Below are 115,343 nucleotides of genomic sequence, written 5' to 3'. Positions count from 1 at the left end.
GCAGCGGCAGACGCGCCGACCGGGAGTGGCTGACCGTCGAACTCCACGACTCCGCCACCGGGTTGACGGCGTTCGTCGAACTGACGTCCCCGACCGGACTGCCGGTGCTCCGCTCCCGCGTCCGGCTGCGCAACGAGGGCACCGAGCCCCTGGTCGTCCAGTCCGTCAGCAGCCTGCTGCTCGGCGGCCTGCCTTCTGCGGACGCGCTCGACGTGCACCGGGCGCGCAACGACTGGCTCGCCGAGTGCCGTTGGTACGCCGAACCGCTGCGCGACACCGTCGCCGACATCAACGTCGGTGCCCACCAGCACGACAGCCGGGCCGCCCTCGTCCTCGCCGGGCGCGGCAGCTGGCCCACCGACGGGCACCTGGCGATGGGCGCGCTGACGGAGCGGGACGGCGGCCGGACCTGGCTGTGGCAGACCGAGTCCCCGGCCGGCTGGCGGTGGGACCTGGGCGAACACGCCCGCGGCACGTATCTGGCGCTGAACGGCCCCACCGACGCCGAACACCAGTGGCGGGTCCGGCTCGCGCCGGGTGAGGAGTTCACCACCGTGCCGGGGGTGCTGGCCCTCGGTTCCGGGTTCGACGCGGCGATGGGCGCGCTGACCTCGTACCGCCGTGCCGTCCGCCGCCCCCACCCGGACCACATCACACTTCCGGTCGTCTTCAACGACTACATGAACACGCTGATGGGCGACCCGACCACCGAGAAGCTGCTGCCGCTGATCGACGCGGCCGCCGAGGCCGGCGCGGAGTACTTCTGCATCGACTCGGGCTGGTACGACGACGACACCCGGGGGTGGTGGGACAGCGTGGGCGAATGGCTGGCCTCGCCCCGCCGCTTCCCCGACGGCGGGATCGGCAAGGTCCTGGACCGGATCCGGGAACGCGGAATGGTGCCCGGCCTGTGGCTGGAGCCGGAGGTCGTCGGCGTGCGCAGCCCCGTCGCGTCCGCACTCCCTCCGGATGCCTTCTTCCAGCGGGACGGCGTACGCCTGACCGAACAGGGCCGCCACCAGCTCGACCTGCGGCACCCGGCCGCCCGCGCACACCTCGACAAGACGGTGGACCGGATCGTCGGCGACTGGGGGGTGGGCTACCTCAAGCTGGACTACAACATCGTGGTCGACCCGGGAACCTGCGCCCCCGGAGACACGGGCGTCACCGGGGACATCGCACCGGGAGCCGGACTCCTCGGCCACGCCCAGGCCTACCTGGACTGGCTGTCCGACGTCCTGGACCGCCACCGCGGGCTGGTCGTCGAGAACTGCGCCTCGGGCGGGATGCGCATGGACGGCGCCACGCTCGCCGTCGCCCAGCTCCAGTCCACCAGCGACCAGCAGGATCCGCTGCGCTACCCGGCGATCGCCGCTGCGGCACCGACGGCCGTCCCGCCCGAGCAGGGCGCCGTCTGGGCCTACCCGCAGCCCGACTACGACGACGACCTCATCACCTTCACCCTGGGCGGCGCACTGCTCGGGCGGATCCATCTGTCCGGTCATCTGGACCGCATGTCGGCACACCAGCTCGGGCTCGTGCGGGACGCGGTGGGGACGTACAAGACGATCCGCGAGGACCTCGCCCGAGCAGTGCCGTTCTGGCCGCTCGGTCTGCCCGGGTGGACGGACGAGTGGCTGGCTCTGGGACTGCGCGTGCCGGACGGCTGCACGTACGTCTCGGTGTGGCGGCGGGGTGGGGACAGCGAACTCCACCTGCCCGTAGGGCACTTGGCCGGTCGTGAGGCCCGGGCGGACATCCTGCACCCGTCCGCCGCGGGTCCGGGCTCGGCGGTCTGGGACGGCGACGGACTGCGGGTGTCGCTGCCGCGCACACCAGGGGTCCTGCTCGTCCGGCTCATCCCGGGCGGTTAGGGGAGCGAGGAGGGCGCATGCCCAGCGCCGGCCTCCGGGGGACGCGACGGGCCTCGGCGCCGCGGAAGCCGGAGCGGGCGGCCGCCCGGCCACGCCCTCGCGGGCCCCGTCGTGGGGATCTACCAGCAGACGGGCCGGCCGGCGGGCAGGCGGCTCGGCCTCAGCCAGTCGGTCCGTCCTCCCCAGTTCGTGTGCCGCACGCGGTACTCGCCACGCGGCACGGCAGAGCGGCTGTGCCGCCCGGCGTCCATGAGGTCGGCCGCAGGTTGGCGGCAGGACGTCACCGTCGCCTGCCCCGTGCTGCTGGACGCCTCCGAGGCGTCGTCCTCACGCCTTCGTGCAGGTGTCCCCGTTCAGTGTGAAGTCGTACGCCGGCGAGTTCTTCCCCTGCCAGGAGGCGAGGAAGCCGAAGGCGAGGCTGCCGTCGGCGGGGACCTTCTTGTTGTAGTCGGCGGAGGTGGCGGTGACCCGGGACTTGTTCTGGGCGAAGCTCGCGTCCCACATCTGGCCGACCTTCTGGCCGTCCCGGAAGGACCAGGCGACGCTCCAGGAGTCGAGGGGGCGTTCGGTGGTGACCGTGACGGTGGCCTGGAAGCCGTCGGGCCACTCGCCGACCAGGTCGTACCGGACCCGGCAGGACGCGGGCTCGCTCTCGCCGGGGGCCGGTTCCGCGCCGCCGGGGGCGGTGGAGGCGGCCGTGCCCTGGGGCGTGGTCCCGGGGTTCTTCCCGTTGGGCGCCCGGGCGGTGCTCGGCGAGCCGGCGGCCGTCGGTTCCGGGAAGGCGGACGAGCTCTCGTCGTCGGACGGGACGGACGGACGCGGGTCGGCGACCGGCTGCCGGTCGGCCGAGTCGCCGGGCGACGCGACGCCGTCGCCGGTGCCCGCGCCCGGCATCATCGAGACGGCGAGTGCCAGCAGGGAGACCAGGACGGCCGCGACCAGAAGGCCGTTGCGCACGACGCGTGCCTTGTGGGCGTCCGGGTTCGGCGGGCCGTTCTCGCTGTCCGCCGGTGCCGGGCGCCCGGCACCGAGACGGACCTCGGCGGCCCGTCGGCGGCGCTCCAGGTAGGCGAGGCCGCCCCAGCCGATCACTCCGCCGGCGAGGGCCGCGGGCGTTCCGCCTCCCTGCAGCCGGAGGCAGGCGGCGGCCTCCGCGCACTCCACGCAGCGGGCGAGGTGCCGGGAGAGGTCGTTCGGGGTGTCGGCGGCCGGCGAGCGGGTGACGGCGTCGAGGAGCCGGGCGTAGCTGCGACACTGCGCGTCCATCGGCGAGTCGAGATGGTTGCGGTGGCAGCGGTCCCGGAACAGGCCGCGCACCTGGGTGAGTTCCTCCCCCACGACGGCCGGGTCGAGGCCGAGCCGGCGGGCCACCATGGTCAGGGGCAGCGCCTCCACCTCGGCCAGCCACAGCAGGGCCGCGTCCGGTTCCTGGAGGTCGCGCAGGCCGCGCAGCGCGAGCGGGCGCCGCAGCGGGGGGCCGGTGTAGCGGGCGGCCTTGTCGGAGTTGAGCCACAGGCGCAGTTCGGGGTCGAGCTGGTGACCCTGTCCCTGGATCTCCCAGGCCGCCGCGGTGTTGCGCACGGCGGTCAGCAAGAGCGGGATTCTGGGCAGGCGGGCCGGGCGGCGGCCGGCGCTGCGGGCGGGAGCGGACTGCGCGTCGCGGGCTTCGCGCATACCGAGGGAGAACGCCTCCGTGGCCAGTTGGGTGGCCGCGGTGGAGCCGGACGTGCACAGGTCCGCGTAGGAGAGCACGGCATCCCAGCACTCTGAGAACAGCGCGGCCTCGGCGGCGTCCTGGGGAGTCGGCAGGTCGGGCATGGGTCTCCTGCGTATACATGCGAGGTCAACTCGCCATACTGGCAAAGGAGTTGGGGGGAACCTCGCGGCAGGGGAGGAGTTTTTCACGCCTCCCACACAACTGACAAGCGCCCTGTTCAATTGTCATGTCCGGACAGCCGCACCCTACAACTCCTACCTGTAGTACGGATGCGACCTCCGTACGACTCACCTATACCGTCGCCGATTTCTCCGCGGGAAGACTGTCCATGAAGGAACTGACGGAGAACACCGCGCGACCGGGGCCGGGCGGGCCGTAGCCGGGGGGCGAGGCCAGGCCGAAGTCGTCCATGGTGGCGCGGTAGGCCTCCAGGAGACGGATGTGGTACTCCAGGGGCGCGCCCTGCGGATTGGCCTTGCCGAGTGGGGTCGTCGGCTCGGGGCACCAGGTGGTGAAGCGGGGCGTGATGCCGTGCGACATGAAGAAGCGCAGGCCCTCGGTGGTGGAGGCGATCGCCTCGTCGACCGTGGTGAAGCCGAAGGGCTCGGCCATCTCCACGCCGGCCACGAAGTTGGGGATGACGTTGCGCGCGCCGAAGATCTCCGCCGAGTCGAGGATGCGCTTGTGCCACTCGTCGCGGCCGACGTAGCGCTCCTTGCCCGGGCAGTACATCTTGAACAGGTACTCGTCCCACACCTCGTAGTTGGGGTGGTAGATCTGCACGCCGTGGTCCTTGAACCGCTGCACGTCGTCGCGCGGCAGCGCCTGGGCCACGACCTTGCCGATCCAGCGTCCGGGGAAGCGCTCCTCGATGGCCTTGGCGTAGTGGCCGTAGAAGTCGGCCTCGTCACGGCCGGAGACCGTCTTGGTGATGGCGCCGCCGGTGAGCGTGTAGGCGGTGGACGCCTTCGCGGTGTCGTACCGGTCGATGATCTCCAGGGCTTCGAGGACCTCCTCGACGTCCTTCACACCGGTGTACGGCCGGCCGGCCGCCTTGTGCTGGCGCCAGTTGTGGTTGATGTCGCAGTACTGGCACTCCTCCTTGGCGCCGAAGTACTGGCAGACCCGGAAGACGGTGAGGTAGATCAGGTAGCCCCACTGGATGGTCGGGGCGACCTCCATCACCGACTTCCCGCTCGCGAGCGTGTGCCGGTAGTACTCCGGCATCGGCGGCACCCCGACGTCGGAGATCCGCTTGCCGTCGAGGTAGAGCCCGAGCACACCGCCCTCGTCCGCCGCCACCCGGTACGGCGAGGACGGATTGACCCGCACGGACACGACGGTCCGCCGCAGGTCGTACGGTCCGCCCGTGAGGATGATCTCCTCCGGCGGGCGGCGGAGCGCGGCCTCGCCGAGTTCCGGCAGTGTGCCGTGGTCGAAGGAGAAGATGAAGTACGACTTCGGCTTGACCTCGCCACCCTCGTTGTCGCTCAGGGCGGATGGATCGAAGGCCACCCCACCCCGGAGCAGATCCTCCTTGAAGACGGCTTCCCTAGGTACGTGCGGGAACCTCTCCATCAGATCCTCGACGAGTGCGGTACGGCTGCCCATCCGTGTCTCCTCCCGGCTCAGGCGTACGACTACTCACGGTATGCCTTCGCCCGCGGCTCAGCCGTGCCGGGTCCCTCACGTCGCCCTCTTTGCATCGATTCGGGATGTTTCGCCGAGGGCTCGGACCGCCCCGTCCCGCGCTCGGCGACAGGGTTGCAGAAACCGTTCTCCACCGAGGTCGGCGACAAATGAGAAGGTCAGCGCAACACACCATCCGAAAGGGGCGGCAGAAAATGGCCGAAACGGTCACCAATTGGGCGGGCAACATCACGTTCCTCGCCAAGGAGCTGCACCGCCCGCACTCGCTCGCCGCGCTCGGCGCCCTCGTGGCCGACAGTGCGAACGTACGGGTACTGGGCAGCGGGCACTCCTTCAACGAGATCGCCGAGCCGGGGCCGGGCGGGGTACTGCTGTCGCTGGCCGCGCTGCCGGCCGAGGTCGACGTCGACTCGGCGGCCCGGACGGTACGGGTCGGTGGCGGTGTCCGGTACGCGGAACTGGCCGGCCATGTGCAGGCCCACGGGCTGGCCCTGCCCAACATGGCCTCCTTGCCGCACATCTCGGTGGCCGGCTCGGTGGCGACCGGCACCCACGGGTCGGGGGTCGGCAACGGCCCGCTCGCCTCGGCCGTGCGCGAGGTGGAGATCGTCACGGCGGACGGGTCGACGGTCGTCATCGGGCGGGGGGACGAGCGGTTCGGCGGTGCGGTGACATCCCTGGGCGCCCTCGGAGTCGTCACCGCGCTCACCCTCGACCTGGAGCCCTCCTTCGAGGTCGAGCAGCACGTGTTCACCGAGCTCCCGCTCGCGGGGCTGGACTTCGAGACGCTCGAGACGGTGCTGGCGGCGGCGTACAGCGTGAGCCTCTTCACCGACTGGCGTGCGCCCGGCTTCCGGCAGGTGTGGCTGAAGCGGCGCACCGACCAGCCGCTGCCCGACTTCCCGTGGGCCGCGCCCGCGACCGAGAAGATGCACCCGGTGCCGGGGATGCCGGCGGTCAACTGCACCGAGCAGTTCGGGGTGGCGGGGCCGTGGCACGAGCGGCTGCCGCACTTCCGGGCCGATTTCACACCGAGCAGTGGCAGCGAGTTGCAGTCGGAGTACCTGCTGCCGCGTCGGCACGCCATCGATGCTCTGTATGCAATCGACGGTATCCGGGATGTGGTCGCCGGTGTACTGCAGATCTGCGAAGTGCGTACGGTCGCCGCTGACGAGCAATGGCTGAGTCCCGCGTACGGCCGGGACACCGTGGCCCTGCACTTCACCTGGATCAAGGACACCGCGGCCGTACTGCCCGTCGTGCGGCGACTGGAGGCGGCGCTCGACACTCTCGACGCGCGGCCGCACTGGGGCAAGGTGTTCGCCGTCCCGTCGGCGGCACTGCGGGCGCGTTGTCCGCGCCTCGGCGACTTCCGGGAGTTGGCACGTACGCTCGACCCGGAGGGAAAATTCGCCAACGCGTTTGTCCGGGACCTTCTCGCCGACTGACTTTATAAAGCCCCTTTCCTAACCCCTTGTCGAAAGTCCCTCGCAGCCCATAGCCTTGCGCCGCGCCGGTGCCGATGTCGTCCCGGCACGATCTGAAGGGATGGGGCCGGGCCGGTGAAGCGCACATCACGGGACATCCGCACCGCGAACCGCTACGAGGTGTTGCGCCAGATCATCGCCGAGTCGCCGACCTCCCGGCAGGAGCTGGCGGCCGCCACCGGCCTGAGTCTCGCCACGGTCGCCACACTGGTCGGTGAACTGCTCGACCTCCGGATGATCACGGAGGTCGGGTTCGAGGACTCGGCGGGGGGCCGTCCCCGGGGCCTCGTGGCCGTCAACGCGTCGGGGGGCGCGTTGATCGGCGTCGACATCGCGGAGACGTACGTCCATGTCGAGCTGTTCGACCTCGCGCTGAACGTCCTGGCCCGCGCCGAGGAGGACGTCCGCCCCGGCGAGAGCCGCCCCGAGCAGGTGGTCGGCCATGTCGCCGCCGCCCTCGGCTCGGTGGTCGCGCAGGCCGGGATCGAGGGCGCCCGGGTACTCGGCGTCGGTGTCAGCGTGCCGGGGCAGGTGGATCGTGCCACCGGCATCTCGGAGTACGCGCCGAACTGGGACTGGCACGACGTGCCGCTGCTCGACCTGCTCACCGAGCACATCGCCTACCCCCTCTACCTGGACAACCCGCTGCGCGCCTGCGCGGTGGCCGAGCTGTGGTTCGGAGCCGCACGCGGGCGCGGGAACGCCGTGGTGGTCAACCTCGGGACCGGGGTGGGCGCGGGCCTGGTCCTGGGCGGCGCGCTGCACCGGGGCGTGAGCAACAGCGCCGGCGAGTGGGGCCACACCACGATCGTCCTGGACGGCCGGCTGTGCCACTGCGGCAACCACGGCTGTGTGGAGACGTACGTCGGCGCGCCCGGCATCATGCTGAACCTGCGCGAGCTCAGCCCCCGCAGCACGCTGCTGCACCCGGAGGACCAGACCGCCACCATCGACGCGCTGTCCCGGGGCGTGCTCGCACAGGACCCGGTGGCGCTCAAGGTGGTCCGTGACACCGCCCGTTACCTCGGCGCCGGCATCGCCGACCTGGTCAACCTGTTCAACCCCGAAGTGGTCGTGCTCAGCAGCTGGGTCGCGGCCACCCTCGGCGAACCGCTGGTCGCGGAGGTGCGCGAGGCCGTCGCCCGGCACGCGCTGCCGCGGCCGATGGCCGCCACCGAGATCGTCCTCTCCCCGATCCCCACCGATCCGGTGTGCCTGGGGGCAGCGACCTTCGCGCTCGAAGGGGCGCTCCAGTCGGTCGGACCGAGGAACGGAAAACGCACCACCCCCGCAAGGAGCCGTACCGCACCACCTTCATGACGACGGAAGGGATGCACTTGAATCCTCCCCCAGCTGAGAGCAGGGGGATTCCTGGCTCAGGCCGCCTCCTGGAGCGGCGCTCCAGGAGGTCTTACGCCCTCGACACCAGCCGGGTGGAGACCAGCCCGGACCAGCATCACGCGGGCGGAGTTCTTGTCCCGGGGGGACACGGCTCCGCACGCGGTGCAGGTGTAGGTACGTTCCGAAAGAGGAAGTGCGTGCTTGGTTCTTGCTCCACACGACGCGCAGTCCATGGTGGTGTGCGCTGGGTGCACGAGGCGGACGTCTCGTGCGTGCTTGCGGCCCACCTCCAGCAGGGCCCGCTTGGTGGCGCCGATGGCCGCGTCGGCGGCCTTGCGGGCCATGGTGGTCTTGGCGAGGAACTTCGGGCGGAAGTCCTCCACCGCGATGGCGTCGTGGTCGGTCACGACCTTCTTCGCCCATGTGCGGCCGGTGTCCTGCCGTTGCCGGGCCGCCTTCTTGTACGCCTTCGCCCGCAGCTTCTTCGCCTCGCGATAGCCCTTCGACGCCGCCTGTCCCTTGGCGGGTTTGCGGCGGGCCATCATCCGGCCGTACCGCGACAGCTTCGTCTGGGCCTCCCGGCCGTACCCAGCATGCGGGAGGTCATAGGCGTCGCTGGTGGTGGTCGCGGTCTCCTTCACGCCCCAGTCCACGCCGATCACCGCGCCCGTAGCGGGGAGCGGCTGGACTTCGGCGGGCACGACGAACGAGGCGTACCAGTGGCCGAGGCTGTCTCGGTACACGCGCACGCTGGACGGCTCGGCGGACAATGGGCGCGACCACACCACGGTCACGACGATGCCGCCCGCGAGGTGCAGGCGGCCGTCCTTGAGCCGGCAGCCGCGCTTCGTGTAGTTCAGCGTCGGGTCGGCCTCGCGCTTCTTCTTGTACCGGGGCATCCCGGCGCACTGCCACAGGGGCAGCCGATCCTTGATGTCCTTCTGCGCCTTAGCACGCGACTTGCCGAAGTCCCGGATGGTTTGCTGCTGCGGCACCGAGGAGCCCTCACGCAGCCATGTCATGTTGGTGCGGGCCTCGGTCAGCATCCTGTCCAGCTGCGCCGGGCCGCAGGTCCGCTTGTCCTCGCCCCCGGGCCGGTTCCGGTTCCGGGCATGCACGGCTTTCGACTTGGCCACGCACTCGTTCCACACCCACCGGCACCGGTCCCACTCCGCGAACAGCGCTGTGCGGGCCGGCGACGACACACGAAGTCGTTAGGTGTACCGAGCGCGCCCACCCTCCCCGGCCTCCTCCATCACCTTCACAACACCCCCCTCACGCCCGTCTGTCACCCGGCTTCCACGACGAAACCGTACGTGCGACATACGCACACCCGTGCCCCATCACGACACCGCCACCACAATCGGCGATTACAGGAACATCTGTTCGCCTTCCCGGCTCTGTCGGGCGGTGGCGTGGGCACCCCGCATCCCCATCAGACCGGGCACAGCGACACTCCGCGTCGCTGTCACGGAATGCAATTCCTCCCAGACGTCAACGCCGGGGCATCTTCGCAGACCAGATGGCCGGGCACCGGACGGCGCCGAAGTGTCGACGTACGGCCCGGCCGGCAAAGCGATGCGTCCGGCAAGCGCCTGGACGTCGGTGGTCAGGCGACCGCCAGTAGTTCCCCCACCTGGCGGGCCGCTGGTGCGGCGGCCCGCCACCCATGCCGTCCGGAATCCCGAACGCTACACAACGCTTCGAACAGACTTCGTCCAACCCCTTGCCGAAGCCTTAGCCGAAGGTTAACGTCCCGCACCGCAACCCCTTTTGAGCCACCTGGCGCTGAGCGACAGAGCCGCAAGCCGCCTCGAGACAAGGACGTCACCATGTCGGCAATGAGCAACACCAACTGGGACCGCCGCAACGTAATGCGGGCCGCGATGGGCCTGGCCGCCGCCGGCGGTCTGGCCGCGTGCGGCGGGAACACCGGCCGCAGCAGTGGAGGGTCGGGCGACGCCCTCGTCCAGTACTTCCACGCGTACGGCGAGGCGGGCACCGAGCAGGCCATCAAGCGCTACGCGAAGGCCTACAAGGACGCCAACGTGACCACGCAGTGGATCACCGGCAGCAACTTTGAGAACAAGCTGTTCCCGGCCCTGCTGACCAAGAACGCGCCGGACCTCTTCGAGTTCCACCCGCAGCTCCAGATGGTCAAGAGCGGTCAGGTGGCGGACCTGAGCGACATCATCAACCCGGTCAAGGACGACTTCAACCCGGCCGACATCGCCTCGCACACGGTCGACGGGAAGATATACGGCGTCCGGATGATCGACGACCCGCAGTTCTTCTACTACCGGCCGTCGCTCTTCGAGAAGGCCAAGATCGAGGTCCCTCAGACGCTGGACGAGCTGATCGAGGCCATCAACAAGCTCACCACGGACAAGGTCAAGGGCGCGTTCCTCGGCAACGACATCACCCCCGTCCAGAGCCCGCTGATCTGGTCGGCCGGTGCGGACACCCTCAACGACAAGAACGAGATCGCCTACCACACGGACGCCGTGGCCGACGGTCTGGCCCAGCTCCGTAAGCTGTTCACCAGCGGAAACCTCCTTCTCGACGCCCCCGCCGACTGGTGGGACCCCTCCGCCTTCACCCAGGGCCTGACCGCGATCCAGTGGTGCGGCATGTGGGCCATGCCCGTGATCCAGAAGGCGCTCGGCGACGACGTCGGTATCTTCCCGTTCCCCAAGGTCGGCGACGCCGGCAAGCTCTCGGTCACCAACGGCGGCTGGTCGATGTTCGTCAACGCCAAGGGCAAGAACGTCGACGCGGCCAAGGAGTACGTCAAGTGGCTGTGGATCGACCAGAAGGAGTACCAGGAGGACTGGGCGCTGTCCTACGGCTTCCACGTCCCGCCGCGCACGTCGATCGCCCAGTCCGCCACCAAGCTCAAGTCGGGCCTGCCGGCCGAGGGCGTCAAGCTCTTCACCGACTACGGGCACTTCGACAACATCGCCTGGACGCAGTCGATGATCGCCTCGCTGAACGATGTGATCGCCAACTCCGTGCGCAAGAACGGCAGCCCGGAGGCGGCGCTCGACGCCTGTGACAAGAAGGTAAACGCCGAACTCAAGAAGCTGTTCGGATAGGCCTCGGACGGACTACGACATGTCGACCACCACCAAGATCGACCTCGCGCCCTCCGCCCCGGCGGGACCTGAAAAGGCCCGGCCGCGGCGGAGTCTGCGGGCGAGCGCGACCCTCAACTTCTGGCTCTTCACCGGGCCCTTCCTCATCGGCCTGGTGATCTTCGTCTTCGTGCCGATGGGCTGGAGCATCTACCTCAGCTTCTTCGAGGCACGCTTCACCGTCTCGCCGAGCACCTTCATCGGCTTCGACAACTACCAGGCGATCCTGGACAACCCCGACTTCACCGGGTCCCTGGTCACCTTCACCGTCTTCGCCGCGTTCATCGTGCCCACCACCTGGGCGCTGTCGCTGGGCCTGGCGCTGCTGGTGCACCGGCTGACGTTCATGAAGGCGTTCTTCCGGTCGGTGTTCTTCATCCCGACCGCGGTCTCCTATGTGGCCGCGGCGCTCATCTGGAAGATGTCCATCTTCAACGGCGTCCGCTTCGGCATGGCCAACACGGTCGTCGGCTGGTTCGGTGTCGACAACGTCGCCTGGCTCGCCAACCCCGACCCGCCCTGGTACTGGCTGGTCATCGTGACGCTGCGGCTGTGGCTGCAGGCCGGCTTCTACATGATCCTGTTCCTGGCGGCACTGCAGAACATCCCGGCGGAGCTGTACGAGGCCGCCGCGATCGACGGTGCCAAGCCGGGCTGGCAGACCTTCTGGTACATCACCCTGCCCCAGCTGCGGGCAACCTCGACCGCGGTGATCCTGCTCCTGTTGATCGCCGCCTACCAGGCCTTCGACGAGTTCTGGAACCTGCTCGGCAAGGCGACCTGGGGCCAGCCACCCCTCGTGGAGCTGTACAAGACGGCCCTCGGTGAAAGCCAGGACTACGGCCAGGGCAGCGCGGGCGCCGTCATCCTGACCCTGCTCATCCTCGTGATCACGCTGTTCCAGGGCCGGATCATGGGCTTCGGAAGGGGTGAGGAGTCCAAGTGACCACCACCGCACCTGACGTCAGGAAGACCCCCGGCAAGAAGCGCGGGGGCAAGGTCATCGGCAGCACTGGTCTGTACATCGCCACCGGTGTCGCCGCCCTGCTCTTCCTGGTGCCCTTCTATCTGATCGTCCGCAACGCCCTGATGACGGACCCGGAGATCACGGGCGAGAACTGGAAGTGGTTCCCCACCGACATCCAGTGGGGCAACTTCGCCGAGCCGTTCAACGACGAGACCGTCGACTTCGGCCGGGCCCTGTGGAACTCGTGGGTCGTCGCCATCCTGCACACGACCGGCATCCTGCTGATCTGCTCGCTCGCCGGCTACGGCCTCGCCCGCATCCCGTACAAGCACGCCAACAAGATCTTCTACATGGTCCTCGTGACCCTGATGATCCCGACGGCCGTCACCTTCGTCCCGAGCTTCGTGCTGGTCTCGTCGCTGGGCTGGGTGGACACCTACCGCGGTCTGATCATTCCTGCCCTGTTCAGTGGTTTCACCTGCTTCCTGTTCCGGCAGTACTTCCTGGGGTTCCCCAAGGAGCTGGAGGAGGCGGCACGCGTGGACGGACTCTCGTACTGGGGGGCGTACTGGCGGGTCGTCGTGCCCAACTCGCTGAACTTCTTCGCGGCCATGGCCACGATCACGTTCATCAGCGGCTGGAACTCCTTCCTGTGGCCCCTGGTCATCGGTCAGGACCCGAGCTCCTGGACCATCCAGGTCGCGCTGTCCTCCTACATGACCAACCAGACCGTCAACTACCACCTGATCTTCGCGGCCACGGCCATTTCCATCCTGCCCCTGCTGCTGGTGTTCCTCTTCCTCCAGCGGTGGCTGGTGCAGGGGATCGCGCAGACCGGCATCAAGGGCTGACACCTTCCTCTCGATACCTGGAGACCGATGTCTTTCCGCACCACGACGGCCATCGATTACGTCGAGGACGTCTCACCGGGCAGCGGGGCCCTCCCACCCCGCGCCTGGTACTCGTCCTCGGACGCCACGTCCCTGTCGCTCAACGGCAGTTGGCGCCTTCGGGTGTCGGCGACAGCCGACGCCGAGGACGACTCCTTCGCCGGGGAGGGCTACGACGCAGGTGACTGGGCCGAGGTCTCGGTCCCGGGGCACTGGGTCCTGCAGGGCGACGGCGCGTTCGGGTCGCCGATCTACACGAACCACCTCTACCCCTTCCCGGTCGACCCGCCGCACGTCCCCACCGAGAACCCGACCGGCGACCACTTGCGGGTGTTCGACCTGCCGGACGACTGGCCCGCCCTGTCGGAGGGCGGCGCGGTGCTGCGGTTCGACGGTGTCGAGTCGTGCGCGCGGGTCTGGCTGAACGGCACGGACATCGGCGAGTTCAAGGGCTCCCGGCTGCCGCACGAGTTCGCGGTCGGCCACCTGCTGAAGCCGGCCGGCAACGTGCTCGCGGTCCGCGTCCACCAGTGGTCGGCGGGCTCGTACCTGGAGGACCAGGACCAGTGGTGGCTGCCCGGCATCTTCCGTGACGTCACCCTGCTGCATCGCCCGGCGGGCAGCGCCCTCGACTTCTTCGTGCACGCCTCCTACGACCATGTCAGTGGCGAAGGCACCCTGCGCGTCGACTCCGACGTGGAGGGGCGCGTCACCGTGCCGGACCTCGGCATCGACGTGGCGACCGGCGAGTCGGTGACCGTCCTGGTGCGGCCGTGGACGGCGGAGACGCCCCACCTGTACGACGGTGTACTGGCGACCGAGGGCGAGCGGGTGCCGCTGCGCATCGGCTTCCGTACGGTCGTCCTCGAGGACGGCCTGATCAAGGTCAACGGCAAGCCCGTCCTCTTCAAGGGCGTCAACCGGCACGAGTGGCACCCTGAGACGGGCCGCGCGCTCGACCTGGAGACGATGCGCGAGGACGTGCTGCTGATGAAGCGGCACAACCTCAACGCGGTCCGCACCTCGCACTACCCGCCGCACCCGGCCTTCCTGGACCTGTGCGACGAGTACGGCCTGTGGGTCATCGACGAGTGCGACCTGGAGACCCACGGCTTCACCGAGCAGGGCTGGCGGGACAACCCCGTCGACGACGACCGCTGGACCCCGGCCCTCCTGGACCGTGCGGCCCGGATGGTCGAGCGGGACAAGAACCACCCGTCGATCGTCTTCTGGTCCCTGGGCAACGAGGCCGGCACCGGCCGCGGTCTGACCGCGATGGCCGAGTGGATCCACGGCCGCGACTCCTCCCGGCTCGTGCACTACGAGGGCGACTGGGACTGCCGGGACACCGACGTGTACTCGCGGATGTACGCCTTCCACGCCGAGGTCGAGCAGATCGGCCAAGGACTGGACGGGGGCACGCACAAGCGGCGCGAACTCCCCTTCATCCAGTGTGAGTACGGGCACGCCATGGGCAACGGCCCCGGTGGGATCGCCGACTACCAGCGGCTGTTCGAGAAGTACGAGCGGCTGCAGGGCGGCTTCATCTGGGAGTGGATCGACCACGGCGTCAAGCACCCCGAGCTGGGCTACGCCTACGGCGGTGACTTCGGCGAGGAGCTGCACGACGGCAACTTCGTCTGCGACGGGCTGGTCTTCCCCGACCGGCGGCCCTCCCCCGGCCTGGTCGAGTACAAGAAGGTCATCGAGCCGGTCCACGTCGAGGGCGACGGCACGGACGGCACCGTAAGGGTCACCAACCGGCACGACTTCGCCGACCTGTCCACGCTCGTCTTCGAGTGGCAGTACCAGGTCGACGGCGAGACGGTCGAGGCGGGCACCCTGAACGTCCCGTCGCTCGCCCCCGGCGAGACGGCCGAGGTGAAGCTGCCCGAGCCGCCCGCCGACACCCGCGGCGCCGAGTCGCTGTGGACGGTACGGGCGCTGCTCGCGGCCGACACCGCGTGGGCGCCGAAGGGCCATGTCGTCGCCTGGGGCCAGTTCCCGGCCGCGGCCCGCCCGGCGCCGTCCGTCGCGGCCACCGGCCGGCCGGTGGCCGAGGGGAAGCTGATCACCCTCGGCCCGGCGTCCTTCGACGCCCGTACCGGTGCCCTGAAGGCGATCGGCGGGGTGTCGGTCGTGAACCCGCGCCTCGACGTGTGGCGCGCGCCCACCGACAACGACGACGGCGCGGAGTGGCAGACCGACACCCGGTACGGGGTGCTGTGGCGCACGCTGGGCCTGCACCGCATGCAACACCGCCTGGACTCCGTGGAGGTGGATGCGGGCGCGCTGACGGTACGGACCCGGGTGGCGCCCGCCGCCCGCGAGGTGGGCCTGAGCACGGTGTACCGCTGGACCTCGGACGGCGACCGGCTGCGGCTGACCGTGTCGGTGACTCCCGAGGGCGAGTGGACACTGCCGCTGCCCCGGCTGGGCATCCGGCTCGGACTGTCCGAGGCGGACCAGGTGAAGTGGTTCGGCGGCGGCCCGGGCGAGGCGTACCCCGACACCAAGTCGGCGTCGGTGGTCGGCCGTTGGCAGTCGACCGTGGACGGTCTGCAGACTCCGTACGTCCGCCCGCAGGAGAACGGCGCCCGTGCCGACGTCCGCTGGGTGGAGCTCGGCGGCCTGCGGATCGAGGGCGACCCGGAGTTCTGGTTCACCGCCCGCCGCTGGACGACCGAACAGCTGGACGCGGCCGCCCACCTCACCGACCTCACGGCCGGCGACACGGTGTGGGTGAACCTCGACCACGGCCTGCACGGGATCGGCACGCAGTCGTGCGGTCCCGGCCCGCTGCCGCAGTACTTCCTGCGGGCCGAGCCGACGGAGTTCTCCTTCGTGTTCTCGGTGATCGGTTAGTCCTGCTCCGTCAGTCCAACTCCGTGATCGATTAATCCATTGACCGATTGATCGACATTCTGCGACGGTCGTGAGGTGCCCGCGGCCGGTCGGCCTCTCCAGCCGACCGGCCGCACTCACGTTCCGAACGAGGGAGTTGGCAGTGTGAGCGGAAACATCGAGGTCCGCGGGCTGTCCCGCACCTTCCACACGACCGTCCGCCGCCCGGGCTTCACGGGCGCGCTGCGCTCCCTGGTCAACCCGGAGCGGGTCGCCAAGCACGCCGTGTCCGACGTCACCTTCGACGTCTCGCCGGGCGAACTCCTCGCCCTGCTCGGTCCGAACGGCGCCGGCAAGTCCACCACCATCAAGATGCTCACCGGGATCCTCACACCCACCTCCGGCGAGGCGCGGGTCGCGGGTGTGGTGCCGTACGAGGAACGCGAGCGCAACGCCCGCAACATCGGCGCGGTGTTCGGGCAGCGCACCCAGCTGTGGTGGGACCTGCCGGTGCGCGAGTCGTTCGCGATCCTCCGGGACATCTACGAGGTGCCGAAGGCCGAACACGCCGCCCGCCTCAAGGAGTTCGACGACCTGCTCGACCTGTCGTCCTTCTGGGACACCCGGGTGCGCCATCTCTCCCTCGGCCAGCGCGTCCGCAGCGACCTGGCCGCGGCCCTGCTGCACGACCCGCGGGTCGTCTTCCTCGACGAGCCGACCATCGGCATGGACGTGGTGGTCAAGGAGCAGGTGCGGGAGTTCCTGCGGCACCAGGTGGAGCAGCGCGGCCGCACCGTCCTGCTGACCACGCACGACATGACGGAGGTCGAGCGGCTCGCCGAACGGGTCGTCCTGATCAACCACGGCCGGCTGGTCCTGGACGGCAGCCTGGACGAGATCCGCCGCAAGTTCGGCTCGACCTGGCAGGTGCGGGCGACCCTCGCCGACCCGCACACGGAGGTCGGACCGCTGCCGGGGATCGCGCTGCTGCGGCACGACGGGCCGCACGTCGTGTTCGGTCCCGAGGAGTCCGACGGATCCGGCGCGCCGACCGTCCACCAGGCGCTGAAGGCGGTCATCGAGCGCTACGAGGTGACGGACATCGCCCTGGACGAGGCCGACCTGGAGGACGTCATGCGGGCCGCCTACGTCCAGGCCGGAGACCTGTGATGGCCGTCCTGCACGCCTGGCGCACCGCCCGTGTCACCCCGCTCGGCGAACTGCACACCCCGCCGCGGATGACGGCCGTCCTGCTCCGGCTGACCGTGCAGATCGTGCTGGTGGCATCCCTGTGGCACGGCCTGTACGCGCACACCGGCACCACCGCCGGACTCGACCGCGACCAGGCGGTCACATATGCCGTGCTCGCCGTACTCGCGTCCCGGCTGCGGGAGTTGGACCAGTACGCGGGCCGGGACACCGTGCTGCAGCACATGCACTTCGGCACCATCATCTACTGGTACCTGCGTCCGCTGCCGCCGCAGCGCTACCACGTCCTGCGCGCCCTGGGCGAGCAGTTGTACGGCTTCGTGTGGGCGCTGGGCGGATACGCGGTCTGTCTCGCTGCCGGAGTGATCGAGCCGCCCCGGTCGGCGGCGGTGGCGGGGGTGTTCGCGCTCAGCCTGCTGCTCGGTCAGTTGGTCCTGTACCACGTGATGCTCGTCCTGGACCAGCTGTGCTTCTGGACGGTCCGCAACAACGCGGCGATGCTGATCCTGATCTTCGCGCAGAACCTGCTGTCCGGGGTGTACGCGCCGCTGTGGTTCTTCCCCGACTGGTTCGTGACGCTGAGCGCCTTCCTGCCCTTCCAGGCGACGCTGAGCGTGCCGCTGTCCCTGTACATCGGCCGGATCCCGCTGTCGGACGCGGCCGGGCAGCTGGCGGTCCAGGCGGTCTGGGTCGTGCTGCTCACCCTGTTCACCCGGTTCCTGTGGCGGCGGGCCGCCCTTCGTGTCATGTCCCAGGGAGGTTGATGCCGGTGAACGCCGTCCGGATCGTGTGGCGCGTGACGCTTCTCAACTTCCGTGCCCAGTTGGAGTACCGCACCGAGTTCCTGCTGATGATCGCGATCGGTGCGATCTGGCAGGTGTCGGTGATCGTCTTCGCGACGGTGCTGCTCACCCGGTTCACCGGGATGGGCGGCTGGGACAGCTCGGAGGTACTGCTGATCCCGGCGACGCGGATGCTCGCGCACGGGTTGTTCGTACTGTTCCTGGGCCGGGTGCACGGCTCCGGCCGGCAGATCCAGGAAGGCATGATCGACGTCTACCTGGTCCGTCCCATGCCGGTCCACCGTCAGCTGCAGCTGCGCTTCTTCCCCACCAACGCGATCGGCGACCTGACGGTGGCGGCGGGCCTGATGGCGGGCGCGCTCAGCCGCAGCCACCTGGACTGGACGGCGGGCCGGGTCTCGTACCTGATCGCCGCGATCCTGGGCGGCATGCTCCTGGAGGCGGCCCTGTTCACGGCGGTCGCCTGCGCCTCCCTGCGCTTCCCGGCCGCCGACTACTGGGGCCGCTGGCTGGAGGAACTCCTCGGCACCTTCGGCAGCTACCCGCTGAACGTGCTGCCCAAGGCGGTGGGCGGCCTTCTGACGTACGGTCTTCCGCTCGCGTTCGTCGCGTACTTCCCGGCCGCCGTCCTCACCGGGCACGGCCACGACACCGGCGTCCCGTACTGGCTGGCGGCGGCCTCACCGCTCCTCGGTGTGCTGGCGTACCTGGGGTCGCGGCTGCTGTGGCGGTGGAGCCTCAGGCACTACGCGGGCGTCAACGGATGATCCCTGCCCCGCCTCCGGGCCACGTTGCCGCCGCGCGGTAAGGGGTCCTTTCACTATGAGCGTCCGATCAGGTCCCGTGGTCTGGTGCCGTGCATCGCAAGGCGCCGGAGCGGCCGCGATGGGGGTCCCCCCGCGCGAGGTTGTTCGAGCGTGGGGGAGGAGCCACGTGGGCGTTTCGGCAACGCGGCGAGGTGCGGTGCCAGACCACGCGACCCGGACGGGCATAGCGAAAGGACCCCTTAAGCCTCGTGTTCGTCGTTTCCGGGGCCACGCAGGGCGGAGCGGCTGGACGGCCCTCGTCCCCGCCGAGCGTGGTGTCAAGGCCGCCGGGTGCGGAGGCGGCGCGAGGCGTCCTCGGCGGCCGCCTCGTCGTGCGCGTCGGTCAGACCGGCCGAGGCGACGACCGTCACCGCTGCCGGGCCGAAGGATCCGACGGGGTTGCGGGAGCTGCCTGGTCGCCCTGATTCCGGCCTGCGTGAGCCGCCGGTTCCGTGGCGCGTGAGGTCCGGATCGGCGTGAAGAGGGCGATCACCGCGATCAGGACGCAGCACGCGCCGGCGACCAGGGCGACCGGTGCGGTACCCCGCCGTTCCGCGGCCCAGGTGAGGACCGCCGCGCCGATCGGGGCCGCGGAGTACTGGAGGGTCCAGAACGCGGAGGTGACGCGGCCGAGCAGCGGTTCCGGGGTCACCTCCTGACGCAGTGACATCGAGCAGGTGCCCGCGATGCCGCCGCAGGCGAGGAACGCCGCGCTCAGTGCCGCGACGACGGTCACGTCCCGCGCCCAGCCCAGCCCGGCGAACGCCAGTCCGCACACCGCGACCGCACCGGTCCAGGTCGGCCCGAAGCCGAGGCCCCGGCGGATCCTGGCCACCAGCAGGGCACCGGTGATCGTGCCGAGCGCGCCGACTGCCATGACAGTGCCCACCGTTGTGTCGTCGTGGCCGAGGTCGTGCTTGACGTGGTAGATGACCAGGTCGGTCATGCCGAGGGTGAGGAAGCTGAAGACGAACAGCAGGGCGGTCAGGGAGCGCAGCACCGGATGGCCGTACAGGAAGGACACCCCGGTCCGCAGGTCCTGCCACAGGCTCCGCTTCCCGACCTGGCCGCCGTCGTCCCCGGAGCGCGGGGCGAACCGTACGAAGAGCATGCAGGCGGCCGACACCCCGAAGCTGGCCGCGTCCACGCCCACGGCGGCGGCCGGGCCGGTCCAGGCGGCGACGAGTCCCGCGCTCAGCGGGCCGAGCACGCCCGCCGCGGCGGCGGTCGCGTTCAGCCGGCCGTTGGCCTCGGTGAGCTGCCCGGTGCCGACCAGGCTGCGGACGACGGTGACGTAGCCGACGGCGAAGAGCATGCCGACGGCCTCGCACAGCGGCAGGACGGCGTACAGCAGCCAGACCTGCGGGCCGAACAGCCACACCAGCGGGATCACGCCGTACAGCACCATGCGCACGAGGTCGCAGACGATGAGCAGCCGGCGGCGGTCGACCCGGTCCACCAGGGCCCCGGCGAAGACGGCCGCCAGCACCGAGGCGGCTCCGCCGACCGCGGTGAGCAGGCCCATCCGGGCGAGAGAGCCGGTGGCCTGGAGGACCAGCAGGGGCAGGGCGATCAGGGCGAAGGAGTCACCGAGGACGGAAAGGGTCTGCGCGACCCAGAAGACCCCGAAGTCCCGTTGCCGCCACAGCGGACGGCGGCTTTTCGCGGGCGGCGGGCCGGCTGATCGTGAGGGCGGTGCGGGTGGTGTCCGGTCGCCCGGCTCGCCCTCGCGCTGCGCCTCGTACGCCACGCGGCCCCTCCCCCTTGTCCTGGACCCGGCAACCCTACGGCTGCCCTGCGGTGACCCGCACCTGAATTGAACGCCGCCGCCGGCAGTCGGCCATGCCCCTCACCGGAGTGGGTGGGTCCGACGCGGCGGGGTCGCACGCCGCTACGGTGACGCCATGACCGTGGGCACCGAGGAAACCCGGCTGATCGTCCTGCGCGGCAACAGCGCCTCCGGCAAATCGACGGTCGCGGCCGGCCTTCGAGACCGCTTCGGCCGGGGACTGGCCATCGTCGGCCAGGACAACCTCCGCCGGGTCGTCCTGCGCGAGCGCGACCGGCCGGGAGCGGCCAACATCGGCCTGATCGACACCGTCGCCCGCTATGCCCTCGACGCCGGCTACCACGTCGTGGTCGAGGGCATCCTCTACGCCGACCGCTACGGCGGCATGCTCACCCGGCTCCGCGCCGACCACCGCGGCCCGGCCCACGCCTACTACCTGCACGTCCCCTTCGAGGAAACCCTCGCCCGGCACGCGACCAAGCCCGACCTGGTCGACGTCACCGAGCGGGATCTGCGCTCCTGGTACCGACCCCTCGACCTCCTCCCCGACGCCACGGAGACGGTCATCGACGCCGCGAGTTCCCTCCCCGAGACGGTCGACCGCATCATGCGCGAGACCGGTCTGGCGGGGCTTGGGGCGCTGGAGAGTCGACGAGGGTCAGGTCTCACCCTTCCTACGTCCGACTCGGCTTGAGGTCAAGGCTGCCCCGGACAGCCGACCCGGGGCACGGCGATCCACCTCGTCTCTCACTGTTCCCCCAACTGACGTTGCCCGTCACACTGTTCGCCGGTGAACCTGAGCAGCGTTCACCTTCCACCCCCCGCTTCCTCCCACCGGAGAGACACCCCCATGAGACGACTCATCGGCACCCTCGCGGCCGCCGCCCTCGCCGTGACCGGTCTCGCCGCCACCGGCACGACGCCCGCGGCAGCGGCCACCACCGGCTCGTTCAACGTCCTGACGTACAACGTCGCCGGTCTCCCCGAAGGCCTCAGCTCCGGCAAGCCGGCGACGAACACCCCGCTGATCTCCCCGCGTCTGGCGTCGTACGACATCGTGAACGTCCAGGAGGACTTCAACTACCACGCGGCCCTGTACGCGGGCGACAACCACCCGTACCGCACCGCGACCAGCGGCGGTGTGCCGTTCGGCGACGGCCTCAACACCCTCTCGGACCACCCCTTCGAGGACTTCGAGCGGGTGAAGTGGAACAACTGCACCGGCACCAACTGCCTGACCCCGAAGGGCTTCACGCTCGCCCGGGTCCGGCTCGCCGAGGGCGTCTTCGTGGACCTCTACAACGTCCACACCAACGCCGACGCGACCGACGACGCGCTGGCGGCCCGGCGCGCCAACATCGAGCAGCTGTCCGACTTCATCCAGGCGAACTCCGCGGGCAACGCGGTGATCGTGATGGGTGACACGAACACGCGGTACACGCGCACGGGCGACAACATCCGCACGCTGGTCACGGAGAACGGCCTGACGGATCCGTGGGTGAAGCTGGTGAAGGGCGGTGCGGCACCGGCGCAGGGCGCCGACGCGCTGGTGTGCCCGACGACGGCCCCGACCGACGACTGCGAGGTGGTGGACAAGGTCCTCTACCGCGGCAGCGAGCTGCTGACCCTGGACGCCACCCGCTACCACAACGAGTGGGCGTCCTTCCTCGACTCCGCGGGCGCCAACCTGTCCGACCACTTCCCGCACACGGTCGACTTCTCCTACACGCTCGACTCGTCCCTGAAGGCGAGCGACTTCATCGGCGGCCCGCACGGCACGGCCTTCAACGACGCGGACGACCTGCCCGCGACCCCCTCCCCCCGCACGCTGACCCTCCGCGGCGGCTCCCGCCTGGACGCCGTGTCCCTCACCCACGACGGCGGTACGACCCTCACCCACGGCGGCACGGGCGGCACGGCCGGCTCCCTGACCCTCGCCGCAGGCGAGCACCTCACGTCGGCAAAACTGACACAGGGGCAGAAGGACGGCCGTACGCGGATCTTCTCGGCGGCGTTCACCACCGACAAGGGCCGCACCCTGTCCTCCGGTACGGCGACCACGGACACGAAGACCTTGACGGCCCCGACCGGCTGGCAGATCGTCGGCTTCACGGGCCGTGCGGGCGGCGAGATCGACAAGCTGGGCGTGCTGTACGCGCCGATCCGCTGAGGCCGGTCGGCGTCACGCGCCGGACAGCCGGGCGTCACCCTAGGGCACCTAGGCCATAAGCTAGGTGCCCTAGCCGACGGTATCGCGGAGGTCCCCCCAGTGCCCAGAGCCGGCCTCACCCCCGACCGCATCACCGCGGCCGCCGCCGAACTGGCCGACGAGGCCGGTTTTGAACACGTCACGCTCTCCGCCCTGGCCCGGCACTTCGGCGTCAAGGACGCGAGCCTGTACTCGCACGTCAGGAATCTGCAGGACCTGCGCACCCGGGTCGCCCTCCTCGCCGGCGGGGAGATGATCGACCGGATCGCCGCCGCCGTGGCGGGGCGGTCGGGAAAGGACGCGCTGGCCGCCTTCGCCGGGGCCTACCGGGAGTACGCCCTCCAGCACCCGGGCCGGTACGCCGCCACCCGGATCCGGGTCGACCCGGCCCTCGTCACCGGCTCCGCCGCCATGCTCCGCACCGCCGAGATCACGTACGGCATGCTCCGTGCCTACGGTCTCGACGAACCCGACCTCACCGACGCCGTACGGCTGCTGCGCGCCACCTTCCACGGCTACTGCGCCCTGGAGTCCGCAGGCGGCTTCGGTCACCCCCGCGCCGTGCAGGCGTCCTGGGACAGGGCGATCGACGCCCTGCACATCACCCTCGAACACTGGCCCCGCGAGACGAAGAGCGATGACTGAGCCACCACTCCACTACGACGTTCGTGGCGAGGGGCCCGTCCTCCTCGTCATCCCCGGTGGCGCCGGCCATCCCATGGGGCTCGAGGCGATGACGGACGTGCTCGCCGAGCACTTCACGGTCGTCACGTACGACCCGCTCGGCCTCGCCCACGGCCGCCTCGGCCGCCCCGTCCACGACCAGCGGGTCGAGGAGTGGAGCGACGGGGCGTACCGGGTGCTCCAGCGGACGCTGCCCGAAGGGGAGTTCGCGTATGTTCTCGGCACCAGCTCGGGCGGCATCGCGGCCCTCGACCTGCTCGCCCGGCATCCTCGGCGACTGCGGCACGTCGTCGCACACGAGCCGCCGTGCGTGGGCGTACTGCCGGACGGGGACCGGCAGCGGGCCATGTTCCGGGAGGTGTACGACACCTATCGCGCGGCGGGGCTCCAGGCCGCCGGCGCACGGCTCGGCGCCGGACTGACGGGGCAGACGGTGGAGCCTCTTCAGGGTCAGTCCCTCTCTCGTGACGAGGAGTTGGGTCATCCGATGGCCGTCTTTCTCGCCCATGTCCTGGTGCCGTTCACCTCCTACGTGCCCGACCTGGGAGCCTTTCCTCCGCGTCTCACCCTCAGCGCCGGATCCGTCTCACGGGGGCAACTCCTCCACCGCACCGCCGAGTTCATCGCCGATCGGACCGGGAGCGACTTCGTTGAGTTCCCCGGTGGGCACATCGGCGCCGTCGAGCACCCCCTTGCCTTTGCCGAACGGCTCAGGGAGACCCTGCTTCCGGCCGCCTGAGGGGCTCCCCGACCACGCCTCGACCTCGGCGTACGACGGTGCCGCGCCCCGGGGTGCACGGCCCGCCCGGATCTCCGTCACCGTCTCCAGCGCCGCGCCCAGCGCACGCCGGTACAGCAGCGAACCCAGGCTGACGCGCCGTACGCCGAGGTCGGTGAGGTGGGGGACGGTCGGGCCGGTGGGCGAGTAGAGGAGGTTGAGGGGCACGTCGAGGTGGCGTACGAGGGCGGCGATCCGGGCCGGGTCGGTCAGGCCGGGGACGAACACCCCGTCGGCGCCCGCCTGTTGGTAGGTGTCCAGGCGGGTCAGGGTGTCCGCGAAGTCGCCGTCGCCCAGCCAGTGGGTGTCGGTGCGGGCGTTCACGAACAGGGCGGGGGCCGCGGACTTCACCGCGGCGATCTTCCGGGCGTGCAGGGCCGCCGGGCCCAGGCCGTCCTCCAGGTTGATGCCGGCCACCCCGACCACGGACAGCTCGCGCGCCAGCTCCGCCACCCGCTCCGGGTCCTCGCTGAAGCCGTTGGCCGCGTCGACGGAGAGCAGGAAGGGTTCCGTGCCCAGGGTCAGGGCGAGTTGGAGGGTGTGCTCGCGGGTGGCCGGTGATCCGTCGGGCAGCCCCACGGCCGCGGCGACGGCGAGGCTCGTCGTGCCGATGGCACGGAAGCCCTGCCCGGCCAGGGCCGTCGCGGAGGCGTGGTCCCAGGCGTTGGGGAGCAGCAACGGCTCCTTGGCGTGGTGCAGTGCGGCGAACGCGGTCATGTCCGCCACGGTAGGGGCGGCTCGGTTCGGTGCCCGCCGAAGTGTTCCGGCGGCAGCCCGAGCTCCCCTGGCCCGCACGGCAACCTTTGATCGTCCGGCGGCGACTGACCGACATGACATCCGCAAGACGCCCCGTACGGCAAGGACCGTCTGCTGCTGTCCTGGGAGTCCGTCAACTTGACCCGGCCCTAAAGGACCGGGCTTGGAGGTAGTGCCCAGCTGGCTGCTGGGGTGGACTCCTCCGTCCAGACACCCCTATGGGGTGGCAGGGACGCGTGACTCACGCCCCGCATTCCACGCGATCTCGCCACGGGTGGCGATGTTGTGGGAAGCATTCCGGTCGGCGTGGGCAACGACCCCGCACCCCCGGCAGATGAAAAGCCCCTGGTCGACACGGTTTCGCTTGTCGACGTGGCCGCACTCGGCGCACGTCTGCGACGTGTACGCGGGATCAACGAAGACCAGGGGCACCCCGGCCCGCTTGGCCTTGTAGACGATGAAGTCTCCGAGCTGGGCGAAGGCCCAGGAGTGGAGTGCGACCCGTTGGGGCTTGCGGAGCCGTACCCGGTTGCGGATGCCCTTGAGTTCTTCGAGGGACAGGCCGCGTCCGGTGCGTTCAGCCTCGGTCACGATCGTCTTGGAGATGATGTGGTTGGTGTTCGCGGCGTGCCGCGCTTCCTTGCGGGCACGGGCCTTGAGCCGCCGCTTGGCGCTCTTGGTGCGCTTCTTCTGGAGCTTGGCCCGCAGGGCAAGCTGTCGCTTGCGGTACCGGTTGAGCCCCCGCCCGGCGGCGAGGTAGCCGGTGGAGGCGGTGGCGATGTTCTCGATCCCGAGGTCCACGCCGATGAAGCCGTCCGGCTCGTACTGCTCGGCCTCGGTCACGTCACAGGTGGCGACGAGGTAGAATACGCCGTCGCGCTCGATCAGGTCGGATTCGCCCTGCCGGTGCGCCTGGAGCATCTTGAGCGCGTCCGGGGAGCACACGAACGGCACGTTCTTGACCCGGCCGTCCACGGTCCAGATGGACACGGTCTGCTGGTCGTACTGCCAGCTCAGACACCGGTCGTCATACGGCTGGGCGGCCTCGGGGCGAAAGGTGATCGGCTTGGACTCGGCCTTGCGGCGACGCTTGGAGCCTTCCTTGCCGAGGTTCCCGGCCCGGATGTTGGCCTTGAGCGTGGTGTACGAGTCGCGCACCTTCTTGATGACGTGTTGCGCGGCCTGAGCTCCCAGCCCACGGGCTTTGAGTTCGGCGTAGGTGTGCTTGCGCAGCTCGTACTCACGCGACACGCCGTGTTCGAACGCCACCTGCGACACCCAGTTCGCGGCGTCATTGACCGTGCGCAGGGTGCGCTCAAGCACGAATGCCTGCACGGCATCCGGTGTGAGTTTGACCTGCGTCACGATCTTCACGGGCGTGATCGTAGCATTGATCTATGTCACCACGCTGGGAGCCAAACCCCGATATCCGCAGGGGCCGTAGCGTCGTCTACACCCTCCACGCGCACTTGGTCTTCACTCCCAAGTACCGGCGCGGACCATTCACCGACGAGATCCTTCGGCGCTGCGAAGAGGTCATGCGCGACGTGTGCACCGACTTCGGCGCGGAGCTGCGGGAGTTCAACGGCGAACGCGATCACGTCCACCTGCTCGTGCACTACCCGCCCAAGGTCGCCATCTCCCGGCTCGTAGGCTCCCTCAAGGGTGTCTCCGCCCGGCGCCTACGGCAGGAGTTCCCCGGCCACATCCGCAAGTACCTGTGGGGCGAGCACTTCTGGTCGCCGTCCTACTTCGCCGCCTCGTGCGGGGGCGCCCCGCTCGCCGTCATCAAGGAGTACATCGAGAACCAGAAACGACCCGCCTGAGCTGGCTCAGGTCAACAGTGCAGACCCGTGCACCCGCGCGGGTCAGAGCAGCGTTAAGAAGCGCTTCCTCCAGGGCGTGAACGCCCGGGGTTCCGCGCTAGATCATGCTGAAGAACGCCAAGTGCGCGAGCGGCACCTGCACGGGCACCTTCACGGGCACGCATCTGCGGCTCATCGACTGGAACGGGAAGTTCCAGAGCGCGGACAAGGTCGTCGCGGCGCGGATGACGGGTGACATCGCGGTGCAGAAGGACGGCACGCTGATGTGGGCGTACGTGCCCGTGACGCCGAGCTACGCGACCGCGCTCACCGGCGCGTCGCCGGCCTCGACGAGCCTGAGGATCGCCCGCGTCACGCCGTGAGGGCGCCCGCGGGCCGGCCCGCGGGCGCGCCCGCAGAAGATCAGCCACCCGTGGCGCGGGAGGCCGGCACGGCTGTTCACGGCCGTGGCGGGCGCGCTGCGCTCACCCGCGGGTCATCCGGCCGGGCGGGACTCGACGCGTACGGCGGACTCGTCCAGCCGCACCCGTGTCTCGGGCCCCTCGCTCCACCGGACCGTCAACTCCCCTGCCGCGTCCGTCCGTACGCTCACCGTCTCCCCCAGCGGTACGGGGTCCGGCTCGGCGGTGAGCCGGGCCAGCGCGACGAACAGGGTGCCGCCGTCCCCGGTGACACCCGTGAGCTCGTCGTCCAGGCCGACCACGGGCACCAGTTCGGCGCGCACCCCGTCGCCTGCCACCCACCCGGTGACCCGCACCGCGGTCCCCGGCGCGGCACCCGACACGAGATGCGCCCGCACCTCGCTCACCCCGCGCGCGAGCACCACGCTGGTCACCCGCGCTCCCCCGCCCGCCGTGTGCCGCGAGGCCACCCAGCCGTCGCCGACGCCCAGGGGCTCGATCCCGGTACGGCTCGGGTCGTCGCCGACGATCACGCTGTTGTCGTACGACGGTGAAGGCGTCGTCACCGTCGAGTAGGCGAGGCGCGTGTAGTACGGGTCGTAGCGGACGTCCTCGCTGCCGTGGTTGTGGAGGCGGACGAGCCCGTCCGAACGCGTGGACTGCAGCAGCCAGTTGGGGGCGGCGATCGACGTCACGGCGTCGGACCGCTCGGCCGGGCCCGGTTCTTCGGCGGCGGTCCACACCTCGTGGTCCGGCGGCAGGAGGAGCCCGAGGAAGCCCTTGCTGGCCCAGTACGGGGAGGCGGGGCCCGAATAGCCCTGCAGGACGGCCGGGTCGGGCCCGTGCCAGCCGAGGGTGAGCAGGCCGCGCGAGTCGACCGCGTCCCGGTCCAGGAAGTACTTCAGCGCACCGGAGGCCAGCCGCCGCGTCTCCCCCGGTGCCAGCGGCGTACGGCCGGTCATCGCGCCGAGCCACAGCGGGGCGGTCGTCGCGAAGCGGTACGTCAGGGAGCGGCCCTGGTGCAACGGGGCGCCGTCGCCGCCGAACAGGCGGGCGTAGTCGGCGAGGTGGCGTTCCAGGCGGCCGCCGTAGAGGTCCAGGAGCCGGTCGTCGTCGGCGAGCCAGGCGTGCAGCACCGGGTAGAGGTGCATGGCCCAGCCGTTGTAGTAGTCGAACTTGCGGCCGTCGCCGTCGGTGTACCAGCCGTCGCGGACGTACCACTGTTCGATGCGTTCCAGGCCGTTGTCGATCGCCTTGCGGGACGCGTCGGTCTCGTGGCCGATCTCCTGGAGGAAGCCGCCGACCGTGACGGGGAACAGCTCCCAGTTGCAGGGCCAGGCCTCGGCGGTGAGCGCGTCGCCGAGCCAGGCCGCCGCCCGCTGGCGCACGCCCTCGTCCAGGCGGTCCCACAGCAGCTGCCGGGTCAGCCTGAGCGCGAGGGCGATCGACGCGGCCTCGACGAGCGGCTGGCTGCGGTCCTCGATGCGCGGCCAGACGCCCGACACGCCCGCGGCGAGCCCGTCGGCGTAGCGTTCCAGGGCGGTCTCGTCGCGGCGGAAGGCTGCCAGCAGCAGGGTGCGGGCGTAGCCCTCCAGGCCGTCGGAGAGGGTTCCCGACCAGCTCTCGTGGCCGCCGGGGAAGTGGTAGAGGGCGCGGTCCTCGGTGGCGTACGGCTCGACGGCCGCGAGCAGGGCGTCGGCCGCCGCCTCCCAGTGGGCGCGGGTGCAGCCGGTGAGCGGGCTGAGGGTGCGGTCGTCGGGAGGCAGCTGCATGGGTCTCTTTCGTGCGGGGTGTGCTTGCTCGACTCGAATCGGCCTAAGGGGTCCTTTCACTATGAGCGTCCGATCAGGTCGCGTGGTCTGGTGCCGTGCATCGCAAGGCGCCGGAGCGTCCTCGTGGCGGAGCCACGTGGGCGTTTCGGCAACGCGGCGAGGTGCGGTGCCAGGCCGCGCGACCCGGACGGGCATAGTGAAAGGACCCCTAAGCCTGGGGCGCCCCGGTTCCGGTCGGAGCGCCCCAGGGGTCTATGACACCCGCACCAGGCCCTTGGGCACCAGATGCTGGGCGACGAGTTCGTCACGGACCAGTTGCGCGTACACGGTCGCGCCGTGGGCGGATGTGTGCGTGTTGTCCCGTTTCTCGTTGTAGAGGTACAGCGCCTTGGAGCCCTCGACCCCGAGCGACTCCACGACCGCCTTCGTCTTCGCCGTCAGGTCGATCAGCGGGACGTCCTCGGCGGCGGCGACCGAGCGGACGACCTCGGGATGGTTCACACCGAGGCCGTTGACCAGGAGCGCGGTGCCGTTGTTCAGGGTGCCGTCGGAGTTGAACCAGCGGCGCACGATCGGGGTGACGAGGACCGGCTTGCCGCCCTTCTCCCGTACGCCCGCCACCAGAGCCTCCAGGTTCGCCCGGTAGGTCGCCTCGTCCGTCGTCTTGTCGTTGTGGGCGAGCTGGATCAGGACCAGGTCACCGCGGCGGATCTGCGGTTGGACGGTGGCCCACAACTGGGGGTTCCCCAGATACGTCACCGTACTCTCGCCGGAATCGGCGTAGTTGGCGACGGACACGCCCTTGCGGAGGTACTGGGGCAGTTGCTGGCCCCAGCCGGAGTACGGGTCGCCGGGCTGGTCGCAGACCGTGGAGTCGCCGACGAGGAAGATCTGGCGGGCGTGCCGGGTGGTGGTGACCTTGATGTCGGCGAGCGCGGGCGCCGTGCCGCCCAGTACGAGGTCCAGGCCGGGGGTGCCAGCGGGTCCGGTCGGCTCGCCCTCGGGGGTACGGACGTTCACGGTGAAGCTGCGGGCGACCCGCTCGCCGGCCGCGACGGTGGTCTCGGGGAGCATGGAGCGCCGGGTCTCGCCGGCGATGCTCGTGCTCGACCCGGCGTCGCCGCCGAGGAGGACCAACACGTCGTAGGTGCCGGGCGGGAGGTCGAAGTGGCAGGCGGTGGCGGTGCAGTGGTCGATGCCCAGGGGGCGCTGACCGCCGTGCGCCTGGGCGGGTACGGCGATCACTGTGGCGCTCAGGGTCAGCGCCGCCAGCACGGCGAGGTTGAAACGTCTCATTCGGCTCCTCCGAGGGTCCTGCGGCAGGGCGACAAGGCCTGGCGGCTGGACCGTACCGCTCCTGGCAAGCGCTTTCTAGTCCTTGGATCGTTTTCACATGATTGCCAACTCGAGAGCAGCGAAAGCCCTTTCGCGAAATCGATTCAACTGTCACTCTGCCAACCAGGATCGCCGGGCAGGCCCCGGCACCCGACCCCCACACCAACTGAAGGAGGCACCCCCATGTCCGGAACCGCGAACAACAGACCGGTCCGACGCCGTACCTTCGTCCTCTCCGCCGCGGCCGCCGCCGGTACGGCCGCCCTCACCGGCCCGCTCGCCCAGACCGCGTCCGCCGCGGCCTTCGGCTACACCGACGACGGGTCGAACTACGTCGTCGACACCGGTGCCAACCTCGTCTTCAAGGTCAGCAAGACCAACGGCGACCTGACCTCGCTCGTCTACCGCGGCGTGGAGTACCAGGGCTACGGCGGCATGAACTCGCACATCGAGTCCGGCCTCGGCGCCTCCACCGTGAGCATCAGGCAGTCCGGTACGACGATCCTGATCTCCGTCGCGTACGGCACGCTGAAGCACTACTACGCGGCCCGCAGCGGCGAGAACAACGTCTACCTGTGGACCAACAAGGCCGACACGTCCGTCTCCGCGACCCGCTACATCCTGCGCGTGAAGAAGGGCCTCTTCCTCAACGACGAGCCCGACTCCTACACGTACACGAACAGCACCATCGAGGCCTCGGACGTGTTCGCGAAGTCCGACGGCCAGACCCGCTCGAAGCACTATTCGAAGCTGCGGGTCATGGACTACGACTACGTCGGCTGGACGACCGGCAGCGTCGGCCTGTGGATCGTCCGCAGCAACCACGAGAAGGCCTCCGGCGGTCCGTTCTACCGCTCGCTGCTGCGCCACCAGAGCGCGGACGGCGGCGGCCTGTACGAGATCCTGTACTACGGCCAGAACCAGACCGAGGACCAGCGCTTCGGTCTCCAGGGCCCGTACGTCGTCTCCTTCACGGACGGCGGAGCGCCCTCCTCGTCGCTGTTCCCGGGCACGCTCACCACCTCCTGGGCCGACTCGCTCGGCATCTCGGGATACGTCGGCGCGAGCGGCCGGGGCCGGGTCGCGGGGGTCGGCATCACGGGACGGAACACGGCGCACCCGTACACGGTCGGGATCGCCAACTCGGCGGCACAGTACTGGGGTTCGGCGCGGGCGTCCGACGGTTACTTCTCGATCGGCGGGGTGCTGCCGGGGACGTACACGCTGACCGTCCACAAGGGCGAGCTGGCTGTATACAGTACACAGGTGACCGTGTCCGCGGGCGGTACGACGACCCTCAACTCGATCGCGATCCCCTCCACGAACGACCCGTCCAACGCGAACGCCATCTGGCGGATCAACGACTGGAACGGCACGCCGAGCGGCTTCAAGAACGCCGGTCTGATGACGTACGCGCACCCGTCCGACGTCCGGGCCGCCTCCTGGACCGGCAACGTGGTGATCGGCAGCGGCAGCGAGACGTCCGCCTTCCCCTGCTACCTCTGGAAGGACGTCAACAGCGGTCTGCTGGTGTACTTCAAGCTGACCGCGGCCCAGGCCGCCGCCGCACACACCCTGCGGATCGGCGTGACGACGGCCTACGCCAACGGCCGGCCGCAGGTCGTCGTCAACGCCTGGACGTCGGCCATCCCCTCCCCGCCCACCCAGCCGAACACCCGGTCGCTGACCAACGGGTCCTACCGGGGGAACAACCACACGTTCACCTACAGCGTTCCGGCGAGTGCCTGGCTCACTGACACCAGCCAGTACAACGTGCTGAAGATCAACGTGGTGAGCGGATCGGGGACGACCTCCTACCTCAGCGCGGGCACGGCGATCGACGCGATCGACCTGCTGGTCTGACCTGACAGAGCATCATGTTCCGCGTGTCCACTGCTGGTTGGTCGCCCCGTTGCAGGTGTACGTGATCACCGAGGCACCATTGGCGGTGGACGCGCCGTTCACGTCCAGGCACTCGCCGCTCGTGCGGGCCTTTACGGTGACGTACGAGCCGCTGGTGGTCAGCGACCACTGCTGACTGGTCGCGGAGGTGTTGCAGTTCTCCTGCGTGACCGTGTTCGCGTTCTCCTGCACGCACAGGGAACTGCTCCTGACCATCAGCTGGTAGTAGCCGCCGGAGAGAGGCTTGAACCAGTACTTCTGGTTGTTGCCGCCGTTGCAGTCGTACTGCTTGATCTGGGCACCCTGCCACAGCGACTGGCTCGTCACGTCGGCGCACTTGGCCGAGTTCCGGGCGATCAGCGTGTTGTACGTGGCACTCGTGCCGCTGACCGTGCCGGCCGCAGTGTCGACGGTGACCTCCGGGGACCAGGACATGGACATCGAGGTCGAGCTGGGGAAGCTCAGCGGCAGCCACACGTACCGGGAGTCGTTGACGGTCCCGCCGAAGGAGTTGCCCCAGCGGTCGCCCAGGTAGAGGTACGACGTGCCCGAACTGCCCTGCACGGGCAGGACGAACGCGGTCTGCGAGCCGTACGTCGTCGAGTCGCCGACGTTGGTCATCGCCGACCAGGGGCCGGACAGCGAGGTGGCCGTCGCGTACTGCTGCTGGTTGGGGTTCCAGCCGGTCGCGCCCGAGGTCAGCATGAAGTAGACGTTGCCCCGCTTGAACAGGGCCGGCGCCTCGCGGTGGCCGCCGTGCCAGGGGTCGGCGACCAGGCTCGCGATGCCGGTGTAGTCGGCGGTCAGCCGGTAGATGTGCAGGTCGTAGTTCTCGCGGGCGGCGGAGATCATGTAGCCGGCGCCGTCGGTGTCCACGAAGACCGTGATGTCGCGGGACATGTGCTGGCCGAGCGGGCGGAAGCTGCCCCGCCAGGTGTAGTTGCCGTCGACGGTGTCGGAGACGGCGACGGCGGCGCGGGCCTCGCTGTAGTCGGTGCCGTTCTCCTTGTGCATCCACATCACGAACTTGCCGGTGGACGCGTTGTACATGACCTTGGGCCGCTCGATGTTGGCGGTGGCCAGCTCGGGGTCGGTCGCCTCGGTCAGGACGTGGTTGCGGAACTCCCAGTTCTTCAGGTCGGTGGAGCGGTAGGCGTCCACGTACCGGAAGGTGTTGTCGGCGTTGCGGTTCTCACCGAACCAGTAGTAGTAGGAGCCGACCTTGAGGACCCCGCCGCCGTGGGCGTGCACGGGGTTGCCCGTCGTGTCCGTGAACTGGGTGCCGTTGGTGATGGTCTGGGGTGCGGCCTGGGCGGGGCCGGCGGTGGCCAGGGCGCCGAGCAGCGCCAGGCACAGGGCGAGCAGTGCGGCGTAGGCACGTCTCATCTCAGGCACTCTCCTTGACCGGTTCGACGGAGGCGGTCGGCGCCGTGTCCGCCACGGGGATGCCGAAGTCGGGGGTGCCGTCGGCCTTCCAGCCGAGCTTCTGGACGCGGGTGTGGCGGTTGGGGTCGTTCAGCGGGTCGCCGACGATCTCCTTGTACTGGCGGGCGTGGTAGACGAGGACGTCGGTGCGGCCGTCCTCGGCGACGGTGAACGAGTTGTGGCCCGGCCCGTACTGCTTGGTCGTGTCGTTGCTGGTGAACACCGGCGTCGGCGACTTGGCCCAGCTGGCGGGGTCCATCAGGTCACTGCCCGCGTCGGCGGTCAGCAGGCCCATGCAGTAGTTGAAGTCGGTGGCGCTGGCGGAGTACGTCATGAAGAGGCGGCCGTTGCGGCAGATGACCGACGGGCCCTCGTTGACCTTGAAGCCGATGCACTCCCAGTCGTACTCGGGGGTGGAGAGTCGGACCTGAGGGCCCGTCAGGGTCCACGGGTTCGCCATCCTCGACAGCCACAGGGCGGTGTTGTTGCCCATTCCGGGCTCGTGCTGCGCCCAGGCGAGGTAGCGGCTGCCCCGATGGGTGAAGGTGGTGGCGTCCAGGGAGAAGGTCTCCCAGGCGGTCTTGAGCTGACCGCGCTCGGTCCAGGTCCCCTTGAAGGGGTCGCGGTGGGCGTTCTCCAGCACCCAGATACGGATGTCCCAGATCTTCTCGGCGGGCGCCGCGGCGAAGTAGATGTACCACTTGCCGCCGATGCGGTGGATCTCCGGTGCCCAGATGTGCGCGCCCATGTCGCCGGTCGCGTGCTTGGTCCAGATCACGGACTCGGCGGCGGTCGCGAGCCCGTTCAGGGTGCGGGAGCGGCGCAGGATGATGCGGTCGTACTCGGGCGCGGTCGCCGTGAAGTAGTAGTGGCCGTCGGAGTGGCGGTGGATGTGCGGGTCGGCGCGGTTGCGGACGAGCGGGTTCACATACGGGGCTGCTTTCCGGGTCGGGGCGGCCTGGGCGATGCCGGGGGCGGCCGCCGCCAGGGCGCCCGCGGCCAGGGCGCTCTTGAGCAGCAGTCTGCGGTGGGGGTATTCGGGCAGGTCGGTGTCGCGGCTCATACACACTGCCTCTCGCGGGGGGTACGAGATGTTCGGAATTACGAACGACATCTGTCATGACGAACGCCGAAAAGGTACGGGTGTGCAACCGGGAGGTCAACGGGTTCGACGAGACTGGAGAAGGCGCTTTCTACCGGGCGAATTTCTGTTATCCGCAGGCGTGCCGATCCGTCTCCGATCCGTGCGCAGCCATACCCACAAGACAGCAGCGGCCGCCGGCGCCCTCGCGGCCGTGGCCGCCCTCCTCGCCACCGCTCCCCCGGCGACGGCCGCCGGGAACCGGGACGTCACCGCCGACGTGCTCGCGGACCGCGACGTGACCCTCACCGGCGACACGGTCGTCACCGTGCCGTCGGGGACGACGACGTACGACGGAGTCTTCCGCGGCGAGGGCACGCTCACCGTGCGCGGCAGCGGGACGCTGGTCCTGACCAAGGACAGCGACTTCACCCTGCCGAAGTCCCGTCAGCGGCAGAAGGTGGCGACACCCGGCGGCAACCACCCCTACGTCACCACCGCCAACCCCGATCCGCCCGCGATCACGGTCCAGCGGGGCGCCACCCTGCAGTACGGCACCGGCGGGACCACCGGGCTGATCGGCCACTTCCCGTACAACACCCCGGCGTTCCGGCTCAACCAGGACAACATCCGGGTCGACGGCACCCTGCGGCTCTCCCTGAGGAGCGCCTACAACCTGGGCACCATCAGCGGCTCAGGACTGATCACCCAGCCGCGGTTCCTCTGGGGCACCTGGGACTTGTCGGGCACCCACTCGTTCTCCGGAGTGATCGACAACGGCACCCAGGTGAACGCCGGACGGCCCGAGTTCGCGACCTCACTGCCGAACGTGCGCAAGGTCCTCAACCAGGGCACCTGGACCGTGGACACCCCGCTGGGCCAGACCGTCACCGAGGGCATGGACTTCTACCAGCGCGAGTACGGCAGCGACATCAACGTCCAGTCGCGGCCCGGCAGCAAGGTCGTCCTCACCGGCCAGTACAGCTGGTCGGACCAGGGCGGCGACACCAACCCCTCGCTCAGCGACCCCGCCCTGAACTGGACGCCCGCACGGAAGAACGTCAACAAGCGCGGCACCAACATCAAGGGCGCCAACGTGCAGTGGGGCGACGGCACCACGAACAGGATCTTCATGCCGGGCACCGCCGAGACGGTCTACATCAACCTCCTTGCGGCGCGCTCCCGTTCGCTCCTCACCTTCGACTACAACGGCCCGGTGACGCTGGGAGCGCCGATCGGTGGCGGCGTGTTCCACGACACGCTGTCCGCCCCCGGAGCCGGGGACGTCGTCATCGCGGGGACGCGCGGGAACGACGTCACCTTCGCGGCCAAGCAGTACTACGACGGTTCGACGACCGTACGCAAGGGCGCGGTGCTGCGGCTGGGCTCGGCACAGGGGGACGGTTCCCTGCTGACCGGCACCGAGCGCCGACGGGTCGTGAACGACGGGACGCTCGTCGTGAACAACGCGAAGACCCCGGTCTCCCTGGCGCACTTGAGCGGGAGCGGTGCGCTCACGCAGGCGGGGGCGGCCACGACGACCCTGACGGGCGGCGCGGTGACGTACACCGGGGCCACGACGGTGAAGAAGGGGACGCTGGCCCTGCGGTCGGGGGCGACTCTGGTCCGCAGCAAGGTGATCCGGCTCTCCTCGGCCAGGTCGCGGCTGGACGCCGGCCCGTCCGGGCTGCGGGTGGCGACCACGCTGACCGGCACCGGCACGGTGAAGGGAGCCGTGACGAACGAGGGCGTCGTCGCGGGCGGCCTCACGGTCTCCGGCGACTACACGCAGCGTGCGCAGGGCGAACTCGTCCTGCGGGACAGGCCGTTGAGGGTGACGGGGGCGGTGCGGCTGGCCGGGGAACTGGATCTGTCGGCCGCCGGGTCCGCCACCGCGCGCGAGATCACCGTGCTGGAGCACGCGGGGCGCGCCAAGACCGGCGGTGCGTTCACCGGCCTCAAGGAGGGCACGAAGGTGAAGCTCGCCGACACGACGTATCGCATCAGCTACAAGGGGGGCGACGGAAACGACGTCGTGCTCGGTGCGGACGCCGTGAGCCCGTCGCCCTCTGTTGCTCGCGGGACGGAGTCGGCCGGAGCCGTTGCGGCCGACACGCGTGCGGTCAACGCTGCGAGTGGCGGGCTCGGCTGGTGGCCGTATGCGCTCGCGGTGGGACTGTTTTTGGGGCTTGTGGTGCCGGCGGCCCGGCGTGGACGGCGGAAGGGCGGGCGACACGCGGCTCATGGGTAGCGGTGCCCGGCGTTGCGGCTGGGGTCGCGGGGTGTCGCTTTACCGCGCTTGCGGGGTGCCGCTGCGCCCACACGCGCCGCCCCAGCGGCACGACTGCCCGCAGCTGGGGCGCGGCTGGGGTGTCAGCGGCCGCTCGGGGCCTCCGGGAAGCCCAGCCTGGGCGCGAGTGTTCGGGCCTCCGTCGCCCACTCCGCCAGGAACGCGAGGGTCGAGCCGCGTTCCCGGTAGCGGCGTTCGGCGTCCACTGGGCGGTCGCCGCCGTAGGCCAGCTGCTCCTCGCCCGCGCGGGCCAGCATGAGCGCGGTGAGCCAGTCGTACTTGACGGCTGAGGCGCAGACCGCGAGCCGTACGAGGTTCTCGTCGCCCTTCCAGCCGCTGTCGCGCAGACCCCGCAGATACGCCTCGTAGGCCCCCGCCGCGTACTCGGGGAGGCGAGCGGCCGGGACGAACAGGTCGAAGACGGTGTCGGGGAGGTAGTTGCCGAGGTCCTCCCCGAGGGCTCCGTCGCCGGCGAACGCCCAGTCGAACACGACGCTGCGGGGGCCGTCGGCGCAGGTGTTGGCGGGCCACAGGTCGAGGTGGCTGAAGGTGCGCGGCAGGGCCTCCATGACGTCGAGGAACCACTCGCGGTCGTGGTGCAGCCGGACCATGTCACGGCGCAGACCCTCGGGGAAGTGGTCGCGGACCAGGGGTTGCTGCCAGGCCTCGTCGTCGTCGAGGAGTTCCTGGCCGAAGATGTTGCTGCCGACGTACTGGCGCAGGAAGCGGTGTGAGAGCCACGGCTCGTCGGCCACCGCGCCGACGGCTCCCTGGGCGGCGCCCAGGCGGCAGGCGTGTTCGATGTGCCGGGCGGTCTTCCAGCGGGTGGCGGGTTCTCCGCGTACCCGCTCCAGCCACAGCGCGATGTCGCCGTCGGGCCGTTCGACGGGGGCCAGCAGCCGGGGTGCGCGGACACCGTACGGCTGCCAGACCTGCGCGAGGCCGGACGTGTAGACGTCGGCCTCGCGCCGCCAGTAGTTCCAGTGCCGGGGGTCCTCCGAGGCCGCCCAGCGTCCGGTGGCCTCCTTGGAGCGGGTGAGGACCTTCAGGATCGCGGAGCGGTCACCGGCGTTGACGACCCAGACGCCGCCGGTGACGCCGTTCTTGGGGTTGTGGGTGAGGGGCGCCAGGAAGACGGGCCCGGGGAAGGGGCCGAGGATCTGCCGGGCCTCCTCGTACACACCCTCGGCATCGGCGGCTTCGGCGCCCTCCGCGTCCACGGCATCGGTGTCGGACATCCCCCAAGGTTAGGCGGACTCCTCCGCCGGTTCCCGGCGTCCACGCAGCCACACGTACACGGGGATGCCCGCGAAGAGGAACAGTACGCCCTGGTAGACGGCCGCGTAGCCGGCGCCCGCGATCAGCCAGAACGCGAAGGCGAAGGAGAGCGCGGCGACGATCAGGTCGCGGACCAGGCCGGCCGGGCGGACCCGTTCGCGGGTGCCCTTGGCCAGCCAGTACAGCTGGGCGGCGGCGGACAGCAGGTAGGGCACGCAGCCGGTGAAGGTGGTGATCAGGACGAGGACGCGGAAGGTGGTGTCCGGGCCCGCCGTGTAGTTGAGGCCGATGAGGAGCGTGCCGAGGACCACGCAGGCCCAGACGCCGAAGCCGGGCACCCCGCCCTTGCCGACCTTGGCGAACCGCGCCGGGAAGAGGCCGTCGCGGGCGGCGGCGTACGGCATCTGCGCGGCCATCAGGATCCAGCCGTTGAGGCAGCCGGTGATCGAGGCGACGGCGACCAGGGCGATCGCGGTGCCGCCCCAGGTGCCGCCGGCCATCGAGTTCACGGCGTCGGCGAAGGGGGCGCCGGAGTCGACCAGCTTGTCGTGCGGGACCAGGCCGAAGACGGCGACGATGCCGAGGATGTAGACCAGGGCGGAGGCCAGGGTGCCCAGGACGCTCGCGCGGCCGACGTTGCGTTCGGGGTCGCGGACCTCGCCCGCGCTGACGGCGGCCGACTCGACGCCGAGGAAGCTGTAGAGGAGCAGCGCGGCGGAGGCGGCCAGCGCGCCGGAGACGCTTTCGCCGGAGGCGTTGAACGGGCCGTAGTTGTCGGCGTCGACGAAGAAGAGACCGACGGTGGCGACGAGCAGCAGCGGCACGAACTTGAGGACGGTGGAGACGACCTGGACCGCACCGACCCAGCGGGTGCCGGCGAAGTTCGCGGCGGCCGGCAGCCACAGCGCCGCGAGCGCGACCAGCGCTTCGAGGGTGTGGTTGCCGTGGAGGGGTATGAGGACGTCGACGTAGCCGACGACCGCGACCGCGAGCGCGGCGATGCTGACCCAGCACATCGTCCAGTACGACCATGCCGACAGGAAGCCGGCGAAGGGGCCGAAGGCGTCGCGCGGGTACACGTACAGGCCGCCGGTGACGGGGCTGCGCCGGGCCAGTTTGCCGAAGAGCAGCGCGAGCAGCACCGCGCCGACCGACAGGACGACGAAGGCGACCAGGCTGACACCGCCGTACGGCGCCACGGTGGCGGGCAGCGCGAAGATGCCGCCGCCGATGATGTTGCCCATGACGAGGGCGGTGGCGGCGGCCGGGCCGAAGGTGCGGCGGCGCGAGGTGGCGGCAGCCTGTTCGGCCGGTTCCGGCTCGGCGGTCTCGGGGGGGCTGGGGGCGGTCATGGCGGATCCCTGGGGAAAGGGGGCGGGGGGCGTGATCCTAACCTGGCATTCCACATGCTGGGCAATCTGTTCATGTACCGGACACACGCGGCTGTTCCGCGGCCCCGTCGACTAGCGTCGTGACATGACCAGCGACACGCCTTTCTCTCTCTCCGCAGCCCTCGCCGCCGGGACGGTCGTCCTCGACGGCGGCTTGTCCAACCAGCTCGAGTCCGCCGGGCACGACCTGAGCGACGAACTCTGGTCGGCGCGGCTGCTCGCCGAGCGGCCCGAGGCGATCGCCGAGGCGCATCTCGCCTACTACCTGGCGGGCGCGGACGTGGCGATCACCTCCAGCTACCAGGCGACCTTCGAGGGCTTCGCGAAACGCGGGATCGAGCGGGAGCGGGCAGCCGAACTCCTTTGCCTGAGCGTCGGGCTGGGCCGCGACGCGGCGGCGCAGGCGCGGGCGAAGGGAGTCACCCGGCCGCTGTGGGTTGCGGCCTCGGTCGGGCCGTACGGCGCGATGCTCGCGGACGGCTCCGAGTACCGCGGCCGGTACGGGCTCAGCGTGGCCGAGCTCGAGGCCTTCCACCGGCCCCGCCTGGAGGTGCTGGCCGCCGCCGGTCCCGACGTCTTCGCCCTGGAGACGGTGCCCGACGCCGAGGAGGCCGAGGCGCTGCTGCGGGCGGTACGCGGACTCGGGGTGCCGGCCTGGCTGTCGTACAGCGTCGCGGGCGACCGCACCCGCGCCGGCCAGCCCCTCGACGAGGCCTTCGCCGTGGCCGCCGACGCGGACGAGGTCATCGCCGTCGGCGTGAACTGCTGCGTCCCCGAAGATGTCGGCAACGCCGTCGAGACCGCCGCCCGCGTCACCGGCAAGCCGGTCGTCGTCTACCCCAACAGCGGCGAAGCCTGGGACGCCGAGGGCCGGGCGTGGAAGGGCCGTTCCTCGTTCGCGCCCGAGGAGGTGCGGGGCTGGCGGGAATCCGGGGCCCGGCTGATCGGCGGGTGCTGCCGGGTGGGGCCGCGGGCGATCGCCTCCATCGCGGGGACGCTTGCGCAGGCGTGAGTCGCGGCCGAGGTGCGGTCGCTGACGGGGCGTGAGCCCGGTCCTGTCGTTTCCCCTCGTCCCTGCCCGCCACCGCTGCTAGCCTCCGCATCGGGAACCGGTTTCCCTCCGTGTTGCCACTGTTCCCGAGGGGTGGGCGACGCGGCCCGGGGAGAGGGACGAGGCAGGGATGACGGTAAAGAACGCCGACGTGGGGCGGAGCACGATCCGGGACGTGGCGACTCGTGCGGGGGTGTCCGCGTCGACCGTGTCGCGGGTGCTCGGCGGCGTGTACCCGGTGAGCTCGGCGACCCGCACCCGGGTGATGCGGGCGGTCCGTGAGCTGGACTACGTCGCCGACGCGCGCGCCAAGGCGGTGGCGGGCGTCGGCACGCCCACGCTGGCGTTCGTCCTGGAGGACATCACCGGACCGTCGTTCGCGCTGATGGCGCACGGCGTGGAGCGTGAGGCGACCCGGCTCGGGCACCTCTGCCTGGTGTGCAGCACGGAGGGGGACGTCCGGCACGAGCTGGAGTTCGTCGAGATGATGCGGGCCCAGCGGGCCGCCGCCGTGATCCTGGTGGGCGGCGCCGCCGACACCGCCGAGTACCGCGAGCGCACCCGCCGGATGGCCGACTCGCTGGCGTCGGCCGGCTCCCGCCTGGTGCTGTGCGGCCGCCCGCCGCTCGGACCCGGGGCACCGGTGACGGTCATCGAGTACGACAACGAGGGCGGCGCCTACGCCCTGGTCGCCCACGTCCTCGCCCAGGGCCACCGGCGCGTGCTGTTCCTCGGCGGCAAACCGGACCACACCACCGCGCAGGGCCGCGAGCGCGGCTATCTGGCCGCCCACCGCGCCCGCGGTGTGGAAGCCGACCCGGCGCTGCTGCTGCACGGCGACTTCACCCGCGACGCGGGCCACCGGCTGATGCGCGAGGCCCTGAAGGACGGGCTGGACTTCACTGCCGTGGTCGCCGCCACCGACATGGTCGCCGCCGGCGCGCTGACCGCGCTGCACGAGGCGGGCCTGGACGTGCCGGGCGACGTCTCGCTGGCCGGCTACGACGACATCCCGTTCGCCCGCGACCTGCACCCTGCGCTGACGACGGTCCACGTCCCCTACGAGGAGCTGGGCCGCCTCGCCGTCCGCACGGTCCTGGGCCGCACCGCCGGGGCCCCGGACGAGCATCTGCTCCTCGGCACGCACGTGGTGATGCGCGACTCGGTGAGAGCTGCGGCAGCAACCGGTTCCTGAGCCGTTTCCGACCCGGGCCGCCGGTCAGGGGCGGCGCACCGACCCGGGCAGCCGCAGCCGCCGTACCACCGAACGCAGTTCCGCGCTGCGCGCCGCCGTCGTACCGCGCACGGCCGCGATCCGGGCGGGCAGACCGGCCTCGCCGGGCAGCGGCCCCTCCCCCGGCTCCTCCGGCCGGTCTTCCGCGCCCGCCCGCGCCTGCGCGTCCGCCGTCCACACCGCGAACTCCCCGTCCCGCGGGCCGTACGCCGTGCGCGGCTCCCCGTCGCCGAAGACCCGCACCGGGTGGGAGGCGTCCCAGCTCTGCCAGCCGGGGTCGCCCTCGGCGGCGAACCGCACCCACGCCCCGTGCATCGCGTCGGCCAGTTCCCGCGGGGTGCCCCAGCCGGCGAGCTTGGCGGAGTCGGGGAGCTCGCCGGTGTCGAAGACGAAGCCGAGTTCGAGGGCGTGGCAGGCGCCGAGGCCGGGGAGGTTGGAGGGCCAGGCGAACTCGTAGACGTACGACGATCCGGGGCGGGCGTCGGCGAGGCGGTGCAGCGGGCGGCGGAGCAGGTGGTCGGTGACCATCTGCCCGACGATCTCGGCGGTGCCGGCCTCCGGGTGCAGGGCGCGGTAGCCGCGGGGCACGTCGTGGCCGCAGTGGCAGCGGGCCATGGCGCCGGCCAGCGCGACCGCGCCGAGCCGGTCGACGCGTTCCAGGAGCCCGCCGGGCACCAGCCACAGCCGGTACTCGTCGCGGGTCCAGCCCGTCATCAGGTCGACGCCCGCCGCCACGTCACCGTCGACGAGTGCCTCCAGCGGGTCGCGCGGCACGAGGTCGCCGTCGACGACGATCCCGAAGGCGGGGCCGCCGAGCACCGGGCTGCTGAGTCTGCCCACCTCCGCCTGGGTGCGCAGCAGCAGGTCGCGGTCGACCTCGGCGAAGGCCGCGGCGGTGGCGGGGATCTTCAGCCGGGTCGCCATCCGGCGCACCATCCGCCGTACCTTGTCCCGGTCGCTCGCCTCGGGCGGCCCGCTCTGCAGGATCGCGCGCCGGAACAGGCCCTGGGCCTGCGGTGCGGCCAGCAGGGCGCCGGCGCTGATCGCCCCGGCGGACTGACCGGCCAGGGTCACCCGGCCGGGATCGCCGCCGAAGGCCGCGGCCGACTCGCGCACCCACTGCAGTGCGGCGAGCTGGTCGCGCAGGCCGGCGTTGGCGGGGGCGTCCGGGAAGAGGCCGTAGCCCTCGACGCCGAGCCGGTAGTTCACGGAGACGAAGACGACTCCGTCGCGGGCGAAGGTGTGCCCGTCGTACACGGGCACGGCCGATGAACCCCGGGTGAGGGCGCCGCCGTGCAGCCACACGACGACCGGGAGCCGGGCACCGGGGCCCGGCTCCGGCGTCCAGACGTTCAGGTTGAGACAGTCGTCGCCGGGCACGACCGGGTCGGACAGGTACTGCGCGAAGGCCTCCGAGTACGGAGGTTTCGGCGCGGTCGGCCCGAAGGCGACCGCGTCGCGCACGCCCTCCCAGGCTTCGGGCGGCTCGGGGGGCCTGAACCGGCGCGGTCCGACCGGCGGGGCCGCGTACGGGATGCCACGGAACACCGCGACACCCCGTTCGTACCGGCCGCGTACGGCCCCGTACGGCGTCCTGACCACCGGGTCCCGGTTCGTCCGGCCCGCCTGGTCCGCCTGGTCCGCCTGGTCTGCCGCCGTCATGCGCCCACCAGCCTCCCGCGCCGCGCTCGTGCACCGCACTCGTGCACCGTGAAGAACAGAGCACCACATGGTGGCCCGGTATTCCGGCGCACGAGCGCGGCTTTGCGGCTATTTGGCGTACATCAGCGTGCCGAAGCCGAGCTGGTCGAAGCCGCCGCTGACGGAGCCGTAGTCACCTCCCCCGCCCTCCGGGGCGACCGAGAAGCACATCTGGGAGATGTACTTGTCGTCCAGGTAGACGCGCCGGTTGTAGTGGTAGTGGAGCATGGCCCACACCGGACGCACCTGGCCGCGGGAGGCCGAGGAGATCACCGTCTGCGACTGCTGGGCGCAGCTCTGGCCGGTGCCCCAGGTGTAGGTGGTGAAGGGCACGTCGTTGCCGAGGTTGTACCTGGCGACGTACTGGGCGCCCTTCATGAAGCGGCGGCCGTCGTACGAGTAGAGGTCCTCGCCCTGGTTCCACGCCATCTCGCAGATGGCGCCCATCTGGCCCATGCCCATGACGGTGTGACCCTGGTCGCGGCCGGACTCCTGCCACTGGCCCAGCGCGTAGCCGTCCACGTCGGTGTACAGGTAGGGCACGGCGTGGGCGAGGGAGCCGTTGCCCGCGCCGGACTTGAAGTACGTGACGGCCTGGTCGTACTTGGCGCCGTCGTCGGTGAGGATCCCGATGGCCAGGATGGAGGCCATGTTGCACAGGTCCCAGTTGGCCCAGTAGTTGGTGATGCAGGCGTCGTTGTGGCCGGTCAGGAACTGGTTGTTGAGCGGGTAGAAGACCTTGACCATCATCTGCTGGAAGCGGGCGAGGTCGAACGCCGGGTAGTCCCGCATGAGTTCGGCCGCGTTGGCGAACTGCCAGCCGTAGATCCCGGCGGCGAGGAACCGGTCGGCGTTGCCGGTGACGGTCGTGAGGGTCGTCGCCCAGGCGTTGAGGATCCTGGCGGCGCACTGCGCGTTGGCCTCGGTGCCGCCGACCTTCCAGCGCAGGGCGTTCTGGTAGGCGGCGGCGATGTCGTTGTAGAGGAGGCCGTAGTTCTCGCCGGTGCCTCCGCGGATGACCGTCGCCGTCGCCCGGGGGGTCCAGGTCGACTGGGAGTGGGAGTTGGCGGTCAGCTTGTTCCAGCCGGACAGCCAGGGATCGTCGCCCGCGGCGACCCTGACCTTGGCGCGGTTGATGTCGCCGGCGTTGTGCAGCATGCCGGGGTGGGTGAAGGCCGCGGGCGCCGCGTCCGCCGTGGTGGCGGCGAACGCGGAGCCCACGGTGAGAGCGGCGGTGAGACCGCCGGCGGTCCTGAACAGACCGCGGCGGCTCAGCTCGGTGTGCGGAAGGTACCGGTGGGGGGATGTGCGGCTCATTGCTGTGCATCTCCAATCCGTGGGGGGATCTAGAGGGGCGTGATGCTCACCCCTTGGAACTGCGCTGTGCCGAGGGCCAGCGGGCTGCGGGAGCAGACCACGAGACCCACGTGGTAGGGGGCGTCACCGAAGCCGGGGACCTCGCCGGAGGCGAGGGCGGTCCAGGTGGCGCCGTCATCGGTGGAGACGGCCGCGGTGAAGGCGGTCCCGGTGCGCTTCAGCCGCAGCAGCAGGGGGAGCTGAAGGGGGGCGGCGGTGCCGGAGAAGGCGGAGGCGCCCGCCACCGTCTTGCGGAGCATGAGCTGTGCGGTGGTCCCGCCGGTGACGATCGCCCCGGCCGCCTGGTCGAACGGCGACAGCGACTTGGCCATCAGCAGCCCGACCCGGTCGGCGGTGGCTCCGGTACGGGAGACCAGCCGGGCGGTGACCTCGCAGTCGCCGGTGACGGGCCGCCGTACGAACTGCCCGGTCATGCCCTGGTTGTTGACGGTGAGGTCGGTCCCCGCGCCCCGCACCACGAAGGTCCCGTCCTCGTGGGCGGTGCTGCCGGGGGTACGGATGGCGACCACGCCCAGCGTCCCGAAGGCGCGGTCGTCGAGGACCACGTCTCCGAGGTCGCCGTACGTCCAGGGGGCGGGCGGGGGTGTGCCGACCGTGAGGGTGAGGGTGCCGGTGCCCTCCCCGGCCGCGTTGCCCACACCGGTCGTGACCGTGAACTCGCCGGTCACGGTGGGGGTTCCGGAGATCAGTCCGGTGCGCTTGTCGATGCGAAGGCCGTCCGGCAGACCGCTCGCGGTGAACCGGACGGGCTCGTGCGAGCCGCGCAGCAGATACCGGAAGGCGTCTCCCTTGTTGGCGAACGCCGTTGCGGCGGAGGCGACTTGGGGCACGGCGGGGGCCGGCGTCCGGGCGGCGGCGGAGGCCGACAGCGGGCCGCGTCCGGCGGTGTTGGTCTTCGCGACGGCGTAGTGGTACGTCGTCCCGGGTGTGCCGGTCGCGTCCACGTACCGGATGCGGGCGCCGGACCCGACCGGACCGATGCCCGTCGCGAGGGTCACGTAGGGGCCGTCGGCGTCGGTGGCGCGCAGCACCTTGTAGCGGGCGGAGAGGTCGGGGTCGGTCCAGGCCAGCCGGACGGCGTCGGCCCCGGAGGTGGCCCGCAGGTCGTCGGCCGCGCGGGCCGGCCGGGGCACGGACCACACCTCGCCCGATGCGGAGGTCACGCTGACGTTGTCGAAGGCGCCGGTGCCGGTGTCGGCGTACTCCTCGTCGACGCCGAGGCAGGAGGTGAGGACGAGGCCGGCGTATGCGGTATACGGCATACCGTCGACCTGGGTGCGGCCGACTTCCGTCCACCGTATGCCGTCCGGCGAGATCGCTCCGGTACACCACCGGCCCTTGCGGGTCACGCGCACCCAGTAGGGCGCGCGCAGCCGGTATCCGTCGCCGGCGCCCTCCACGTAGGGCGCCTCCAGCGGGGTCGCCGACTCGGGCAGGGAGCCGAGGCCGGAGATCGGGAAGGCGGCGGACGTGGTGATCGTCTGCTGCTGGGAGGGCGGTACGGGGGTACTGCCGGTACCGGAGACGCCGGCCCCGGCGGAGGGGCGTACGCTCCACACTCCGCTCCAGGTGTGCAGCGGCAGCCCCTGGATGAGCATGGCGGCGTGCGCCGCGTCCGCGTCGAGGGAGGCCCGGAGGCTGACGCCGATCTTGGAGTACTGCGAGCTGAGCGGCCACACGATCCGCGCGGTGACCGTGCCGTCACCGGGCAGCGGAAGATGGACGGAGCGGTAGGTGTCGGCGGTGCCGGACGCCTCCAGTACGAACCGCTCGCCGTCGAAGGCGGCGGAGCCGGGGATCCTCACCTCCCCGAGGTCCTGCGTCGACCAGGGCTCGGGAAGCCCGGCGGTGACGGCGACGGGAGCCGAATCCCCACTGGTGCCAAGGGAGTTGGCGGCCGTGACGGTGTAGCAGTACGTCCGTCCCGGGCGCACCGCGCTGTCCGTGTACGCCGGCTTGTCGACGCCGGTGGCGATCTCCTCGTACGGGCCCTTGGGGACGGTCGCCCGGCGGACGGTGTAGGTGGCCGCCCCCCTGGACGGCAGCCAGTTGACGGTGACGGACCCTGCGTCGCCGGCCGCGGTGACGCCCGCCGGTGCCGTGGGTGCGGCAGGCGCGGGGGCCGTCGCGCCGGCGTAGGCGAAGGTGCCCCAGCTCGGCAGGTCGTCGTTGCTGCCCTCGACGAAGCGGGCGCCGCCGGTGCCGCGGAAGACGGCCGCCTTGGTGTACGGGGCGTCGAGGCCGCGGATGCCGGCGTAGTGGGCGTATGCCATCTCGTAGATCGGGGGCAGGTTGCCGCGGCCGATCGCCGAGACGGTCCTCTTGACGTACTTGCCGGTCCGGTCGAGGTCGGGGACGAAGGGGACGTCGCCGCCGAGGTTGTAGCGGGCTGCGTACTCGAAGTTGGCTAGGATGCGGTGGTCGTCGTACCCCCACAGGTCGACGCCCTGGTTCCAGGCGACCTGGGCGAGGTCGCCGGTCAGGCCGGCCGCGAGCTGTTCGTGGCCCTGGTCGCGGCCGGTCTCCTGGCCCTGGCCGGCGTCGGTGACGACGCGGTGGCCGATGCTGCCGTTGCCGGCGCCGGCCGCGGCGAAGCGCAGGGCGTCCTCGAAGAGGGTGGGCTCCTCGCAGAACACGCCGATGGCCAGGATGGTCTGCATGGCCGTCAGGTCCCAGTTGCCGTTGGCGTACAGCATGTATCCGGACACGGCCGGATACCAGACGTCCAGGAAGGACCGCTCGCAGCGGGCGATGTCCTCGTCCGCCCAGCCGTCGTAGCCGGTGTGCCGCAGCAGCTCGGCCGCGTTGACGAACTTGAAGGCCTGGAGGCCCGCGCCCAGTGGTCCGTCGGCGCCCGTGACCATGGTCAGGGAGGCCGACCAGGCGTTGAGGATGTCGCGCGCCTTGTCGGCGTGGGCGCGGTTGCCGGTGGCGCACCACATCAGGGCGTTCTGGTAGGCGGCGGCCGAGTCGGCGACGGCCTGGTTCTGGAAGTTCGTGGGGCCACGGCCCCAGGAGGTGATCTGGCCGGTGTTCTGGACGGTGTACGTGGACTTCGACCGGGCGTGCGCGGCGAGGGCGAGGTAGCCGTCGTAGACCGGGGCTTCCCTGGCGGCGACGGCGGCCTTCATACGCGATATGTCGTTGACTGTATGCAGCAGGCCGGGGTGTGTGAACCGTATGCGACGGGTCTGGTGGCCGGCCGCCCGGGCGGTGGCGGGCGCGAGCAGTCCGCTCGCACCCGCCACCAGCAGCAGGGCAGCCGTGCCGCCGAGGAAACCCCGGCGGCTCGGTCCGTGGTTCATCATGCGGCGGCCGCCTCGGCGGTGGTGAGGAACCTGAGGTTCGTCACGTGCTCGTTGACGAACATGGGCACGCCGTCCGAGGCCAGATACCACTTCGGCTTGCCCGTGCTGTCGGCGATCACCTTGCCGTTGACGCGGAGGTTCTCGAAGGTGACGTCCTTGATCGCGTGCTCCGCGTCGAGGCCGGCGATGATCGAGAGGTCGGCGTTCTCGCCGTTGTAGCTGAGGTCCTTGATGTAGACGGACTCAATGCCACGGCCTGCCGAGGTGTTGTACTTCGGGTTGTACTCGACCCGCATGTGGATGAGCTGGCCCCAGCGGAAGTCCTCCACCCGGATGTTGTCGAACCTGACGTCCCGGACGATGTTGCTGTCGCCGACCATGAAGGCGATGGCGCCCTGGTAGGTCACCTGCGGCTCGCGGTGGTCGAGGATGTCGATGTTCTCGTAGCGCAGGTTCTCCAGCACCTCGGGGGTGTCGGTGTTGCCGTGCACGCCGATGTTGATCGGGTGGGCGACGTCGGCCCAGAGGGAGCAGTTCTTGACGGAGATGTTGCGGGTGTCACCGTAGAAGTCCCAGCGGTGGGTGTAGAGGGCGACGCAGTCGTCGGAGGTGCGCAGGAAGCAGCCGTCGATCGTGACGTTCTCGGAGCAGTAGAGCTGGATGCCGTCACCCCAGCCCTGGTGGCTGAAGGCGCGCAGGTTCTTGATGGTGAGGTTTCTGGACTCGGCGACCCTGATGTTCTCGTAACGGGGGTTGAGGATCGTGACGCCGTCGATCGTGACGTTCTCGCACTTGCGGACGAAGACCGCGCCGCCGGTCGTGTCGTAGACCACGCCGCGGCCGATCAGCCGGGAGTTCTCCACGCCCTCGAAGATCACGCTGGAGGTGAGGACGGCGCCCGGGGCCAGGTAGACGGTGGTGCCGGTGGGCACCTTCAGGGTTCGGTCGGGGTGGGTGTGCAGACCGGGCCCGAAGTACATGACCTTCTTGTCGCCCTCGGTGGGCACGTCCTGCTCGATCGGGTTCGCGAACAGGTGCAGGCAGTCGAAGATCTTGTCGTCGATCTGCACGACGAGGTTGCGGGGCCGGTCCAGGGTGAAGCGCGCGGTGCTGCCGAGCACCTCGGGCTTGATGCCGTACGAGTCCGGGCGGATGCGGACCTTCTCGCCGCCGCCCGGGTTGTACGTGACCTCGACCTCGACCGTGCCGGAGAAGTCGAAGGCGGCCCAGGAGGAGCTCTGGGCCCTGTTGCTTCCGGTGTTCGCGTCGATCAGTGCGAGCTTGGCAAGGTAGACGCCGAGCTTCTGCCAGGTGCCGCCGAGCGGCCGGACCTTGACGGTGAAGGAGTTGTTGACAGGCACCTTCGGAAGCGTCGGGTGGATGACCACACGGTCGCCGGTGGTGCCGGTCTCATCCGCCGCGGCGGCCTGCGCGGCGCCCGCGATGCTGCTGGCCAGGCCGGCGGCAGCGATGACACCGGCGGCCTGGAGGGTGGTCCGGCGTGACAGGGGCGTGTTCATGCGTAACTCCTTGCAAAAGGTTCGGTAAGAGGGGCTACTTCAGTCCGGTCGTGGACATCCCGGCCACGAATCCGCGCTGGGCGACGAGGAAGATCAGCAGAATCGGCACGACGTACATCACGGAGGCCGCGGCCTGGAGGTTGGTGACCGGGGTGCCGGCCGAGGTGACGTACGTCGACATGACGGCGACCGCGAGCGTGGACTTGTCGGTCGACAGCAGGAGTTGGGGCGCGATGTAGTCGCCCCAGGACCAGGTGAAGGCGATCACGAAGCTCGCGGACAGCACCGGCCAGGACTGCGGCAGGAAGATCCGCCAGAAGATGGTGGCGTACCCGCAGCCGTCGATGATCGCGGCCTCCTCCAGCTCGCGGGGCAGTCCCGCGAAGAACTGCCGGAAGAGGAAGACGAGATACGGGGCGGCGGCCAGGCCCCACAGCACCCACGGCCAGTACGTGTCGACCATGCCGAGCTTGGCGAAGATCAGGTAGGTCGGCAGCAGCGTGATGAGCTGCGGCAGCATCATCGAGCCGAGCAGGATGCCGAACAGCGTCTTCTTGCCGGGCGCGTCCAGGCGGGCGAAGCCGAAGCCGACCCAGGCCGAGCTGAGGGTGACGAGAGTGGCGTACATCGTGGCGATGATCAGGGAGTTGCGGGCGTAGCCGAGGAAGTCGATCAGGTTGAAGGCGTCGGCGAAGTTGTGCCACTGGAAGTCGGTGGGCAGCCAGTGCACGGGCGAAGCGGCCAGTTCGGCCGGGGACTTCAGGCCGGTGAGGACGAGCCAGCCGACCGGGCCGAGGAACAGTCCGGTGAGGGCGACGAGCACGGTGTAGAGGACGAGGCGGTTCACGCGTAGCCGTACCCGGGGCGCGGAGTCGGTGTCGGTGGTCAGGCTCGTGGCGGTCACTTCTTCGCCTCCGGGTCGACGTTGTAGAACACCACGCCGGACGTGAACTTGAAGATGAGTCCGGTCACGATGAGGATCAGTACGAAGAGCACCCACAGCAGTGCGGAGGCGTAGCCGTAGCGGCCCAGCGCGAAGTACTGCCCGAACACGTGCATCATGTAGAGGTAGTTCGACTGCGGCAGCGCGGTGACGCCCGCCGTCGTGCCGTCCGGTGTCAGCAGCAGCGGCATGATGGTCTGCACCGAGGCGATCACGCCGGTCACCGTCTGGAAGAGCAGCACCGGCGACAGCAGCGGCACGGTGATGCTGCGGAAGGTCCGCCAGGCGCTCGCCCCGTCGATGCGGGCCGCCTCGTGGAGTTCGCGGGGCACGTCCTGGAGACCGGCCAGCGAGATGATCATGATGTTCCCGGCGGCCCACAGCACGCTCATCAGGAGCACGTAGCGGGCGTACGGGTCGGCGAGCCAGCCCAGCGCGTCGAACCCGAAGAGGGGCAGCACACCGTTGGCGGCACCGGAGTTCTGGTCGAAGACCGCCTTGAAGGCGAGACCCACACCCACCGGCGGCACCACCGCCGGCAGATACAGCAGGGTGCGGAACAGACCGCGCGCCTTCAGCGGCCGGTTGACCAGGACGGCGAGCCCGAGCCCGGCGATGATCGACAGCGGCACCGAGGTCACCGCGAACAGGCCCGTACGGCCCAGCGAGTCCCAGGTCCGGGAGTCGGCAAGCAGCTCGTCGTAGTTGCCGAGGCCGACGTACCTCCAGTGGGGCGAGATGCCGTCGAACGTGGTGAAGCTCAGCCACAGCGCGTACGCCATCGGGACGATGGTCAGCAGCAGGAAGCCGACGATCCAGGGCGAGGTGAACATGTAGAACGCCCGGTGCCTGCGCGCGGTCATGGAGGTCCGCGGACGTTCCGCAGCCCGCGCCCGGCGCGCACCGGCGGTCGGGCGGGGCGGGTCCGTGACCGCGGAGACCTGGTCGACCGTCATCCCACTTGCTCCTTACCGCGCTTCAGCTGCTCGTTCATGACCGAGTTGAGGCGCCCCGCCAGGGTGTCGACCGACATCCGGCCGTTCATCGCGGCCGGGGCGACCTGGTTGAAGAGGGCGTAGAGCGCGTCCGCCGTGGCGTAGGGCGTGAACGCGATCACCGAGAAGTGCTCCAGCTCGGCGTTCTGCACCTGAAGCTCCCGCTTCTGGTAGTCCTCCTGGGCCGGCATCAGCGGCCGCAGGGACTTCAGCGTGGGGATGCCCCAGCCGCCGGACGCGCGGCCCTTGGCGGGCGCCTCGCCGAAGAACCACTCGAAGACCCGCCAGGCGGCATCCTTGTTCCGTGCCTTGCTCGGCATCCAGAAGCCGGTGCCGGCCTGGCACGGACTGACCCGCGCGCCGCCCTGGAAGACGGGGGCCGGGGCGAGCCGGGAGACCCGCGCCAGCTTCTTGTCGGCGTTGATCAGACCGCCGAGCCAGTAGCCGCTGCCCGACATCGCCATCCGGTTCGCCTGGTAGGTGGGTCCGTCCCAGGCGTTGGGGTCGGGCTGGATGATGCTGGGGCCGACCTTGGTGCGGGCGTAGTCGATGTACCAGCCCAGTGCCTTGCGGGCCTCGGGGGTGGTGAAGTCGATCCGGGAGAAGTCGTCGCTGAAGAGGCTTCCGCCGGCGGCCGCCGTCAGGCTCGCCAGGAGATTGGTGGTGTTCACGCCGTTGTAGCTGCCGCCGAAGACGGTCGTCTGGCCGTTCCTGCGCCGGGTGAGCCGCTTGGCGGTGTCCAGCCACTCCTCGAACGTGACCGGCTCCAGCTCCGGCGGGTGGCCGACGCCCGCCTGGTCGAAGAGCGCGGCGTTGTACCAGAACATGGAGTCCTGCGAGAAGTCCTTCGCCATGCCGTAGCGCGGGCCCTTGCCCTGGGAGCGGCCGTCGTAGCGCCACAGGTCGTTGACCGGATCGAGGTCGTCGAGCCTGAGCACCGTGCTCCTGGCGAAGTACGGGTCCAGGTCCTCCATCACGTCCCGCGCCGCGAAGTACGGCGCGTCCGTGGCACCGACACCGCGCACCAGGTCGGGCGGATTGCCGTTGGTCATCATCCCGATCAGCTTGGTGAGGTCGTACCGCACCGTGACGATCTTGACGCCGACGTCCTTCTGGGCCTGCTCGATCAGGTCCGGGGAGATGTCGTCGGCCTTCGCCATCACCGTGACGGTCTCGCCCGGGCCGCTGACGCCGGTGGACACCTGGAGGGCGCAGCCGCTGAGCACCGCCGCGCCGGCCGTGGCTCCGCCTGCCGAGAGGGAGAGAAATCGGCGGCGGCTCAGGGGGGCACCGGCATGTGGGCGCATGAACGCACCACCTCCTGCTCTGTCCGTTCGGATTCGGCCAGGGATCGGCCGGGCTTCGGTCGGGGATCGGGGATCGGTCGGGACCCGGTCGGGATCCGGTCGGGGAGTTGCCGGGATTCGTCGGGGAACTGCCAGGGACCGGCCGGGGTCGACCAAGAGATCGCGGTAACCGTTTAGGCAACCGGTTGTCCACCGCTGGGGCAGAGCTTCTTCCTGTCCGGAAACGACGTCAAGAGTCCTGACGAACTTTCGAAAAGACTGCGTAACCTCGGCGTCACGGCCGACCGGTCGAACATGGACGGTGGAACGCGGTCTGATCTGCGAAGGCGATCGGGAACCGGATGGGGTTTTCGGTGCTGGGGGCTTGGGAACCGGTTGCCGTCGATGGGGCGAGAAGTTCCCCGATGCGGACGTCGGGCAACCGGCAGGGCACCCCGAAGGCGCCGCCCAGGGTCCACACAGGCCGCGGCGTCCGCACGGGCGCAATACACGATTTCACGCCATCCCAGGGTGCCCGGCCCAGCCATGTCGGCCAAGACCGTCCCCGCCACACCGTCCTGCCGATTGACCGCCCGTCACCGCCAGATCTACGGTAGAAGACGCTTTCAGAAAATGTTTCCAGCCCGTGCGTCAGGAGAGACATGCCCAGCCCGCAGCCACCCAGGGCCGTGTTCGCGATGGATCCGGTACACCTCCCCCTGCTGTTCCCCCCGCCGCTCACGGCACGGCTGACGCAGGCCGCCGGCCTCGACCCCGCGCTCGTCGTGCGCGACTTCACCGACCCGGCGTCGGCAGACGCCCTGGCCCACGCCGAAGTGCTGATCACCGGCTGGGGCTGCCCCCGCCTCGACGCCGACGTCCTCGCCGCCGCACCCCGGCTGCACACCGTCCTGCACGCCGCCGGCTCGGTCCGCTCCCTGGTCGGCGACGCCCTCTGGGAGCGCGGGATCACCGTCTCCAGCGCGGTGACCGCGAACGCCCTGCCGGTCGCGGAGTACACCCTCGCGATGATCCTGCTCGCCGGGAAGGACACCTTCACCCACCGCGAACGCTTCCGCGCCACCCACACCCACCCGACCCACACCGAGACCGCCCACACCGGCAACGTCGGCCGCCGCATCGGCGTCATCGGTGCCTCCCGGGTGGGCCGCCGACTCCTCGAACTGCTCCGGCCCTTCGACTTCTCGGTCCTGCTGCACGACCCCTACGTCAGCGCCGCCGAAGCCGCCGCCCTCGGCGCCGAACTGCTGTCGCTCGAGGACCTGCTCAGGCACAGCGACATCGTGTCCCTGCACGCCCCGGACATCCCCGAGACCTACCGCATGCTCGACGCCGGCCGACTCGCCCTGATCAGGGACGGCGGCACCCTCATCAACACCTCCCGCGGCGCACTCATCGACCCCGACGCGCTCACCGACGAACTGGTCTCCGGCCGCCTGCACGCCATCCTCGACGTCACCGAACCCGAACCACTGCCCGCCGGCTCCCCCCTCTACCGGCTGCCCAACGTCTTCCTCACCCCGCACATCGCCGGCTCACTCGGCAACGAGCTGGAAAGGCTGGGGCGCATCGTCGCGGAGGAGCTGGAACGGCTGATGGCGGGGACACCCCTCACCCACGAGGTACGGCACTCGGACCTGACCCGAGTCGCATGAGGTGGGTTGTGCTGGATGGCTCAGTCGCCTACGGAGCGCTGTCCCGGATGGCTCGGTCACCTACGGAGCGCTGTCCCGGATGGCTCGGTCACCTACGGAGCGCTGTCCCGGATGGCTCGGTCACCTACGGAGCGCCCAAGCCGGTGTCGAGACCTCGACCGTGCTCAGCCCTTCGGCCCTCCGCGCGCTCGAGGTCTCGACACCGGCGCGCCCCTTCGGCTCCCTCGCGGCCGACGCGTCGGACCAGTGCCCTTGGTGGGCTCCTGCCGCTCGCCGGTCACCGGCCGGCCCTGTCGGTCATGCCGGACAGCCGGGCAGGCGGACAGGCGGGCAGGCGGGCAGGCGGGCAGGCGGGCAGGCGGGCAGGCGGGCAGGCGGGCAACAGGCGACAGGCGACAGGCGACAGGCGACAGGCGACAGGCGACAGGCGAACCGATCTCCTGGACCGCCCGGCGGGAACACGACTCCCGGAATCCGGCGAAAGCGGCCCCGCACACCGCACTGGACCCGGCTCCCCGCACCGGCGAAAACCGGCTCCGCCCACCCCGCAGAAACCATGGGATACGGTTTCCGCACCGGCGTCGAGCCGGTCCCCCCGACCCTCCGCCCGGAACCGGGCATACGGTCCTCCGGCGAAGCAGTCGCAACGATGAAGGAGCCGCAACGGTGAGTCAGCGCAAGGCGGCCGGTGACGCCGGACGGGCCACCATTCGCGACGTCGCGGAGCAGGCGGGCGTCTCCGTCGCGAGCGTGTCGCGCGTGCTGTCGGGCAACTACCCGGTCTCGGAGGAGCTGCGCCGCCGCGTGATGAAGGTGGTCGGCGACCTGGACTACGTCACCAACGCGCACGCCCGCTCCCTCGCCGGGGGCGGTACGCCGACGGTCGCGATCCTCATCAACAACATCACCGGCGCCGCCTTCGCCCACGTGGCCAAGGGCGTCGAGGGCGCCGCCACCCTGCGCGGCTGGCTGTCCCTGGTGGGCACCACCGGCGACGATCCCGAGCGGGAACTCGCGCTGGTCAACCTCATGCGCCAGCAGGGCGTCGCCGCGGTGGTCCTGCTCGGCGGGGCCTACGACTACGACGAGTACCAGCTGCGCATGGCCCGCTTCGCCCGCTCCCTGGACGCGGCCGGCTCGCATCTGGTCCTGGTGGGCAGGCCGCCCCTGGAGGGCGACGTGCCGGCCACGACCGTCGACTACGACAACGAGGGCGGCGCCTATGCCATGGCCAGCCATCTGCTGTCTGCCGGCCACCGCAGGGTCCTGGTGCTGCCGGGGCACGCCGAACTCACCACTGCGCAGGGCCGGCTGCGGGGCGCGCAGCGTGCCTTCGAGGCGTACGGCGTGGCGTTCGACCCTGACATGGTGCGGCACGGGCCGTACGACTACGAGCACGGGTACGAGGCCGTCGAGGACAGTCTGCGCGACGGGCTCGACTTCACCGCGGTGCTGGCCGGGACGGACGTGGTCGCCGCGGGGGCGATGCAGGCGCTGCGCGCGGCCGGTCTCAGGGTGCCCGAGGACGTCTCGATCGTCGGCTACGACGACATCCCGCTGGCGTCCCAGCTCACCCCTCAGCTCACCACCGTGCACGTGCCGTACGAGGAGATGGGCCGGGTCGCCCTGCGCGCGGTCGCCGACCGGCGTGAGGGTGGTGGAGGCCGCCGCAAGGGCAGCGACGGCGACCATCTGGTGCTGGGCACCCATGTCGTCGTACGGAACTCGGTACTGCCGCCTGCCCGGCGCCCGTAACTCGACTCTTCAGGTCTGCTCGGCAGCGCGTTTCGTAAACGTTTTCCGGATGTTTTTGGCAGAGGTCCGGGGGCCTGGGGGGGCGCGGGACGCGCTCGGCCCGGATTCCGGATCAGGGCTGCTGACCTGTAGCTTTGCTGGGTCTGGCACGTACGGCCGACGTGCACCGCACATAACGCCATGGACAAACCGGCGTAACAAATTGCCGCGCACCTCTTGCTATGAGCAGGACCATCGTCCTACCGTCCCAGCAACCGCTTACTACAGCTTCCGCTTGGCCGACCCCCCGCAACCGCGAGCCGATGGTTTCCGGCCGCCGTTCCCGGCCCACATCGAGGCGCCGTTCTCTCCCCTCCGAGTCGCCCTACTCTTCGAAGGAACACGGTCAGATGAACTTCACCAGCCCCCGGAGAAGGTTCGCCCGCGCAGCCGTGGCGGGACTCGCGTTGTCAGGCCTGCTCGCCGCGTGCGGCGGCTCCGACTCCGACTCCGGTGACGACGCCGGGTCGTCCGGTCCGGTCACCCTCCCCTTCTGGGGCTGGGCGAACGGCCAGGAGGCCGTCGTGAAGGCGTTCAACGCCTCGCACAAGGACGTCCAGCTCAAGTACACCAAGGTCACCGACCAGCTGACCATGCAGAAGCAGCTGACCAACGCGGTCAAGGCCGGCAACGCGCCCTGCCTGCTGCAGAACACCGGCGAGTACGTCACGAGCTGGGTCTCGCAGGGCGCCCTCGCCGACATCACCGAGTACGTCGAGGCCGACAAGGACAGGTTCAACCCCGGCGCGTGGGCCGTCGGCCAGGTCCAGGGCAAGGTCTACGGCATCCCCACCAGCTCGGCGCCGGCCTTCACCATCTACCGCACCGACGTCTTCCAGAAGTACGGCCTGAAGGCGCCCGCGACCTGGGACGACTTCATCGCCGCCGGGAAGGTGCTGAAGAAGCACGGCATCAAGATCACCAACTACGCCGGTGAGGACCCGAGCACCCTGGAGGTGCTCGCCATGCAGGCCGGGGCGCACTGGTACGCGATCGACGGCGGCTCCTGGAAGGTGGACTTCCAGGACGAGGGCACCCTGAAGGCCGCCGAGGTGATCCAGGAGATCGTCGACAACGACCTCAACTCAAAGCTCTCCTTCGCCGACTACGCGGCCGTGCAGCGCAACTACGACGAGGCCGGCACCGTGACGCGGCAGATCTCCACCTGGCAGATGTCCGGCATGGTGCAGAACTTCACCAAGTCCTTCGGCAAGTGGGCGCTGGCCCCCTGGCCGACGTTCACCGGCGAGGCGCCCAAGACCCCTGCCGGGACCAACCAGAGTGGCGGGCTGACGCTGGTGACCGAGCAGTGCAAGAACAAGGAACAGGCCGCTGAGGCGGCTCTGTGGATGTCCACCGACTCCGGTGCGGTCAAGACCATGGCGAGCCCGGAGACGGGCAGCGGTGTGATGCCCGCGGTGGCCGACAACAGCTCGTACGTCCCGGAGGCGATCCCCGAGAAGCTGCTGGGCAAGAACTACGGGCCGGCCCAGAAGGTCGTGACGGACAGCATGGGCACCATCACCGACGACTGGACCTTCGGCCCGAACTGGACCGCGATGTTCACGGAGATGCAGGACGAGTGGGCCGCGGTCGTCGCCAAGAAGCAGAAGGTCACCGATCTGCTCGCGCACATGCAGGAGTGGACGGTCAACGACCTGAAGCAGCGCGGCATCAGCGTCAAGGGCTGAGGCACACGACATGATTCGCTCGCAGCGCTGGAAGGGTGCCGCCTTCACGGTGCCCTTCCAGCTCGGCTTCGTCTTCCTCTACCTGCTTCCGATCGGCTACGCGGTCCACGAGTCGCTGTACCTGGAGAAGCAGTCCGGACTCGGTCTCGGCGGCTCCACCACGGAGTTCGTCGGGCTGGAGAACTACCAGCACGGCCTGACCGACCCGGCGTTCATGACCTCCATCCTGAGGGTGGTGCTGTTCGCCTGTGTCCAGATCCCGTTCATGCTGCTCGTGAGCCTGATGCTGGCGCTCTGCCTGGACGCGGTCACCTCGCGGGTGGCCGGCCGGTTCCGGATCCTGCTGCTGGTTCCGTACATGATCCCCGGCGTGGTCGCGGCCATCGTGTGGATCAACCTGTACAGCCCCGAGGTGGGTCCCCTGACACCGCTCGGCGAGCTGTTCGGGTTCGACTGGAACTTCTTCTCCCCCTCGATGGTGTGGCCCTCCATCGGCAACCTGCTGACCTGGCACGGCATCGGCTACAACATGGTGATCATCTACGCGGCGCTCCAGGGCGTGCCCCGCGAACTGTTCGAAGCCGCCCGGCTGGACGGCGCCTCGGAGCTGCGGATCGCGCTGAGCATCAAGATCCCGTTCGTGCGCGGCGCGCTCGTCCTGACCGCGCTGCTGTCGATCATCCAGATGCTGCAGATCTTCAACGAGCCCGCGCTGTTCCGGAACGTGACTCCGCAGACGGTGAGCGACAGCTTCGCCCCGATCATGATCATCTACAACCAGGCGTTCAACGCCGGCAACTACCACTACGCCGCGGCCCTGTCCGTGCTGCTCGCCCTGTTCCTCGGCGTCGCGTCCTTCCTCTTCTACCGGCTGACCTCGAGGGAGGCGGACTGATGGCACTGACGGAAAACCGTACGGAGAACGGCACCGAGCGGCCCCGCGGGCGTACCGTGCGGCGGCTCACCCGTCCGGACCCGGCGGCGCGTTCCCGGGGCGGCCAGCGCTTTCTCCTCGTCGGTCTGGCCCTGGCGAGCGCCTACAGTCTGTTCCCGGTCTACTGGCTGATCATCGCCGCGACCAAGGACCGTGTGGGGCTGTACCAGAGCAACGGGCTGTGGTTCTCCGACATGCACCTGTGGGACAACCTGCGCCAGGTGTTCACCTACGGGGACGGCATCTTCCTGCGCTGGACCGCCAACTCGTTCCTGTACGCGGGCGTCGGCTCCCTGGGCGGCACCCTCATCGCCCTCGCCACCGGCTACGGCCTGGCCCGCTTCGACTTTCCGGGCCGCAGTGCCGTGTTCGCGTGCGTCGTGGGCTCGTTCCTGATCCCGATCGCCCTGCTCACCCTGCCGCTGTACCTGCTGTTCTCGGAGATCGGCATGGTCGACACGCCCTGGGCGATGCTGATCCCCTGCCTGATCAACCCGTTCAGCGTGTACCTCGCCAAGGTGTACACCGAGGCCACCATTCCCTTCGAGCTTCTTGAGGCGGCCCGCATCGACGGCGCCGGTGAGCTGCGGATCTTCTTCAGCATCGTGCTGCGGATGATGACGACCGGCGGGGCGACGGTGTTCCTGCTGGCCTTCGTGAACACCTGGAACGCCTTCTTCCTGCCGTTGACGGTGCTGCGCGGCGAGGAGAACTGGACCCTCAACCTGGGCCTGTACAACTGGTCCGGCAAACGCGCGGAGTCCGGCGTCGACCTGACCAGCCTGGTGCTGACCGGAGCGCTGCTGTCCATCGTGCCGATGGCGATCATGATGGTCGCCATGCGCCGCTACTGGCGGTCGGGCGTGACGATGGGCGCCCTCAAGTGACCGCGAACCAGGGAGACGTGAAGTGACCCGACTGCGCAATCCCGTCATCCGGGGTTTCGCCCCGGACCCGTCCCTGGTGCGGGTGGGCGACTGGTACTACGTGGCGACGAGTTCCTTCGAGTGGTTCCCGACGATCCCGGTCCACCGCTCACGGGACCTCGCGCACTGGCAGTACGCCGGACACGTGCGGGGCGCGGCCCCCGGCGACTCGCTCGCGGGGATCCCGGACTCGGGCGGCATCTGGGCGCCGTCGCTGAGCTGGGACGGGGAGCGTTTCTGGATGGTGTACGCCGTCGTCCGCTCGGTGGGCACGCCGTACTTCGACCTGGACACCTACGTCTGCACGGCCACGGACGTGAGCGGCGAGTGGTCGGCGCCGCGCCGGATCGCGAGCCACGGTTTCGATCCCGCGCTCTTCCACCACGAGGGCCGGCTGTGGCTGCTCAACATGCAGAGCGACCACCGGCCGGGCGGCAGGCGCTTCGCGGGCATCGTGATGACGGAGCTGGACCGCGAGACCCTTGCCCCTCTCGGCGACACCCATCTCCTGCTCCAGCACGAACGGCTCGTCGAGGGGCCGAAGTTGCTGCACCGCGACGGCTGGTATCACCTCGTGCTCGCGGAGGGCGGCACGGGCCTCGAGCACGGGGTGCTGGTGGCACGCAGCCGCGCGATCACCGGCCCGTACGAACTGGACAGGCAGCCCCTGCTGACCACGCGCGACGACGCGTCGGTGCCGTTGCAGAAGGCCGGGCACGCGGAGCTGGTGGAGACACCGGACGGCGAGTGGGTCATGAGCCACCTCACGGCCCGCCCGCTCCCCACGCCGGACGGCCCGCGCTGCACCCTCGGGCGGGAGACCGCGATCCAGGCGCTGACCTGGGACGAGGAGGGCTGGCCCAGGCTCCGGCACGGTGGCTGGCATCCGGCGGTCGAGGTCGACGTACCGACGAAGCGGCAGGAGCTCGGACCACACGTTTCCGAGGAGCCGTTGGGCTGGCCGTGGAGCACCCTGCGGGCCCCCGCGGACCCGTCCTGGGCCGATACCGGTGCCCGCCCGGGGTGGATCCGGCTGCGTGGCCGGCACGGTCCCGAGTCGTGGTGGGCGCACAGTCTGCTGGCCCAGCGGATCACCGAGCACCGCGCGGAGGCCGAGGTCACCGTCGAGGCACGGCCGCGCACCTTCACTCAGGCAGCCGGTCTGGTGCTCTGGTACAACACCGAGGCCTATCTCGCCCTCGACCTGACCTGGGCGGAGCCCGAGGGCGAGGGGCAGCACGGCCAGCAGTGGCAGGGGGGCGGGCGTACGGTGCTCAGCCTCGTGGAGCGCGAGGAGGGCGGCACCCGGCAGGCCGCGGTCGTCGAGGTCGACGCGGACGGCCCGGTCACGCTCGGGGTGACGGTCGACGAAACCCGGGCGCGGTTCTGGTACGTCCGGGAAGGGGTGCGCACACCGGTCGGGCCGGCGTTGGACTTCGGCAAGCTGTCCGACGACCACGGGTCCCGGCTGCGCTTCACCGGGTCGATGGCCGGCGTCCACGCCGTGGATCCGGTCGACGCGGCGTTCACGGCCGACTTCACGGGGTTCCGGCTCCTTTGCCGGTAGTTGCCCGCCCGGTGTGGGGGTTTCGAAAGTGGGGGCCCGCCAAGACCTGCGAACCCCGGCCCCTTCCCGAGGTCCTGCGGCGAACCTAGGGTAGAGAGCGCTTACTATCCGTTTGGTCTCCCGACCGCGGAAGCAGCGCTGTCGAAACTTTCCATGGCCCTCGGGCGGGCCGGAGAGGTGGTTCCCCATGGTCCGTACCGAGAGCGCCGGCATGACGGCCGGGCCGACCCTTGCGGTCGTGGCCCGGGAGGCGGGGGTCTCCGTGCCCACCGCGTCCAAGGTGGTCAACGGCCGGGAGGACGTCGCCCCCGAGACCCGCCGTCGGGTCACGGAGGCGCTGGACCGGCTCGGTTACGTCCGCAGACCCCGCTTCGACACGGCGAAGGCGTCGGGGCTGGTCGACCTGGTCGTGCACTCGCTGGAGAGCTCCTGGTCGGGGGCGGTGCTGCACGGGGTGGAGGCGGCGGCCCACGACGTGGGTCTGGAAGTGGTGGTGTCGGCCGGCCTGAACAGGACCCGCGGCGGCCGTCCGGAACGCGGCTGGCTCGACAAGCTCATCGCCCGCGGCTCGTCGGGGGTGCTGTTCAACCTGGCCGAGCTGAGCGACTCCCAGTACGCGTGGCTGGACCAGCACCGCATCCCCTTCGTGATGATCGACCCGGTCCTCGAACCGCCGCCCGGCGTGGTGTCGGTGGGCGCGGCGAACTGGCACGGCGGGGTGACGGCGACCGAACACCTGCTGTCGCTCGGCCACGAGCGCATCGCCGTCGTCGCCGGCCACCAGCGCAAGATGTGCAGCAGCGCGCGGGTCGCGGGCTACCGCTCGGCGCTCGCGGCGGCGGGGGTGCGGCAGCGTCCCGAGTACGTCCGTCACGCCGGCTTCGACGAGAGCGTCGCCCACCGCCGGATGCGGGAACTCCTCGACCTGCCCGAGCCGCCCACGGCCGTCTTCGTCTGCTCGGACCGGATGGCCCTCGGGGTGTACGAGGCACTGGCCGAGCGGGAGTTGAGCGTGCCGGACGACATGAGCGTCGTGGGCTTCGACGACCTGCCCGAGGCCCGGTGGCTCTCCCCGGCCCTCACCACGGTCCGCCAGCCGCTCTCGGAGATGGCGGCGACGGCCCTGCGGTTGCTCGTGCGGATGATGGAGGGCGACCGGCCGGAGAGCAAGCGTACGGAGCTGTCGACGCGGCTGGTGGAGCGGTCGAGTACGGCCCCGCCGCGCGCCCGGACCGGCGCGTGACCCACCTGCCCCCGGTGTCCGTGGAGTAGCCGCACCTCACCGCACGGGCCGATGCCGTCCCGGACGTCTGCATGGGCCACCCACCGCCGGATTCGCTCACTTTTGCTCATATACGGAGGGAGGGAACTGGCCGGGTCGGCGGGGCGTCGAAGGATGCGGCGGGGAGGGGGGCCGTCGCTCGGGGTCGGAGCGGCGGCGAGTACTTGGGGGACGGACCATGACACGCTGGCGGCCGCTGCCGGATGCGCTGCCGAGGGAGGCACGGCACCTGGTCGGGCAACTGCGCGCGCTGAAGGACCGTACGGGCCTGAGCCTGGCCGAACTGGCCCTGCGGACCGCGTACAGCAAGTCGTCCTGGCAGCGGTATCTCAGCGGGACCAAACAACCGCCCAGGGGCGCGGTCCAGGCACTGTGCCGGGTCGCGGGAGCGGATCAGGCGCGGCTGCTGGCGCTGTGGGACCTGGCCGACCCGACGTGGCCGCACGGAGCGTCGGCGCCCGCGGTGCGATGGGAGACCACACCGGCGCTGCCGCCCGGCGCCGAGTACCGGCGCTGGCGGACGGCGGCGCTGGTCGCGTTCGCCGTCATCGTGCTGCTGACGGCGGGACTGCTGTGGGCGCTGCCCTCGGGGAGCGGATGACCCCACGGCCACCCGCTCCCGGGCTCGGCCCTGTCAGCCGACCTTGTCGTAGTACGCGATCTTCCAGGATCCGGTGCCCTTGAGCTTCACCCGGTACTTGCCGCTGACCCGCTTGAAGGTGACGGTCCGGGCGCTGCCCCAGTACTGGACGGTGCCGCCCGCGTTGGGCCCGTTGAGCCGGTTCTGGGCGGACTGCCAGCAGTCGTCGGTGACGACGCCGTCGTCCTCCGGGATGCCGTAGTGGTTCTGCCACCACTGGGTGGCCGATTCGGTCTCCGGACCGAACGAGCCGTCGATCTTGTTCCTCGTGAAAGCGTGCCAGTCACCGTCCTCGTCCTCGTACATGGCGCCGTCCGCCCACAGGACGGTCTCCCACAGGGCCGTGGCGTTGCTCTGGGCGTAGTCGTCGACGCCGAGGTTCTCCTCGTCCTGCCAGTCGTCGTGGACGAAGCTGCTGCCGTCGACGCCGTGATAGGCCGCGGCGTTCGCCGCCGGCGCCAGGGCCGTCAGGCCGCCCCCGGCGACCAGCAACGCGGCCGACACCATCGCCACAGCCCGATTGCGCTTGCTCATACGGTCTTCCTTTCCGAACCGCCGGCCCCCGTGGTTCCCCCCTGGGGCGGCTCGCCTCGCTTGGCACGACCCAGCGTCACGGTCACGGGGCGGCAAGGCGAGGCCTGACGGCATACGTGGACCGGCAGGGGACGATCCACCCTGGGTACGGCCATGTCCCCATCGAAGGCGGGTCGTCCGGGGACCAGGTGGGACGGGGTGGGACGCGTTCCTCCTCACTCAGCCCTCGTCCTCGTCCAGCCGTGCCGCCCAGGTGATCCCGCCCAGCAGATGGGCGCGGAAGTCCGGATCCTCGTAAGCCTCGCAGGCGTGCCCGAGTGCGGTGTAGAAGACCCGCCCCGCCCCCTGCTCCCTGCACCACACCAGCGGGTGGTCTGCGCCCATGGCACCACCGTCGTACGACGACTCGTCGGCAGCGGCCAACACCCGTACGGCGCCACGCGGGTTGGTGCGGAAGTCGTACCACTCGTCCGTGAACTCCCAGACGTCGGGCAGGTGTCGTGTCGCCGGATGGGTACGGTCCTCCACCACGACCCTGCCCGGCTGGAACTCTGGGTGCCGGTCGAAGCGGGCGCCGAGGAGTTCGCCGTAGTACGGCCACTCGTACTCCGTACAGGCCGCCGCGTGCACCCCGACGAACCCGCCGCCGCCGTCCACATACCCGGCCAGCCGCTCACGCCCGGCCGGGGTGAGGATCTCGCCGCTGGTGGAGAGGAAGACGACGGCCGCGTACGCATCGAGGGGGCCTTCGAGCACGGCGGGGTCCTCGGTGGCGGTGACGTCGAAGTCGCCGAGGGTGCGGACGGCGGCGATCGCGGCCGGGATGGAGTCGTGCCGGTAGGCGGTGGTGCGGGTGTGGACGAGGAGTCGGGGGGACATGGCACCCGACCCTAGGGGACAGCCTCGGTGGCCGTACGGGTGTTCCCTTCCCGTTGCCGGAGTGCGTAGCCTCTGCGGCGATGAACGCCATCCCCGCGACGCTGGACCACCTCGTCCTCGCGACCCCCGACTTGGCGGCGACCGTCGCCGACTTCACCCGGCGCACCGGCGTGGCCCCCGCCCCCGGCGGCGCGCACGTCGGGCTGGGCACCCGGAACCAGCTGGTCTCCCTGGGCGGCGCCCGCTACCTGGAGATCATCGGCCCGGATCCGGAGCAGTCCGCACCCGGCCTGCCACGGCCCTTCGACGTCGACCGGCTCCCCGGGCCGCGAACGATCACCTGGGCGATCAGCCCGCCCGACCTGGACGCGGCGGTCACGGCGGCCCGGGCCAGGGGCTACGACCCCGGCGCCGTCCGCCCGATGAGCCGTCGCAGACCCGACGGCACCCTCCTGCGATGGCGCCTGACCGACGGCGACCCCGCCCACCCGTCGGGCCTGGTTCCCTTCCTCATCGACTGGGGTTCCTCGCCCCATCCCTCGGCCTCGGGCCTGCCCGCCACTCCCCTGCTGGAGCTGTCCGCGAGCGCCCCGGAACCGGAGGAGATCCGGCCGCTGCTGGCCGCGGTCGCAACCGAACTGCCCCTCGTTCGGGGCCCGGTGGGGATCTCCTTCACGGTGGACACGCCCCGGGGGCCGGTGACGTTCGGCTGACGGGCGAGCTCACGGCACTGTCCGCACGTGTCCGATTCCTTCAAGACCGGCCCCCGTACCCCTGCCTACGGTGGTCCCATGACTCCACGATTCGACGCGATCGGCCTGGTGGCCTCCGACATGGCCGTCTCCATCGCCTTCTACCGCCGACTGGGTCTCGTGTTCCCCGAGGGGGCCGAAGAGCAGCCGCACGCCGAGGCCGGGCTGCCGGGCGGGCTGCGGTTGATGCTCGACAGTGAGGAGAGCGTGCGCCAGCTCCAGCCGGAGTGGCAGCCGCCGGCCGAGGGCGGTCGCATCTCGCTCGCGCTGCTGTGTGACAGTCCGGCCGAGGTCGACTCGGTGTACGAGGAGCTGGTGGGCGCCGGGTACCACGGGGAGCTGAAGCCCTGGGACGCCGTGTGGGGGCAGCGGTACGCGGTGGTGCTCGATCCGGACGGCAACGGGGTCGACCTGTTCGCGCCGCTACCCGGAGCGGCCCAGTAGTTCCGTCAGCGGCAGTCCGGCCAACTCCCTTACGTCCCTTGCCAGATGGGCCTGGTCCGCGAAGCCGGACCGGGCCGCCGTCTCCGCGAAGGGGACGCCGGAGCGGGCCAGGGCGAGGGCGCGCTGGAGGCGGAGGACCCGGGCCAGCGTCTTGGGGCCGTAGCCGAACGCGGTGAGGCAGCGGCGGTGCAACTGGCGGGCGCCGACGCCGAGTCCGTCCGCGGTGGCGGCGACCGGGCGGCCCGCGTCGAGGGCGGCGACCACCTGCCGCAGGAGCGGGTCGAGGGGATCGGTGTCCGCGGCCCGTTCCCACGCCACCCGCTCCAGGCCGCTCGCCGGGTCGTCGGCCGCGTTCACCCGGGCGGTGACGCGTCGTACCTCCGCGGCCGGCCACAGGTCGGCCAGATCCACCCGCCGGTCGCGCATCTCGTGTGCCGGTACGCCCAGGAGGGCGGGCGCGGTGCCCGGGTAGAAGCGGACGCCGGCCCAGGCGCTCGGCCGGCCCTCGGTGACGTACGCGCGCGTGTCGGGCCCGGCGACCACCAGCCGGCCCTCGTGCCACAGCAGGTCCATGCAGCCGTCGGGCAGGACGCGTCCGGCGCCGGGCCCGGACGGGGTGTTCGTCCACACCACCGCCCCGGTCAGCCGGGACGCCCGCTCCGCGTACACGCCGCCAGGCTACGCCGTGTGCGACACCCGCGTCCGATGCTCCTGCGGGCTCACCCCGTACACCCGCTTGAAGGCGCTGGACAGGGCGAACGCACTGCCGTACCCGATCCGGCGGGCGATCGCCTCCAGGGTGTCGTCGGTGTCGCGGAGGCGGTCCGCGGCGAGGGCGAGACGCCGGCCGGTGAGGTACGTCATCGGGGGCTCGCCGACGAGTTCCGTGAAGCGGCGGGCCAGCGCGGCCCGGGACACCCCGGCCTTCGCGGCGAGCGAGGCCACCGTCCAGGGGTGGGCGGGGTCGTCCTGGAGCAGGCGGAGCACCCGGCCGACGACGGGGTCGGCGAGTGCCGCGTACCAGGCGGGCGGCGCCGCTTCCGGGCGGGCGAACCAGGCGCGGAGCGCGGCGATGACCAGGAGGTCGAGGAGGCGGTCCAGGACGACCTCCTGGCCCGGTTCGTCGCGCACGACCTCCTCCATGAGGACGGGCGTGAGCGCGCACCGCCACATGTCGGACGTCAGGTGCAGCAGCGGCGGCAGCGCGTCCAGCAGCCGGTCGCTGATCTCGCCGTGGACCAGGTACGTCCCGATCAGCATCACCGTGGAGCCGTCGGTCCGGTCGCCCCAGCTGCGTACGCCGATGTCCATGGAACCGTTGAGCGGACGTCCGTCGGGGTAGCGGCACTCGGCGCCCGGCAGGATCACCGCCTGGGGCGCGGTGCCGGGGTCGTCGGCGCAGGTGTACGGGTCGGGGCCGCGCGCGATGGCCAGCTCGCCTGCTCGCAGCCGCACCCGCTCCCCCGTGTCCGGCACGATCCAGGACTCGCCGCGGACCATCAGCATCACGGTCAGCGGGGCCCTGTCCTCGATACGGACCGCCCAGGGCGGATCGAAACACGCACGGATCATGAAGGCGCCCCGGGCGCGGGGACCCTCCAGGAGGCCTGCGAGGGGGTCCCCCCGCGTGAGCATGTTCGAGCGTGGGGGCGCGTCCATGGCGTCAGCGTAGACGCCCGCGCATGGGAATGAGCCGTTCGGCGATGGGCCGTTGCAGCACGCGGCCGTTGACTGAAGGCATGACGGACATCAGGAAAGACACGGCGAACACGCAGAGCATGACGGTGGTGGTGACCGGTGCCTCCGGGCGTACCGGGAGCCGGGTCGCCCAGGCCGCGCGGGCGGCCGGGCTCACGGTGCGGGCCGCGTCCCGCGCCCGGGGCTTCGACTGGGAGGACCCGACGACGTGGGCGGACACGCTCCGGGACTCCGACGCGGCATACCTCGTGTACCCGTCCGACGTCGGCGCCCCCGCGGCGGCCGAGGGGGTCGGCGCGCTCGCCCGGGAGGCGGTCGGTCTCGGCGTACGACGGCTGGTGCTCCTGTCGGCGCGCGGTGAGGCGCAGGCGCTGCCCACCGAGGAGGCGCTGGCGTCGTCGGGCGCGGACTGGACGGTCGTACGGGCCTCGTGGTTCGCGCAGAACTTCAGCGAGGGGCCGCTGGTGGAGGGGCTGCGCCACGGGGAGCTGGTGTTCCCGGCGGGTGAGGTGCGGGAGCCGTTCGTCGACCTGCGGGACGTCGGGGAGGTCGTCGCGGCGGTGCTGGCGTCCGGGGACCGGTATGTGGGGCGGACGCTGGAGGTGACCGGGCCGCGGCTGCTGACCTGGCGGGAGGCGGTCGCGGAGATCTCGGAGGCGACCGGCGTCAAGATGACGTACACGCCGGCGCCGGTGCGGGCGTACGGACAGACGCTGGCGGGGTTCGGGGTGCCGACGGAGGAGGTGGAGTTGCTGATCGAGGTGTTCGAGGGGCTGATGGACGGGCGTAATGCCCGGCTGACCGACGACGTGCGTCAGGTGCTGGGGCGGGAGGCCCGGGACTTCGGGGAGTTCGTGCGGGAGGCCGCGTCGGCGGGGGCGTGGCACGTGTAGCGGGGAGCGCCGCAGGGGTGCGGGAGCTTGCCGGCTTCGGGGCGGTCGGGGCTGGTCGCGCGGTTCCCCGCCCCCTCCGGGGCGCACGGCCGGCCCACGTCTTCTAGGAACCCTCCGGCTTGTGCGGGGAGTGGGGGTGGGTGCTCTTCACGTGGGTGCGCAGGCGGGAGGTCACGTCCTCCGGCGGCAGGAAGCGCGACCAGCGCTCCGGGAACTCGGAGGGCATGTCCGGGTCGTCCGGATCGTCCGGGACCGACGCGCGGGCCGCGGTGGCACGGGCTACGTACTCGGCGACCTGCGCCTCGCGCAGCCGTTCGTTGGCGGCGCGGGCCGCGGCCGTCGCGGCGGCCGGCCAGACCCGGTCGATCGCGGCGTTGACCGCGGCGCCGACGAGGACGGCGAACGCGGACACGCCGATCCAGAGAAGGACGGCGACGGGCGCGGCGAGGGAGCCGTAGATCGTGGGGCCCTCGACCGTGTTGGTCAGGTAGATGCGCAGCAGGAAGCTGCCGAGGACCCACATGCCGAGGGCCATCAGGGCGCCGGGCACGTCCTCGATCCACGGGGAGCGGACGGGGACGGACACGTGGTAGAGCGTCGTCAGGAAGACGATGGACAGCACGATGACGACGGGCCAGTAGAGCACCTGTACGACGGTCTCGGACCACGGCACGATGTTCACCACCGCGTCCGGCCCAGCCACCATCAGCGGCAGCGCGACCGAGCCGATCAGCAGGGCCACGATGAACAGCAGGAAGGCCATCAGGCGGGTCTTGACGATGCCGCGCACGCCGTCGAGGCCGTACATCACGGTGATGGTGTCGATGAAGACGTTCACCGCGCGGGAACCCGACCACAGGGCGAACAGGAAGCCTATGGAGATGACGTCGGGCCGGCCGCCCTTCATCACGTCGTGCAGGATCGGCTGGGCGATCTCGGTGACGCCCTTGTCGGACAGGATCGTGCGCGAGGCCTCGAGGAGGTTGGTCTCCAGGCTCGCGATGGTGTCGGCGCCGGTCCAGTCGTCGACGTAGCCGAGGAGCCCGATCATGCTCAGCAGCAGCGGCGGCACGGACAGCAGCGTGAAGAACGCCGCCTCGGCCGCGAGGCCCAGGATGCGGTACTCCATGCATGAGTTGACCGTGTCCTTGATCAACAGCCAGGCGGTCCTGCGCTTCGAGACGTTCCGATAGAGGGCACGCGCCCGGTGGAGGCGGCCGGCGGGCGGCTGAGGGGATTCACTTGCTGGCTGCACGAACCAAAGGTATCCGTCGTGCCTGGCTGTGCTCATCCCCCCGGGGCTGCGGCCGGGCGGGGACGCGTCGGTTCCGCACCCCCCGGCCCCCGGGACCGGCCGCCACGTCGGTGTGGTGAGCTCCGCCGGGCGGGGTGAGGAACTGCTGCCGGTGTACTGAGCAGAAGTGACTTCTGGTGAGCGTGAGTGAGTGCCTGTACTGGATGTGGTGGTTCATCTGTGCGTCAGGAGGGTCTTTCGGAGGGGGTGTGCCGTGGCCTGCGGTTTGAGAGGGAACGGGAGTTCGTGGGTCGAATGGGTGACCTTTGCGGACGTGGCTCGTTGACTGTGGTGACGGGGATCTCGGTCCGGGCAGGGGGTGGATGCGTGGGCGGGTTGCGGGAGGTGGCGGCGTCGTTCGTGGTGCGCGGCCCGACGGGGGTGGCGATTCGGGACCGGCTGCGGGTGAGCGAGTCGGATGCGGTGGTGCTCGCTGAGGTCGGCGTCTACTTGGGTTCGCTGGCGGCCGGGGATCTCGCGGAGCGGTCCCGGCAGGGATTGGCGCATGATGCGGCCGGGTGGGCGGTGCGCAAGCGGGAGCTGACCGGGAGGTCGTCGGCGCGTTGGGCGGGCAGTATCACCAAGGCCACCCATGAGCAGTGGGCGCTGGCCCGGCGCGGACAGGCCGCGTACCTGGCCTGGCTGCGTACGCAGATTGCTTCCATCGAGGCGCGCCTGATGCGGCCGCTGGGCGCGAAGGCGGACAAGCGGGAGGGGCTGGTGTGCGGCTATGCCTCGCGTGGTGAGTGGCATGCCAAGTCCCGCCGCAGGTACACCCTCAAGGACCGACTGACGATGGTGGAGGCGGACTGGCAGGCGGGCCGGGTGCACGTGGTGCGCGGCGGCAAACGCCTCGCGAACACCCGCCACCACCTGGCGGCGGCCGGGCTGAGTGAACGGGCCTGGCGGGAGCGGTGGCGGGCGGAGCGGATGTTCCTGGCCGCCGACGGCGAGACGGGCAAACGCTTCGGCAACGAAACCATTCGCGTCACCGACACCGGACAGGTGTCCATCAAGCTCCCAGCCCCGCTGGTCCGCCTGGCCAACGCCCCCCACGGCCGCTACGTCCTCAACGCGACCGTGGCGTTTCAGCACCGCGGCCAGGAGTGGCTTGATCGGATCATCGCGAACCGGGCGGTCGCCTACCGCATCCACCACGACACGGTGCGCGGCCGCTGGTATGTCACCGCGTCCTGGCAGCGCGCCGCCGCCCCCGTCCTGCCCAGGGAAGCGGCACTGGCGCGGGGGGTGGTGGGGGTGGACATGAACGACGACCACCTCGCCGCCTGGCAGCTCGACGTGCACGGCAACCCGGTCGGCGAACCACAACGGTTCTTCTACGACCTGAGCGGCAGCGCCGGGCACCGGGACGCGCAGATCCGGCACGCGCTGACCCGGCTTCTGCACCACACCCGGCGCTGCGGGGCCGCCGCGATCGCCATCGAGGACCTCGACTTCACCGACGGCACCAGCCGGGAGAAGCACGGCCGCAACAAACGCTTACGCCGCCTGCTCTCCCGCTTCCCCACCGCCAAACTCAAAACCCGCCTCGTCTCGATGGCCGCCGAACAGGCAGTGGCCATCGTCGCGGTCGACCCGGCCTACACCAGCCGCTGGGGTGCCCAGCACTGGCAGAAACCCCTGACCACCCCACGACGCAAGATGTCCCGACACGATGCGGCGAGCATCGCGGTCGGGCGACGCGCCCTCGGACATCCGATCCGGCGACGGACGGCACCGCCCCACCCCGACCAGAGTGATCGTGGTGGGCATCGGACCGTCCAGGCCCGACCGGACACCCGACGGCGCGAGGAAACCCGCCCCCACCTGCCCGGACCACGCACCAGATGCGCGCCGCCGGGTCGTGGAGTGAAAGCGGGCGACCAGGGTGCCCAACACCGTTCGGAGCACCCGGCTGAGCAGGACTCCTGGCAACAGGACACACTCCCGCTCAGTCCGTAGGAACGGTAGGTTCGCTGACATGGCAGGCAGCACCCACACCGTGACCAACCAGCCGCCGCCGTTGGTCGGGTACGACGCGTTCACCGCCGACCGCGCCCTGACGGCGGCGGTGGACCGGCACACCGCCCCGGACCTGCTCGGCGAGGTGCGCGCAGAGCTCGCGGCGCTCGGCCGGGCCTGCGGCTCGGCGCAGGTGCAGGAGTGGGGGGCGCAGGCGAACGAGAATCCGCCCGGGCTGCGCACCCACGACCGCTACGGGCAGCGCGTCGACGAGGTCGACTTCCATCCGGCCTGGCACCGGCTGCTCGGCAAGGGTGTCTCGGCGGGCCTGACCGCGGCCTGGTCCCGGCCCGGCGGGCACGTGCGGCGCGCGGCCGCCTTCCTGCTGTGGACGCAGGTCGAGGCCGGCAACCTCTGCCCGCTGTCCATGACGCACGCGGCGGTGCCCGCGCTGCGCGCGGATCCCGCTCTCGCCGCCGTGTGGGAGCCCCGGCTGGCCTCGATGGTCTACGACCGTGAGCTGCGGCCGGCCCGGCTCAAGGCCGGGGCGCTGTTCGGAATGGGCATGACGGAGAAGCAGGGCGGCAGCGACGTACGGGCCAACACGACGGCGGCCACACCCCTCGCCGAGGACGGGACGTACCGGCTGACCGGGCACAAGTGGTTCTGCTCGGCGCCGATGTCGGACGGGTTCCTGGTGCTCGCCCAGGCCTCGCAGGGGCTGACGTGTTTCCTGGTGCCGCGGGTGCTGGAGGACGGCACCCGCAACGTCTTCATGATCCAGCGGCTCAAGGACAAGCTGGGCAACCGGTCGAACGCGTCCGCCGAGGTCGAGTTCGACGGGACGTGGGCCCGCCGGGTCGGTGAGGAGGGGCGCGGGGTGCGCACCATCATCGAGATGGTCGCGGCGACCCGGCTCGACTGCGTCCTCGGCTCGGCGGGGCTGATGCGGCAGGCCGTCGCGCAGGCCGTGCACCACTGCACGCACCGCGAGGTGTTCGGCGGCAAGCTCGTCGACAAGCCGCTGATGCGCAACGTCCTGGCCGACCTCGCCCTGGAGTCCGAGGCGGCGACCACGCTCGGGCTGCGGCTCGCGGCGGCGTACGACGACGGCGGCGAGCAGGAGCGGGCGTTGCTCAGGATCGCGGTGCCGGCCGCCAAGTACTGGGTGACCAAGCGGTGTTCGCCGGTGGCGGTCGAGGCGTCCGAGTGCCTGGGCGGCAACGGGTACGTCGAGGAGTCGCAGATGCCGCGGCTGGTGCGCGAGTCGCCGCTCAACTCGATCTGGGAGGGGGCCGGGAACGTCCAGGCCCTTGACGTGCTGCGGGCGCTGCAACGCGAACCGATGGCGCTGAACGCCTACCTCCAGGAGGTCGGCACGGCACGCGGCGCCGACCACCGTCTGGACGCGGCGATCAAGGACCTGCTGACCGAACTCGCGGACCTGGAGGGCGCCGAGGCCCGGGCCCGGCGGCTGACCGAGCGGCTCGCACTGGTGCTCCAGGGGTCGCTGCTCGTGCGGTACGCGCCGCCGGAGGTCGCCGACCTGTTCTGCGCGTCCCGCCTGGGCCGCGACGCGGGCGCGGCCTTCGGAACGCTGCCGCACAGTCTGGATCTGGCGTCGGTGGTGGAGCGGGCCCGGCCCGAGAGCTGACCGGCGCCGGCCGGCGAAAGCCCGCCGGGTGGCCTGATCGGTACGTCCGTGCCCGCGCGGCGCGGAGGTGGTGCTGCGCCGACACGGCACCACCCCCGCCACTGGCCCCTTGGAGCCATGCGCGCCGCGCTGGGCGGCGTCGCTCAAGTTTCGAGCACGGCAGGGCAGTCCACCAGGGTTGCAGGGGGTTGCAACTTGTCGGCGTCTGTGCGCGGACTGGGTCCTTCCGTGTGGGGCAGGCGGCACTATGAGACGGACAGTCAGGACGGGCTTTCGGACCGTGGCCGGAAAACCACCGCGAACCGGTTGTCCCGAGCCCTTCTACCGGGAGGTCCCGTGGCACTCTCGCCGGCCGACGTGACGCAACTGGCCGCCGTGGACTTCGCGCGTGCGGCGAGGGTGCTGAGCGAGGTCCGCTCGGCCACGCTCTCCGGGCAGCGCGCGCCGGTCGCGCCCCGGCCGGTGATCGAGCAGTCCTGGGAGCGCATGCTGCGCGGCGGCGTCGATCCCGACCACGGCTCCCGGTCGGGGCTGTTGTCCCGCGAGGAGGTGCAGCGGCGCCGGGAGACGACGGCCCTGAAAGACGTGCTGCCGGTGCTGCGGGAGGGGCTGTTGTCGGTCGCGGACCTCGCCCACCACATCATGGTGGTCGCCGACGAGCAGGGCCGGGTGCTGTGGCGCGAGGGCAGTTCGCCCGTGCTGCGCAAGGCCGACGGGCTCGGCCTGGAACTCGGCGCCGACTGGCGGGAGGACGTCGTCGGCACCAACGGCGTGGGCACCCCGGCCGTCGTACGGCGGCCCGTGCAGGTCTTCGCCTCCGAGCACTTCGTGCGCTCGCACGCCGGCTGGACCTGTACCGGCGCGCCCATCACGGATCCGCGGGACGGCCGGCCGATCGGCGTGGTGGACGTGAGCGGGCCGCTGGAGACGATGCACCCGGCCACGCTCGCCTGGGTCGACTCGGTGGCCAAGCTCGCCGAGGCGCGGCTGCGTGAACTGCACGTGTCCTCGCTGGAGCACCTGCGGGCGGTGGCCGCGCCGGTTTTGGCCCGGCTCGCCGGGCGGGCCGTGGTGGTGGACCGGGACGGCTGGACCGCCGCGGTGACCGGGATGCCGTACACGAACCGGATCGCGCTGCCCAAGTCGCTGGCGCCGGGCCGCCGGTGGCTGCCGTCGATCGGGATGTGCGTGCTGGAGCCGCTGCCGGGCGGCTGGCTGGTCCGGGCCGACGACGAGCCGGTGCCGCGGAGCGTCACCCGGATCGTGCTGGACCTGACGCAGTCGCGCCGCTGGTCGGTGACGGCGTCGGGCCCGGCGGGTTCCTGGAGCCACGAACTGAGCCCTCGACACGCCGAGTTGCTGTATCTGCTGGCCGTGCACCGCACCGGCCGCAGCGCGGCGGGGCTGGCCGAGGACCTGTTCGGCGATCCGGGCCGTACGGTGACCGTTCGGGCCGAGGTGTCCCGGGTACGGCGGTATCTCGGAGGGCTCCTGGAGCACCGGCCGTATCGCTTCTGCGAGGACGCCGACGTCGAGGTGCTCCTCCCGGACGAACCGCACGATCTGCTGCCCTGCTCGACCGCGCCGGCGGTGGTGGCGGCACGGGCGTCCGCGGGAACGAACTGATCGGCTCGCAGCCCACTTGAGCAACCTTTTGAGCGGTCTGAGCAATTCAGGAGTGCATCTTCCGCATAATTGCAGGTTCTTCGTCCGCTGCCACCCCCACTGCCGTAGCATCCCTCTACGGGCCACCCCACCTGCTCCTCGGTCAACGTACGGATCACCAGGCGCAGTTGGCTCGCCTCGGGAGGACGAATGAAGCAACGCGGGAGACACCGTCGCCGCAGGCGGGGCAGGGCGCTACGCGCTTTCCTCGCCGGGACCGCCCTCGCTCTGACCGGCGCCGCCACCCTGATAAGCGCCTCGCAGGCCACGGACAGCGAGGATCCGGGGGCGCTGAAGCCGATCACCTCGTCCGAGCGGATCGCCTCCCTGCAGCTCCAGGAACAGCAGGTGCCCGAGGCCACGCTCGACCGCCTGGCCTCGTCGATGGGCCGGCCCGTCGGTGTCGGCGCGGTACTCGAGGACGCCGACCGCGGTCTGCGCGCCGCGGCCGACTGCCCGGCCGAGGACCGCACGACGCTGCCCGTCGAACCGGTGGCCACCCGCGCCCAGTGCTGGGACGCCGCCGACACCGACTCCTGGCAGCCGGGGGCCGTCACCACCTCCGGCGACGCGGACGACGACGGCCTCTGGGGCCAGAACCGCGTGATCCTCTCCGGCTGGTCGCAGAACGCCACGGCGTCCGGCCACGGCCTCGCCCGGGTCGCCTTCGTCGACGCGAACGACCTGGACCGCCTCACCTACACCTGGGTGCTGCTCACCGTCCCGGTCGACGGCGGGCGCGACTACCGGGCCCTCGACTCCGACGTCTCCGGCATGGTCTGGTACCAGGACAAGCTGCTGGTCACCGCCGCCGACGGCCTGTACGCGTACGACATGAACCGCGTCCAGCGCGCGACCGTGGACAGCACGGCGGTCGGCCGGGTGCGGGGCGGCTGGTCGGCGCACGGCGCCCGGTTCGTCCTGCCCGCCGTCGGCTCCTACCGTCCGACCGGCACCGGCACCGGCACCGGCACCGACGCCCGCCCCGGGGGGCTGTCCCTCGACCGCAGCACGTCACCCGACAGTCTGGTCGCGAGCGAACGGGCCTCGGCGGACGGCGACGGGCCCGCGCTCCTGTGGCGCTACTCCTTCGCCACGGACCCGGCCCGCTCCGGTCTCCTGGCCACCGACTTCGCGGGACGCGCGGACGCCACGCAGGCGTACGAGACGAAGGCGGCCGACGTCCGGGGCGTGCTGTCGTACCGCTCCGACTGGTACCTGAGCCGCGCCTCCCACGCGCCGGACGGGCGTGGCACGCTGTGGCGGCAGGACGCCGACCGCGCGCAGGCCACCCGGTGCGGGTCCGACGACACGCAGCACTGCTGGAGCGCGCGCACGCCGTCCCTCTCGTACTGGGAGGCGACCGGCGAGGTCTGGTCCCAGTCGGGCCGGATGCTGTTCGCGGTGCCGCTCACCTCGATCGACAGATCACTGGGGTAGATGGTTTTCTGGCGGTCATGACCAACATCCCCGTGACCACCTGGTCCCTGGAGCAGACCGCCGCGACCGACCTCCTCCCGGCCGCCGCGCCGGACGGTGACGTGCGGATCATGCGCTCCGAGGTCCCCTCGCCCGAATTCAGCCGTTTCCTGTACGCGTCCGTCGGCGGGGACATCCGCTGGATCGACCGGCTGGGCTGGGCGTACGCGCGGTGGCAGGAGCACCTGGGCCGGCCGGGCGTGGAGACCTGGGTCGCCTACGACCGGGGGACACCCGCCGGCTACGTGGAGCTGGAGCCGCAGGACGACGGGGTCGTGGAGATCGCCTACTTCGGTCTGATTCCGGCCTTCCGCGGGCGGCGGATCGGCGGGCACCTGCTGTCGAAGGGCGCCGCCCGCGCCTGGGACCTCGCGGACCGCTGGCCGGAGCTGGCCCCGACCAAGCGGGTGTGGCTGCATACGTGCAGCCTGGACGGCGAGCACGCGATGGCCAACTACCAGCGCCGGGGCTTCCAGCTGTTCGACACCAGGGTCGAGGAGCAGCCCGAGCTGACCGCCCCGGGTCCCTGGCCGGGCGCTTACCCCGTCTGACCTGCGCCGACAAGGTCTCGTGCGGTCCATGTGACCGAGAACACCCTTGTCTCACTCTTCGGGACAAGGGTGTCCACATGGCGGACGAAGCTGGACTCTGTCCAGATCGCCATGACACGCTTCCGTCATGTCTGGAACTGGAATTGCCTTGGTGAGTCGGCGGCACGTCGACCTCGGCCGCATGTCCAGCGCCATCTGTCCGGTGCGCTGACGAGCCGTCGCGCCGCCCGACATCCCCCACTTCGCCTCATTCTTGCGCAATGACGCGCATGTCCATCCATGCGCCCGCGCGCGCAGGTCAGAGCCGCTTTCCCGCCTGTCCCGAAGGACGTATCAACCATGGCCGCCACCCCGCAGAACCCTGCCGCCGCGACTCCCCGCCGCAAGGTGAGCCGTCACCGCGGTGAGGGTCAGTGGGCCGCGGGGCACCACACCCCGCTCAACGGCAACGAGCAGTTCAAGAAGGACGACGACGGTCTCAATGTGCGGACACGCATTGAGACGATCTACTCGAAGCGCGGCTTCGACTCGATCGACCCCAACGACCTCCGTGGCCGGATGCGCTGGTGGGGGCTGTACACCCAGCGCAAGCCCGGGATCGACGGCGGCAAGACCGCGATCCTGGAGCCGGAGGAACTGGACGACAAGTACTTCATGCTGCGCGTCCGCATCGACGGCGGCCGGCTCACCACGCAGCAGCTGCGCGTGATCGGCGAGATCTCGCAGGAGTTCGCCCGCGGCACCGCCGACATCACGGACCGGCAGAACGTCCAGTACCACTGGATTCGCATCGAGGACGTGCCGGAGATCTGGAACCGCCTCGAGGCGGTCGGCCTGTCCACCACCGAGGCCTGCGGTGACACGCCCCGCGTGGTCCTCGGCTCGCCCGTCGCCGGTATCGCCGAGGACGAGATCATCGACGGCAGCCCGGCGATCGAGGCGATCCAGCGCCGGATCATCGGCAACAAGGACTTCTCGAACCTGCCCCGCAAGTTCAAGTCCGCGATCTCCGGTTCGCCGCTTCTGGACGTGGCCCACGAGATCAACGACATCGCGTTCGTCGGCGTGAACCACCCCGAGCACGGCCCCGGCTTCGACCTGTGGGTCGGCGGCGGCCTGTCCACCAACCCGAAGATCGGCGTCCGGCTCGGCGCCTGGGTCCCGCTGGACGAGGTCCCGGACGTCTACGAGGGCGTCATCTCGATCTTCCGCGACTACGGCTACCGGCGGCTGCGCACCCGCGCCCGCCTGAAGTTCCTGGTCGCCGACTGGGGGCCGGAGAAGTTCCGCCAGGTTCTCCAGGACGAGTACCTCAAGCGCGAGCTGGTCGACGGCCCCGCCCCCGCCCAGCCGGTGGAGCGCTGGCGCGACCACGTCGGCGTGCACCGCCAGAAGGACGGCCGTTTCTACGTCGGGTTCGCCCCGCGCGTCGGCCGTGTGGACGGCACGACCCTCACGAAGATCGCCGAGCTCGCCGAGGCACACGGGTCGGGCCGGGTCCGTACCACCGTCGAGCAGAAGATGATCGTCCTCGATGTCGAGGAGCCGCAGGTCGAGTCGCTGGTCGAGGCGCTTCAGGCGCTGGACCTGACCGCCAAGCCCTCCCCGTTCCGGCGCGGCACCATGGCCTGCACCGGCATCGAGTTCTGCAAGCTCGCGATCGTCGAGACCAAGGCCCGCGGCTCCCAGCTGATCGACGAACTGGAGCGCCGGATCCCGGACTTCGACGAGCCGATCACCATCAACCTCAACGGCTGCCCGAACGCCTGCGCCCGTATCCAGGTGGCGGACATCGGTCTCAAGGGCCAGCTCATGCTCGACGGCCGGGGCGAGCAGGTCGAGGGCTACCAGGTGCACCTCGGTGGTGCGCTCGGCCTGGAGGCCGGCTTCGGCCGCAAGGTGCGTGGCCTGAAGGTCACCTCCGAGGAACTGCCCGACTACGTCGAGCGCGTCCTCAAGCGCTTCCAGGCGGAGCGCGAGGAGGGCGAGCGCTTCGCCGCCTGGGCCTCGCGGGCCTCCGAGGAGGCCCTGTCATGAGTGAGCGCGCGGCCCCCTTCTACTGCCCCTACTGCGGCGACGAGGACCTCCGGCCGAGCGAAGCCTCGGAAGGCAGCCACGGCGCGTGGGAATGCGCGGCGTGCAACCGCGCATTCCAGTTGAAGTTCCTCGGGCTGCTCGCCCGTGGTCTTCAGCACTCCGACGCAGGAGGGGATCAGATATGACGACGACTCAGGAAGAGCGCACGACAGCGGATCTCAAGGAGCTCGCCGAGCGGGCGGGCCGCGAACTGGAGGACGCCACCGCGCTGGAGATCCTCCAGTGGGCGGTCGACACCTTCGGCCCGCGCTTCTGCGTGACCTCCTCGATGGAGGACGCGGTGGTCGCCCACCTGGCGTCCCGCGTGCGCAAGGGCGTGGATGTCGTCTTCCTCGACACCGGCTACCACTTCCCCGAGACCATCGGCACCCGGGACGCGGTCGAGGCCGTGATGGACGTCAACGTCATCACGCTCACCCCGCGCCGCACGGTCGCCGAACAGGACGCCGAGTTCGGCCCGAAGCTCCACGACCGCGACCCGGACCTGTGCTGCAAGATGCGCAAGGTCCAGCCGCTGGAGGAGGGCCTGACCAACTACCAGGCCTGGGCGACCGGTCTGCGCCGCGACGAGTCCCCGACCCGGGCGAACACCCCGGTCGTCGGCTGGGACGAGAAGCGCCAGAAGGTCAAGATCTCCCCGATCGCCCGCTGGACCCAGGACGACGTGGACGCGTACGTCGCCGAACACGGCGTACTGACCAACCCGCTGCTGATGGACGGCTACACCTCCGTCGGCTGCGCCCCCTGCACCCGCCGCGTCCTGGAGGGCGAGGACGCGCGTGCCGGCCGCTGGGCGGGCCGCAACAAGACCGAGTGCGGACTGCACTGATGACGACCACCCCCGACCTACCCGAGGAGAAGCACGTGACGACCGGAGCCACCGTCTGGCTCACGGGTCTGCCGAGTGCCGGCAAGACCACCATCGCGTACGAGCTGGCCGGCCGGCTGCGCGAGGAGGGCCACCTCGTCGAGGTGCTCGACGGCGACGAGATCCGCGAGTTCATCTCGGCGGGCCTCGGCTTCAGCCGCGAGGACCGGCACACCAACGTGCAGCGCATCGGTTTCCTCGCCGAACTGCTCGCCCGCAACGGCGTCACGGCGCTCGTCCCGGTGATCGCTCCCTACGCCGACAGCCGCGAGGCGGTGCGCAAGCGCCACCAGGAGAGCGGAACGGCGTACATCGAGGTGCACGTGGCGACTCCGGTCGAGGTGTGCTCCGTACGCGATGTGAAGGGTCTGTACGCCAAGCAGGCGGCGGGCGAGCTGACGGGGCTCACCGGGGTCGACGACCCGTACGAGGAGCCCCTCTCCCCCGACCTGCGGATCGAGTCGCAGGACCAGACCGTCCAGGAGTCCGCGGCCGCGGTCCACGCGCTGCTCACCGAGAGGGGACTGGCATGACGACGACCGCAGCCCAGGTCAAGGGCGGCGAGGGCACTCAGACCCCGTACGCCCTGTCGCACCTGGACGCGCTGGAGTCCGAGGCGGTGCACATCTTCCGCGAGGTGGCGGGCGAGTTCGAGCGGCCGGTGGTCCTGTTCTCCGGCGGCAAGGACTCCATCGTCATGTTGCACCTGGCGCTGAAGGCGTTCGCCCCCGCGGCGGTCCCCTTCTCGCTGCTGCACGTGGACACCGGGCACAACTTCCCCGAGGTCCTGGAGTACCGCGACCGCACGGTCGAGAAGCACGGCCTGCGGCTGCACGTCGCCTCCGTGCAGGAGTACATCGACCGCGGTGTCCTCAAGGAGCGTCCGGACGGCACCCGCAATCCGCTGCAGACGCTTCCGCTGACGGAGAAGATCCAGGCCGAGAAGTTCGACGCGGTGTTCGGCGGTGGCCGTCGCGACGAGGAGAAGGCCCGGGCCAAGGAGCGGGTGTTCTCGCTGCGGGACGAGTTCTCGCAGTGGGACCCGCGCCGCCAGCGGCCCGAACTGTGGAACCTGTACAACGGCCGGCACGCCCCCGGCGAGCACGTCCGCGTCTTCCCGCTCTCCAACTGGACCGAGCTGGACGTCTGGCAGTACATCGCCCGCGAGGGCATCGAGCTGCCGCAGATCTACTTCGCCCACGAGCGCGAGGTGTTCCAGCGGGCCGGCATGTGGCTGACCGCCGGTGAGTGGGGCGGGCCGAAGGGCACCGAGACCGTCGAGAAGCGGCAGGTCCGCTACCGCACGGTCGGCGACATGTCCTGCACCGGCGCGGTCGACTCCGACGCCACCACGCTGGCCGACGTGATCGCCGAGATCGCCGCGTCCCGGCTCACCGAGCGCGGCGCCACCCGCGCCGACGACAAGATGTCCGAGGCCGCGATGGAAGACCGCAAGCGCGAGGGGTACTTCTAAGCATGAGCACCATCACGACCGAGGAACTCTCGGAAACCACCCTGCTGCGGTTCGCCACCGCCGGCTCCGTCGACGACGGCAAGTCCACGCTGGTGGGCCGGCTGCTGCACGACTCCAAGTCGATCCTCACCGACCAGCTGGAGGCCGTCGAGCGCGCCTCGGCCGGCCGCGGCTCCGAGGGCCCCGACCTCGCGCTGCTCACCGACGGCCTCAGGGCCGAGCGGGAGCAGGGCATCACCATCGACGTGGCGTACCGCTACTTCGCCACGCCCCGGCGCCGGTTCATCCTCGCCGACACGCCCGGCCACGTGCAGTACACCCGCAACATGGTGACGGGTGCCTCCACGGCCGAGCTGACGGTGATCCTCGTCGACGCCCGCAACGGCGTCGTCGAGCAGACCCGCCGCCACGCGGCGATCGCCGCGCTGCTGCGTGTGCCGCACGTTGTCCTCGCCGTCAACAAGATGGACCTGGTCGAGTACCAGGAGTCCGTGTTCGCCGCGATCGCCGAGGAGTTCACGGCGTACGCGCTCGAACTGGGCGTCCCGGAGGTCACCGCGATCCCGATCTCCGCGCTCGCCGGCGACAACGTCGTGGACCCGTCCGCGAACATGGACTGGTACGGCGGCCCGACCTTCCTGGAGCACCTGGAGTCGGTCCCGGTCAGCCACGACCTGAGCCACTGCCACGCCCGGCTTCCCGTGCAGTACGTGATCCGGCCGCAGACCGCCGAGCACCCGGACTACCGGGGCTACGCGGGCCAGATCGCCGCCGGTTCCTTCCGGGTGGGCGAGCAGGTCTCGGTGCTGCCGTCCGGCCGCTCCACGAAGATCGCCGGCATCGACCTGCTGGGCGAGCCGGTCGACGTGGCGTGGACGACGCAGTCGGTGACCCTCCTGCTGGAGGACGACATCGACATCTCGCGCGGCGACCTGATCGTGCCGAGCAAAGACGCGCCGCCGACCACCCAGGACATCGAGGCGACCGTCTGCCACGTGGCCGACGCCCCGCTGACCGTCGGCCACCGGGTGCTGCTCAAGCACGGCACCCGTACCGTCAAGGCGATCGTCAAGGACATCCCGTCCCGCCTCACCCTCGACGACCTGTCCCTGCACCCGCACCCAGGACAGCTCGTCGCCAACGACATCGGCCGGGTGAAGATCCGTACCGCCGAGCCGCTGCCCGTCGACTCCTACGCCGACTCGCGGCGCACCGGTTCGTTCATCCTGATCGATCCGAACGACGGCACCACGCTCACCGCGGGCATGGTCGGCGAGTCGTTCGCCGCCCCGGAGCCCGTCAAGGACGAGTCCGATGACGACGGGTGGGACTTCTGATCATGAACACCACCGATTTCTTCTCCTCGTTCGCGAAGGAGGGCGGCCGCGTCGGCAGCGGTGCTCTCGGCAGCGGGCAGGGCGGGGTGGCGCGATGTGTGTGCTGACGTACGCGCACTGCCTGCGCGCCCGCACCCCCCACCGCCGTAGACGAAAACCTGCCGACCTCCCGGCCACGACCTGAGAGACCGTGACCGCCGGGCCAACGAGGGGAAAACCTCCCGTGCCTGCCACACGATCCGCCCTTTTCCGCCGCGGTGTCGCCGCTGTGACCGCTCTTCCGCTGCTCACCCTCGCCGCCTGCGGTTACGGCTCCCAGGCGACGGACAACGAAACCGCCCAGGTCGCCGCCGGGGCGAAGAAGATCGACGGTCTCGACTCCGTCAAGATCGGCTACTTCGGCAACCTCACCCACGCGACCGCGCTGGTGGGCGTGCAGAAGGGCTACTTCCAGAAGCAGCTGGGCGCCACGAAGGCCGCCTACCAGATCTTCAACGCCGGCCCGTCCGAGATCGAGGCCCTCAACTCCGAGTCGATCGACATCGGCTTCATCGGCCCGTCCCCGGCGATCAACGGCTACGTCAAGTCGGGCGGCAAGAACCTGCGCATCATCGGCGGCGCGGCGTCCGGCGGTGTGAAGCTCGTGGTCAACCCGGACAGGATCAAGTCCCTGAAGGACGTCAAGGGCAAGTCCATCGCGACTCCCCAGCTGGGCAACACGCAGGACGTGGCGTTCCTCAACTGGATCGCGGAGCAGGGCTGGAAGGTCGACGCGGAGAGCGGCAAGGGCGACGTCTCGGTCGTCCGCACCGACAACAAGGTCACCCCGGACGCCTACAAGTCCGGCTCCATCGACGGCGCGTGGGTGCCCGAGCCGACCGCCTCCAAGCTGGTCGCCGAGGGCGGCAAGGTGCTGCTGGACGAGGCCGACCTGTGGCCGGACAAGAAGTTCGTGATCACGAACATCATCGTGCGGCAGGCCTTCCTCAAGGAGCATCCGGAGGCCGTCGAGGCCGTCCTGAAGGCCTCGGTCGAGGCCAACAAGTGGATCAACGCCAACCCGGACGCGGCGAAGGCCTCGGCGAACAAGCAGCTGGAGACGGACTCGGGCAAGCCGCTGCCGGCCGCCATCCTCGACCCGGCGTGGAAGTCGATCCAGTTCACCAACGACCCGCTGGCCGCCACCCTCAACACCGAGGCTGAGCACGCGGTCAAGGCCGGCCTGCTGGAGAAGCCCGACCTGAAGGACATCTACGACCTCAAGCCGCTGAACAAGGTCCTCAAGGCCGAGGGCGAGAGCACGGTCAGCGACGCCGGTCTCGGCGTCGGCTGAGTCAGGACCCGATGAGTTCCCAGGAGGTGACGACCATGGCCACGACCTTCGCCAAGGCCGCCGAGTCGGTGGAGCACGCGGCGCGCATTGAGCATGTCTCGAAGTCCTTCGCGGGCCCCGCCGGGCAACAGCTCGTCCTGGACGACATCAGCATCGATGTCGCGCCCGGCGAGTTCGTCACCCTCCTGGGTGCCTCGGGCTGCGGCAAGTCCACGCTGCTGAACCTGGTGGCGGGGCTGGACGAGCCCACCGTCGGTTCCATCACGACGGAGGGCCGCCCGGCCCTGATGTTCCAGGAGCACGCCCTGTTCCCGTGGCTGACCGCGGGCAAGAACATCGAACTGGCCCTGCGGCTGCGGGGGGTTCCGAAGAACGAACGGCGCGACAGGACCGAGGAGCTGCTCGAACTCGTCCGGCTGAAGGGCGCCTACGGCAAGCGGGTGCACGAACTGTCGGGCGGTATGCGCCAGCGTGTGGCGCTGGCCCGGGCGCTCGCCCAGGAGAGCAACCTGCTGCTGATGGACGAGCCGTTCGCGGCCCTGGACGCCATCACGCGGGACGTGCTGCACGACGAGCTGACCCGCATCTGGGCGGAGACCGGCGTTTCCGTCCTGTTCGTGACGCACAACGTGCGCGAGGCGGTGCGGCTCGCGCAGCGCGTGATCCTGCTGTCCTCCCGTCCGGGCCGGATCGCGCGCGAGTGGACGGTCGACATCCCGCAGCCGCGCCGCATCGAGGACGCGCCCGTGGCGGAACTGTCCGTCGAGATCACCGAAGTACTGCGTGGGGAGATCCGCCGCCATGGCCAGCACTGACACGAAGACGACCGGCGCGGGTGCCAAGGACGGCTCCGCGCTGGGCGGCATCGAGGCGGGCCTCGACGCGCTGGAGACCTCGGTCACCGGACGTCCGACCTTCCGGCAGACCTTCCGCGAGAAGATCTTCCCGCCGATCGTCGCCACCGTCGTGGTGCTCGCGATCTGGCAGGGCCTGATCTCCCTGAAGATCGTCGACGACGCATCGAAGCTGCCCTCCCCCGGTGCCGTGTGGGCCGAGGCCGAGGACGCGTGGCTCAAGGGCACCCTGCTCGACTACATCTGGACCAGCGTCTCGCGGGGCCTGTTCGGCTTCGTGCTCGCCCTGATCATCGGCACGCCGCTCGGCCTGATCGTGGCGCGGGTGAAGTTCGTGCGCGCGGCCATTGGTCCGATCCTCTCCGGTCTGCAGTCGCTGCCGTCGGTGGCCTGGGTGCCGGCCGCCGTGATCTGGCTGGGCCTGAAGCCCGAGATGATGTACGCGGTGATCCTGCTCGGCGCGGTGCCGTCGATCGCCAACGGTCTGGTATCCGGCGTCGACCAGGTGCCGCCGCTGTTCCTGCGAGCGGGACGGACGCTGGGGGCGACCGGTCTGCGCGGCACCTGGCACATCGTGATGCCCGCGGCGCTGCCCGGCTACGTGGCGGGTCTGAAGCAGGGCTGGGCCTTCTCCTGGCGTTCGCTGATGGCCGCCGAGATCATCGCGCAGGCGCCGGACCTCGGCGTGGGTCTCGGCCAGCTGCTGGAGGTGGGCCGTACCAACAGCAGCATGGCCACGGTCTTCCTCGCCATCCTGCTCATCCTGTTCGTCGGCATCGCGATCGACCTGCTGATCTTCAGTCCGCTGGAGCGGTGGGTGCTGCGCAGCCGAGGCCTGCTGGTGAAGAGCTGAGCCCCATGTACACCATGTTCAGGAAGCCGGTCCTCCTCGTCATCGCCCACGGCAGCCGCGACCCGCGGCACGCCGCTACGGTGCACGCCCTCGTACGGCGGGTGCGCGCGCTGCGCCCCGACGTGCGGGTGGAGACCGGCTTCCTGGACTTCAACGTCCCGTCCGCGCAAGGGGTCCTGGAGTCCCTGGCGGCGGAGGGCGTCCGTGACGTCGTGGCCCTCCCGCTTCTGCTGACGCGCGCGTTCCACGCGAAGGCGGACATCCCGGCGGTCCTGCGGGACGCTCCGCCGCAGCTGCGGATCCGGCAGGCGGACGTCCTCGGCCCGTCCCCGCTGCTGCTGTCGGCGCTGGAACGGCGCCTGTACGAGGCGGGGTTGACGCCCGCCGACAAGTCCTCGACCGGGGTCGTCCTGGCCTCGGCGGGGTCCACCGACCCGGAGGCGATCGCAGTGATCGCAGCAATCGCGCGGGAGTGGCGGCACACCGGTTGGTGCGCCGTGCGGCCTGCGTTCGCCTCCGCTGCACTCCCCCGCACCGAGGACGCGGTGCGGGAGCTGCGGGCCCTGGGCTGCGCGAAGGTCGCCGTCGCCCCCTACGTCCTGGCCCCCGGCTTCCTCCCGGACCGCATCGCGCGGGGCGCGGCCGAGGCGGACGTACTGGCCGACGTGCTCGGCCCGGCGCCGGAGGTGGCGCGGGTGCTGCTGGCCCGGTACGAGGGGGCGCGGGTGCCGCTGCGGGCGGCGATCGGGGCCTGACGTGCGGTTTTCCTGACCGGTCCGAGCTGCGCGGATTCCGAAGAAGTTCCCTCCTTACGGCCCGGTATCTGCTGGGATGGTCCCTCGGAGAACCAGTCGGGGGAGAGCGGCACACGTGGCGGGTCGTGAGTTCGGGCATCATCTGGGGCTGCCGCGGGCGCTCTCCGGGCTACCCCTGAGCCCTCTCGTCCCCGCCTACGCCGAGCTCGTGGCAGCCCAGAACGCGGCAGGGTTACGGCACCTCGGCGATGCCCTGGTGCCTCCGGGCGGCGGATTGCACGTCCTCGACGGCCTGTCCGTGTCCTCCGGACGGCGCGGACCGCAGCGGGTGGACAGCGCGCTGCTGGCGGACCTGGCGCGTTCCACGGCGTCGGCGGCACCCTTCGTGGAACTGCTCGCCGGGCTGCACCGCGGCGACCCCCAGGCACTGCGCAGGGTTCTGCTGTACCAGCTGATATGCCTCCTCCAGGACCGTCCGGAAACGGAACGCCGCAGCGCGGCACGGGAGTTGGGGATCCATTCCGACGAGGTCGCCGGCCTGGTGGCGGCCGCCCGGCTGCGCCCCACCCTCACCCCGCGACAGCGCAGTGCCGGCGAGTCCGTCGCCGACGCCTGGGCGCACCATCGGCTGCACCAGGTGCGCGCCCTGCTGGACCGGCTGCCGGCGGACGACGGCGATCCGAACCTCCGGGCGCTCCGCGCCACTGTGGCCGCCCGGCTTGCCGCCGTCGAGGCGGCCCTGCTCGCGGCCCGCCACGCCGAGGATCGCGGGGACACCGGAACGGCGAGCACCCACCTGTTGCGCGCGCTGCGGGAGGCGGTGGACGACCGGCGGGCACTGGGCGGCCTGGTGCGTGTCCACCGGCCCCGTCCCGGGCGCCGGGCCCCACTCCACGCCGAACTGGCCTCGCATCATGTGGAGTTGTCCTGGGACACTTGGGGGCCGGCGGACGGCGACTGGCGGCTTGTGTGTCTGTACCGCTCCGAACAGGGCGCGCAAAGGGTGCGCGAGGTGACCGCACAGGGCGGCACGGCACGGGACGAGAACGCCGCGCTCGGCACCTCGGTGCGCTATGCCGCCCTGCCGCTGCGGGACGGGCTCGTGGACGGCCCGCCGCTCGTTTCGCACCGGATACTGGTCGCCCCCGAGGTGACCGGGACGGTCCTCACCGACGGTCCGGAGCGCGTCGGCTGCTCCTGGCGGCGGCCGCCGGGCGCCGCCGAGGTGACGGTCGAGCACATTGGGCCGGCCTCCGAGGCGGGCGGGCAGGTGAGCTCCGGCGCCGACGGATTCACCGCGACCCGGCTGCCGGCCGGCCTCCACACCTTCCGGATCGCATGCCGGTACCAGGCTCCCGGGGGAGCCCTGGTCTCCTCCCGGGGGATCCGCGTCACCCGTACCGTGCATCCCTGGCCCGACCCCGTCCGCACCCTCACCGTGCGCCCCGGGGAGGCGTCCGTCCGCTTCGACTGGACCGGTGGGCGAGACGCGGACGTCCGGTTGGTGGAATGGCCCGGCGACGCCCCGGAGCCCGGCACCGAGCTGCGCACCGCCGACCTGCCGGCCGGGCTGGACTGGCCGGAGAAGGACGGGGGGCTGTGTCCGCCGCCGGGAACCCATGCCCGGGTCGCCTCCTTGGCCGTGCTCGGGGAGCGCGCGCTGGCCGGCCCCGTGGCCGACGTCGAGGCGCTCGGGCATGTCACCGGGCTCACCGCGCAGCGGCTGCCGGACGGACAGGCTCTGGTGAGCCTCGACTGGCCCGACGGCGCCGGACAGCTGACCGTCACCTGGGAGGATCTCACCGACGCTCCGGCCGGACCCGGCGGCACCCGGACCGTCACCGCGCACGCCTACCGGCGGAACGGGCTACGGCTGCCGGTCGGCCCCGGCGGCGTCCGCGTCCGCGCGGCGGCCTCGGCCCGGACGCCTGGCGCCGTCGTCGTACCGGCCCCCGTCGCCGAGGTGCTGCTGCCACCGGACACGGCCGTCGGATACCTGCTCGTGCGCCCGCCGCGCCGGTTCCTCGGCCTCGGCCGCGGCCCGGCTCGGCCCTTGCTGCGGATCACGCTCTCCGCAACAGGAGGCACCCGTCCGGACGTCCCCGAGTTCGTGTGTGTCGCCCGCAGCGGCACACTGCGGCCCCGCAACGCGACCGACGGCACCACACTGCTGCGCGTCCCCGGCACCGACCTCGTCCGCCTCGGCACGGTGGAGGTGGAACTGCCGGCCGCACCCTGCCCGGCTCCGTACACGCTGCGCGGCTTTCTGCTCGGCGAGCACGCGGCCTCCGTACGACTCGAAGAACCGTCCCCCGCGACCCTGGTGGTGCGCTGATCCATGACGACCGTCATCTGCCCCTACTGCTTCGACCGCTCGTCCGCGGCCAAGCTGCCGTACCGCTGTCTGATGAGCCCGAGCGGTGTCCGCGGGGGCATGCCCTGCGGTCCCGAACGCGACGACGTCTGGGCGGGGTTCATGGGCCCCGGCGTGCCCCCGGCGGCCCGGATGCGCGGGCCCGTCTTCACTCCGGCGCGCGGTGTGGCCGCGCTCAGGTCCGGACTGCTCGGCGGCACCGCGGGCAGCAGCGTGCCGTGTCCCGGCTGCGGGGTGAGCACGCCGGTCCGGGTCTGCCGCTCCTGCCACAGCGACCTGCCGAGCGACTACTGCGACCAGGACAGCCGCATCATCGCCCTGGTCGGGCCGAAGGCCTCCGGCAAGAGCACCTACGTCTCGGTCCTGGTCAACGAGTTGAACCAGCGGGTGGGCCAGGCCTACGGGGCCTCCCTGGCGGCCATGGGGCAGAGTACCCAGCAGCGGGACCGGGAGATGGCCGAGGACCTGTACGAGCGGCTTCGGCTGCCCGACGCCACCCGGCCGGCGGCGCTCGGCTTCAACGACCCGCTCCTGTACCGGCTCAGCGTGCCCCGGAGCGGCCGCCTGGGCAACGGCACCCGGCACACCACGCTGGTGTTCTTCGACGCGGCCGGCGAGGACCTCGCGGGTGCCGAGGCCATGGACCGCTACACCCGCTACCTCAGCGCGGCCGACGGCATCGTCCTGCTCGTCGATCCGCTGCAACTCGGCTCCGTGCGCGACCGGCTGCCGGTCCACGACGGACCGCCGCTGCCGATGGTGGAGACGCCGCCGCAGCAGATCGCCGCCGATCTCGCGGCTCAGCTGCGCGCGCACGGCAAGGGCGGGTCGCGGGGCCGGGTGAGCACGCCGATCGCCGTGGCGGTCACCAAGTCGGACATGCTCAAGTCCCTGCTCGACCCGCACTCGCCGCTGCTGCGCAACGCATCGCACCCGCAGGGCACCTTCGACGAAGACGACCGGCTCGCCGTGCACGAGGAGATCCGGTCCCTGCTGACGGACTGGGACTCGGGCGCGCTGGTGCGCCAACTGGAGTTGGACTTCTCCCGGTTGTCGCTGTTCGGTCTGTCGGCGCTCGGTGCGCCGCCGCCCGCGGACGCGCCCGCGGACGTGCCCAAGTCGGGTCCGCAGCCGGTCCGGGTCGAGGATCCGCTGCTGTGGCTGCTGGCCCACCGAGGGCTGCTGCCGGTCCGCGCCGCCGGGAAGGAACGAGTCAAGTGAGCCTCGCCCAGCTGCACTACACCTCGGCCCCGCCCGGTCCCGACGGGTCGGGCTTCCGGTTCACCGCGGTCAGCGCCGGCGTCCCGCAGGGGCTGCTGCGCGAGGCCGAACAGCTGATCGGATACGAGCCTCCACGGGACCTCCCCGCCCGGCCGGACGCCGAACAGCTCAAGAGCTTTCCCAAGGCTCTCACTTTCAGCGAACTCGCCGACGGCGGCAGACTGCTCAGCCGCAGTGTCTACACCGGTGCCGACTACAGCGGGCGCTGGGGCAACTTTCACGCCCACGCCTTTCATCTGCCGGCCGGAGCACGGCTGCCGGACGGGGCGTTGCCCGTCACCGCGTGGGAGTCGCCGCGCTGGGCCGACGCCACTCCCCCGGGCGGCCGGCCCGAGCCCGTCGACCGCATCGAACCGTCCGGGATGTTCCGCACGGAGAGCCTGGTCGCGTTCGCGGTCTCCCGGGCCGACCGGCTCGCCCCGTTCTTCGCCGATCTGCGGGCACTGACCACGGGCCAGGACGCGGGCCAGATCGTGCTCGTGGAGCAGGACAGCGCCGACGTGGCCCAGTGGCTCGCGCTCGCCTGCACGGTGCTGCCGCGCGAGCAGGCCCACGGGCTGACCTTCACCACGTACACGCGCCGCCCGCAGCAGGCTCGCCAGCAGATCGTGGGGGCGCTGCCGTCCTCCGAGTCGGTGGCCCACGACCACCGCTTCCGGGTGCACGACTGCACCGCGCGCCCGCCGTCGCAGCCGGTCACGGACGTGTGGGCCGACCTGTGCGCCCGCATCTGGTGCGCCGGACGGCCCGACCTGTTCCGTGACGCCGGAGACGACCTCGGCGGGCTCGCCGTGGCCGCGCTGGCCGCCGGCATCGCCCTGCGCGGCGACGCCCGCACCACCGCCGCCCGCTGGGCGACCGCCCACGCGGACACGTCGGCCGACGGAAACCTGGCCGCGCTGGTGGCGGGACTGTGCGCGGGCACGGGCGCCGAGCCGGGCACCGTCCGTCCTCGCGATGCCGGGTACGGGCGGGACGACGTACGACATCGGGCGGATGGGCGGGACGACCTGCGGCACCGTGCTGACGGGCCGCACCGTGAAACGGCGGCCGCGCACCGCCCGGGATCCGCGCCGCCGGCCCCCGCCACGCCACCGTTCCCCTCCGCGCCGCCCCGACCCGCCGCGCTGCCGCACCCGGGTGCGGCAGCGCGGGCCCCGCGGTCGGTCGCGGCAGCGGCCTCGACCGTCGACGCCGCTGTCCCCGATCCCGCTGACGACGAACAGAGCGCGCTGGCCGCCTTGTTGGCCCGCATCGAGGGGCAGGTACCGACCACCGTGTCCGCGCCGCTCGCCGCGCGGGTGCTGTCCTCGGCGGTGCTCGGCCGAGGGCCCGTGCCCGCGCTCGGCGGCGGGTCGCTCACCCCGCAGACCAGGACCGCCCTCGCCCGGGACCTGGCGCCGGCACTGCGCTCCGGCATCGCGGACACCGGGGAGCCGGCCGCCGGGCGTCCGCTCGCCCTGCTGCACGTCGCCGATCTGCTCGACGTCGACTGCCAGGACCTGCTCCCGCACCTCGCGGGACGGCTCGCACGGGGGCTGGTCGACGAGGAACGCCCGGACGGCCGCGGAACCGTGGCCGTCCCCGCGCCACCCGCCCTGCTCGACGCCGTGCACGGCCACCCGGCGCTGCGGATCGCCCTGTTCGGCGCCCTCGACGCGCTCGCCGCCGCCGATCCGCCGGCCGTCGCCCGGACGCTGTCCGGATCGGAGCTCCCGGTCGCGCCGGCCCCCCACTCCCCGCATCTGCGGATGTGCGTCACCGCGTCCGGGGCGGACGACGGCCCGGGCAGCGACCGGCTCGCGCGGTTCCATGCCGTCCTGCGGACCGCAGGCGTCTCGCCGCACGCCGACACGACCGTGCTGCGCACCGCGCTCCGCCTGGTGTGGGACGACGAGCTGCCGACCGGCCAGGAGGCGAGCCTGCTGCTGAACCAGTTGGGTTCCGACATCCACCGGTCGGCCGGCACCCGGGATCAGCTGATCGAGGCCGCCCTCGCCGCGCCCGCCGACGACCCCGGCGTCCCGGACCTCGCCACCGACCTGTTGCGCTGCTTCAGCACCGAACTGCGCCCCGGGCAGCGGGCGGCCCTGCTGCTCCTCGAGTTCGCGGGGCTGCTGGGCACCGAGGGCGAGGGCGAACAGTGGGTGGACCGGGTGCTGGCGCTGCGCGACTCGGCGACCGAGCCCGTCCCCGATCCGGTGACCGAGCGGGTCTACCGGGCCCTCGCCCGGCGACTCCTGAGCGGGACGGCTCCCGAGAACGAGGTGTACTCGCTGGCCCGGTCCGCCGAGCCCGCGATGCTCGCGGCCTACGAGCGGGCGGGGCGCTCGGACCGCGTGGGTGACCGGCTGCGGACCGTTCCGGCGTACGTGGCCGCCCGCTTCTGCGACTGGAGCGCGTACCCCGGTACCCATCCGTCGTGGGACGCGACCCGTACCACCCTGCTGACGAAGGTGCTGCGGCCGATCGTGCGGGCACTGCCCGCCGAGGACCACGCCGAGATCGAGACGGCCCTGGGTAAGGCCGGGCGGGGCAAGCTCGACGCGTTCCGCTCCTGGAACCGGCCGGGTGCGCTCGGCCGGCTCGCGGGGCGGCTGTCCGGACGCGGCCGGGGCGGGGAACCGCCCCCCGGCTGGACCGGGGACGTCGAACCGCCGGCCGAGGGCGGCCGCCGATGACCGCCCTGACACCGGTGTTCGCGTTCCTCGGCTGGGTCGCTCTCGTCGCCGCCGCGGTCTGCCTGGGCCATGTGCTGTGGCAGCTCCTGGGGATGGGCGTCCATGCCGTCTGGCGTGCCCTGGGGCCCTGGCAGACCGGCCTCGGCGACCAGCGCGTGCCGCTCGTCGGACCGGCCGAGCCCGCCCACCTGGGCTACTGGTGGCGGCAGATGGGAGTGGACGCCTCGACGGCCGCGGGCTACGGGATGCGGGTCGTCTGGACCGCGTTCTCCGATCCCTGGCTGGAGCGCATCGCACGGAACCTGTTCCACGGCCGGCGCCCCGGCGGCAAGCCCGGCGAGGTGCCGCTCACCCGGTTCCTGATGATCGTGTTCGTGGCACCCGGTACGGTCGTGGGCGCGTTCCTGGGCGCCCTGCTCGCCTCCGTCCTGCTCGGTGCCGCGCTGGCGGTCTTCGCGCTGCTGCTCGCCCTGGTGTGGCTGGGCTGCGCGGCGGCCGTGCCCGTACTGCGGGGCGTGGAGCGCGGCTGGGCGCTGGCCCGGGGCATCCGCGTCAAGTGCCCCTACCCCGGCTGCTACCGGCCCGTCCCGCTGGCCGTGCACCGGTGCCCGAACTGCCCGGCGCAGCACGGCTCGCTGCGGCCCGGGCGGTACGGCGTGCTGTGGCACGTCTGCACCTGCGGGCACCGTCTGCCGACCACCCGGATCGCGGGCCGGGGACGGCTCACCGCGCTGTGCCCGCACTGCGACCGGAACCTGCCCGGGACGGCCGGGACCACCCGTGTGGTGCACGCGCCGCTCGTGGGCGGCACCTCCTCCGGCAAGACGATGCTGATGGCTGCCATGGTGGAGGGACTGCACGCCTGGGCGCGGCGCGGGGACCTCACCGTCGAGTACGCCTCCGACGACGACCGTCGCACGGCCGCCGACCTCAAGCAGGAGCTGAACCGGACCGGTTGGGCGCACGCCACGACCGGCGGACAGCCGCGTGCGCTGATGCTGACCGTGACCCGCGGGCGGCGGCGCCGGCTGCTGTATCTGTACGACCCGATGGGCGAGTCCGTGAGCGAGGCCGAGCGGGTGCGGGCCCAGCAGTACCTCGCGCACGCGGACGGCGTGCTGCTGGTCGCGGACGTCCTGGCCGACCCGAAGGTGCGGGGCCGGCTCGGCCCGGACGACGCGGCACGGGCAGGAGCGGCCCGCCCCTCGGCTCAGGGCCCGTGGGACACGTACCAGAGGCTGACCGGCGAGCTCGCCGCGCTGACCGGGCGCCGTGCGCGGCTGTCCGTGGCCACGGTCGTCACCAAGCGGGACGTCCTCGACCAGTTGGTCTCACTGCCGGTGCCCGGCGCGCGGATCGACACCTGGCTCGAGGAGATCGGCCTCGGCGGTCTGGTGCGGGCCCTCGGTCACGACTTCCGGGCGGCCCGCTACTGGGCCGTCAGTGCCCATGCCGCCACCGGGACCGGCCCGCTGGAGAGCGAGCAGCGCCGGGCCGCCGAACCGCTGCTGTGGCTGCTCGCGGCCTCGGGCCTGCGGACCGGCGCACTGGCCGGACCGGGCGGCGACGGGGGCGGCCGGGAACGCCGGCTGAGGCTGCGCCCCGGCCAGGACCGCGAGAAGAGGTACAGCCCCGCATGACCAAGGTGACACCACCCATCGGACGCGGACGGCGGATGACGGCGGGCCTGTTCGTCGCCTCCCTCGTCCTGGCGGCCGGAGCCGCGGCGTACGCCGTGCGGCTGCTGCTGCCCTGAACCCATCCCTCACCAGGAAAGGACATCGAGTGAGCGACATTCCCGGCGGGCCCATGGCCAACCGGCCGGTCCACTTCATCTGGCTGCTCGACTGCTCGTACTCGATGCAGGGCGAGAAGATCGCCCGGCTCAACTACGCGATCAGGGAGGCCGTTCCGGAGATGCGGTCGGTGGCGCACGACAACCCTGCCGCCCAGCTGCTGCTGCGCACCGTCACCTTCTCCACCACGGCCCGGTGGCACCACCAGACACCGGTCCCGGTCGACGACTTCACCTGGCAGGACGTCGAGGTCGACGGCATGACCAACCTCGGCGAGGCGCTGACCCTGGTCTCGCGGGAGCTGCAGAGCCCGCCGATGCCGGAGCGCGCGCTCAAGCCGGTGCTGGCGCTGGTGTCGGACGGTGTGCCCACCGACGACTGGAAGGCGGGCCTGAAGGCGATAGACGCGACGCCGTGGGGGCGCAAGGCGGTGCGGGTGGCCATCGCGATCGGCACGGACGCCGACCGTGGCGTGCTGCAGGAGTTCCTCGCCAATCCCGAGCTCCAGCCGCTGGACGCCAACAGCCCCAAGCAGCTGGCGGCGGCCATCCGGTGGGCCTCCACAGCGGCGGTGAAGGCGGCCTCGCAGCCCGTGGCGGGCTCGGCGGACACGGCGGCCAAGCAGCCGTACGCCCCGCCGGTCCTGGACGACGACGATGACGACGACGTGTGGTGACGCTCCGGGTACGGCGCTGGGAGACCCTGGGAGACAGCGTCCAGGGGGTCGGCAAGCGGTGCAACCAGGACTGGCACGCCTGCGAGGGCGCCGGTTCCGCGGACGACCCGCTGGTCCTCGCGGTGGCCGACGGGCACGGCTCGGCCGCGCACTCCCGCAGCGAACTCGGCGCCCGGTTCGCCGTGGACCGCTTCGTCGCGCTCGCGGCCGGGTTCGGCCGGGCGGCCCGCGACTGCCATGAACCCGGGCGCCTGGCACGGCTGATGACCTACGCCCGGGACGACTTCCCGCGCGCCCTGGTGCACGACTGGCGCCAGGCGGCGCTGGGCCACTGGGCGCGGCACCGCCCGGTGGCCGACGACAGCGCACGGGAGCCCACGCCGGACGACAAGCTGCTGTTGTACGGCTCGACGCTGATCGGTGCCGTGCTGACGCCGTGGCTGCACGTCGCGTGGCAGCTCGGCGACGGGGATCTCGCGGTGGTCGAGCACGACGGCACCGTGCGCCGGCCGCTGGCGCCCGTGGAGGAGGACCTGGGCGACGAGACGGAGTCGCTGTGCGGCCGGGAGGCCTGGCGGGCCATGCGGATGCACTGGGCGCCGGTGTTCGACGAGGCGCGTACTCCGCGCCTGGTGGTGCTGTCGACGGACGGGCTGTCGAAGAGCTTCGCGGCGGCCGACGGCTACCGGGAGTTCGTGACCGGCCTGGACGGCCGGCTGGCCACGGAGGGCAGCGAGGAGGTACGGACCGCGCTGCCGGGCTGGCTGCGCCAGGCCTCGCGGTACTCGGGGGACGACACGACCCTGGCGGCGGCGCTGCGTCCCGCGGGGATCCTGCCCGCGGAGGCGGAAACCCCGCTGACGGAATCGGAACGGAAGACGGAGACATAGATGAGCGGCATGCTCGACAGCGGGATGCGCCTGACCGCGGAGAACGGCGACGAGGTCGAGGTCGTCGACATGCTGGGCGCGGGCGGCCAGGGTGAGGTGTACCGGGTCAGGACGCCGAGCGGGGAGAAGGCCCTCAAGTGGTACTACCCGACGTGCGCGACACCCGATCAGGAGGCGATCGTCCGGGATCTGGTGCTGCGGGACTTCGACGACGACCGGTTCCTGTGGCCGGAGGCGTACGTGCCGGCGCACCGCGGCTCGTTCGGATACCTGATGGGGCTGCGCCCGGAGCGCTTCAAGGGTCTGCCGGCCCTGTTCAGGCGACAGCTGCGCACCAGCACCGGGGCGTTGCTGACCGCGTGCCTGTACACCGTGGAGGCGTATCAGGCTCTGCACTCGCGCGGGATCGCCTACCGGGACATCTCCTGGGGCAACATCTTCTTCGACCCGGCCACCGGTGACGTCCTGGTGTGCGACAACGACAACGCGGTCGTGGAGGGGGCTGCCAGCGGCATCTCGGGGACGATGGAGTTCATGGCCCCGGAACTGGTGCGCGGCGACCCGGGGGCGCGGCCGGGCACCCAGTCCGATCTGCACTCGCTGGCCGTGCTGCTGTTCATGCTGCTGATGAACCATCACCCGCTGAAGGGCAGGCGGGAGCTGGGCATCCACTGCCTCGACGAGGCGGCGGAGCGCAAGTTGTACGGCAGGAGTCCGCTGTTCGTCTTCGATCCGGCGGACGACTCCAACGCCCCGGACCCGATGGAGCACACCACGGTGCTGGCCACCTGGGGCGCGGCGGCGGGCGCGTTGCAGGACCTGTTCCGGCGTGGCTTCACGGTCGGTCTGCACGACCCGGCGGCCCGGGTGCGGGAGTCCGAGTGGCGCGACGCGCTGCGGGCGGTGCTGGACTCCGTGGTCGAGTGCGCGTCCTGCGGCCGTCAGAACATGACGGAGCCGGGCGAGAACCCGCCGCCGCGCGCCTGCTGGGGGTGCGGCGCGCAGCTGGTGCTGCCGCCCCGGCTGACGGTGACCACGCCTTTGCCGCGCGCCGAGCGGCACATCCGGCTGCGCCGGGCGGCGCGGGTCCAGGCCCACCACCTGCTTCCGGAACCGACCCGGCACGACTGCTCCGACGGCACCCTGGTCGCCGAACTGGTCGAACACCCTGCCAAGCCGGGCAGGTTCGGCATCAGGAACCACTCCAAGGAGCCCTGGACGAGCACTCGTTCGGACGGCACGCCCCAACAGATCGACCCGGGCCAGACGGTCCCGCTGCGCTCGGGCCTCGAACTGGACCTCGGGGGCGGGGTCCGGGCGGTGGTACGGGCGAAGTGACCGCGGGCCGGCCGGCCGGACCGCTCACCGCGCCTCCGGCCGACCGCTCACAGCCCCAGCGCGCGGGCCAGTTCCTGGGCCAGGGCCAGGCTGCCGCTGCCGGCGGCGACACCGATACCGATGGTCTCCAGGGCCGCACGGATACGGCCGCGGTCGGCGACCCGGCCCTCCTGCCCGGCCTGCACGAGTTCACCCTGGATGACCTGCGCCTGGGCGACGAGTGACGGGGACTCGCCGCGCAGCCGCTCGACGAGTTGGTCGGCCACCTTCAGGACGGCTGCCGCGTCGGCCCCGTGGTTGATCTCGATACGGCCGTTGTCGCCGAAGTTGGACGGCCCGCTGATGTTGCCGTGGAAGTTGTACGTGCCCATGTGTGGCTCCTGTTCGTACTCGCTCAGGGCTGCGGCGACCCGCCGTGGCCGTGGCCACCATGTCCCGGACCACCCTGCCCCTGTTGCCCGTTGAGGCTGATCTGTCCGTTGTTTCCGAAGTTGCTCGGGCCCGTGATGTCCCCGGAGATGTTGTAGGTCTGCGTGCTGATGATCTGCTGCGCCTTGTCGAAGGAGCCGGTGTCGACGTTGTGGTCCTGCAGGAAGCGTTCGGTGGCGACGAGCACTCCCTGCTGGAGCCGGAAGAGGAAGTCCTGCGCGTCGATGCGTTCCGCGTATCCCGCCTGGTCCCAGTCGCCGATGTCCTCGCGCAGGCTGCCGTGGGCACCGCAGTCGACGAGGAGGTTCTGCTCCGTGATGTCCCGCCGCAGCCGCGTCAGGTTCCGCTCGGTGTTCCGGCGCTGCCGGTTCCGCTCACGGCGGCGGCCCCACGCGCCCCGCAGCTCCGGCCAGGTGCGCGAGGTGGCGTGCGAGACCAGGCTCCGCCAGCGTTCGAAGGGGGCCGAGGGCAGCCTGTCCACCCGGTAGAAGCGGCCGCTCAGCGGCGGGATCGCGTAGGCGGCGACCTCCCAGGTGAGGCTGGGCGGGTGCAGGATCGCCCGCAGGTACATGGAGACGATCAGCCGGCCGCCTTCACCGACCCGCTCCAGGCACAGGTGCGTCCGCATGCCCGCGCCCGGGCTGAGCAGGCCGGCCTGCACGAACTGCTTGGGGATCTGGGCGCGCGGGCGCGCGGTCCGCTCGGGCAGCAGCTCCGGCAGCAGGTAGGCGTTGCTGCCGAGGACGTAGAGCCGGTTTCTGGCCCGCAGCCCGTCCAGGCCGGAGATGCCCTCCATCTGGCGGGCCACGTAGGTGTGGAGGTCGACGGCGTCGAAGGGGAGCAGCGGGAGCTTTGCGCCGCCGGGCCCGTCGGCGGGCCTGCTGACGTCGATGGGCTGCCAGACCACTTCCTTGATCTTGCTGCCGCTGCCGACGAACGGGGTGGTCCGGGCCGCCGCGTCGGCGTACGGCAGGACGTTGGCCCGTTTGAGGTCGTGCAGCCAGGCCTCCGCGTCCGGTTCGACCGGCGGTACCAGCTTCTCGACCTTGTCGGAATTGCGGAGCACGTTCTGGGCCGCCTCGCGGGCCTGCGCCTCCGTCCGGTGGACCAGCCACCACGAAGCCGCCAGGACGACGACCGGGCCGTAGACCCCCACCAGTGCGACCGAACCGAGGCCGCTGCCCAGCCCCCACAGGGCGGTCAGCAGCGACACCAACAGGGCCACGCCGAGCCAGGCCAGTTGGCCGTCCAGCGCCTCGCGGCGTGCCACGGCTGCGCGCGCGTGCCGGGCGAGCGCCACGAAGTTGATGCCGAGGGTCAGGCCCATGGCGTCCAGCCGGTCCCCGGTGAGGTCGCGGTTCACCCTGCGGGCGAAATCCTCGTCGAGATGGACCGACGCGCACAGGCGTCGTGTCACCCCGTCCTTGCGGTACTGGGGCAACGACGGTAACGCTCTGCCCACCACGGTGACCTGCCCTTCCCCCACGATCTCGCGCGCTTCACCCTAGGGACAACGGGCGTCGCTTGTCCCGGAGTTCGTGCGAGTCGTCCGGCGGAGACCGGTCGTGGCGGTGACGGGAGGGCTCAGCCGCCCGCCGGGCCCAGCGCACGCTGTCGCGGGTCCCGGCCGCTCGCCGCGAGTGCCCGCTCGAACACGGGCGCGTCGTCCGGCACCGTCACGACGTCGGCGAAGCCGTCGTACTGCCGGTAGAGGTCCCCGTGGGTGACGACGACGTCCAGGATCAGCCGGGCCGCGCCCGGCGAGACGTGGAACTCCTGGCCGGTGGCCGTCGCGACGTCCCAGCCGTGCACCGCCGTCTCCTTGATGATCAGCGAGACGAGTTCGGGGGCGGGCATCGTCCCCATGCCCAGGTCCACCTCGCCCTCCCACACCGCGGCGTCCGCCCAGGCGGCGACCGCGCGGTCCAGCTGGGCGGCGTACGCCTGGGCCCAGTGGGGGTCGGCGGTGAAGTCACGGGTGGTCAGTGCCTCGGGGAGCTGTTCGCGCCGGGCGCGGTGTTCCAGGCCGTGGGAGGTGTAGAGGACCCAGTGGTTGACCAGGGCGCGGACGTCCCAGTCCGGGGTGGGGGTCCCCCCGCTCGAGCGAAGCCGAGAGTGGGGGAGGGTGGGGTCGTCGAGCTGTGCCGCCGTCACGCCGCGGGCCACGCGGGCCGCCTCGGCGGCGCACTCCGTCAGGTACGGATACAGGTCGTCCTTGTTCATGTGTCTCACGCTAGGGAGGGCGCGGCGAGGTCTCTTGAACAAACGCGACAGGCGTCCAGTGGCCGGGTTGACCCTGCCCCAGGGGCAAGGCCGAGGGTCCCGGGCATGGACTTCCACCTGAAGCAGACGCCGTACAGCGATCCCGGCGGTCTGGACCTCGATGGCCTGCCCCGCGATCCGGCCGAACTCGCCCATCTGGTGAGGGATTTGATCATCCATCGGGGGGAGAGCGTCCGCCTCGGTCACCCGATTCCCGAGGACCGGCAGCTCGACGACCCCCAGTCGCGGTACGTCTGCGAGATCCTGCGGATCGTGCGTGAGCGCCGGGACGGGCCGCTGACCGTGAAACGGCCGTACGACGAGCGGTTCGCGGGCACCTGCCGGGACTTCTCGCTGCTGCTGTGCGCGCTGCTGCGGGCCACGGGTACGGCGGCCCGGATCCGCTGCGGTTTCGCCGGGTACTTCGTGGAGGGCTACCACGACGACCACTGGGTCACCGAGTACCGTCTCCCGGACGGGAGTTGGCGGCTGATCGACGCGCAGGTGCTGCACCCGGCCCACGAGCTCAGCGTCGACCCGCTGGACGTGCCGAGGGACCGGTTCCTGGTGGCCGGGGACGCGTGGCGGGCGTGCCGGGAGGGCGGGGCCGATCCGAGGACGTTCGGGGTCTGGTTCCACGGCGACCTCGACGGCCTGTGGTACATCCGCACCAACGTGTTGCTGGACCTGGCCGCCGTCAACGGCGTGGAGCTGCTGCCCTGGGACGTGTGGGGCCGGGTGGTCCGCGGCGACGCGGGGCTCACCGAGGACGACCTCGCTCTGGTGGACGCGGTCGCCGCGGCCCGTACGGACGACGACTTCCGACGGCTGTACCGGGATCCGCGGCTCGCGGTGCCGGACGAGGTCATGTCGTACACCGCGCGCTCCGGCTACCGCGATCTGCGGACGGTCAGTCTCCGGAGGGCCGTGTCATCTCCACGAGCTTGACGACGGTGTTCCAGTTGCGGCTGGTGGCGATCAGGCCCCTGCTCAGCCGGGGCTTCGACAGGTGCTCGGCGAGCTTGGAGCGGCCCAGGCCGTTCGGGGCGTACAGGTACAGGGCGCGGTCGCCGAGCCTGAATTCCTCGGGCAGGTAGGCGGCCTTGTCGATCTCCGCGAAGCGTTCCGCGTCGACCGGCGCGGAGAAGTAGGTGACGTGGAGCTGCTTGGCCTCCAGCTCGGCGGCCGGGAACGGGCAGGCGTCGGCGACGGCCTGCAGATAGGCGTGGTCACGCACGATCACGTCCACGGCGAAGCCGAAGCGCTTCTCGATCGCCCCGGCGAGCTCCGCGGCGAGGGAGTCCTGGTCGCCGTGGCCGCTCGCGAACACGGCCTGGCCGCTCTGCAGGTAGGTGCGGACGCCCTCGTGGCCGAGGCCCTCCATCAGGGTGCGCAGGTCGGCCATCGGGACCTTCTTGGCGCCACCCACGTTGATCCCGCGCAGCAGCGCCGCATACGTCGTCGTCATCCGCACACCATAAAGCGGCCGACGTGCCCCGCTCGGGCGCCGGGGCCCTGCCCCGACGGACCGGGCATCCCGGTAGATGTAAGGGACCACTGTCCTCCCCAGTGGGGAGGGCCGGGGTCCGGGGGGATGACTCCGCCCCGCCGCACCTCACCGGACAGCACGAGGAGATGGCTTTATTCGGCCCATACCTTCGAAAGGAAAGGTGGCGGCAGGGGGCTGCCACCGCTCACGAGGGGGCAAGCCCATCATGGGGAACGGAGATACACGGGTACGGGGACTGGCCGCCCGGGCCGGCGGCTGGAGTGCCCGACACCGATGGGCTGCCGTCGGCATCTGGGTGCTGTTCGTGGTCCTGGCGATGGGGCTCGGTTCGGCGGCCGGCCGGGTCGACGTCAAGGACAGCGACCAGCTGAAGGGGGAGACACACACCGCCGCCAAGATCATCGAGGACGCCGGCATCGACGAACCGGCCGGCGAGAGCGTACTGATCCAGGCGAAGGACGGCGGCGTCAAGGCCACGGACGCCGAGTTCAGGGCCGCCGTCACCGCGGTCGTCCAGGCGGTCGAGAAGACCGGCGAGGTCACCGACGTGACGTCGCCGTACGACACGGACACGATCTCGAAGGACGGCCGCAGCGCGCTGGTGCAGTTCGACATGCGCGGCGACGCGGAGACCGCGGGCGAGCGGGTCGAGCCGGTGCTGAAGGCCGTCGAGGGGGTTCAGAAGGACCACGGGTCGCTGCGGATCGAGGAGATCGGCGGCGCCAGCATGATGAAGACGTTCGACGACGCCTTCGGGGACGACTTCAAGAAGGCCGAGTACTCCGCGGTGCCGGTGGCCCTCGGCATTCTGCTGATCGCGTTCGGCGCGCTGGTGGCCGCGCTGCTGCCGGTGGCGCTGGCGGTCACCGCGATCATGGCGACGATGGGCCTGATGGGCGTCGTCAGCCATGTGATGCCGATGAGCGACACCGCCAACTCGGTGATGCTCCTGGTCGGACTGGCCGTCGGCGTCGACTACTGCCTGTTCTACCTGCGCCGCGAGCGCGAGGAGCGGGAGGCCGGACACGACGCCCAGACGGCCCTGAGGATCGCCGCCGCGACCAGCGGCCGCGCCATCATCGTCTCGGGTGTCACGGTGTGCGTGGCGATGGCGGGCATGCTGTTCACCGGGCTCGCCGAGTTCGAGGCGATGGGCCTGGCCTCGCTGATGGTGGTTGCCGTGGCCATGGTCGGTTCCGTGACCGTGCTGCCCGCGCTGCTGTCCCTGCTGGGCGGGCGGGTCGAGAAGGGCCGCATCCCGTTCCTGCGCCGCCGTCGCACGGGTGGCAGCAGCGACAGCCGGTTCTGGACGGCCGTCCTGAAGGGCGTGCTCGCCCGGCCCGTCATCTCCGCCGTGGTGGCGGCCGGCGCACTCCTGGCGATCGCGGCGCCCGCGGTCGGCATGAAGACCCAGAACCTCACGCTGGACCAGGAGTTCGGCGACTCGCTGCCCATCGTGCAGACGTACAACCGGGTCAACGAGGCGTTCCCGGGCGGCTCCGAGCCGGCCGAGGTCGTCGTCAAGGCCGATGACATCAACGCTCCCGCGGTGCGGGACGCGCTGGCCGCCTTCAAGGCCCAGGCGGTCGCCTCGGGCGCCTCGCGCGGCCCGGTCGAGATCAAGCTGCACGACCAGCAGAACATCGCCTTCGTGTACGTCCCGCTGGTCGGCGGCTCCGACCTCGACAAGGCGGGCGAGAGCCTGGACACGCTGCGCGACGAGGTGCGTCCGGCCACGCTCGGCAAGGTCGACGGTGTGCAGGCGCCGGTCACCGGGCAGGTCGCCGGGTCGAAGGACTTCAACGACCAGCTGGCCGGAGCCGTCGTCCCGGTCTTCGCCTTCGTGGTGGTCTTCGCCTTCGCGCTGATGCTGCTGTCGTTCCGCTCGCTGACCATCGCGATCACCTCGATCGTGCTGAACCTGCTGTCGGTGGGCGCCGCGTACGGCATCCTCGTCGGGGTCTTCCAGCACGGCTGGGGCGCGTCCCTGGTGGGCGCGGAGGGCGTCGGCGCCATCATCACCTGGCTGCCGCTGTTCCTCTTCGTGATCCTGTTCGGCCTGTCGATGGACTACCACGTGTTCGTGGTCTCGCGGATCCGCGAGGCGCGGCTGCGGGGCCGTACGACGAAGGACGCGATCCAGCACGGCGTGGTCACCACGGCGGGTGTCGTCACCAGTGCCGCGGTCATCATGGTCGCGGTGTTCGCGATCTTCGGCACGCTGTCCATGCAGTCCATGAAGCAGATGGGCGTGGGTCTCGCGGCCGCGGTGCTGATCGACGCGACGATCATCCGGGGCGTGCTGCTCCCGGCGGTGATGGCCCTGCTCGGCGAGCGCAACTGGTACCTGCCGAAGTGGCTGCACCGGCTGCCCGACCTCACCCACGACGAGTCGGCCGAGGCCGTGGAGCGGCCCGTGGTGCGGGACGACGAGGGTGAGCGGCTGGGGGTCTGACCCCCGTGTGACTGGGGTTGAACCCTTGTGACTGGGCTCTGAACCCCTCTGGACTGAGGGCCCGTTGGCTGCCGGGGAGCCAACGGGCCCTCTTCTGTGCTCGTTGTCCTCCGTTCTACGCCTGCCGTGCGGGCAGTTCCGCCTCGATCAGATCGGCCGCCCGGCGCGTGCCGCCCTCCCTCGCCATCTCCGCCTGGGTGTCCTTCAGCCGGCGGGCGGCCTCGGGGTCGTCGACGAGCGCGAGGGCGGCCTCCCGCAGCGCCGCGGCGGTCGCCTCCTCGGTGTCGAGGCGGCGGGCCACCCCGAGGGCCTGGAGCATGTCCGCGTTGCCGAACTGGTCCACGGCCTGCGGTACGGCGATCATCGGTGTGGCCGTGGCCAGGCCCTCCTGGCTGCCGCCCGCGCCGGCGTGTGTGACGAACAGGTCGGCCTGCCTGAGGATCGCCAACTGCGGTACCCAGGAGTGCACTTCGACGTTCTCGGGGACGTCCCCCAGCTCGGCCGCGGTCACGTGCTTGCCGACCTGCAGCACCAGGTGCCAGCCGGGGAGCTCGCCGAAGGCCTTGACGCACTCCCGGTAGAAGTCCGGCTGCTTGGTGAAGGAGGACCCGAGGGAGACCAGGACGACCTTCTCGGCGCCGGCCGGCCGCTGCCAGTCGCCCTGGGCCGTACGGTCGCCCTGGCAGGCGCCGACAAAGGTGTGGACGGTCTCGTCGACCCGGTCGGCGTTCGGCTGGAGCGCCTTGGGGATCAGCACGAGGGAGCGGTCGGGGCGCCCCGCGAAGTCATCGGGATGCCGGGTGATGCCGTTCTCCTCCAGCCAGGCGTGGAAGCGGGCGTAGTAGGCCTGCCCGCGCTCGGTCTTCTTCGGCTCCGCCCACATCGGCTCGGCGACCTCCTCCTCGTAGCCCTCCCAGGCGACGAGGTTCGGCGACAGGGAGACCGCGGGGACGCCCCAGCGGTGGGCGAGGACGCGGGCCGGGTAGGAGGTGATGTCGTGGAGCACGAGGTCCGGCACGTCGGCCGCGTTCGTCTCGTATGCCTCGATCAGCTGCGGCAGCGCCTGGATCGCGTCGGCCAGGAACGGCTCCACGTTGTCCAGGAGGGTGGTGCCCCAGGCTTCCGGGTCGTCGTCGGGCCCGGGCAGGGTCGAGTTCCAGGGCTTCACCTCGGCACCGGTCTCGGCGACCTTCTCGGCGAACAGGGGCGGAATCGCGTACGTGACCCGGTGTCCGCGCGCCACGAGCTCGCGGATCACTTCGAGGCTCGGGTTCACGTGGCCGTGGGCGGCGATGGAGAACATGGCGATGTGCGCGGGGCGACTGGTCATGTCGACGACCGTATGCGAGACGAGACGTCTCGTGCAATGTGTTTCCCGAGATGCCGCCTCGATCAGCCGTCGGAACAGCTCGCACCGGTCCCCTTGGCGGGCCGGCCGTCCGGGCCCGTGACGGTCACCGGCAACGGTTCGGCCCCTGGGACGGCGACGCGCTGCGCCCCGAGGGCCGTACAGACCAGCTGGTCCACCGCGAGGCCGGGCAACTCCCCCACGGCCGGGGACAGTTCGATCGACACGCGGTCGCCCCGCGCCACCACCTCGACCAGGTCAGCCGCGACAGCCTCCCGCGGCGCCTCCAAGGCGCCGTCGGTTGCCGAGGGCGCCGGAACGGCCGTCGGCAAGAGCCCCGGCCGCGGCAGCAGCGTGGCCAGGCGCTTGGCACGTTCCGAGCCGGTCGGGCCCTGGAACAGCACCTCCATCGCCGACTCGACGTCCACCGGCGCGGCCGTCCTGCGGGGGATCGCGACCAAGGTGTCGTCCGCCACGAAGTAGACCCGGATCGTCGGCACCACCCCGCCGGCCGGCCCGCCCGCCTCCACCACGCCGGTCGTGGGGATGCCACAGGAGGCGAGCGCGCACAGCGCGGGAACGGCCAGGAGCACGGCTCGGCGCACCACGGTCCTCACTGTCCGCTCCCCGGGGTCGACTCGTCCCGTCGCAGCGGGAGTTCCACCGTGAAGACCGCGCCGCCCTCGAGGCGGTTCGCCGCCCGGACGGTGCCGCCGTGCATGCGGACGTTCTCCGCCGTGATGGCGAGGCCCAGTCCGCTGCCCTCGGTCCGGGTGCGGGCGGCGTCCGACTTGTAGAATCGCTCGAAGACGTGGGGCAGCACGCTGTCGGGGATACCGGGGCCGCTGTCCAGCACCTCGATGACCGCGAACCGCTCCCCGTCTTCGTACAGGCGCAGTCGGACGGGCCGGGCACCGTGCCGCAGCGCGTTGCCGACCAGGTTGGCGACGACGACGTCGAGGCGGCGCGGATCGACCCGTCCGCGCAGCGCGTCGGGCGGAGGCAGGCGGACGTCCACCAGGTCCGTCCAGCCGCGGGCGGCCAGCGTGCGCCGCAGGGACTCGGCGAGGTCGATCTCGTCCAGGTGCAGCACCGCCGCGCCGGCGTCGAAGCGGGAGATCTCCATCAGGTCGTCCACGAGCCGGGCCAGTTTCACGGTCTCCTCGCTGATCAGCCGGACCGCGGTGGCGGTGTCGGGGTCGAGGTGGGCGGCGTCCTCGTCGAGGACGTCGGTGACCGCCGACATGGCGGCCAGCGGGGTGCGCAGTTCGTGCGAGACGTCCGCGGCGAACCGGCGGGCCCGGGCCTCCATGCCGCGCAGTTCGGCCACCGACTCCTCCAGGGCGGCGGCCGTTTCGTTGAACGTGTGCGACAGGTCGGCCAGTTCGTCGGAGCCGTCGACGGCGAGCCGGGTGTCCAGCCGTCCCTCGGCGATGCTGCGGGTGGCGTGGCGCAGCGCGCGTACCGGCCGCAGCACCCCGCGGGCGGCGAGCAGCGCGAGCAGCACGGCGAGGCCGAGGGCGGGCACGGTGGCTCGCTGGACGGCGGTGACCAGGGCGTCGACGTACGCCTGTTCCGTGGTCTGCGGCACGGTCAGGAAGACCTGGACGCCGGACGCGGGCCGGGTCTCGGCCGGAGTGGAGCCGGTGAAGGTGACCGACATGCCGACGACCAGGGAGGTGTGGTCGCCGCTGTCCACCCGCTGGAAGACGGTGGCCGTGCTGGAGTCCACGGCCGCGCGCAGGGCCGGAGTCAGTTCCTCGAACGGGTCGTCGGGAGCGGAGGTGGCGGTCAGCCCGCCGTAGGCGACCAGCACCCGCCAGGTTCCGGCGGGTTCGGCGTCGGCCACGGAGGCGGCGAACCGCCGCAGTTCGAACTCGCTCGGTGGCACGCCGAGTTCGGGGGCGAGCCGGTCGACCTGGGTCCGCAGCAGCTTGATCACGGTGTCCTGGCTCTGCTGGAGCACCCCCGTGCGCGCCTCCCGGAACGTCAGGCCACCGGTGGTCGCGGCGGTGAGCGCGGCGACGAGCGCGAACGCCACCACCAACCGCATCCGCAGGCCGCGCAGTTGGGGGACCCTGACGCGGTCCTTCAGCACGCGTCCCACCGGGACGCGAACCGGTAGCCGAAGCCGCGCACGGTCTGGATGTAGCGGGGCTCGCGCGAGGGTTCGCCCATCTTGGAGCGCAGCCGTTTGACGCAGGCGTCCACCAGGCGCGCGTCGCCGTGGTAGCTGTGTTCCCAGACCGCTTCCAGGAGTTGCTGGCGGCTGAACACCTGGCCGGGCGAGGCGGACAGGGTCAGCAGCAACCGCAGTTCGGACGGGGCGAGCGGGACCGGCGCGCCCTGCCAGGTGACCGAGAGGCCGGCCCGGTCGACGGTCAGGTCCCCGTACGTGTCGATCTTCGGGATGCCGCCGTCGGCGGACGCCCCTGCCGCCCGGCGCAGGACGGCACGGATACGCGCCGCCAACACCCTCGCCTGGACGGGCTTGACCACGTAGTCGTCGGCTCCGGCCTCCAGTCCTACGACGATGTCCTCGTCGTCGCCCCGCGCGGTGGCCATGATGATCGGCAGCGTCTGGTCGAGGGCACGCATCCCCCGGCACACGTCCAGGCCGGGCATGCCGGGCAGCATCAGGTCCAGCACCACGACGTCCGGCCGGAAGGACCGCAGCCGCTCCAGCCCTTCCTCGCCCGTCTCGGCGGCGGCGACCTCGTGTTGCTGGCGGCGCAGGGCGAGTGCGACGCCCTCCCGCACGGCACGGTCGTCTTCGATCAGCAGAACGCGTGGCATGCGCTCAGTATCCGCACGTCCTCCACACGTCCGGGACACTGTTACCGGATGATCACATGAGGCCCGACGGGAACCCCGTTACCATTTCGTTACCATTCGGGCCAGATCCGATCACATGACGGTCACAGCCTGAACGACCATGACCGTGCACCGAGCAACCCCGTCCAGCAACCGCCGTCGTAGGAGCGGCCCTGCGCACGCCTCAACGGGCGGGCGGAAGGGATCGCTGTGGGGAGGACTGGCCGCGCTGACCGTCCTCGGGGCCACCGGTTTCGCGGCCGTGGGGTGGACGTCCGCGGACCGGGGCGACTCCGGCGCAGGCACCGAGCCCACCGAGCGCGCCGCGTCCAGCCCCGCACCGCCCCGTCCTTCCGTCAGCCCGTCCGTGAGTGCGTCCGTCAGCCCGTCCCGCTCCTCCGCCGGCTCCTCCGAGCCGGTCGTCCCGGCCACCGGACCGGGCACCTTCACGACCGCAGGCGGCGGCAGCGCCAAGGTGGGGAAGGGACCGGTCCTGCGCTACCGGGTCGATGTCGAGGACGGCCTGAAGCTGTCCGCCGCGGCGGTCGCCGAGCAGGTCGAGCGCATCCTGGCCGACCGGCGCGGCTGGACGGCGGACGGCCACTCGGCGTTCCAGCGGGTGTCGGACGGCAGCACCGACTTCGTCGTACGCGTCGCGACACCCGGGACCGTGGACAAGATCTGCGGGCAGTACGGGCTGGACACCGGCGGCGAGGTCAACTGCAACGTGGCCAAGAGCGTCATGGTCAACCTCAAGCGCTGGGAGCTGGCGACACCCGTGTACGCCAAGGACGTGACGTCCTACCGGGCGCTGATCATCAATCACGAGGTCGGCCACTTCCTCGGACACGGCCACGTCGGCTGCCCCGGCCCCGGCAGGCCGGCCCCCGCGATGATGCAGCAGATCAAGGGCATGAACGGCTGCGTGCCCAACGTCTGGCCGTACGACGAGGACGGGCAGTACGTCACCGGCCCCGCCACTCCCTGAACGCGGTCTCAGCGCTGGTACCGGGCCAGCACCAGGTTGCCGTCCTCCTCGAGGCGTTCGCGCAGTTCACCCAGGCCGATCGCGCCGCTGTAGTACTCCTGGAAAGCGGGCGTGGCGACCTTGTCCTTCCATTCCGGATAGCCGCGCACGGACTGCGCGGGTGCCGGGCGCAGGTGCGCGGCGAGGGCGGTGCCGGTGGCCCAGCCGTCCTTGGCGGTGTGCAGCGCGGGGTCCTTCAGGGCCTGGGTGCCGGTGGGCAGCATCCAGTCGCCCAGGGCGAGCCTGACCATGTTCGGCGGCCGGAGCAGGAAGTCGAGGAACGCGACCGCCTCCTTCTTGTGCGGGCTGTCCTCGGCGACGGACAGAGTCTGCGGGCTGACGCCCTGGGTGAGCCCGCCGGCGCCGGCCGGGGCGGGCAGCACCTGCCACCGGAAGCCCTCGGGGGCCTGCTGGGCGATCTGCTGACGGTAGGAGAAGCCGAGCGGGACCATCGCGTACCTGCCGCCGAAGAAGCCGGGCAGGGTGTCCGAGCCGCCGCTTCCCAGGGTGGTGGGCGAGGCGCTGCGCTCGGTGTTCGCCTGGTCGTGGATGGTCCGCGGCACGGTCTGGTCCGCCGTCCCGAACCGGATCGCCACCTTGCCGTCGGTGCCCCGGTGGAAGAGCTGTCCGCCCGCCGACAGGGACAGGTTGAGGGTCGCGGAGACGGGCTCCTTGAGGGGCCAGGCCACGCCGTACTTCCCGTCGCCGCTGAGCTGTTCGGTGATCTGCCGGAACTCCTTCCAGCTCCACGGCTGTTCGGGGGTGGGGATGCGGACGCCGGACTCCTTCAGCCACGTCGCGTTGGCGATGAGCACGCGTGGCTCCTGGAGGAAGGGCACGCCGTAGACGCCGTCGCCGAACGTCGCCGTGTCCCAACTGCGCTGGGGGATGTCCGACTTGAGACGTTCGGGCAGCAGGTCGGTCAGGTCGGCGAGATAGCCGCCGTACGCGAAATCGGCGAGGTCGTCGGAGGCGTCGTGGATGATGTCCGGTGCCTCACCGCCCTCGAAGGAGGTGAGGAGCTGGTCGTGGACGCTGCCCCAACTGCCCTGGACGTACTCGACCTTGGCGTCCGGGTGGGTCGCGTTCCACTCCTTCACCAGTTCCTGGTTGGCCTCGATCGACTCCTCCTGCCAGGCCAGGGACTGGAAGCGGAGGGTGACCGGGCCGTCCGAGGACGTGCTGCCGCCGCCGGTGCAGCCTGCCAGCAGCAGGGCCGCGGCCAGGACGCCTGCGAGTTTGCCGCGCATCAGCTCTTCACCGCCCCGGCGAGCATGCCGCCCGTGATCCGCCGTTGGATGATCGCGAAGACGACCAGTGAGGGAAGGGTGGCGAGGAAGGCGGCGGCGGCCAGCGGGCCGAGGTCGGCGACGCCCTCCGCGCCGATGAAGTGGGTGAGGACGACCGGCAGGGTCTGTTTCTCGGGTGTCTTCAGCAGCACGAGGGCGAAGAAGAACTCGTTCCACGCGGTGATGAACGCGAACAGTCCCGTCGCCACGATCCCGGGCGCGAGCAACGGCGCGGTCACCGACACCAGCGTCCGGACCCGTCCGGCCCCGTCGACCGCCGCCGCCTCCTCCAGCTCGGCGGGCACGGCACGGACGTATCCGACGAGCATCCACAGCGCGAACGGCAGCGCCCACACGACGTACACCATCACCAGCCCCGTCAGGGAGTTGATCATCCGCAGGTTCTTCAACACCAGGAACAGCGGGATGATCACCAGCACGAGCGGGAACGCCTGGCTGACCACCACCCATCCGGTGGCGGCCTTCGCGAGCCGACCGCGGTGCCGGGCCATGACGTATGCCAGCGGCGTCGCGATCAGTACGGCGATGAGCGCGGCGCCGGCCGCGGCGAGCAGGGAGTTGCCCGCGGCGCGCAGCAGCGGCTGCTCGTCGAAGGCCTGCCGGAAGTTGCCGAGGGTGGGGTCCTCGGGGATCCAGGAGGGGTGCAGACTGCCGAGCTCGCGCGGCGACTTGAAGGCCGTGGACAGGAGCCAGAGGAAGGGGAAGGCGAGGAAGACGAGATAGGCGAACAGCGCGGCGTACTGGCCGACGCGGCCGCCGGTGCTGGTCCTCATGCGTCGTCGCCTCCCCTGAGCCGGCCCACCAGGAAGAGGGCGAGGAGCACCGAGATCACGGCGACCATCACACAGCCCATCGCCGCCGCGTAGCCGAACTGGCCGTACCGGAAGGCCTCTTCGTAGGCGAAGAGCATCGGCAGGCGGGTGCGGCCGCCGGGACCGCCGCTGGTCAGGACGTAGATCAGGGCGAAGGAGTTGAAGTTCCAGATGAAGTTGAGCGCGGTGATCGCGAGCGCGATGGGCCTCAGGGCCGGCCAGGTGACCGTCCGGAAGCGGCGCCAGGCGCCGGCGGCGTCCATCGCCGCCGCTTCGTGGAGTTCGCGCGGGGTGTTCTGCAGGCCGGCGAGCAGGGCGACCGTCGTCTGCGGCATGCCGGCCCAGACGCCGACGACGATCACCGCGGGCAGGGCGGTCCCCAGACCGCTGAGCCAGTCGCGGCCGTCGCCGAGGCCGAGGTCGCGCAGGGTCTCGTTGAGGACGCCCGCGTCGGGGCTGTAGACGAGCCGCCACATCACGCCGACCACGACCTCCGGCATCGCCCACGGGATGATCGCGAGGGCCCGGGCCAGCCAGCGCAGCCTCAGCTCCTGGTTGAGGAGGAGGGCGAGGCCGAGGGCGAGCAGGAACTGCGGGACCGTCACCCCGACCGCCCAGACCAGGCCGATCCGGAACGACTCCCAGAACAGCGTGTCGTGCAGCAGGTCCCGGAAGTTGAGACCGCCGATCCACTGCGTGGGCCGGGTGCGGCCCGACTGGGCGTCGGTGAAGGCCAGCAGGATGCCGTAGAGCAGGGGGCCGACGCTCAGTACCAGGATCGGGATCAGCGCGGGCAGCACCAGGAACCAGGCCCCGTGGTCCGGCGGCCGCCGGCCCCCGTCGGCGGGGCGCGCGCCCTGCGCCGACCGCTTCGTCGCGGTCACCAGTGTCACGTGATCGGCTCCTTCGCGCGGCTCGCGACGAGGGTTCGTCGGACAGGCCCCGCCCCGGCGCGGGCCCTCGTCATGGTCGTGAAGGCCCTGTACGCCGTCAAGGCACCTCGCACACGGTCCGACCTGTGCGAATGCGAGACTGGCCGACGGATGGCGGGAACTCGACGGCGTGTGCGGCAGCGGGCGCGGAGCGAACCGCCGCATCCGGCACATCGAGGACGGACACGGAGGCGGACGCATGGACGAGGCACGGGCACGGGAGGTACTGGCCGCGGCGGGTGTGCTGCCCGGCCCGGCGCGGCAGGCGCGACTGCTCGCCCTGGGCGAGAACGCGGTGTTCGCCGCCGGTGCCCTGGTCGTCAAGGTGGGCCGCGACGCCGAACTCCTCGACCGTGCCCGCCGCGAACTCGACATCGCGGCGTGGCTGGAGGAGGCGGGCCTGCCCGCGGTCCGGGCCGCCGAGTCCAAGGCGCTGCTGGTCGAGGGGCACCCGGTGACGGTGTGGCACCGGCTGCCCGATCCGGTACGGCCGGCCGAGCCCCGGGATTTGGCCGAATTGCTCCGGTCCGTCCACGCCCTGCCCTCCCCCGCCTTCACCCTGCCGCCCCGCGAGCTGCTGGGAGGCGTGGAGCGCTGGCTGCGCCTGGCGGGCGACGCGATCGACCCGGCCGACGCGGCGTATCTGCGCGAGCGCCGCGACGGGTTCGCCACGGCCGCGGCTGCGCTGACGCCCCACCTGCCGCCGGGGCCCATCCATGGCGACGCACTCCCCCGCAACGTCCATGTGGGGCCGGACGGGCCGGTGCTGGTGGACCTGGAGACCTTCTCCGGGGATCTCCGGGAGCACGATCTGGTGGTGATGGCGCTGTCCCACGACCGCTACGGCCTGCCGACCGAGGCGTACGACTCGTTCACCGAGGTGTACGGCTGGGACGTGCGGGCGTGGTCAGGGTGTTCGGTGCTGCGGGGCGCCCGGGAAACGGCCAGCTGTGCGTGGGTGGCTCAGCATGCGCCGAGCAGTCCGAAGGCGCGGGTGGAGTTCGAGCGGCGGGTGGGGTCGTTGCGGGACGGGGACGAGACGGTGCGGTGGTATCCGTTCTGAGCGCCTGTTGACTCCGGGCTTGATGCCTTCGGGCGGCTGCGGGTCCGCTGGGGCTGGTCGCGCCCACGCGGCGGAGCCGCATATCAACACAGTCCCGCGCCCCTTCAGGGCGTTGTGTTCCCGCTCTGGATGGTTCTTGCCGCTTGTTGTAGTTCCGTCAGGACTGTGCGGACCGCTCTGCGTGCCGCGCGTTCCGGGCGGTGCAGGGCGTCGATGTGCCGACTCGCCTGCACCCCGCTGAGCGGTCTCAGGACCAGGGCGGGGTGCGGGCGCATCGTCCAGCGCGGCATCAGCGCGATGCCGCCGCCCGCGGCCACCGCCTCCGCTGCCACCGAGAACTCGTTGATGGTGTGGGCCAGCTGGAGCCGTCGCCCCGCCGCCGCGGCGATCGCCTCGACGGTCGCCCGCACCGGGAAGCCCTCGTGCACGGCGATCCACGGCTCGTCGGCCACGTCGCCCGGGGTCAGCCGCCGCTTGGCGGCGAGCGGATGGTCCGCGGGCATGGCCACGTCCAGCGGCTCGCGCAGCAACGTCGTTGCGGTCACCGCGCGCGGCCACGGCGGGGCGTGGTCCAGGCGGTGGGCCAGCACGATGTCGTACTCGCGGGTCAGCCGCGGGAAGTCGTCCTGCGCGACGTCCTGGTCGGCGAGCGCGAGCACCGGATGGCCGGGGCCGGCGAAGGCGCGCAGCAGCAGCGGGAAGAAGGCCGCACCCGCGCTGTGGAAGGCGGCCACCGACACCTCGCCGTCCGGCCGCCCCACGAACTCCTCGACCGTGTGCCGGGCGCGCGCCAGCGCCGTCTCCACCTCCACGGCCGCGCCCGCCAGCGCCTTCCCGGCGTCGGTGAGCACCAGCCGCCGCCCCTCGCGCTCGGTCAGCGGCACCGGGATCGAACGCTGCAGCAGCCGCAGCTGCTGCGAGATCGCCGACGGTGTCACCAGCAGCGCCTCGGCGACCGCGGTGACGCTGCCCAGCTCACCGAGCTCCCGCAGGATCCGCAACTGCCGTTCGTCCATCCCGTCAGTGTAGAAGGACACTGTAGGCCTGCTAAAAGATCCTTTAAGAAGGTGGCTCTGGGCTTCAGCGGCGTCCCGGTGCACGGTGGGCAGGTGTCCGACGCCCGCCGTACCGATGCGGTACTCCTCCTGGTCGCGCTCGTCTGGGGTTCCAGTTATCTGTCCGCCCAGACCGCCACCGCCGCCCTCCCCGTCCTGCTGGTCCTCTTCGTGCGGTACGCCCTGTCCGCACTCGCCTGTCTCGGGCTCGTCGCCTCCCGCGCCGGGTCACGCCACCGCTCCCGCCGCTGGACCCGCGACGAACTCCGGGTCGGCGTGCCGCTCGGCCTCACCCAGGCCGCCGTCCTGGTCGTGGAGACGTACGGTGTCGCCCACACCACCGCCGCCAA

Annotated in this window: 93 protein-coding genes and 2 pseudogenes (2 of these 95 only partly in view); 59 read left to right on the top strand and 36 right to left on the bottom strand. The window is 71.2% G+C overall.

Annotated features, from left to right (window positions below; translation table 11 throughout):
• Positions 1 to 1,874, top strand: the 3' portion of a protein-coding gene (locus tag KUM49_RS12235) for an alpha-galactosidase (protein ID WP_217236795.1). 277 nt of this gene lie to the left of the window's left edge; the window shows 1,874 of its 2,151 coding nt (coding positions 278-2,151); its start codon lies beyond the left edge, outside the window; the stop codon is at positions 1,872 to 1,874.
• Between the two features lie 327 nt (positions 1,875 to 2,201).
• Here the strand turns inward: KUM49_RS12235 and KUM49_RS12230 are convergent, their stop codons facing one another.
• Complete coding sequence (locus tag KUM49_RS12230) at positions 2,202 to 3,692, bottom strand: cellulose-binding domain-containing protein (RefSeq protein WP_217236794.1); 1,491 nt, start codon at positions 3,690 to 3,692, stop codon at positions 2,202 to 2,204.
• A gap of 190 nt (positions 3,693 to 3,882) precedes the next feature.
• A complete protein-coding gene (locus tag KUM49_RS12225; protein WP_217236793.1) occupies positions 3,883 to 5,202 on the bottom strand; it encodes a radical SAM protein in 1,320 nt (439 codons plus the stop codon).
• A gap of 233 nt (positions 5,203 to 5,435) precedes the next feature.
• Between KUM49_RS12225 and KUM49_RS12220 the strand changes: the two genes are divergently transcribed.
• Positions 5,436 to 6,689, top strand: a complete 1,254-nt coding sequence (locus KUM49_RS12220; protein WP_217236792.1) for an FAD-binding protein — start codon at positions 5,436 to 5,438, stop codon at positions 6,687 to 6,689.
• 114 nt (positions 6,690 to 6,803) lie between these two features.
• Positions 6,804 to 8,048 carry an ROK family transcriptional regulator gene (locus KUM49_RS12215; protein WP_217236791.1) on the top strand — a complete coding sequence of 415 codons (1,245 nt, stop codon included), beginning with the start codon at positions 6,804 to 6,806 and terminating at the stop codon, positions 8,046 to 8,048.
• A 56-nt stretch (positions 8,049 to 8,104) separates the two neighbouring features.
• Here the strand turns inward: KUM49_RS12215 and KUM49_RS12210 are convergent, their stop codons facing one another.
• Positions 8,105 to 9,274 (bottom strand): transposase, encoded by a 1,170-nt coding sequence (locus KUM49_RS12210; protein ID WP_308406605.1) that lies wholly within the window; start codon positions 9,272 to 9,274, stop codon positions 8,105 to 8,107.
• A gap of 627 nt (positions 9,275 to 9,901) precedes the next feature.
• Here KUM49_RS12210 and KUM49_RS12205 point away from each other — a divergent pair.
• The 7 genes from KUM49_RS12205 (at position 9,902) to KUM49_RS12175 (ending at position 18,683) form a co-directional block, all read left to right on the top strand.
• A complete protein-coding gene (locus tag KUM49_RS12205; protein WP_217236790.1) occupies positions 9,902 to 11,164 on the top strand; it encodes an ABC transporter substrate-binding protein in 1,263 nt (420 codons plus the stop codon).
• 19 nt (positions 11,165 to 11,183) lie between these two features.
• Positions 11,184 to 12,149, top strand: a complete 966-nt coding sequence (locus KUM49_RS12200) for a carbohydrate ABC transporter permease (RefSeq protein ID WP_217236789.1) — start codon at positions 11,184 to 11,186, stop codon at positions 12,147 to 12,149.
• A complete protein-coding gene (locus tag KUM49_RS12195; protein WP_217236788.1) occupies positions 12,146 to 13,021 on the top strand; it encodes a carbohydrate ABC transporter permease in 876 nt (291 codons plus the stop codon). Before KUM49_RS12200 ends, KUM49_RS12195 begins: the two co-directional genes overlap by 4 nt.
• A gap of 27 nt (positions 13,022 to 13,048) precedes the next feature.
• The gene (locus KUM49_RS12190; RefSeq protein WP_217236787.1) at positions 13,049 to 15,925 is read left to right on the top strand and encodes a glycoside hydrolase family 2 TIM barrel-domain containing protein; all 2,877 of its coding nucleotides are present in this window, start codon (positions 13,049 to 13,051) and stop codon (positions 15,923 to 15,925) included.
• Between the two features lie 144 nt (positions 15,926 to 16,069).
• Positions 16,070 to 17,074: an ATP-binding cassette domain-containing protein gene (locus KUM49_RS12185; protein WP_217236786.1), complete on the top strand. Its 1,005-nt coding sequence runs from the start codon at positions 16,070 to 16,072 to the stop codon at positions 17,072 to 17,074.
• Entirely contained in the window at positions 17,074 to 17,877 is an 804-nt protein-coding gene (locus tag KUM49_RS12180) for an ABC-2 family transporter protein (RefSeq protein ID WP_217236785.1), read from the top strand. The genes KUM49_RS12185 and KUM49_RS12180 overlap by 1 nt, the downstream gene beginning before the upstream one ends.
• Positions 17,877 to 18,683, top strand: a complete 807-nt coding sequence (locus KUM49_RS12175) for an ABC transporter permease (RefSeq protein ID WP_217236784.1) — start codon at positions 17,877 to 17,879, stop codon at positions 18,681 to 18,683. The genes KUM49_RS12180 and KUM49_RS12175 overlap by 1 nt, the downstream gene beginning before the upstream one ends.
• A gap of 406 nt (positions 18,684 to 19,089) precedes the next feature.
• On the opposite strand, the gene KUM49_RS12170 is transcribed toward KUM49_RS12175, so the two are convergent.
• Entirely contained in the window at positions 19,090 to 20,472 is a 1,383-nt protein-coding gene (locus tag KUM49_RS12170; RefSeq protein WP_217236783.1) for an MFS transporter, read from the bottom strand.
• A 154-nt stretch (positions 20,473 to 20,626) separates the two neighbouring features.
• Here KUM49_RS12170 and KUM49_RS12165 point away from each other — a divergent pair, with 154 nt between their 5' ends.
• The 4 genes from KUM49_RS12165 (at position 20,627) to KUM49_RS50665 (ending at position 24,143) form a co-directional block, all read left to right on the top strand.
• Positions 20,627 to 21,205 carry an AAA family ATPase gene (locus KUM49_RS12165; protein ID WP_217236782.1) on the top strand — a complete coding sequence of 193 codons (579 nt, stop codon included), beginning with the start codon at positions 20,627 to 20,629 and terminating at the stop codon, positions 21,203 to 21,205.
• A gap of 156 nt (positions 21,206 to 21,361) precedes the next feature.
• Positions 21,362 to 22,681 carry a jacalin-like lectin gene (locus tag KUM49_RS12160; protein ID WP_217236781.1) on the top strand — a complete coding sequence of 440 codons (1,320 nt, stop codon included), beginning with the start codon at positions 21,362 to 21,364 and terminating at the stop codon, positions 22,679 to 22,681.
• A 99-nt stretch (positions 22,682 to 22,780) separates the two neighbouring features.
• Positions 22,781 to 23,365 (top strand): TetR/AcrR family transcriptional regulator, encoded by a 585-nt coding sequence (locus KUM49_RS12155; protein WP_217236780.1) that lies wholly within the window; start codon positions 22,781 to 22,783, stop codon positions 23,363 to 23,365.
• Entirely contained in the window at positions 23,358 to 24,143 is a 786-nt protein-coding gene (locus KUM49_RS50665) for an alpha/beta fold hydrolase (RefSeq protein WP_374200147.1), read from the top strand. The genes KUM49_RS12155 and KUM49_RS50665 overlap by 8 nt, the downstream gene beginning before the upstream one ends.
• Positions 24,144 to 24,158: 15 nt before the next feature.
• On the opposite strand, the pseudogene KUM49_RS12150 reads toward KUM49_RS50665, so the two are convergent.
• Positions 24,159 to 24,899, bottom strand: a pseudogene (locus KUM49_RS12150) (isocitrate lyase/phosphoenolpyruvate mutase family protein); the annotation flags it as partial.
• A 255-nt stretch (positions 24,900 to 25,154) separates the two neighbouring features.
• On the bottom strand, positions 25,155 to 26,312 hold the full coding sequence (locus KUM49_RS12145) for a transposase (RefSeq protein WP_308406604.1): 1,158 nt from the start codon (positions 26,310 to 26,312) through the stop codon (positions 25,155 to 25,157).
• A 23-nt stretch (positions 26,313 to 26,335) separates the two neighbouring features.
• On the opposite strand from KUM49_RS12145, the gene tnpA reads away from it, so the two are divergent.
• Together tnpA and KUM49_RS12135 are read left to right on the top strand one after the other, a co-directional pair.
• Positions 26,336 to 26,764 (top strand): IS200/IS605 family transposase, encoded by a 429-nt coding sequence (gene tnpA / locus KUM49_RS12140; protein ID WP_217236778.1) that lies wholly within the window; start codon positions 26,336 to 26,338, stop codon positions 26,762 to 26,764.
• Between the two features lie 104 nt (positions 26,765 to 26,868).
• On the top strand, positions 26,869 to 27,126 hold the full coding sequence (locus KUM49_RS12135; RefSeq protein WP_254401088.1) for a hypothetical protein: 258 nt from the start codon (positions 26,869 to 26,871) through the stop codon (positions 27,124 to 27,126).
• Positions 27,127 to 27,239: 113 nt separating this feature from the next.
• Here KUM49_RS12135 and KUM49_RS12130 read toward each other — a convergent pair whose 3' ends face one another.
• Both KUM49_RS12130 and KUM49_RS12125 read right to left on the bottom strand, forming a co-directional pair.
• Positions 27,240 to 28,937: a DUF2264 domain-containing protein gene (locus KUM49_RS12130; protein WP_217236777.1), complete on the bottom strand. Its 1,698-nt coding sequence runs from the start codon at positions 28,935 to 28,937 to the stop codon at positions 27,240 to 27,242.
• A gap of 252 nt (positions 28,938 to 29,189) precedes the next feature.
• Positions 29,190 to 30,233 (bottom strand): rhamnogalacturonan acetylesterase, encoded by a 1,044-nt coding sequence (locus KUM49_RS12125; RefSeq protein ID WP_217236776.1) that lies wholly within the window; start codon positions 30,231 to 30,233, stop codon positions 29,190 to 29,192.
• A gap of 222 nt (positions 30,234 to 30,455) precedes the next feature.
• On the opposite strand from KUM49_RS12125, the gene KUM49_RS12120 reads away from it, so the two are divergent.
• Complete coding sequence (locus KUM49_RS12120) at positions 30,456 to 32,135, top strand: rhamnogalacturonan lyase B N-terminal domain-containing protein (RefSeq protein ID WP_217236775.1); 1,680 nt, start codon at positions 30,456 to 30,458, stop codon at positions 32,133 to 32,135.
• Positions 32,136 to 32,147: 12 nt separating this feature from the next.
• Here KUM49_RS12120 and KUM49_RS12115 read toward each other — a convergent pair whose 3' ends face one another.
• On the bottom strand, positions 32,148 to 33,560 hold the full coding sequence (locus KUM49_RS12115; RefSeq protein WP_217236774.1) for an RICIN domain-containing protein: 1,413 nt from the start codon (positions 33,558 to 33,560) through the stop codon (positions 32,148 to 32,150).
• Between the two features lies 1 nt (position 33,561).
• A complete protein-coding gene (locus tag KUM49_RS12110) occupies positions 33,562 to 34,662 on the bottom strand; it encodes a family 43 glycosylhydrolase (protein WP_217236773.1) in 1,101 nt (366 codons plus the stop codon).
• Between the two features lie 181 nt (positions 34,663 to 34,843).
• Here KUM49_RS12110 and KUM49_RS12105 point away from each other — a divergent pair, with 181 nt between their 5' ends.
• Entirely contained in the window at positions 34,844 to 36,931 is a 2,088-nt protein-coding gene (locus KUM49_RS12105; RefSeq protein WP_217236772.1) for an autotransporter, read from the top strand.
• A 122-nt stretch (positions 36,932 to 37,053) separates the two neighbouring features.
• Here KUM49_RS12105 and KUM49_RS12100 read toward each other — a convergent pair whose 3' ends face one another.
• On the bottom strand, positions 37,054 to 38,208 hold the full coding sequence (locus KUM49_RS12100; protein WP_217236771.1) for an aminoglycoside phosphotransferase: 1,155 nt from the start codon (positions 38,206 to 38,208) through the stop codon (positions 37,054 to 37,056).
• Between the two features lie 9 nt (positions 38,209 to 38,217).
• Complete coding sequence (locus tag KUM49_RS12095; RefSeq protein ID WP_217236770.1) at positions 38,218 to 39,600, bottom strand: amino acid permease; 1,383 nt, start codon at positions 39,598 to 39,600, stop codon at positions 38,218 to 38,220.
• Between the two features lie 124 nt (positions 39,601 to 39,724).
• Here KUM49_RS12095 and mmuM point away from each other — a divergent pair, with 124 nt between their 5' ends.
• On the top strand, positions 39,725 to 40,651 hold the full coding sequence (gene mmuM / locus KUM49_RS12090; RefSeq protein WP_217236769.1) for a homocysteine S-methyltransferase: 927 nt from the start codon (positions 39,725 to 39,727) through the stop codon (positions 40,649 to 40,651).
• Positions 40,652 to 40,820: 169 nt separating this feature from the next.
• Positions 40,821 to 41,885, top strand: coding sequence for a LacI family DNA-binding transcriptional regulator (locus KUM49_RS12085; RefSeq protein WP_217236768.1), 1,065 nt, complete (start codon positions 40,821 to 40,823; stop codon positions 41,883 to 41,885).
• A gap of 24 nt (positions 41,886 to 41,909) precedes the next feature.
• Here the strand turns inward: KUM49_RS12085 and KUM49_RS12080 are convergent, their stop codons facing one another.
• From KUM49_RS12080 to KUM49_RS12050, 7 genes are all read right to left on the bottom strand, one after another.
• Positions 41,910 to 43,586 carry a carboxylesterase/lipase family protein gene (locus tag KUM49_RS12080; RefSeq protein WP_217236767.1) on the bottom strand — a complete coding sequence of 559 codons (1,677 nt, stop codon included), beginning with the start codon at positions 43,584 to 43,586 and terminating at the stop codon, positions 41,910 to 41,912.
• A gap of 108 nt (positions 43,587 to 43,694) precedes the next feature.
• Entirely contained in the window at positions 43,695 to 44,942 is a 1,248-nt protein-coding gene (locus KUM49_RS12075; protein WP_217236766.1) for an alginate lyase family protein, read from the bottom strand.
• Between the two features lie 29 nt (positions 44,943 to 44,971).
• Positions 44,972 to 48,310, bottom strand: coding sequence for an alginate lyase family protein (locus tag KUM49_RS12070; protein WP_217236765.1), 3,339 nt, complete (start codon positions 48,308 to 48,310; stop codon positions 44,972 to 44,974).
• Positions 48,307 to 49,830 carry a glycosyl hydrolase family 28 protein gene (locus KUM49_RS12065; protein WP_217236764.1) on the bottom strand — a complete coding sequence of 508 codons (1,524 nt, stop codon included), beginning with the start codon at positions 49,828 to 49,830 and terminating at the stop codon, positions 48,307 to 48,309. The genes KUM49_RS12070 and KUM49_RS12065 overlap by 4 nt, the downstream gene beginning before the upstream one ends.
• A 34-nt stretch (positions 49,831 to 49,864) precedes the next feature.
• Positions 49,865 to 50,734 (bottom strand): carbohydrate ABC transporter permease, encoded by an 870-nt coding sequence (locus tag KUM49_RS12060; RefSeq protein ID WP_217236763.1) that lies wholly within the window; start codon positions 50,732 to 50,734, stop codon positions 49,865 to 49,867.
• Positions 50,731 to 51,729 (bottom strand): carbohydrate ABC transporter permease, encoded by a 999-nt coding sequence (locus KUM49_RS12055; RefSeq protein ID WP_217236762.1) that lies wholly within the window; start codon positions 51,727 to 51,729, stop codon positions 50,731 to 50,733. The genes KUM49_RS12060 and KUM49_RS12055 overlap by 4 nt, the downstream gene beginning before the upstream one ends.
• Positions 51,726 to 53,075 (bottom strand): extracellular solute-binding protein, encoded by a 1,350-nt coding sequence (locus tag KUM49_RS12050; RefSeq protein ID WP_217236761.1) that lies wholly within the window; start codon positions 53,073 to 53,075, stop codon positions 51,726 to 51,728. The genes KUM49_RS12055 and KUM49_RS12050 overlap by 4 nt, the downstream gene beginning before the upstream one ends.
• A gap of 641 nt (positions 53,076 to 53,716) precedes the next feature.
• Between KUM49_RS12050 and KUM49_RS12045 the strand changes: the two genes are divergently transcribed.
• The 8 genes from KUM49_RS12045 to KUM49_RS12010 all read left to right on the top strand — a co-directional run bounded on the left by KUM49_RS12045 (position 53,717) and on the right by KUM49_RS12010 (position 63,525).
• A complete protein-coding gene (locus KUM49_RS12045; RefSeq protein ID WP_217236760.1) occupies positions 53,717 to 54,730 on the top strand; it encodes a hydroxyacid dehydrogenase in 1,014 nt (337 codons plus the stop codon).
• Between the two features lie 666 nt (positions 54,731 to 55,396).
• Positions 55,397 to 56,485 carry a LacI family DNA-binding transcriptional regulator gene (locus KUM49_RS12040; protein WP_217236759.1) on the top strand — a complete coding sequence of 363 codons (1,089 nt, stop codon included), beginning with the start codon at positions 55,397 to 55,399 and terminating at the stop codon, positions 56,483 to 56,485.
• A gap of 389 nt (positions 56,486 to 56,874) precedes the next feature.
• Complete coding sequence (locus KUM49_RS12035; protein ID WP_217236758.1) at positions 56,875 to 58,215, top strand: ABC transporter substrate-binding protein; 1,341 nt, start codon at positions 56,875 to 56,877, stop codon at positions 58,213 to 58,215.
• A 10-nt stretch (positions 58,216 to 58,225) separates the two neighbouring features.
• Positions 58,226 to 59,110, top strand: a complete 885-nt coding sequence (locus tag KUM49_RS12030; RefSeq protein WP_217236757.1) for a carbohydrate ABC transporter permease — start codon at positions 58,226 to 58,228, stop codon at positions 59,108 to 59,110.
• Positions 59,110 to 60,036 (top strand): carbohydrate ABC transporter permease, encoded by a 927-nt coding sequence (locus KUM49_RS12025; RefSeq protein ID WP_217236756.1) that lies wholly within the window; start codon positions 59,110 to 59,112, stop codon positions 60,034 to 60,036. Before KUM49_RS12030 ends, KUM49_RS12025 begins: the two co-directional genes overlap by 1 nt.
• Positions 60,037 to 60,058: 22 nt before the next feature.
• Positions 60,059 to 61,642 carry a family 43 glycosylhydrolase gene (locus KUM49_RS12020; RefSeq protein ID WP_217236755.1) on the top strand — a complete coding sequence of 528 codons (1,584 nt, stop codon included), beginning with the start codon at positions 60,059 to 60,061 and terminating at the stop codon, positions 61,640 to 61,642.
• 187 nt (positions 61,643 to 61,829) lie between these two features.
• Positions 61,830 to 62,885, top strand: a complete 1,056-nt coding sequence (locus tag KUM49_RS12015) for a LacI family DNA-binding transcriptional regulator (RefSeq protein ID WP_217236754.1) — start codon at positions 61,830 to 61,832, stop codon at positions 62,883 to 62,885.
• A gap of 217 nt (positions 62,886 to 63,102) precedes the next feature.
• Complete coding sequence (locus KUM49_RS12010) at positions 63,103 to 63,525, top strand: helix-turn-helix transcriptional regulator (RefSeq protein WP_217236753.1); 423 nt, start codon at positions 63,103 to 63,105, stop codon at positions 63,523 to 63,525.
• A gap of 33 nt (positions 63,526 to 63,558) precedes the next feature.
• Here KUM49_RS12010 and KUM49_RS12005 read toward each other — a convergent pair whose 3' ends face one another.
• Together KUM49_RS12005 and KUM49_RS12000 are read right to left on the bottom strand one after the other, a co-directional pair.
• A complete protein-coding gene (locus tag KUM49_RS12005) occupies positions 63,559 to 64,098 on the bottom strand; it encodes a peptidoglycan-binding protein (protein ID WP_217236752.1) in 540 nt (179 codons plus the stop codon).
• A gap of 219 nt (positions 64,099 to 64,317) precedes the next feature.
• The gene (locus tag KUM49_RS12000) at positions 64,318 to 64,977 is read right to left on the bottom strand and encodes a ThuA domain-containing protein (RefSeq protein WP_217236751.1); all 660 of its coding nucleotides are present in this window, start codon (positions 64,975 to 64,977) and stop codon (positions 64,318 to 64,320) included.
• A gap of 80 nt (positions 64,978 to 65,057) precedes the next feature.
• Here KUM49_RS12000 and KUM49_RS11995 point away from each other — a divergent pair, with 80 nt between their 5' ends.
• Complete coding sequence (locus KUM49_RS11995) at positions 65,058 to 65,690, top strand: VOC family protein (protein ID WP_217236750.1); 633 nt, start codon at positions 65,058 to 65,060, stop codon at positions 65,688 to 65,690.
• A gap of 78 nt (positions 65,691 to 65,768) precedes the next feature.
• Complete coding sequence (locus KUM49_RS11990) at positions 65,769 to 66,173, top strand: VOC family protein (protein WP_217236749.1); 405 nt, start codon at positions 65,769 to 65,771, stop codon at positions 66,171 to 66,173.
• Here KUM49_RS11990 and KUM49_RS11985 read toward each other — a convergent pair.
• Positions 66,153 to 66,842 (bottom strand): helix-turn-helix domain-containing protein, encoded by a 690-nt coding sequence (locus KUM49_RS11985; RefSeq protein ID WP_217236748.1) that lies wholly within the window; start codon positions 66,840 to 66,842, stop codon positions 66,153 to 66,155. The two genes, KUM49_RS11990 and KUM49_RS11985, sit on opposite strands and share 21 nt — an antisense overlap.
• Before the next feature lie 9 nt (positions 66,843 to 66,851).
• Positions 66,852 to 67,832 carry an AraC family transcriptional regulator gene (locus KUM49_RS11980; RefSeq protein ID WP_254401087.1) on the bottom strand — a complete coding sequence of 327 codons (981 nt, stop codon included), beginning with the start codon at positions 67,830 to 67,832 and terminating at the stop codon, positions 66,852 to 66,854.
• An 80-nt stretch (positions 67,833 to 67,912) separates the two neighbouring features.
• Between KUM49_RS11980 and KUM49_RS11975 the strand changes: the two genes are divergently transcribed.
• Positions 67,913 to 68,764: an NmrA family transcriptional regulator gene (locus KUM49_RS11975; protein ID WP_217236747.1), complete on the top strand. Its 852-nt coding sequence runs from the start codon at positions 67,913 to 67,915 to the stop codon at positions 68,762 to 68,764.
• A gap of 103 nt (positions 68,765 to 68,867) precedes the next feature.
• On the opposite strand, the gene KUM49_RS11970 is transcribed toward KUM49_RS11975, so the two are convergent.
• Positions 68,868 to 70,019, bottom strand: a complete 1,152-nt coding sequence (locus KUM49_RS11970; RefSeq protein WP_217236746.1) for a YihY/virulence factor BrkB family protein — start codon at positions 70,017 to 70,019, stop codon at positions 68,868 to 68,870.
• 366 nt (positions 70,020 to 70,385) lie between these two features.
• Here KUM49_RS11970 and KUM49_RS11965 point away from each other — a divergent pair, with 366 nt between their 5' ends.
• The 23 genes from KUM49_RS11965 to KUM49_RS11855 all read left to right on the top strand — a co-directional run bounded on the left by KUM49_RS11965 (position 70,386) and on the right by KUM49_RS11855 (position 97,976).
• The gene (locus tag KUM49_RS11965; protein WP_217236745.1) at positions 70,386 to 72,020 is read left to right on the top strand and encodes a transposase; all 1,635 of its coding nucleotides are present in this window, start codon (positions 70,386 to 70,388) and stop codon (positions 72,018 to 72,020) included.
• Positions 72,021 to 72,039: 19 nt separating this feature from the next.
• Positions 72,040 to 73,674, top strand: coding sequence for an acyl-CoA dehydrogenase family protein (locus tag KUM49_RS11960; protein ID WP_217236744.1), 1,635 nt, complete (start codon positions 72,040 to 72,042; stop codon positions 73,672 to 73,674).
• A gap of 336 nt (positions 73,675 to 74,010) precedes the next feature.
• Entirely contained in the window at positions 74,011 to 75,300 is a 1,290-nt protein-coding gene (locus KUM49_RS11955; RefSeq protein WP_217236743.1) for a GAF domain-containing protein, read from the top strand.
• A gap of 189 nt (positions 75,301 to 75,489) precedes the next feature.
• Complete coding sequence (locus KUM49_RS11950; protein WP_217236742.1) at positions 75,490 to 76,779, top strand: hypothetical protein; 1,290 nt, start codon at positions 75,490 to 75,492, stop codon at positions 76,777 to 76,779.
• Positions 76,780 to 76,796: 17 nt separating this feature from the next.
• Positions 76,797 to 77,369 carry a GNAT family N-acetyltransferase gene (locus tag KUM49_RS11945; protein WP_217236741.1) on the top strand — a complete coding sequence of 191 codons (573 nt, stop codon included), beginning with the start codon at positions 76,797 to 76,799 and terminating at the stop codon, positions 77,367 to 77,369.
• A 127-nt stretch (positions 77,370 to 77,496) separates the two neighbouring features.
• Positions 77,497 to 77,580, top strand: a complete 84-nt coding sequence (locus tag KUM49_RS50660; protein WP_349817346.1) for a putative leader peptide — start codon at positions 77,497 to 77,499, stop codon at positions 77,578 to 77,580.
• Between the two features lie 128 nt (positions 77,581 to 77,708).
• Positions 77,709 to 79,406 carry a nitrite/sulfite reductase gene (locus KUM49_RS11940; protein WP_217236740.1) on the top strand — a complete coding sequence of 566 codons (1,698 nt, stop codon included), beginning with the start codon at positions 77,709 to 77,711 and terminating at the stop codon, positions 79,404 to 79,406.
• Entirely contained in the window at positions 79,403 to 79,591 is a 189-nt protein-coding gene (locus KUM49_RS11935; protein ID WP_217236739.1) for a hypothetical protein, read from the top strand. Before KUM49_RS11940 ends, KUM49_RS11935 begins: the two co-directional genes overlap by 4 nt.
• Positions 79,588 to 80,295: a phosphoadenylyl-sulfate reductase gene (locus KUM49_RS11930; RefSeq protein WP_217236738.1), complete on the top strand. Its 708-nt coding sequence runs from the start codon at positions 79,588 to 79,590 to the stop codon at positions 80,293 to 80,295. Before KUM49_RS11935 ends, KUM49_RS11930 begins: the two co-directional genes overlap by 4 nt.
• Positions 80,295 to 80,867 carry an adenylyl-sulfate kinase gene (gene cysC / locus KUM49_RS11925; RefSeq protein WP_217236737.1) on the top strand — a complete coding sequence of 191 codons (573 nt, stop codon included), beginning with the start codon at positions 80,295 to 80,297 and terminating at the stop codon, positions 80,865 to 80,867. Before KUM49_RS11930 ends, cysC begins: the two co-directional genes overlap by 1 nt.
• A complete protein-coding gene (gene cysD, locus KUM49_RS11920; protein ID WP_217236736.1) occupies positions 80,864 to 81,808 on the top strand; it encodes a sulfate adenylyltransferase subunit CysD in 945 nt (314 codons plus the stop codon). Before cysC ends, cysD begins: the two co-directional genes overlap by 4 nt.
• A 2-nt stretch (positions 81,809 to 81,810) precedes the next feature.
• A complete protein-coding gene (locus KUM49_RS11915; protein WP_217236735.1) occupies positions 81,811 to 83,145 on the top strand; it encodes a sulfate adenylyltransferase subunit 1 in 1,335 nt (444 codons plus the stop codon).
• A 223-nt stretch (positions 83,146 to 83,368) separates the two neighbouring features.
• Complete coding sequence (locus KUM49_RS11905) at positions 83,369 to 84,478, top strand: aliphatic sulfonate ABC transporter substrate-binding protein (protein WP_217236733.1); 1,110 nt, start codon at positions 83,369 to 83,371, stop codon at positions 84,476 to 84,478.
• Between the two features lie 11 nt (positions 84,479 to 84,489).
• A complete protein-coding gene (locus KUM49_RS11900) occupies positions 84,490 to 85,293 on the top strand; it encodes an ABC transporter ATP-binding protein (RefSeq protein ID WP_217236732.1) in 804 nt (267 codons plus the stop codon).
• Complete coding sequence (locus KUM49_RS11895) at positions 85,280 to 86,185, top strand: ABC transporter permease (protein WP_217236731.1); 906 nt, start codon at positions 85,280 to 85,282, stop codon at positions 86,183 to 86,185. Before KUM49_RS11900 ends, KUM49_RS11895 begins: the two co-directional genes overlap by 14 nt.
• Positions 86,186 to 86,199: 14 nt before the next feature.
• Positions 86,200 to 86,940, top strand: a complete 741-nt coding sequence (locus KUM49_RS11890) for a sirohydrochlorin chelatase (RefSeq protein WP_217236815.1) — start codon at positions 86,200 to 86,202, stop codon at positions 86,938 to 86,940.
• Between the two features lie 115 nt (positions 86,941 to 87,055).
• A complete protein-coding gene (locus tag KUM49_RS11885) occupies positions 87,056 to 89,275 on the top strand; it encodes a hypothetical protein (RefSeq protein ID WP_217236730.1) in 2,220 nt (739 codons plus the stop codon).
• Between the two features lie 3 nt (positions 89,276 to 89,278).
• On the top strand, positions 89,279 to 90,535 hold the full coding sequence (locus KUM49_RS11880) for a hypothetical protein (protein ID WP_217236729.1): 1,257 nt from the start codon (positions 89,279 to 89,281) through the stop codon (positions 90,533 to 90,535).
• On the top strand, positions 90,532 to 93,276 hold the full coding sequence (locus KUM49_RS11875) for a GTPase-associated protein 1-related protein (RefSeq protein WP_217236728.1): 2,745 nt from the start codon (positions 90,532 to 90,534) through the stop codon (positions 93,274 to 93,276). The genes KUM49_RS11880 and KUM49_RS11875 overlap by 4 nt, the downstream gene beginning before the upstream one ends.
• Positions 93,273 to 94,916 carry a hypothetical protein gene (locus tag KUM49_RS11870; protein WP_217236727.1) on the top strand — a complete coding sequence of 548 codons (1,644 nt, stop codon included), beginning with the start codon at positions 93,273 to 93,275 and terminating at the stop codon, positions 94,914 to 94,916. The genes KUM49_RS11875 and KUM49_RS11870 overlap by 4 nt, the downstream gene beginning before the upstream one ends.
• A 169-nt stretch (positions 94,917 to 95,085) precedes the next feature.
• Positions 95,086 to 95,748 carry a tellurium resistance protein gene (locus KUM49_RS11865; RefSeq protein ID WP_217236814.1) on the top strand — a complete coding sequence of 221 codons (663 nt, stop codon included), beginning with the start codon at positions 95,086 to 95,088 and terminating at the stop codon, positions 95,746 to 95,748.
• Positions 95,742 to 96,638 carry a protein phosphatase 2C domain-containing protein gene (locus KUM49_RS11860; RefSeq protein ID WP_217236726.1) on the top strand — a complete coding sequence of 299 codons (897 nt, stop codon included), beginning with the start codon at positions 95,742 to 95,744 and terminating at the stop codon, positions 96,636 to 96,638. The genes KUM49_RS11865 and KUM49_RS11860 overlap by 7 nt, the downstream gene beginning before the upstream one ends.
• Positions 96,639 to 97,976, top strand: a complete 1,338-nt coding sequence (locus KUM49_RS11855; RefSeq protein WP_217236725.1) for a protein kinase — start codon at positions 96,639 to 96,641, stop codon at positions 97,974 to 97,976.
• 47 nt (positions 97,977 to 98,023) lie between these two features.
• Here the strand turns inward: KUM49_RS11855 and KUM49_RS11850 are convergent, their stop codons facing one another.
• The 3 genes from KUM49_RS11850 to KUM49_RS11840 all read right to left on the bottom strand — a co-directional run bounded on the left by KUM49_RS11850 (position 98,024) and on the right by KUM49_RS11840 (position 100,628).
• Positions 98,024 to 98,347, bottom strand: coding sequence for a hypothetical protein (locus tag KUM49_RS11850; RefSeq protein WP_217236724.1), 324 nt, complete (start codon positions 98,345 to 98,347; stop codon positions 98,024 to 98,026).
• A gap of 23 nt (positions 98,348 to 98,370) precedes the next feature.
• Positions 98,371 to 99,822, bottom strand: a complete 1,452-nt coding sequence (locus KUM49_RS11845) for a hypothetical protein (protein ID WP_308406603.1) — start codon at positions 99,820 to 99,822, stop codon at positions 98,371 to 98,373.
• Positions 99,823 to 99,989: 167 nt separating this feature from the next.
• Positions 99,990 to 100,628, bottom strand: coding sequence for a TIGR03086 family metal-binding protein (locus KUM49_RS11840; protein WP_217236723.1), 639 nt, complete (start codon positions 100,626 to 100,628; stop codon positions 99,990 to 99,992).
• A 105-nt stretch (positions 100,629 to 100,733) separates the two neighbouring features.
• Here KUM49_RS11840 and KUM49_RS11835 point away from each other — a divergent pair, with 105 nt between their 5' ends.
• The gene (locus KUM49_RS11835; RefSeq protein ID WP_217236722.1) at positions 100,734 to 101,615 is read left to right on the top strand and encodes a transglutaminase-like domain-containing protein; all 882 of its coding nucleotides are present in this window, start codon (positions 100,734 to 100,736) and stop codon (positions 101,613 to 101,615) included.
• Here the strand turns inward: KUM49_RS11835 and KUM49_RS11830 are convergent.
• Positions 101,578 to 102,135 (bottom strand): DUF1697 domain-containing protein, encoded by a 558-nt coding sequence (locus KUM49_RS11830; RefSeq protein ID WP_217236721.1) that lies wholly within the window; start codon positions 102,133 to 102,135, stop codon positions 101,578 to 101,580. The two genes, KUM49_RS11835 and KUM49_RS11830, sit on opposite strands and share 38 nt — an antisense overlap.
• Before the next feature lie 247 nt (positions 102,136 to 102,382).
• On the opposite strand from KUM49_RS11830, the gene KUM49_RS11825 reads away from it, so the two are divergent.
• Positions 102,383 to 104,632: an MMPL family transporter gene (locus tag KUM49_RS11825; RefSeq protein WP_217236720.1), complete on the top strand. Its 2,250-nt coding sequence runs from the start codon at positions 102,383 to 102,385 to the stop codon at positions 104,630 to 104,632.
• A gap of 115 nt (positions 104,633 to 104,747) precedes the next feature.
• On the opposite strand, the pseudogene mgt reads toward KUM49_RS11825, so the two are convergent.
• From mgt to KUM49_RS11805, 4 genes and pseudogenes are all read right to left on the bottom strand, one after another.
• Positions 104,748 to 106,014: pseudogene (gene mgt, locus KUM49_RS11820) on the bottom strand (macrolide-inactivating glycosyltransferase).
• 10 nt (positions 106,015 to 106,024) lie between these two features.
• Positions 106,025 to 106,588 carry a hypothetical protein gene (locus tag KUM49_RS11815; protein WP_217236718.1) on the bottom strand — a complete coding sequence of 188 codons (564 nt, stop codon included), beginning with the start codon at positions 106,586 to 106,588 and terminating at the stop codon, positions 106,025 to 106,027.
• Positions 106,589 to 106,593: 5 nt separating this feature from the next.
• Positions 106,594 to 108,033 (bottom strand): cell wall metabolism sensor histidine kinase WalK, encoded by a 1,440-nt coding sequence (locus tag KUM49_RS11810; RefSeq protein ID WP_217236812.1) that lies wholly within the window; start codon positions 108,031 to 108,033, stop codon positions 106,594 to 106,596.
• A gap of 38 nt (positions 108,034 to 108,071) precedes the next feature.
• Positions 108,072 to 108,776: a response regulator transcription factor gene (locus KUM49_RS11805; protein WP_217236717.1), complete on the bottom strand. Its 705-nt coding sequence runs from the start codon at positions 108,774 to 108,776 to the stop codon at positions 108,072 to 108,074.
• A 139-nt stretch (positions 108,777 to 108,915) separates the two neighbouring features.
• On the opposite strand from KUM49_RS11805, the gene KUM49_RS11800 reads away from it, so the two are divergent.
• Positions 108,916 to 109,782: a DUF3152 domain-containing protein gene (locus KUM49_RS11800; protein ID WP_217236716.1), complete on the top strand. Its 867-nt coding sequence runs from the start codon at positions 108,916 to 108,918 to the stop codon at positions 109,780 to 109,782.
• An 8-nt stretch (positions 109,783 to 109,790) separates the two neighbouring features.
• Here the strand turns inward: KUM49_RS11800 and KUM49_RS11795 are convergent, their stop codons facing one another.
• The 3 genes from KUM49_RS11795 to KUM49_RS11785 are packed head-to-tail and all read right to left on the bottom strand — an operon-like array spanning position 109,791 to position 112,836.
• Positions 109,791 to 111,071 carry an ABC transporter substrate-binding protein gene (locus KUM49_RS11795; RefSeq protein WP_217236715.1) on the bottom strand — a complete coding sequence of 427 codons (1,281 nt, stop codon included), beginning with the start codon at positions 111,069 to 111,071 and terminating at the stop codon, positions 109,791 to 109,793.
• Positions 111,071 to 111,904 (bottom strand): carbohydrate ABC transporter permease, encoded by an 834-nt coding sequence (locus tag KUM49_RS11790; protein WP_217236714.1) that lies wholly within the window; start codon positions 111,902 to 111,904, stop codon positions 111,071 to 111,073. Before KUM49_RS11790 ends, KUM49_RS11795 begins: the two co-directional genes overlap by 1 nt.
• Positions 111,901 to 112,836: a carbohydrate ABC transporter permease gene (locus KUM49_RS11785; protein ID WP_217236713.1), complete on the bottom strand. Its 936-nt coding sequence runs from the start codon at positions 112,834 to 112,836 to the stop codon at positions 111,901 to 111,903. The genes KUM49_RS11790 and KUM49_RS11785 overlap by 4 nt, the downstream gene beginning before the upstream one ends.
• Before the next feature lie 238 nt (positions 112,837 to 113,074).
• On the opposite strand from KUM49_RS11785, the gene KUM49_RS11780 reads away from it, so the two are divergent.
• Positions 113,075 to 113,938 (top strand): phosphotransferase enzyme family protein, encoded by an 864-nt coding sequence (locus KUM49_RS11780; RefSeq protein ID WP_217236712.1) that lies wholly within the window; start codon positions 113,075 to 113,077, stop codon positions 113,936 to 113,938.
• A gap of 104 nt (positions 113,939 to 114,042) precedes the next feature.
• Here the strand turns inward: KUM49_RS11780 and KUM49_RS11775 are convergent, their stop codons facing one another.
• Entirely contained in the window at positions 114,043 to 114,954 is a 912-nt protein-coding gene (locus tag KUM49_RS11775) for a LysR family transcriptional regulator (RefSeq protein ID WP_217236711.1), read from the bottom strand.
• Positions 114,955 to 115,047: 93 nt separating this feature from the next.
• On the opposite strand from KUM49_RS11775, the gene KUM49_RS11770 reads away from it, so the two are divergent.
• Positions 115,048 to 115,343 carry the start of a DMT family transporter gene (locus KUM49_RS11770; protein WP_217236811.1) on the top strand. It continues 682 nt past the right edge of the window, so only the first 296 of its 978 coding nucleotides appear in the window; the start codon lies at positions 115,048 to 115,050; its stop codon lies off the right edge, out of view.

The organism is Streptomyces sp. AC555_RSS877, assembly GCF_019049245.1.
Taxonomy (GTDB): domain Bacteria; phylum Actinomycetota; class Actinomycetes; order Streptomycetales; family Streptomycetaceae; genus Streptomyces.
The sequence above is the reverse complement of the archived record's forward strand: the minus strand, read 5'-3'. Positions and strand labels throughout refer to the sequence as shown.

Excerpts from the sequence above, each read along its gene's own strand:
- KUM49_RS11990 (WP_217236749.1), top strand. The coding sequence starts at position 65,769 with ATGACTCCACGATTCGACGCGATCGGCCTGGTGGCCTCCGACATGGCC.
- KUM49_RS50665 (WP_374200147.1), top strand. The coding sequence starts at position 23,358 with ATGACTGAGCCACCACTCCACTACGACGTTCGTGGCGAGGGGCCCGTC.
- KUM49_RS11945 (WP_217236741.1), top strand. The coding sequence starts at position 76,797 with ATGACCAACATCCCCGTGACCACCTGGTCCCTGGAGCAGACCGCCGCG.
- KUM49_RS12110 (WP_217236773.1), bottom strand. The coding sequence starts at position 34,662 with ATGAGCCGCGACACCGACCTGCCCGAATACCCCCACCGCAGACTGCTG.
- KUM49_RS12070 (WP_217236765.1), bottom strand. The coding sequence starts at position 48,310 with ATGATGAACCACGGACCGAGCCGCCGGGGTTTCCTCGGCGGCACGGCT.
- KUM49_RS11825 (WP_217236720.1), top strand. The coding sequence starts at position 102,383 with ATGGGGAACGGAGATACACGGGTACGGGGACTGGCCGCCCGGGCCGGC.
- KUM49_RS11960 (WP_217236744.1), top strand. The coding sequence starts at position 72,040 with ATGGCAGGCAGCACCCACACCGTGACCAACCAGCCGCCGCCGTTGGTC.
- cysC (WP_217236737.1), top strand. The coding sequence starts at position 80,295 with ATGACGACCACCCCCGACCTACCCGAGGAGAAGCACGTGACGACCGGA.
- KUM49_RS12135 (WP_254401088.1), top strand. The coding sequence starts at position 26,869 with ATGCTGAAGAACGCCAAGTGCGCGAGCGGCACCTGCACGGGCACCTTC.
- KUM49_RS11890 (WP_217236815.1), top strand. The coding sequence starts at position 86,200 with ATGTTCAGGAAGCCGGTCCTCCTCGTCATCGCCCACGGCAGCCGCGAC.
- KUM49_RS12175 (WP_217236784.1), top strand. The coding sequence starts at position 17,877 with ATGCCGGTGAACGCCGTCCGGATCGTGTGGCGCGTGACGCTTCTCAAC.
- KUM49_RS12030 (WP_217236757.1), top strand. The coding sequence starts at position 58,226 with ATGATTCGCTCGCAGCGCTGGAAGGGTGCCGCCTTCACGGTGCCCTTC.
- KUM49_RS11790 (WP_217236714.1), bottom strand. The coding sequence starts at position 111,904 with ATGAGGACCAGCACCGGCGGCCGCGTCGGCCAGTACGCCGCGCTGTTC.
- KUM49_RS12225 (WP_217236793.1), bottom strand. The coding sequence starts at position 5,202 with ATGGGCAGCCGTACCGCACTCGTCGAGGATCTGATGGAGAGGTTCCCG.
- KUM49_RS12015 (WP_217236754.1), top strand. The coding sequence starts at position 61,830 with ATGGTCCGTACCGAGAGCGCCGGCATGACGGCCGGGCCGACCCTTGCG.
- KUM49_RS11775 (WP_217236711.1), bottom strand. The coding sequence starts at position 114,954 with ATGGACGAACGGCAGTTGCGGATCCTGCGGGAGCTCGGTGAGCTGGGC.
- KUM49_RS11995 (WP_217236750.1), top strand. The coding sequence starts at position 65,058 with ATGAACGCCATCCCCGCGACGCTGGACCACCTCGTCCTCGCGACCCCC.
- KUM49_RS50660 (WP_349817346.1), top strand. The coding sequence starts at position 77,497 with ATGTCTGGAACTGGAATTGCCTTGGTGAGTCGGCGGCACGTCGACCTC.
- KUM49_RS11895 (WP_217236731.1), top strand. The coding sequence starts at position 85,280 with ATGGCCAGCACTGACACGAAGACGACCGGCGCGGGTGCCAAGGACGGC.
- KUM49_RS12100 (WP_217236771.1), bottom strand. The coding sequence starts at position 38,208 with ATGTCCGACACCGATGCCGTGGACGCGGAGGGCGCCGAAGCCGCCGAT.
- KUM49_RS11900 (WP_217236732.1), top strand. The coding sequence starts at position 84,490 with ATGAGTTCCCAGGAGGTGACGACCATGGCCACGACCTTCGCCAAGGCC.
- KUM49_RS11850 (WP_217236724.1), bottom strand. The coding sequence starts at position 98,347 with ATGGGCACGTACAACTTCCACGGCAACATCAGCGGGCCGTCCAACTTC.
- KUM49_RS12045 (WP_217236760.1), top strand. The coding sequence starts at position 53,717 with ATGCCCAGCCCGCAGCCACCCAGGGCCGTGTTCGCGATGGATCCGGTA.
- KUM49_RS12055 (WP_217236762.1), bottom strand. The coding sequence starts at position 51,729 with ATGACGGTCGACCAGGTCTCCGCGGTCACGGACCCGCCCCGCCCGACC.
- KUM49_RS12050 (WP_217236761.1), bottom strand. The coding sequence starts at position 53,075 with ATGCGCCCACATGCCGGTGCCCCCCTGAGCCGCCGCCGATTTCTCTCC.
- KUM49_RS11805 (WP_217236717.1), bottom strand. The coding sequence starts at position 108,776 with ATGCCACGCGTTCTGCTGATCGAAGACGACCGTGCCGTGCGGGAGGGC.
- KUM49_RS11935 (WP_217236739.1), top strand. The coding sequence starts at position 79,403 with ATGAGTGAGCGCGCGGCCCCCTTCTACTGCCCCTACTGCGGCGACGAG.
- KUM49_RS12115 (WP_217236774.1), bottom strand. The coding sequence starts at position 33,560 with ATGAGACGTGCCTACGCCGCACTGCTCGCCCTGTGCCTGGCGCTGCTC.
- KUM49_RS11835 (WP_217236722.1), top strand. The coding sequence starts at position 100,734 with ATGGACTTCCACCTGAAGCAGACGCCGTACAGCGATCCCGGCGGTCTG.
- KUM49_RS12000 (WP_217236751.1), bottom strand. The coding sequence starts at position 64,977 with ATGTCCCCCCGACTCCTCGTCCACACCCGCACCACCGCCTACCGGCAC.
- KUM49_RS12035 (WP_217236758.1), top strand. The coding sequence starts at position 56,875 with ATGAACTTCACCAGCCCCCGGAGAAGGTTCGCCCGCGCAGCCGTGGCG.
- KUM49_RS12125 (WP_217236776.1), bottom strand. The coding sequence starts at position 30,233 with ATGAGACGTTTCAACCTCGCCGTGCTGGCGGCGCTGACCCTGAGCGCC.
- KUM49_RS11795 (WP_217236715.1), bottom strand. The coding sequence starts at position 111,071 with ATGCGCGGCAAACTCGCAGGCGTCCTGGCCGCGGCCCTGCTGCTGGCA.
- KUM49_RS11880 (WP_217236729.1), top strand. The coding sequence starts at position 89,279 with ATGACGACCGTCATCTGCCCCTACTGCTTCGACCGCTCGTCCGCGGCC.
- KUM49_RS12130 (WP_217236777.1), bottom strand. The coding sequence starts at position 28,937 with ATGCAGCTGCCTCCCGACGACCGCACCCTCAGCCCGCTCACCGGCTGC.
- KUM49_RS11930 (WP_217236738.1), top strand. The coding sequence starts at position 79,588 with ATGACGACGACTCAGGAAGAGCGCACGACAGCGGATCTCAAGGAGCTC.
- KUM49_RS12160 (WP_217236781.1), top strand. The coding sequence starts at position 21,362 with ATGAGACGACTCATCGGCACCCTCGCGGCCGCCGCCCTCGCCGTGACC.
- KUM49_RS12095 (WP_217236770.1), bottom strand. The coding sequence starts at position 39,600 with ATGACCGCCCCCAGCCCCCCCGAGACCGCCGAGCCGGAACCGGCCGAA.
- KUM49_RS12190 (WP_217236787.1), top strand. The coding sequence starts at position 13,049 with ATGTCTTTCCGCACCACGACGGCCATCGATTACGTCGAGGACGTCTCA.
- KUM49_RS12010 (WP_217236753.1), top strand. The coding sequence starts at position 63,103 with ATGACACGCTGGCGGCCGCTGCCGGATGCGCTGCCGAGGGAGGCACGG.
- KUM49_RS11975 (WP_217236747.1), top strand. The coding sequence starts at position 67,913 with ATGACGGACATCAGGAAAGACACGGCGAACACGCAGAGCATGACGGTG.
- KUM49_RS11810 (WP_217236812.1), bottom strand. The coding sequence starts at position 108,033 with ATGCGGTTGGTGGTGGCGTTCGCGCTCGTCGCCGCGCTCACCGCCGCG.
- KUM49_RS11780 (WP_217236712.1), top strand. The coding sequence starts at position 113,075 with ATGGACGAGGCACGGGCACGGGAGGTACTGGCCGCGGCGGGTGTGCTG.
- KUM49_RS11855 (WP_217236725.1), top strand. The coding sequence starts at position 96,639 with ATGAGCGGCATGCTCGACAGCGGGATGCGCCTGACCGCGGAGAACGGC.
- KUM49_RS11870 (WP_217236727.1), top strand. The coding sequence starts at position 93,273 with ATGACCGCCCTGACACCGGTGTTCGCGTTCCTCGGCTGGGTCGCTCTC.
- mmuM (WP_217236769.1), top strand. The coding sequence starts at position 39,725 with ATGACCAGCGACACGCCTTTCTCTCTCTCCGCAGCCCTCGCCGCCGGG.
- KUM49_RS11915 (WP_217236735.1), top strand. The coding sequence starts at position 81,811 with ATGAGCACCATCACGACCGAGGAACTCTCGGAAACCACCCTGCTGCGG.
- KUM49_RS12180 (WP_217236785.1), top strand. The coding sequence starts at position 17,074 with ATGGCCGTCCTGCACGCCTGGCGCACCGCCCGTGTCACCCCGCTCGGC.
- KUM49_RS12025 (WP_217236756.1), top strand. The coding sequence starts at position 59,110 with ATGGCACTGACGGAAAACCGTACGGAGAACGGCACCGAGCGGCCCCGC.
- KUM49_RS11830 (WP_217236721.1), bottom strand. The coding sequence starts at position 102,135 with ATGACGACGACGTATGCGGCGCTGCTGCGCGGGATCAACGTGGGTGGC.
- KUM49_RS11940 (WP_217236740.1), top strand. The coding sequence starts at position 77,709 with ATGGCCGCCACCCCGCAGAACCCTGCCGCCGCGACTCCCCGCCGCAAG.
- KUM49_RS12220 (WP_217236792.1), top strand. The coding sequence starts at position 5,436 with ATGGCCGAAACGGTCACCAATTGGGCGGGCAACATCACGTTCCTCGCC.
- KUM49_RS12005 (WP_217236752.1), bottom strand. The coding sequence starts at position 64,098 with ATGAGCAAGCGCAATCGGGCTGTGGCGATGGTGTCGGCCGCGTTGCTG.
- KUM49_RS12120 (WP_217236775.1), top strand. The coding sequence starts at position 30,456 with ATGTCCGGAACCGCGAACAACAGACCGGTCCGACGCCGTACCTTCGTC.
- KUM49_RS12165 (WP_217236782.1), top strand. The coding sequence starts at position 20,627 with ATGACCGTGGGCACCGAGGAAACCCGGCTGATCGTCCTGCGCGGCAAC.
- KUM49_RS12065 (WP_217236764.1), bottom strand. The coding sequence starts at position 49,830 with ATGAACACGCCCCTGTCACGCCGGACCACCCTCCAGGCCGCCGGTGTC.
- KUM49_RS12205 (WP_217236790.1), top strand. The coding sequence starts at position 9,902 with ATGTCGGCAATGAGCAACACCAACTGGGACCGCCGCAACGTAATGCGG.
- cysD (WP_217236736.1), top strand. The coding sequence starts at position 80,864 with ATGACGACGACCGCAGCCCAGGTCAAGGGCGGCGAGGGCACTCAGACC.
- KUM49_RS11840 (WP_217236723.1), bottom strand. The coding sequence starts at position 100,628 with ATGAACAAGGACGACCTGTATCCGTACCTGACGGAGTGCGCCGCCGAG.
- KUM49_RS12080 (WP_217236767.1), bottom strand. The coding sequence starts at position 43,586 with ATGACGGCGGCAGACCAGGCGGACCAGGCGGACCAGGCGGGCCGGACG.
- tnpA (WP_217236778.1), top strand. The coding sequence starts at position 26,336 with ATGTCACCACGCTGGGAGCCAAACCCCGATATCCGCAGGGGCCGTAGC.
- KUM49_RS12200 (WP_217236789.1), top strand. The coding sequence starts at position 11,184 with ATGTCGACCACCACCAAGATCGACCTCGCGCCCTCCGCCCCGGCGGGA.
- KUM49_RS12230 (WP_217236794.1), bottom strand. The coding sequence starts at position 3,692 with ATGCCCGACCTGCCGACTCCCCAGGACGCCGCCGAGGCCGCGCTGTTC.
- KUM49_RS12075 (WP_217236766.1), bottom strand. The coding sequence starts at position 44,942 with ATGAGCCGCACATCCCCCCACCGGTACCTTCCGCACACCGAGCTGAGC.
- KUM49_RS12085 (WP_217236768.1), top strand. The coding sequence starts at position 40,821 with ATGACGGTAAAGAACGCCGACGTGGGGCGGAGCACGATCCGGGACGTG.
- KUM49_RS11950 (WP_217236742.1), top strand. The coding sequence starts at position 75,490 with ATGAAGCAACGCGGGAGACACCGTCGCCGCAGGCGGGGCAGGGCGCTA.
- KUM49_RS11865 (WP_217236814.1), top strand. The coding sequence starts at position 95,086 with ATGGCCAACCGGCCGGTCCACTTCATCTGGCTGCTCGACTGCTCGTAC.
- KUM49_RS11980 (WP_254401087.1), bottom strand. The coding sequence starts at position 67,832 with ATGGACGCGCCCCCACGCTCGAACATGCTCACGCGGGGGGACCCCCTC.
- KUM49_RS11800 (WP_217236716.1), top strand. The coding sequence starts at position 108,916 with ATGACCGTGCACCGAGCAACCCCGTCCAGCAACCGCCGTCGTAGGAGC.